The sequence below is a fragment of the Labrys sp. Lb11 genome (assembly GCF_057554225.1).
In genome coordinates this window covers 1-114,295 of sequence record NZ_BAAJOT010000002.1, presented here as the reverse complement: position 1 = coordinate 114,295, position 114,295 = coordinate 1, and the positions used below count along the sequence as shown (strand labels likewise).

The following is a 114,295-nucleotide window of genomic DNA, read 5'->3' as shown; positions in this document are numbered from 1 at the left end:
ACATGATTGAAATGGGAGCGCAGCGCATGGGCCACGTTGGAATCGGCGGCGGCCATGGTCGCGATCGCCTCGATCAACTCGGCGATCGTCGCCCCGGCCCCGCCCGAGGCCTGCGGCAGCCGCAGGGCGCCGAGCCGGGCATCGCGGATCAGTTCGAATGCTTCGTAGGGCAGCCGGCGCTCGAGCTCGCGCTCACGGGCGCCGGGCGCGATCCGTTCGGCGATCTTCAATACCGCCGACAGGTGGAGCGGCTTGGCTGGTGCCGGCGCGTGCGCAGCCATCGTCATTGGTTCGCCATCCATGTCTAGGCTCCGGAGGAGAAGAAGAGCCGCCGCCAGGCCGGCCGGGCGTGCCGGGCCGGCGGCGGCGCTGCGCCGCCCAGCCGGCGCAGCAGGCCGACGGGGCCGCGCTCGTACCAGTGCGGCTGGTCGGGCGACCGGCTGCCGATGCCCTGGGTGGTGCGGTCGAGCAGGATGGCGAGCAGGACGATGCCGACGCCGCCCTGCGTGGCGAGGCCGATGTCGAGGCTGCCGATGCCGCGCAGCACCAGCATGCCCAGTCCCTGCACGGCGATCATCGAGGAGACGACACACATGGCCAGAGCCATCATGATCGTCTGGTTGACTCCGGCCATGATCTCCTTGAGCGCCAGGGGCAGCTCGATCAGCAGCAGGATCTGGCGCCTGGTCAGCCCGAGCACCTGGGCCGCCTCGATGGAGCCCACCGGCACGTTGCGCATGCCGAGCGTGGTCAGCCGCACCATGGGCGGCAGCGCGAACACGATCGTCGCCATCACGCCGGGAACATTGCCGATGCCGACCAGCATGGCGATGGGGACGAGATAGACGAAGGCCGGCACGCTCTGCATCACGTCCAGCGCCGGCCGCAGCAGCGTCTCGAATTTCCGGTGCCGGGCGGCAAGGATGCCGAGCGGCAGGCCGATGGCGACGCAGAACAGCACGGCGCTGAGGACGATGGCGAGCGTTGTCACGGTCTCGGTCCACACCCCGGCAAAGCCGAGAAACAGCAATGTTCCGACCCCGAACGCGGCGATGCGGGGACCGGCCACCTGCCAGATCAGCAGCCCGGCGACGAGGATGACCAGCAGCGGCGGCGCCGACACCAGCGCGCCCTCGACGCCGTCCAGGGCCTGCGCCAGCGGCCAGCGCACGACCTGGAAAGCAGCACGCAGGTGCGTGGCCGACCAGTCCACCCCGGCCTTCGCCCAGTCGTCGAGCGGAATGCGCAGGAGTTCGAAGGGCTGATCGATCAGGTCGGCGAGGCGCCCGATCAGACCGAGGAGGCTGCTCATGGTCAGTTGGCGCGGGTCTCGTGGATCGCCTGGTCGATCCAGCCGTCGAAGGCGGCCTGGTTCTTGCCGATCCAGTCGTCGGCATGACGCTTGATGTCGGCGGGCGACTTCTCGCCGTTGTGGAAGAGCAGGTTCTCCGCCTCGACATCGTCGATCGGGATCCTGACCAGCTCGAAGAAACGTCTGGCTGCCGGATTGTTGGCCAGGAACGCATTGTTGGCGTTGATGCGGATCGACGACACCTCCCAGCCGTGCTGGGTGACGGTGTTCTCGTCCTTGTGGGCATCGGGGATCTTCACCTCGCCGACGTCCAGCCAGACGACGTCGCGGCCGGGAACGAGGATCTGGTTGATCCAATGCGGACGGCTGCCATAGTAGAGTACGGACTTGCCGTTACGGTAGCGGGCCAGCACGTCGCTCTTCAGCACGGCATAGTCGCCCTTGTTGTGCTGCACGGTACCGGCAAGGCCGTAGGCCTTGATCTGATAGTCGATGATACGCTCGCTCGGCCAGCCGGGCGTCGTGCCGTTCAACTGGGCCTTGCCGGTGCCGTCCTCGCTGAACAGCGCCGCGATCTTCGGATCCTTCAACTGCTCGACCCTGGTGATGCCGTGGGCGTCGGCGGTCTTCTTGTCGATCAGGTAGCCCTGCGTGGCCTCGGCGATGAAGGGGCCGATCACCGCGGACTTGGCGGCGCCGCCGGCGTTCTCATGGAGAGGCTTGGCCTCCAGCCACCAGGTGTCGACGCCGTAGTCGCGTTCCCCCGAGGCTATGGCGGCGTAGTAGATGGCCAACTGGACCTCGTCGGCCTTCTTCACGGTGTAGCCGAGGCGTTCGAGCCCACGATTGACCACTTCGAGCTGGAACAGGCCCTCGGGGTTGTTGTCGTGGATGGGCCGCACGGTCACGCCCTTGCCCGGCAGGTCCGGTTCGGCAAGGGCAGGCGTGGCGAGGAGGCTGGCCGTGACGGCGGCTGCCGTGGCCAGGGACAGGATAAAGCGCATGTCGATCTCTCGGGTGTCGGTGTGGGCGGGATCAGCCGGCCTTGGCGAGGGGGCGGGGCGAGGGCTGGAAGCGCAGGTCGACGACCTCGTCGAGCCCGAGCCGGCGGCTGGTGGCGCCGACGCGGTGCTGCAGGTCGAGCGCGCGCTCCAGGCCCTGGATGTCGAGCTGGCCGTCGAAATGCAGCAGCGGCCATTCCCGGGCGATGGCACGGCGCGCCACCGCCTCGTCCAGCCCGTGCAACTCGCGGTAGAAGTGCAGCCACTCCTCCGGCTCGGCCGCGACGTGGCGGCCGGTCTCGGCGACGATCTCCAGCACGTCGCGCACCAGCGCCGGCTCGCGGGCAAGCGTCTCCTCGCCGGCGATCTGGATGCTCCACTGGATGGACGGCACGTCGGCGACGTCCTGCGGGCCGCCCCAGAAGCGTGCGACGCCCTCGGCCTCGCCGCGCGAGACGGCGGGCTCGCTGGCCAGCAGCCCGGAAATCTCGCCGGACTTCAGCAGCTCGAGCTTGCGGCCGAACTCGGCTCCGAGATGGCGGAATGTCACTTCGGTGTCGGGATCGACGCCGTGCTGGGCGAGAATGTCGCGCAGGTACCAGTAGCCGCAACTGCCCTTGGACAGGGCCGCGACGGTGGTGCCGCGAAAATCGTCCCAGCGCGTTACGTCCGGCCGGGTGATCAGGAAGAAGGCGAGTCCGCGGTCGAGGCCGCTGCCGATGATGCGGATGCGAGCGCCGCCGGCGATGGCGGTGATGCCCGGCGGCGTGCCGACCTCGCCGACATGGACGAGGCCGGCTTCGACCGCCGCCGACATCTCCGGTCCGCCATAGACCGGCTTCACCTCCAGCTCGATGCCTTCGCGGGCGAACGCCCCCCGCGACAGGCCGTAGCGGGCGAGAATGGCGGCATGGTCGGTGACCGCGCCGTAGACGAAGCGGCGGCTCATGACGGAGCTCCTTCCGGGTTGGGTTGTGGGGTGGGCGCGGCAGCCTCGAAGCGCCGGCCATAGGCGGGCGGCAGGCGGCCGGTGAGATCGAAGTGGCCGACATTGACCTGGCGCCAGCGCACGGGGTCATGTAGCGAATGGGTCCGGGCATTGCGCCAATGCCGGTCGATCTCGGCAGCCTTGTCTGCACGGTCCCCGGCGAAGCCCGGCAGAGCCGCGGCGATGGCGGGGCCGAGCGGATAGGCCAGGCTCTTGGCGGAGTCGACCGCGACGATGGCCGCGGCCGTCGCCTCGTGCCGGCCATGGCCCGTCGCGGTGAGCGCTGCGTCGACCAGCGCCGCCGCCCGGTCGACCAGGGCCCGGGCCGCAGCGACTTTCACCCGCCAGGCGCCGAGCCCGGCGGCGACGTCCTCCCCCTGCCGGTCGCCGGCAAGCGCAGCGGCCCGGCCGATCGCCCCTTCGGCGCCGCCGACCTCGATCGCCGCGTGGATGAGCTGGTTGCCGCCGAACTGCGCCAGCAGCAGGTCGGGATCACCGAGCGAGCGGTCGACGACACGGGACGCCGGCACCCACGCATTGTCGATCACGGTGGTGCCGCTGAAGGTGGCGCGCTGACCGAAGGCGTCCCAGTCCGGCCTGACGTCGAGGCCGGGCGTGCGGCGGTCGAGATAGGCGGTGCGGATCCGTCCGTCGGCGTGCAGCGCCAATACCGGCACCCAGGCAGCGGTGAGCGCGCCCGTGCAGAAGGCCTTGACGCCGCTGATGCGGTAGCCCTCGCCGTCCTCGACGATGGTCGTGGCGAGATCACGCCGGGAGCGGCGACCCCGCTCGGCGATGGCGTTGCCGAAGCGCGCGCCGGACAGGACCTCGGCGTAGAAGAAGGCCTGGGTCTGCGGCGCGGCGACGACCAGCGTGTCGACGAAATCGAAATGGTTCTGGGCGATCTGGGCGAGGGCGGTGTCGGTTGCCGCCAGGATGCGGAAAACCCGCATCAGCACGGTGTTGGGCAGGCCCGGGCCACCATGGGTGACCGGCACGGTGATCGCGAGCAGGCCGGACGCATCGAGCGCGGCGACCTCGGCGAGAGGCACGCGGCGAGTCGCGTCGATCTCGGCGGCTGTGCGCGCCCAGAGCACGGCGAGGCGGCGGGCCGCCTCGACAGCCTCGTCGGCCGTGCGAAGAACTGCGGCGGCAGGCCGAGGCTCGGCGGCTGGAAGGGGGGAGAGATGCGCTGTCACGGTCGTGCGTCTCACGCGACCTGGTCAACGGCGAAGCGGCTCTCCGGCCGTGCCAGGCCGTAGTGGTCGCGCAGCGTCGGCCCGTCATAGTCGTGGCGGAACAGCCCGCGGCGGCGCAGCTCGGGCACGACATGGTCGACGAAGGCCTCGAGCCCCTCGGGGAACACGTCGCACATGATGTTGAAGCCGTCGGCGGCCCCGGCCTCGACCCATTCCTGCATGGAATCGGCGATCTGCCCGGGTCCTCCGACCAGCAGGCGGTGGGCGCCGCCGCCGCGATAGATGATCTCCCGCACCGTCAGGCTCCGGTCGCGAGCGAGAGCGAAGGTCGCGTCGGCGAAGCCTTGCGAACCGCGCAGCGTCGGGATGCGCTCCAGCACATGCGCCGGCACGGGCGCATCGAGCGAGAGCTCGTCGGGCGCGGCGCCGATGCGGGCGGCAAAGCGGGTGAGGGTGATCTCGCCGTCGACCAGCGCGTCGATGTCGCGCTTGCGGGACTTGGCTTCCGCCTCTGTGGAGCCGACCACCAGCGACAGGCCGGGGAGGATGGCGAGGGATCCGGGGTCGCGGCCGAAACGGGTGGCGCGCGCCTTCATGTCGGCATAGTAGGCGCGGGCTTCCGGCAGCGTCTGCTGCACCGCGAACACGGCGTCGGCGTAGCGGGCGCCGAGGTCGCGGCCGGCCGGGGAGCTGCCGGCCTGAACCAGCAGCGGACGCCCCTGCGGCGAGCGCGGCAGCTGCAGCGGGCCGGCGACATCGAAATGGCGGCCCCTGTGGCCGATGGCATGGATGCGGGATGCATCGGCGAAGATGCCGCGCCCCTTGTCGGCGACGAGGGCGGCGTCCTCCCAGCTATCCCACAGCTCCAGCACCACGTCGACGAACTCGGCGGCGCGGGCGTAGCGTTCGGCCGGGGGCGGCAACTGCGCGCGCGCGAAATTCGGCGCGGCGCGGTCGTCATAGGTGGTGACGACGTTCCAGCCGACACGCCCGGCGGAGGCGTGATCGAGCGAGGCGAAGGCGCGGGCAACGTGATAGGGCTCGGCGAAGGTGGTCGAACTGCTGGCGATGAAGCCGACACGTTCGGTCACGGCGGCCATGCCGGCCACCGTGACGACCGGATCGAGCGCCCAGGCAAGGCCCGCCGACGGATCCGCCGGGATGGCCAGCGCATCGGCGAGGAAGACGGCGTCGAGCCGGCCGCGCTCGGCGATGCGGGCTATCTCCTGATAATGCCGGATGTCGACGACGCCGAGCGGCCGCCCGCCCGGAGCCATCCAGGATGCCTGGTGCGAGCCAGAACCGAGGACGTTGACGTTGATGTGGATCTGCTTGGCCATGGACGCCTCGTCATGCATAGGGGGCGACGGCGCGTCCGAGATCGGCGAGCGTCGCGATGGGGGGGTGGTCGAGGCGCAGGCGCGCGCTGGCGCGGTGGAAGCTGTCGAGCGCGAAGCGCCCGCTGGTCGCGCCGGCGCCGAGCACCTCGAGAGCCTCGGTGTGCAGCGTCTCGCCCAGCCGGATGGCAAAGTGCCGGGCATCCAGCAGCACGCGTGGCGGAGCGCCCCATGTCCGGTCCGCCGCCTCCGCCGCCTCCGCCGCCTCCGCGAACAGCGCGTCCAGCGCGGCGAGCTCGGCAGCCAGCCGGCCCCATTGGCGCACGGTGTGGGGATCGTCGGCTGCGCGCTCGAAGCCGGTGTCATCCCAGGGCCGCGAATGGTTCAGCAGGAAGTGCCGGTAGGCGGCAAAGCCGCCCCGGAGCACGCCGACCTCCTGCGCCAGCACCAGCAGCTCGGCAGCCACGGCGCCGCGCGCTTCGCCGGCCAGAAAGCCGCTGGCGGCGTCGCCGGCTGCCGCGATGTCGGTCTCGGCGAGACGGGCGACGGCGCGGGCCGCAGCCGAAAGATCGTCGGAATGTCGCTCGCTCATGCCGCCCTCCCGAGCCGCGCACCGGGAACGGCCTGCAGCAGAAGGCGTGTGTAGGGGTGGCGCGGCGCCTCGAAGATCTGCGCGGCCGTGCCGACCTCGACGAGCACGCCGTCCTTCATCACTCCGACGCGGTCCGAGACCTGGCGCACGACGGCAAGATCGTGGGAGATGAAGAGATAGCTGAGCCCGAACCGGCGCTGGATCGCATCCAGAAGCTCGAGGATCTGAGCCTGGATCGACACGTCGAGCGCCGAGACGGGCTCGTCGCAGACGATGAGATCGGGCTCGGGTGCAAGTGCGCGGGCAATGGCGACACGCTGGCGTTGGCCGCCGGAGAGTTCTGCCGGCCGGCGTGCCGCCTGCGCCGCGCTGAGCCCGACCTGCCCGATGAGCTCCAGGGCCCGAGCCCGACGCCAGGCCCGGTCGCCGAGGCGGAAGCCGGCCAGCGGCTCGGCGACGATGTCGAGCACGCTCATGCGCGGGTCGAGCGAGGCGAAGGGGTTCTGATAGACGATCTGGGCGCGGCGGCGGAAGGCGCGGCGCGACAGATGGTCGTGATGGGCGATGTCGGCGCCCTCGAAGCGCACAGTGCCGGCGGTCGGCGCCGTCAGGCCGAGCAGTAGGCGGGCGAGCGTCGACTTGCCCGAGCCGGATTCGCCGACGATGCCGAGCGTTTCTCCACGGCGGATCGAGAGGCTGACGCCGTCCACGGCGCGGAAGCCTCCCGTCCCGCCGGATCGCGGTTGTGGAAAGACTTTGGAGACCTGTTCGACGGCCGCGAGCTCGCCGGCCTCCGGCCTTGCGGGACGGACCGGCGGGACGGCGATGCTCGGGGTGCTGGCGAGGAGCAGGCGCGTATAGTCCTGCGTCGGCGCATGGAACAGCCGCGCGCCAGCGCCCTGCTCGATGATGCGGCCGTGGCGCATCACCACGACGCGGTGCGCCCGCTCGGCTGCCAGCGCCAGGTCGTGGGTGATGAGCAGCACCGCGGCGCCGCTCGCCCGCACGAGTCCGGCGAGGTCATCCAGAATGACCTTCTGCACCGTGACGTCGAGCGCCGTGGTGGGCTCGTCGGCGATGACGAGGCCCGGAGCCGCGGCCAGCGCGCCGGCGATCAGCACGCGCTGGCGCATCCCGCCCGACAATTCGTGCGGGAATTGCAGGACGCGGTCGGCCGGCCGGCCGAGACCGACGCGTGCAAGAAGGTCGACCGCCCGGCCGGGCAGGCTCGCCGCGGGCGCCAGGCGATGCACCGCCAGCGGTTCGACCACATGGCGGCCGACCCGGTGCAGCGGGTTGAGGGACACCATCGGGTCCTGGGGAATCCAGCCGATGCGCCGGCCGCGCAGCCGCGCCAGCTCGGGCTCGGCGAGCCCCGCCAGCTCGCGGCCTTCGAAGCGGATCGAGCCGGCGTTCACCATGCCGGCGGGCGGCAGCATGCCGAGCACGGCCAGGGCGAGGCTGCTCTTGCCGGAGCCGGACTCGCCGACGATCGCCACGACCTCGCCGGGGTGGATGTCGAGGTCGACGCCGTCCAGCGCCGTGAAGGTGCCGGCGCGCGAATTGTAGGCGACCTGCAGGCCTCGGATCGAGAGGATTGGTCCGGGATGGGGATCTTGGTTCATCGTGCCCTAGCGTCCGCTGTCGATGGCGCGCGCGACCTGGTTCGCCGCGAACACGGCGAGGGCGATCACGAGGCCGGGGAAGACGGTGAGCCACCAGGCGGTGGCCATGAAATCGCGCCCGCCGGCGACCAGCAGGCCCCATTCGGGGGTCGGCGGCGGCGGGCCGAAGCCCAGGAAGCTCAGAGCCGAGACGCCGAGGATGGCCCATCCCAGCTCGAGGGTCGCCAGCACCATGACCGGCCCGGCCGCGTTCGGCAGCACGTGGCGCACCAGGATACGGGCGTGGCCGAGACCGGCGAAGGAGGCCGCTTCGACATAGGCGGCATCCCGCACCTTCAGCACCTCCGAGCGCATCACCCTGGCGAAACCGGCGATGCTGCCGACGCCCACGGCTATGGCGATATGGATCATGCCGAAGCCGAGGGCGTTGATGATGGCGAGAGAGATGAGCAGCGTCGGCACCGCCAGCAGCACGTCGATCAGCCGCATCAGCACGTCGTCGGTCCAGCCGCCGACATAGCCGGCGACGAGACCGGTCAGCGAGCCTAAGGCGAGGCCGAAGGCTACCGCCACCACCACGGCCTTGACCGACTGGCCGGTGCCGTGGATGACGCGGGCATAGAGATCGCGCCCGAGCTGGTCGGTGCCGAAGAGATGCTCGAAGCTCGGCGGCAGCAGGCGTTGGGCGCCAACGCCGCGGATGGGATTGAAGCTGGTGAACAGCCCCGGTGCGAGCGCTGCCGCCAGCATGAGCAACAGGAAAAGGATCGAAAGCGTGAGCATGGGGCGAGCCCGGGCGGCCTGCGCCAGCCGGCCTGCCATCGTGCCGCTGCGGCGCAGCAGCGCCGACAGGGTGCGCAGCGGCCGGCGTCCTGCGCCGGAGCCCTGGAGCGTGACGCTCATGCCGAAAGCCCTCCGGCGAGCTGGCGCCTCGCGCCGAGGTCGATGCGCGGGTCGATCAGCGGATAGGCAAGGTCGACCAGGAGGTTGACCGTGACGAACACGGCGGCGGCGAACACGACCGCCACCAGCACCAGCGGCGTGTCCTGGAACAGCACCGCCTGCACCGTCATCAGCCCGATGCCCGAGCGGGAGAACACCGTCTCCACCACCACGGATCCGGCGATGAGATGGCCGGTGGTCATGCCGAGGGCAGTGACGACGGGAATGACGGAGTTGCGCAGGGCATGTCCGAGGACGAGGCGGCCACGCCCGGCGCCGCGCGCCCGAGCGGTGGCGATGAAGGGAGCGTCCATCACCTCTTCGAGGCTGCGCGACAGGATCTGTGCGGTCAGCGCTGCTGTCGGCAGCGCGAGCACCAGCGCCGGCAGCACGAGCGTGGCGAGGCCATCATTGCCCATGGCCGGAAAAATCTGCCAGCGGAACGAGAACAGCTGCAGCAGCACAAGCCCGACCCAGAACGAGGGCAGGGCGACGCCGAGTGCCGGCAGCGACAGCAGGGCGCGGCGCAGCGCGGCCGAGCGAGCATGGGCGGCGGCGAGCGCCAGCCCCGTGCCGAACGTGAGCCCGAGAACGAGGGCGACGCCGGCCAGCTTCAGAGTTTCGGGAATGCCCTCGGCGAACATGGCAAGGGCGTCGCCGCCGGTCTGCACCGACAGGCCGAAATCGCCGTGCAGGGCGTTCCACAGGATGCGGCCGTATCGGATCGGCAGGGGATCGTCGAGCCCGAGCGAGGCCCGCACCTGCCGCACTGCCTCGGGGCTGAGGGCTGCGCCGCCCGAGCTGACATTGAGCTTGCTGAGGGCCTCGTCGCCGGGGAGCACGTAGAGCAGCAGGAACGCCGCCGTGAACGTGGACCAGAGCACCAGCACGGCATGGGCGAGACGCGTTGCGATGTAGCGGTGCATGCGCGGGCTTTCTTCGGGCGTGGAGAGGGGGCCGGCCAGCTTCGGGCGCGGCCCCGGTTGCGGTCCGCGCTCAGCGCGCGAGCCAGGCGTCGTAGACGATCTGGTTTGGACCGCCGGTGCCGCCGGCGCCGTAGGCGATGTCCTTCACCGTGCCGTTGGAGGCCCAGAGATTGACGTTGTCGAAGATCGGCAGAGCATAGGCGTCCTCGACGATGGTCTTCTGGACGCCGGCCGTCAGCCTGGCACGCTCGTCGGCCTTGGTGGTGGCGCGCTGCGCATCGAGCGGTCCGTCGATGAGGTTCTCGGCCGGCAGACGGAAGCGGTTCAGCGTCTTGGTCGAATAGACCGAGCGCAGGACGTCGGCATCAGCCAGCGACCATTGCCAGCGATGCAGGTCGTAGTCGCCGCTCAGCAGCGCCTCGTCGAAGGCGCCGCCGGTGAGCGGACGCAGGCGGAAATCGACGCCGATGTCGCGCAGCTGCTGCTGCACCACTTCCAGGAAGGACTGGTTCAGCGGGTCGGCGTAGAAGGAGATGGTAATGAGCAGCGGCTTGCCGTCCTTGACGCGGATACCGTCCGGACCAGGCTGCCAGCCGGCCTTGTCCAGGAGGGCGGCGGCGCCCTCCGGATCGAAGGCGAGCGCCGCAGACTGGTCGAGATAATACGGCGTCTTGCGGGCGAGCACGCCTGTCGCCGGGACGCGGAAGCCGTTGAAGGCGAGGTCGTTCACCTCGGTGCGGTTGATGCCCTTCTGCAGGGCCTGGCGGACCGTCCGGTCGGCGAGAATGCCGCGCGAGGTGTTGATCAGGAGGTTCACGGCGGTGCCGAGATACTCGACCTTCACCACTTGGATGCCGGCCTTCTCCAGCACGGGCGCGTCGGTGACGGAGACGCCGGCGATGATGTCGACTTGCCCGGAACGCAAGGCCCCGGTGCGCACATTCGCCTCGGGCACGATGCGGTAGACGATGCGGTCGAGATAGGCTGGACCCTGATGCCCGCGCAGGCTGGAGGCCCAGCCGTAGTCCGTGCGCCGGGCGAGGACGGTCTTCTCGTTGTAGGCGACGGACTCGGTGGTGAACGGCCCGGTCCCGACCACGCCCTGCTTGCACCGGGCCTCGGGGGAGAGCGACAGCGTCGCCGGTGAGACGATGCCGAGCTCGGCGGTGGAGGTTGCCGGCAGGAAGGGGACGTTCGGCGCGTCGAAATCGATGCGGATCGTGTAGGGCTCGACCACCTCGAGGCGGGTGATGCCCTTGAGATAGGCGCCGCCGGCGGCGCCGGGGATCTTGGCGAGCTTCTCGAAATTCTCCTTCACCACCTCGGCGTTGAAGGGCTTGCCGTCGCTGAAGGTGACGTCCTTGCGCAGGTGGAAGACATAGGACGAGGCGTCGGCGTTGATTTCCCAGGACTGGGCCAGCCAGGGGACGATCTTCGTCGGCTCGTCAAAACTCTGGTCTGTCAGGGAGTCGACGATCTGCCGCCCCTCATAGGAGCCGTAGCCGTAATTGTCCTGCTGCGGATCGATGCATTGCGCCTGTCGCGCCAGGCCGACGGTGAGGGTGCCGCCCGACTTGGCATCGTCGGCCACGGCAGCTCCGGCAAGGGTCAGGCTCGAGGCGAGGGCCAGCCCGCCGGCGAAATGGGAGAGAATGCGCATATCGGAACCACCGCTGCAATTTGAAGTCTATTCAATATATAAAACAGATAGACATTATAGACACAACTCCAAAATGCACCGATCCCGTTCATTCCGAATGGAACGAATTGTCGCGTCAGTGGCGGCATCGGCAAGGACGTGGCTACCGGAACCGAAGGCAGGCATGGGAGGTGGGGAGTGGGCGCCGGCTGCTAAAGCGTTTTGCGATTTGACGGAATCGCGTCAAGTCGCAAAGACGCGTCGAAACAAGGCGTTAGAGCAAAGCGCGTTTCCATCGAAACGCGCTTTGCTCTATGACGCCTTTTGCCGGGAAACGGCATGCAGCCGGGACTGGCGGGAGATGCCCAGCAGGATGCCTTCGGGCATTTGCAGCCCGGCCACCGTCTGACCGCAGGGGCGGCACGCTCTCCGTGCAGCGGCGAATTGCCTTTCGGCAGTCGATGCGACGCTGCCCGCGTCGGCGACCTCGGATGCAAGGCAAGCCCGAGGGATTGGCCGGCCGCCCGCCGGGCTTCGTTCAGACACGCTCCATCGCGACGGCGATGCCCTGGCCGACGCCGACGCACATGGTGGCCAGGGCGAGCCTGCCGCCGCGCCGTTGAAGTTCGAGCGCGGCGGTGCCGGCGAGGCGCGCACCCGACATGCCGAGCGGGTGGCCGAGCGCGATGGCCCCGCCATTGGGGTTCACGTGCGGCGCATCCTCGGCGAGGCCGAGCTCGCGCAGCACCGCGATGCTCTGCGAGGCGAAGGCTTCGTTGAGCTCGATGACGTCGAAGTCGGACGGGCCGATGCCGAGGCGCGCGCACAGCGCCCTGGTGGCCGGTACGGGCCCCATGCCCATGATCCGCGGGGCGATGCCGGCGACGGCTCCGCCCAGCACACGCGCGATGGGCGTCAGGCCGTGCTTCCTCGCGGCCGCCGCCGAAGCCAGGACGAGAGCGGCCGCGCCGTCATTGACACCGGAGGCATTGCCCGCCGTCACCGTGCCGCCTTCCGCCCGGAAGGGGGCAGGGAGCCTGGCGAGCGCCTCGATGGTGGTGCCGGCGCGCGGGTGCTCGTCCTTGTCGACGACCACCGGCTCGGCCTTCTTGCGCCGGACCGTGACGGGCACGATTTCCTGCGCCAGCCGCCCGTTCTCCTGCGCCGCCACGGCCCGGGCCTGGCTCCGCGCGGCGAAGGCGTCCTGATCGGCGCGGCCGATGCCGAAGGCCTGCGCCACGTTCTCGCCGGTCTCCGGCATGGAATCGATGCCGTACCGGGCCTTCATCGCCGGGTTGACGAAGCGCCAGCCGATGGTGGTGTCGTGGATCTCGGCGTTGCGCGAAAAGGCGGCGTCGGCCTTCGGCATCACGAAGGGCGCGCGGCTCATCGATTCCACCCCGCCGGCGATCATCAGCTCGGCCTCGCCGGCCTTGATGGCCCGCGCGGCGGCGATCACCGCGTCCATGCCCGAGCCGCACAGGCGGTTGACGGTCATTCCCGGCACCTCCGGCGGCAGGCCGGCCAGCAGCAACGCCATGCGGGCGACGTTCCGGTTGTCCTCGCCGGCCTGGTTGGCGCAGCCATAGACGACGTCGTCCACCGCGGCCCAGTCCAGCCGCGGACTGCGCTGCATCAGCGCTTTGATCGGCATGGCGGCGAGGTCGTCCGTGCGCACGCAGGAGAGGGACCCGCCGAAGCGCCCGATCGGCGTGCGGACATAGTCGCAGACATAGGCTTCGGTCATGGGGCCTCCTCAGGCCTTGCCGGCCAGGAACATCGGGCCGCCCTTGTGGGCGGGAAAGCCGTAGCCGTTGATCATCACGAGGTCGATGTCGCCGGGACGGGCTGCGACGCCCTCCGCCAGCAGCGCCGCGCCCTCGTCGGCCATCGCCCGGAGCAGGCGGGCCATGATCTCGTCGGCCGAAAAGCCGCGCGGCGCTATGCCCTTGGCGGCGCGCTCGGCCGCGACCAGCGCCGTCACCGCGGGATCGACCGCGCGCTCGCCGGAGGAATAGTCGTACCAGCCGCGCCCGGCCTTGCGGCCGAGGCGTCCGGCCTCGCAGAGGCGGTCGGCGATGGCGACATAGCGCTCCCTCGGGTCGCGCGTCGCCGCCTGCCGCTTGCGACGCGCCCAGGCGATCTCCAGGCCGGCCATGTCGCTGACGGCGAAGACGCCCATCGGGAAGCCCCAGGCTTCGAGCGCCGCGTCGACCTCCTGCGGTGCGGCGCCGTCCTCCACCATGAACTCGGCTTCGCGACGATAGGCGGAATAGACGCGGTTGCCGACGAAGCCCTCGCTCGCCCGGCAGACGACGGGCAGCTTGCCGAGCGCCCGGGCGAAGGCCAGCGCGCCGGCCAGCACCTCGGCGGCGGTCGCCCGGCAGTCGACGACCTCGACCAGCCGCATGATGTTCGCGGGCGAAAAGAAATGCAGGCCGACGACCTGCTCGGGCCGGGCGGTGGCGGCCGCGATCGCGTCGGGATCGAGATAGCTGGTGTTGGTGGCGAGGATGGCATCCGGACGCACCGCGCCGCCCAGCCGGCGGAACAGCTCGGTCTTTACGGCGAGGTCGTCGAACACGGCTTCGATCACCAGGTCGGCGCCGGCGAGGCCGGCGATGTCGGCCGCCGTCGAGAGCCGGGAGCGGCAGGCGTCCCGCGCGTCCGCCGCGAGGCGGCCGGACCGCGCCGCCTTGTCGAGCAGGCCGGCGATGCGCTCGCGCCCCTTCTCCGCGGCGTCGGCCGTCTGCTCGACGCCGATCACGCGGTAGCCGGCCGTCAGCGCCGCCGCCGCGATGCCCGAGCCCATCAGGCCGAGCCCGACGATGCCGACGGTGGCGATGGCCCGCGGCGTGATGCCGTCGAGCTTCTCCACCCTGCCGGCCGCACGCTCGGCGAAGAAGACATGGCGCAGCGCCGCCGCCTCGCGCGAGTCGCGCAGTCTCAGGAAGGCCGCGCGTTCCTCGGCGAGGCCTTCGCGGAGGCCGAGGCCGGCCGCCGCCATGACGAGGCGCACCGCCTCGGCGGGCGCGGCCTGGCCGCGGGCCCGGGCCAGCACCTTCCTCGCGGCGGCCTCGATGGTCGCGGGGGCGCCGGTCGCGACGGCGCGTTCGCCCGTGCGCCGGAGCGGGGCCGATGTCATGCGCCGCGCCAGCGCCGCAGCCTCGGCGACGGGATCGTCGGCGAGGGCGTCGACGAGGCCGAGCTCGAGCGCCTCGTCCGGCCTGGCGCTGCGGCCGCTGCCGATCAGGTCGATGGCGACGGCGACGCCGACCAGCCGCGGCAGGCGCTGCGTGCCTCCCGCGCCGGGCACGATGCCGAGCTTGACCTCGGGAAGCCCGAAGCTCGCCGTCCTGCCCGCGATCCGCCCGTGGCAGGCCAGTGCGATCTCCGCGCCGCCGCCGAGCGCCGCGCCGTTGACCGCCGCCACGATCGGCTTGGCGAACCGCTCGAGACGCTCGACGACGTCGGCAAGGGTCGGCTCGACCGGCGGCTTGCCGAATTCCCGGATGTCGGCGCCGCCGACGAAGATGCGTCCCGCGCCGGTGACCACGACAGCCTCGATCGCGCCCGGCGCGGCGGCATGGTCGAGCGCCGCCATCAGGCCGATACGCACATGGCTCGACATGGCGTTGACGGGCGGATTGTCGATGGTGACGACGAGCACCCCGTCGGCGGCGGAGCCGGTCACGCTCTGGGAAAATCGGGTCGCGCCCATGCTCTCAGTCCGGAACGACGGCGATGGCCTGGATCTCGATCTTGGCGCGGTCCTCGACCAGCGCCGCCACCTGCATCGCGGCCATGGCCGGGAAATGCCGCCCGATCACCTCGCGATAGGCCTGGCCGATGGCGCGCAGGTTCCGGGTGTATTCCGCCTTGTCCGTGAAGTACCAGGTCATCGAGGTGATGTGCTGCGGCTCGGCGCCGCCGGCCCGCAGCACGGCCACGACATTGGCGAGCGTCTGGCGCACCTGGCCGACGAAATCGTCGGTCTCGAACCGGCATTGGCCGTTCCAGCCGATCTGGCCGCCGACGAAGATGGTGCGGCCGCGCGCCGCCACGCCGTTGGCGTAGCCGACGGGCCTGGCCCAGCCCTCGGGTTGCAGGACGTCATGCATCAGCGGTCTCCCGATGTCTTGCGAACGCGGCGCGGAGGCCCGGCCGGTGGAGGTGCGGAATTCCCGCGGGCACGTCTGCGCGCATCTTTCTACCTCGCAGCCTTCATCAGGTCGCGGCCGATGATCAGCTTCTGCACCTCGGTGGCGCCTTCGTAGATGCGCAGCGCGCGGATCTCGCGGTAGAGACGCTCGGTGATCTCGCCGACGCGCACGCCGCGGCCGCCGAACAGCTGCAGCGCCTGGTCGATCACCCATTGCGCATTCTCGGTCGCCGTCATCTTGGCCATGGCGGCTTCGCGGGTGATGGGCAGGGCCTGCACGTCCCGGCGCCAGGCGACGCGAGCCGTCAGCAGCGCCGCCGCGTCGATGGCCGCCGCCATCTCGCCCAGCGTGCTCTGTGCGGTCGGCAGATCGGCCAGCGTGGCGCCGAACATCCTGCGCGCCTTGGCGTGGGCAACGGCCTCGTCCAGCGCGCGGCGGGCAAAGCCGAGCGCCGCCGCCGCCACGGACGGGCGGAAGATGTCCAGCGTGCGCATGGCGATCTTGAAGCCTTCGCCCGGCGCACCGAGGCGTTGCGAGGCGGGGATGCGGCAGCCGTCGAAGCGGATGCGGGCCAGCGGATGCGGCGCGATCGTCTCGATGCGCTCGGCGACGGTGAAACCGGGGGTGTCGGCGAAGACGACGAAGGCGGAGATGCCGCGCGTGCCCGGCGCTTCGCCGGTCCGGGCGAACAGGGTGTAGACATCGGCGATACCGCCGTTGGAGATGAAGGTCTTCTCGCCGTCCAGCACGTAGTCGTCGCCGTCGCGGCGGGCCGTGGACCCCATGGCCGCCACGTCCGAGCCGGCCTCCGGCTCGGTCAGCGCGAAGGCGGCGATCCACTCGCCCCGGGCGATCCGCGGCAGGATGCGGTCCTTGAGCGCCTCCGGGCCCGACAGGCTGACGGCGCCGGTGCCCAGTCCCTGCATGGCGAAGGCAAAATCGGCGAGGCCGTCGGCGTAGGCCAGCGTCTCGCGGATCAGGCAGAGCGCGCGGCTGTCGATCGCCGTCGACGCGCCGCCATAGGCCGCCGGAACGCAGTGGCGCAGGATGCCGGCCTGCCCCAGCGCCTTGACCAGGCGGCGGCAACTGCCGTCCACATCGGTGTGATCGATCGCGCCGAGGCCGCCGGCGGCGATGACGGTATCCAGGGTGCCGGCCAGGATGCGATGGCCGTCGGCGAAGAACGGCCAGTCGAGATGGTCGCGGCTCGGCGCGCCGGCGGACCTTGCGGGTGCAGACACGGCTCAGTTCCCCTCGAACGCGGGCTTGGCCTTGGCCGCGAAGGCCTCAAAGGCACGGCGGAAGTCGCCGGTCGCCATGCAGAGGGCCTGCGCCTGCGCTTCCGCCTCGATCAACTGGTCGATGCCCATGGCCCATTCCTGGTCGAGCATCGTCTTGGTGACGGTGTGGGCGAACCAGGGGCCGTCGGCGATATCGCGCGCGAAATCGCGGGCGGCGCCGATGAGGGCCGGGCGCTCGTGCAGCGCGTTGTAGAAGCCCCAGGCATGGCCCTCGGCCGCCGACATGACCCGGCCGGTGAACAGGAGCTCGGCGGCGCGGCCCTGGCCGATGATGCGCGGAAGGATGCCGCAGGCGCCCATGTCGGCGCCGGCCAGCCCGACGCGGTTGAACAGGAAGGCGGTCCTGGCCTCGGGCGTGGCCAGGCGATAGTCCGACGCCATGGCGAGGATGGCGCCCGCGCCGACGCAGATGCCGTCGACGGCGGCGATGACCGGCTGCGGGCAGGCCCGGATCTGGCGCACGAGGTCGCCGGTGAGGCGCGTGAAGTCGAGCAGGTCGCGGGTCGGCATCCGCGTGAGCGGCTCGATGATCTCGAACACGTCGCCGCCGGAGCAGAAATTGCCGCCCGCGCCGGTCAGCACGACGGCGCGCACGTCCCCGGCGCGATGGAGCGCGCGGAACAGGTCTCCCAGTTCCTCGTAGCTTTCGAAGGTCAGCGGGTTCTTCTTGTCCGGCCGGTCGAGGGTGATGACGGCCACGCGTCCGTCGGCATCGGTTTCGAAGCGGAAATGCCGGGCCTGGTGGCCCTTGAACGCCCGCCGCCTGTCCTGCATCGGATTGGTCACGTCATCCTCCAAGAACTTCGCCGCCGGCGACCGGGATCGCCTGGCCGGTGATCGCGCTCGCCCCTTCCGACACCAGCCAGATCACGCAATCGGCCACTTCCTGCGGCGTCACGAGGCGTCCCTGCGGGTTGGCGCGGGCCAGGGCCGCCCGCGCCTCCTGCGGCGTGCGGCCGGTCTTGCCGACGATGGTCTCCACCGCGCCGTCGAGCAGCGGCGTGTCGGTGAACCCCGGGCACACGGCGTTGACGGTCACGCCGGTGCGGGCGAGCTCCAGCGCCAGCGCACGGGTGAGGCCGACCACGCCGTGCTTGGCGGCGCAGTAGGCCGACACATAGGCGTAACCGGTGAGGCCGGCGGTGCTGGCCACGTTGACGATGCGGCCCTTGCCGGCGCGCCTGACCGAGGCGAGGGCGGCCTGCGTCACCAGGTAGGTGCCGGTGAGGTTGAGGCCGATCACCCGGCTCCACAAGGCGAGGTCGGTCTTGTCGAAGGGCGCGGACGGCGCCGCGCCCGCGCAGTTGACCAGGATGGCGACGTCGCCGCCCCGGTCCAGCGCCGCGGCGATGCCGGCTTCGACGGCGGCGGCATTCGCGACGTCGAAGCCGTCCAGGACGAAGGCCGTGCCGCCGGCGGCCGCGATCTCGGCGCGCGCGGCCTCCAGGGGCCCGGCGCGCCGGCCGCAGAGGCTGACGCGGTGGCCCTGCGCGGCGAGCGCGAGGGCGATCGCCCTGCCGATGCCGCTGCCCGCGCCGGTGACCAGGGCGTGGCGGCCGCTCATGCCTTGCCTCCGGGCATGGCCGCGGCGCGGGCGAGGTTGGTCACATATTGCTGGCGGCCCGAGCGGTACTGCTTCGGCCATTCCTGGGCGTCGTAGCCGATCCTGGCCGCCTCATGCAGCACGAAGGCCGGATCGGCGAGGTGCGGACGGGCGATGGCGCACAGGTCGGCCCGGCCGGCGGCGATGATCGAGTTGACGTGGTCTGCTTCCGAGATGGCGCCGACGGCGATGGTCGGCACCCCGGCCTCGTTGCGGATCCTGTCGGAGAAGGGGGTCTGGAACAGGCGTCCGTAGACCGGCCTCTCGTCCTTCACCACCTGGCCCGAGGAGCAGTCGATGAGGTCGGCGCCGGCCTCCTTGAACATGCGGGCGAAGATCGCCGCGGTCTCCGGGGTGTTGCCGCCGTCGTGCCAGTCATGGGCGGACAGGCGGATGGAGATCGGCCGGTCCTCCGGCCAGACCGCGCGGATGGCGCGGAAGACCTCGAGCGGGAAGCGGGCCCGGTTCTCGTGGCTGCCGCCATAGTCGTCGTCGCGCCGGTTGGTCAGCGGCGACAGGAAGGAGGAGAGCAGGTAGCCGTGCGCGGCGTGCAGCTCCAGGATGTCGAAGCCGGCGTCGCGGGCGCGCGCCGCGGCGCCGGCGAAATCGGCCATGACGCGCTCCATGTCGGCGCGCGTCATGGCGCGCGGCACGGCGGAGTGATCGAGATAGGGCAGCGCCGAGGCCGAGATCAGCGGCCAGCCGCCCTCCTCGACGGGCTCGTCGATGCCCTCCCAGGCCAGCTTCGTCGCGCCCTTGCGGCCGGCATGGCCGAGTTGGATGCCGATCTTGGCCGAGGTGCGCTCGTGCACGAAATCCACGATGCGCCGGAAGGCCGCCGCCTGTTCGCCGTTCCACAGGCCGAGGCAGCCGGGCGTGATGCGGGCATCCGGCGACACGCAGGTCATTTCCGGGAAGACCAGCGCCGCCCCGCCCATGGCGCGGGCGCCGAGATGGACCAGGTGGAAGTCGTCCGGCAGGCCGTCCCTGGCCGAGTACATGGCCATGGGCGAGACGACGACGCGGTTCTTCAGCGTCAGGCCGCGCACCGTGAACGGCGTGAACATCGGCGGCACCGGCCTGCCGTCCGGTTGAGCGGGGGCGCCGGCGCGCTCGGCGAACCAGCGCTCGAAGCCTTCCAGCCAGTCCCGGTCGCGCAGGCGCAGGTTCTCGTGGCTGATGCGCTGGGAGCGGGTCAGCATCGAATACATGAACTGTTCCGGCTCCAGCGTGTCGGCGTAGCGGGTGCCGACCACCTCGAACCATTCCATCGCGTTACGGGCCGCGTTCTGGATGCGGGCGACGTCGACGCGGCGCACCTGCTCATAGGCGGCGAGCACGGAGGGAATGCTCGCCCGGTCGTGGCCGATCCGGTCGAACTGCCGGGTGAGCTCGATGGCGTCGTCGATGGCCAGCTTGGTGCCGGAGCCGATGGCGAAATGGGCGGTGTGGGCGCTGTCGCCCATCAGCACGACATGGCTCCTGCCGTTGAAATGGCTCCACGTCTCGCAGATCAGCCGTCCGAAGTTCAGCCAGGCCGAGCCGCGCAGGTGGCGGGCATTGGTCATCAGCCTGTGGCCGTCCAGCGTATCGGCGAACAGGGTCTCGCAGAAGGCGACGGACTGGTCCTGGTCCATGGCGTCGATGCCGTGCGCCCTGAACACCTCGTCGGTGGTCTCGACGATGAAGGTCGAGGTGTTCTCGTCGAACCGGTAGATGTGGGCCTGGAACCAGCCGTGCTCGGTCCGCCGGAAGTCGAAGGTGAAGGCGTCGAAGCGCTTGTCGGTGCCCAGCCAGATGTAGCGGTTCGGGCGCATGACCATGTCGGGCTTGAACGCATCGGCATATCTGGCGCGGATGCGCGAGTTGACGCCGTCGGAGGCGATGACGAGATCGGCGTCGGGAAACTCCTCGTCGTCCCTGACGTCGTGCTCGAACACCAGCTCGACGCCCAGCTCCAGGCAGCGCTCCTGCAGGATGTTCAGCATCTTCTTCCGGCCGATGCCGACGAAGCCGTGGCCGGTGGTGCGGATCATGCGTCCCTTGAACACCAGCTCGATGTCGTCCCAGTGGTTGAAGGCAACCTCGATGGCCTGCGCCGTCGGCGGATCCCATTGGCGCATGGACTGCATGGTGGCGTCGGAGAACACCACGCCCCAGCCGAAGGTGTCGAAGGGGCGGTTGCGCTCCACCACGGTGACGCTGTGGCCCGGATGCTGCTTCTTCATCAGCAGCGCGAAATAGAGACCGGCCGGGCCGCCACCGATACACACGATCCGCATGCCGCGCCTCCCGAGGCTTCGGCCGGGCTGCCGATCGCAGCTTTCCGATGCCGGCCAGGAGGGCAGGATGAACCCCTTTGCCAAAAGCTTCAAGCTTAAAATAATTGGACGCGCCAAATCCCGGTCCGGACGATCGACCGGCGGACGGTGGTGCTCCGACCGTCGCCGGGGAGAGCGTGCGCGCGGCGGCGTTCAGGCTCGTTCGCGAACAGGTGCTCCGTTACTCCCGGGGCGCGCCCTCTCAACAGTCAGGGCGCCGACCCATAGGCGTTGAGATAGGCGGCGCAATCTCGCTCCTGGGGAGGGCGACGCCCTTTTCAGCAGCGGCATGGTCCGGCGCTATCTTGGCGCCTATGGGATCACGTCCGGTCGTGCTCCTCAGGCGCGGTCGAGGCCGGCCACGATGGAGCGCTTGAGCCTGCCGAGCCGGTCGAGCAGCACCTCGCCGTCGCCGGCGTCCAGGCCGGCGAACAGGCCGGCGATCCACTCGGCATGGACCGCCGCCATCTTCCTGAATTCGGCGCGGCCGAACCGGGTGAGCGTGATGATCTGCACCCGGCGATCGGTGGGGGAGGTGATGCGGCTGATATGGCCGCTCTCCACCAGGCGTTCGACCAGCGCCGTGATATTGCCGGGCGACACCATCATGCGCTTGGAAATTTCGCCCAGCACCATGCCGTCCGGTGCCCGCTCGAGCTGCGCCATCAGGTCGAAGCGGGGCAGGGTGCAGTCGAACTCCTCGCGCAGCCGGCGCCGGATCTCCGTCTCCACCAGCGTCGAGCAGGTCAGGAGCCGCAGCCACAGGCGCAGATCCGCGCCGTGGTCGCCGGGGGTCTCCAGCACCTTGGTCTCGCCGTCGATCCAATCCGGCGCGATTTCGCTCGTCTTGCTCTGCTGGCTCACCGCGGGCAGCCCATGTCTGGAATCCATAGCCGGACGGCGCCGATTCCGGCGTGCTTGCTTGTAGGACCGTCCGGCCCGCGCCGACAAGATCGGCCGACGGCCGCCGAAGCCGGCACGGACTGAAGCTCAGTCCGGCGTGCGCAGCCGGAAGCGCTGGATCTTGCCCGTCGCGGTCTTGGGCAGGGCCTCGACGAACCTGACCGAGCGCGGATATTTGTAGGGCGCGATGACGGCCTTGACGTGGTCCTGCAGCCGCTTGACCGTCAGCGCGTCGCCCGCCACGCCGGCCGCCAGCACGACATGGGCCTCGACGATATGACCGCGCTCGGGATCGGGGGCGCCGATCACGGCGCATTCGGCCACGTCCGGGTGCGCGATCAGCGCCGCCTCGACCTCCGGGCCGGCGATGTTGTAGCCGGCGCTGATGATCATGTCGTCGGATCGCGCCGCAAAATGAAAGAAGCCGGCCTCGTCCTGCACGAAGGTGTCGCCGGTCAGGTTCCAGCCGGCGCGGACATAGTCGCGCTGGCGCTCGTCGGCCATGTAGCGGCAGCCGGTCGGGCCGCGCACGGCCAGCCTGCCGATGGTGCCGCGCGGCACCTCGTTCATGGCCTCGTCGACGATGCGGGCCTCGTAGCCGCCGACCGGCCTGCCGGTGCAGGCGGGGCGGCTGTCCTCGAAGCGGTTGGAGATGAAGATGTGCAGCATCTCCGTCGCGCCGATGCCGTCGAGGATCGGCTTGCCTGTCCGGCGCGTCCATTCCTCGAACACCGGGCCGGGCAAGGTCTCGCCGGCCGATACGGCGACGCGCAGCGACGAGAGGTCTGCCCCCTGTTCCGCCGCCTTCAGCATCGCCCGATAGGCGGTCGGCGCCGTGAACGACACCGTGGCCCTGTAGGTCTGGATGATGTCGACCATGTTCGGCGGCGTCGCCTGCTCCAGGAGCGTGGCGGCCGCCCCGAACCGCAGCGGGAAGATCGCCAGGCCGCCCAGGCCGAAGGTGAAGGCCAGCGGCGGGGAGCCGACGAAGATGTCGTCCTGCCGCACCTGCAGGATGTCCTTGGCATAGGTGTCGGCGATGATCAGCAGGTCGCGATGAAAGTGCATCGTCGCCTTGGGCATGCCGGTGGTGCCCGAGGTGAAGCCGAGCAGCGCTACATCGTCCCGGCCGGTCCTGACCGCCTCGAAGATGACGGGCTTGTCGAGGGCGACGCGGTCCAGCTCGGCGTCGTGGTTGGCCGTGCCGTCGAAGCCGATCACCTGCCTGAGGAAGCGGCTCTCCTTGGCGCAGGCGATCATCTCTTCCATCAGGCGCGTGTCGCAGAGCGCCAGGGAGATTTCAGCCTTGTCGACGATCTTGGCCAGCTCCCCGGCCCGCAGCATCGGCATGGTGTTGACCACCACCGCGCCCGCCTTGGTGGCGGCGAGCCAGCAGGCGACCATGGCCGGATTGTTGGCCGAGCGGATCAGCACGCGGTTGCCCGGCTTGACCCCGTAATTCTCCACCAGGGCATGCGCGATGCGGCTGGTCCAGTCCGACAATTCCTTGTAGGTGCGGCGGCGGCCATTGCCGATCAGCGCCGTATGGTCGCCGAAGCCCCGCTCGACCAGGCGGTCCGTGAGCTCGACGGCGGCGTTGAGGTGGTCGGGATAGTCGAAGCCGTCGAGCAGGAAATCCGGCCACTGGTCCGGAGGCGGAAGATTGTCGCGGGTGAAGGTGTCGATATGCGCCGATGGTCCGAGCATGGCCTCCCCCTGGATGAGCGCCATGGCAGCGCGGCCCGCGTGCCGGCATGCCTCATGAATCTGGTCTTGCCGGAAGCCCTCGCGCAGTCGTCGAACCCGCTGCGCAGACGCGGCGGCCTCCCGTCGCCGATTGAGAAGAGGGTACGCACGACTTCGAATTTATTTCAAGCATAAAGTTTTTCTGCTATGGCTGGCGCCGCGGGCTCGTGCATTGCCGGGGTGTTTTCGCGAGGCAGGCTTGCGTAAAGTTGCGGCCGGAAGCGGCAGGCGCCGCCGTGTCCGGACCAGTCCTGCGTTCCGGCCTGCGGCCGCGGCGCGGGGATCAACAGGCCGGGTGGGAAACATGTACGAACGCCGGGTGCTCGATTGGGACGACGCTTACGCAAACGGCGCCAACATCGCGGGCGGCGACCGGTGGCCCGGCGCCTGGATCGAGGCGGCGAAGGCGTTCAGCGACAGGCTTGCGGCGGCGGGACGGGCGAAGCGAGGCATCGTCTACGGCGCCGGGCCGCGCAATCGGCTGGACCTGTTCCTGCCGCAGGGCGCGCCGAAGGGGCTCGTGGTCTTCATCCACGGCGGCTACTGGATGGAGTCCGATGAGAGCGCCTGGTCGCATCTCGCCGCCGGATCGGTCGACAGGGGCTATGCCGTCGCGATGCCGGCCTATACGCTCTGCCCGGAGGCGAGGATTGCGGACATCGTGCGCGAGACAGGGGTCGCGATCACCAGGGCGGCGGAGATGGTCGACGGCCCGGTCATGCTGAGCGGCCACTCCGCCGGCGGCCACCTGGCCAGCCGCATGGTCTCGGCGACGACGCCGCTGCCGGCGAGCGTGCAGGCCCGCATCCGCAACGTCGTCTCCATCTCCGGCCTGCACGACCTGCGTCCGCTGATGGCGACGGGCATGAACGCGACGTTGCGCATCGACGAGGCCGAGGCGCTGGCCGAAAGCCCGGCCCTGCTGCGGCCGATGGCCGACGTCCGCGTCACCTGCTGGGTCGGCGGCGGCGAGCGCCACGAGTTCCTGCGCCAGAGCGCGCTGCTGGCCAATGTCTGGACGGGCCTCGGCGCGACGACGGCCGCGGTCGTCGAGCCCGATCGCCACCATTTCAGCATCGTCGAGGGGCTTGCGGACGCCGGCCATGCCCTGACGCGAACCTTGCTCGGCCATGGCGCATGACGAGGCCGCGGGGCCAAAAGGCCGATATCAAAAAAATAGAGGCCTTCTCCAACAGGCCGCGCTGTGACATCGCTGCCGCCACCGCACATACTGCCGCGGTCGCGGACTCCAGAAAAGGGCACCACGCCGGCCGCAAGGTCCGGCCAGGGCCATAACCACCGAGGGGAAAACCATGAGGCAAACCATGAAGCGGCTCCTGATCGCATCGGTCTCGAGCCTGATCCTGGCCGGCGCGGCGCAGGCCGAGGAGGTCAAGATCGGCATCGAGATGGGCTTCAGCGGCCCGATCGAGACGCTGACGCCGCCGATGGCCCAGGCCGCCGAGCTCGCGATCAAGGAAGTCAACGAGGCCGGCAATTTTCTCGGCGGGACCAAGGTGACCTCGGTCCGCGGTGATGAAACCTGCATCGATTCCGGGGCGGCGACCGCCACGGCCGAGCGCCTGATCACCTCGGACAAGGTTGCCGGCATCATCGGCCCGACCTGTTCGGGCGCCACCAGCGCCGTGCTGACCAATGTCGCCATTCCCAACGGCATGGTCCTGATCTCGCCCTCGGCCACGTCGCCGGGCCTGTCGTCCGTCGACAGCAAGGGCCTGTTCTACCGCACCGCGCCCTCCGACTCCCGCGAGGGCGAGCTGCTGGCGCAGATCATGATGCAGCGCGGCGTCAAGTCGGCCGCCATCAGCTACACCAACAACGACTACGGCAAGGGCATTGCCGCCTCGATCCAGGCCGCCTTCGAGAAGCTCGGCGGCAAGATCACGCTCAGCGCCCCGCACGAGGACGGCAAGGGCGACTATTCGGCCGAGGTCGGCGCCCTGGCCGCCGCGGGCGGCGACGCCATCGTGGTGGCGGGATATGCCGACCAGGGCGGCGCCGGGATCGTCCAGACCGTCCTGGATACCGGCGCCTTCTCGAAATTCGTCTTCCCGAACGGCATGTGGGGCGCCAGCCTCCTGAAGAGGTTCGGCAAGCAGCTCGACGGCACCTTCGGCGACCTGCCGGGCTCCGACAGCGCCGGCGCCGCCAAGCTGCTGGAGATGACCAAGGCCGCGGGCATCAACGGCACGGCGACCTTCGTGCCGGAGAGCTACGACGCCACGGCGATCATGCTGCTGGCCATGCAGGCGGCCGGTTCCGCCAAGCCGGCGGACTATAAGGGCAAGATCATGGACGTGGTCAACGCCCCGGGCGAGAAGATCTATCCGGGCGACCTCGCCAAGGCGCTGAAGATCCTCAAGGAGGGCGGCGACATCGACTATGAGGGCGCCTCTGCGGTCGAGTTCATCGGCAAGGGCGAGAGCGCCGGCTCCTATCGCGAGGTCGAGGTCGAAAACGGCGCGATGAAGACAGTCAAGGTCCACTGAACCTCGCAGGCGATGACGCCGTGCCGAAGGGCGCCCGTCATCGCCTGCCTGCCGGCGACGAGCGGCGCGGCCGCCGCGGAGCCGTCGAGGGACGCATGATAGCCTGCCACGAGATCCACAAGCATTTCGGCGGATTCCACGCCGTGGACGGCGTGTCGCTCGAGGTTCCCAAGGGGACGATCACCGGGCTGATCGGCCCGAACGGCGCCGGCAAGTCGACGCTCTTCAACGTCATCGCCGGGGTCTACCAGCCGACCTCGGGCCGGGTGACGATGGCGGGCGAGGACATCACCGGCCTCGCCCCGCACGCGCTGTTCGCCAAGGGGGTGCTGCGGACGTTCCAGATCGCACGCGAATTCGCCTCCATGAGCGTGCTGGAAAACCTGATGATGGTGCCGGGCGACCAGAGCGGCGAGCGGCTCTGGAACACCTGGTTCGCCCGCCGCCGCATCGCCGAGGAGGAGGAGCGCCTGCGCGCCAGGGCCGAGGAGGTGCTGGCCTTCCTGGCGCTGACGCATGTGCGCGACGAGAAGGCCGGCAACCTCTCCGGCGGGCAGAAGAAGCTGATCGAGCTCGGCCGCACCATGATGGTCGATGCCCGCATCGTCTTCCTGGACGAGGTCGGCGCCGGCGTGAACCGGACCCTGCTCAAGACCATCGGCGAGGCGATCGTGCGGCTGAAGCAGGAGCGCGGCTACACGTTCTGCGTCATCGAGCACGACATGGATTTCATCGCGCGGCTGTGCGACAGCGTCATCGTCATGGCGCAGGGCCGGGTGCTGGCGCAGGGCGCGCCCGCCGAGATCGTGCGCGACGAGAGGGTGATCGAGGCCTATCTCGGCACCGGCCTGAAGAACAAGGTCGTCGCGGCCGGCGCCGGCGAGGCCATGATCGGCGGGGTCGCGCCATGACGGCCGCCTCCGTGCCGGGCGCGGCGCCCTTCCTGATCGGCCAGGCAATGACCGGCGGCTATGGCGGCGCCGACATCCTCAAGGACTGCACCATCGCGGTGGAGAAGGGCGAGGTCGCGGTCATCGTCGGGCCGAACGGCGCCGGCAAATCCACCGCCATGAAGGCCGTGTTCGGCATGCTGGGGCTCCGGCAAGGCCGGGTGCGGCTTGCCGGCGAGGACATCACGCGGCTCCAGCCGCAGCAGCGGGTGGCCAAGGGCATGGCCTTCGTGCCGCAGACCGAGAACGTCTTTCCGTCCATGACCGTGGAGGAAAACCTCGAAATGGGCGCCTTCCTGCGGCGCGACGACTTCCGCCCCACCATGGAGCAGGTCTATGCGCTGTTTCCCGTGCTGAAGGACAAGCGGCGCCAGGCGGCGGGCGAGCTCTCCGGCGGCCAGCGCCAGCAGGTCGCCGTGGGCCGGGCCCTGATGACCGAGCCCTCGGTGCTGCTGCTCGACGAGCCGACGGCCGGCGTCAGCCCCATCGTCATGGACGAATTGTTCGACCGCATCATCGACGTGGCCCGCACCGGCGTCACCGTGCTGATGGTGGAGCAGAACGCCCGGCAGGCGCTGGAGATCGCCGACCGCGGCTATGTGCTGGTGCAGGGCGAGAACCGCTTCACCGGCACCGGCGCGGATCTGCTCGCCAACCCCGAGGTGCGCAGCACCTTCCTGGGAGGCTGACGGCGGTGGACATCCTCAACGCACTCGTCGTCTTCGGCAATTTCGTGCTGCTCCCCGCCACGACCTACGGCGCCCAGCTGGCGCTGGGGGCGCTGGGCACGACGCTGGTCTACGGCATCCTGCGCTTCTCGAACTTCGCGCATGGCGACACGATGGCCTTCGGCACGGCGGTGACGATCCTGGCGACCTGGGGGCTGCAGGCCGCCGGCATCGGCATCGCGCCGCTGCCGACGGCTCTCCTCGCCCTGCCGGTCGGCATCGCCGCCACCGTCCTCGTCGTGCTGGCGACCGACCGTCTGGTCTATCGCCATTATCGTACCCGCAACGTCCCCTCGATCACGCTGGTCATGGCCTCGCTCGGCGTCATGTTCGTGATGGGCGGCCTGGTGCGCATCCTCATCGGCGTCGCCGACCGGCAGTTCGCCGACGGCGAGCGCTTCGTCTTCACCGCCGCGCAGTTCCGCGAATGGACCGGCCTGACGGAGACGCTCGCCCTGCGGACCACCCAGGCCATCACGCTGGTCGCGACGGTGGTGGTCGTCGCCTGGCTGCACTGGTTCCTGACGCGCACCCGCACGGGCAAGTCCATGCGCGCCTTCTCCGACAACGAGAAGCTGGCGCTGCTGTCGGGCATCAGCCCCGAGCGGGTGGTGACGATCGTCTGGGTGCTCTCGGCCGCGCTGGCGACGCTCGCCGGCGTCCTCTACGGCCTCGACAAGTCGTTCCGGCCGATCACCTATTTCCAGCTGCTGCTGCCGGTCTTCGCCGCCGCCGTGGTCGGCGGGCTCGGCAATCCGCTCGGCGCGGTGGCCGGGGGCTTCATCGTGGCCTTCTCGGAAGTCTTCGTCACCTACAGCTTCAAGAAGGTCTTCGCCTATCTGCTGCCGAGCGCCTGGCAGCCCGACGGGCTCTCGCAACTCCTGAGCACGGACTACAAGGTCGCGGTCAGCTTCACCGTCCTCGTGCTCGTCCTCCTGTTCAAGCCGACCGGCATCTTTCGAGGCAAGGCCGCATGAGCACGACGACACGGGATGTCCTGCTGTTCCTGGCGGTCGCCGCGCTGATCGCCTCCACCGGCCTCACCCAGAGCTGGAACGCGGCGCTGGCGATCGTCAACATGGGCCTGATCTCGGCCGTCATGGCGCTGGGCGTCAACATCCAGTGGGGTTATGCCGGCCTCTACAATGTCGGCACCATGGGCTTCGTGGCGCTCGGCGGCCTGGCGACGGTGCTGGTGGCCCTCGACCCGGTCCCCGGGGCGTGGCAGGCCGGCGGCATCCGGATCATGGCGGCCCTGGTGTTCGGCGCGGCGGTGATCGCGGCGGCGGCGCTGCTCCACAGGCGCCTGCCGAAGGGCGGCCGGCGCATGCTGGCGATCGTCGCGCTCCTGGTCGCGGGCCTTGCCGTCTACAGGCTGATCCTCGATCCCGCCGTCGCTGCGGTCGAGGCGATCAACCCGGCCCTGCAGGGCAATCTCGGCGGCCTCGGCCTGCCGGTGCTGCTGGCCTGGCCCGTGGGCGGGCTGCTCGCCGCCGGCGCGGGATGGCTGATCGGCAAGACGGCGCTCGGATTGCGCTCCGACTACCTGGCCATCGCCACGCTGGGCATCGCCGAGATCGTGATCGCGGTGCTGAAGAACGAGGACTGGCTGGATCGCGGCGTCAAGAACATCGTCGATATCCCCCGGCCGCTGCCCTACGAGGTCGACCTGCAGGCGAATGAGAGGTTCCTCTCCTTCGTCGCCGGCATCGGGGCGGATCCCGCCGCCGCGTCGGCGGTGACGGTGAAGCTGCTCTATGCCGGCCTGTTCCTGGTGGTGCTGCTGGTCCTGGTCTGGCTGTCGGAGGCGGCGCTGCATTCGCCCTGGGGTCGGATGATGCGGGCGATCCGCGACAACGAGGTCGCGGCCGAGGCCATGGGCAAGGACGTCACCCGACGGCATCTGCAGGTCTTCGTCCTGGGCTGCGCGGTGCTGGGCATCGCCGGCGCCATGCTGGCCACGCTGGAAGGCCAGCTCACGCCCGGCGCCTTCCAGCCCCTGCGCTTCACCTTCCTGATTTGGGTGATGGTGGTGGTGGGCGGCTCGGGCAGCAATCGCGGCGCCGTGCTGGGCGGCTTCCTGATCTGGTACCTGTGGGTGCAGGTCGAGCCCTGGGGCAACGGCCTGATGGCGCTCCTCACCGCGGGCCTGGCGGAGGGCTCTCCCCTCAAGCAGCACCTGATGGAGGGCGCCGCCCACATGCGCCTCCTGGTGATGGGGGTGGTCCTGATCCTGATGCTGCGGTTCAGGCCGAGGGGGCTCATCCCGGGAAAGTGAAGCCGGCGGTCCGCTCGCAGGCCGGATCGCGTCCCGGGCCGCCGGACGCCGGACGGCCCCGGAGCGTTTTGCGATTTGACGGACTCGCGTCAAGTCGCAAAGACGCGTTGAAACAAGGAGCTGGAGCAAAGCGCGTTTCACCAAAACGCGCTTTGCTCTGGTCGGCAAGGGGGACGGATCTGCCCGCCATCCATCCGGCCCGGCCTGCACCGGGCATCCTCGCCCCGTGAGATGAAATCCGCCTCAGGCGGCGAGGGAAGCGGTGAGCTCGATCTCCACCTTCGCTCCGGGGGACGGCAGCTGGCAGATCAGCAGCGTGTTGGTCGGGCGGATGTCGCGGAACGTCTCGCCGAGCACCGCGGCCACCTCCTTCAGATGGCTCGCATCGGTGATGTAGACGCGGCAGACCACGGCGTTCCCCAGGCCGGCGTCGGCCTTCTGCAGCGTCGCCGCGATCGAGGCCAGCGCGTTGCGGGCCTGGTCGGCGGCGCTCTCGGGCATGGCGCCGGTCACGGCGTCCCAGCCCATCGTGCCGGAGACATGGATGGTGGTGCCGTCGATCACCGCCTTGGCATAGCCGGCGAAATCCTCCGACGCCGCGCCCGAGAAAATCCGGTTCTTCATCGTCGACCTCCTGTGTGTCGGCGGCGAGTCTAACGGAGGCGGGTAAGCGCGGAACCGCGAAGAGTTGAGCGATCGGGCGGCGCTTTTACGCGGTCGGGCGGCGGGGCGGGACGCATTCCATGCGATGCGAGCGATGCCCTTTAGGGAGATGACGCAGCAGTGATTCGCTCTTCTACGTATTAATGCGCCCTCGTTCGTGTTCATGATTGTCATGGTGGCGCTTTTCAATTAGCGTTTCAGAACTAATGCTGATGATGTCGGGCGTGAGGGGCTCGGGGAAGTGCCATGACATACAGGCTTCACGCGGCTCGTGGGCGAGTCGTCGTATCCTTTTTGTTGCTTGCCTCTGCGGTTTCGGTCGTCGGCGGACGTGCTCCCAGTGTCGCAGCAGAGAGAGCCGTCCAGGCAGCCCCAGCATCTGTGGCCCCAGCGTCGAAGCTTCTCCCGGTCGCGCCTCTGGCTCCGTCGGCATCCTCCGGCGGTGCGCCCTCGGTGCCGGTTTCCGATCCGACAAGGGCGGCGACCGGGAGGGAAGCGGGTGCGGAGGCGTCCGCCATCAAGCCGACGTCCGCTCCTGCGGTCGGTGCGGCGCAAGCGGTGCTGTCTGGTTCGGTCACGGCCCAGGCGCAGCAGGATCGAGACCCGGCAGCTCCTGCGGTGGACGCTCCTGCCTCTCCCTCCTCCGCAAGCAAGGAACGCCCCGCGGGCGAAGCGCCTCAGGCGACTCCACCCTCGGCAGACGCAGCGGGTTCCGAGGGCGCCAAGGCACCGGCCGCGACCACCGTCACGGCCGAGCCCGACCCGGCCACGGATTTTTCCTCGACGCGCGAGCTTGCGAGCAAGGGGACGTCCGATCCCTTCACCGGCTCGTTCACGCAGAGCGTGCCGATTGCCGTGCCGGCGTTCCACGGGCTCGAGCCGAAGCTGGCGCTGGTCTACAATTCGAGCGCCGGGGCGCAGTCGAACGGCTACTGGGCCGGACTGACCGGCGTCGGCGTCGGGCTGGCGGGCCTGTCCGATATCGTCCGGACCTCGCGGGGCGGCGCGGCGCGCTTCGGCGACGACACGGACCTCGTCTACAAGCTGGACGGCGACGATTTGCTCGCCTGTAGCGCCGCCACGGCGGTCAGCGCCGCCTGCCCCACGGGCACGCCGCCGAGCGGCGTGTCCTACTATGTGACGCGCGTCGAGAGCTTCCTGCGCATCAAGCGCGACGCCAACGCCAACACCTGGACGGTGACGGGGCGCAACGGCACCGTCCTGACCTATGCCCCGGTCTCGACCTGGCCCACCAGCGATCCGGCCCCCTTGCCGGACCTGGCGACCAAGGCCCGCTGGCTGCTGCAGAGCACGACCGACACCCACGGCAACACGGTCAGCTACAGCTATACCTGCGGCGTCCTGCCGGTCTGCTGGCCCACCACGATCGCCTACAACGGCACGGTCATCACCTTCCATGCGCCGCCGGCGCCGGTCTCGGCGCAATTGGAGACGGCACCGGCCTGTCGATCGCTCCGCTGACCCGCCGCCTGACGGCGATCCAGGTCAAGACCGGCAGCAGCGTGGTCCGCGCCTACGACCTCGCCTACGACCAGAGCGCGGCGACGGATGTCTCGCGGCTGCTTTCGGTCACGCCCTACGGCAACGACGCGGTCATCACCAATTTCCACGTCAGCGCCGGCACGGCGCTGCCGCCGACGACCTTCACCTATCAGGGGCAGGCCTTCGACAAGACGACGACAATACTGCCGATCTACATCGCCAACTTGATGGTCGGCGACGCCAATGGCGACCAGTTGCCGGACACGTATGGCGTTACCAAGCTCCAGTCGACGGTGTCGGGCAAATGCAGCATTCGGATAGGATGGTGGGGCTCCTTCCTGCCGTCGGGCCAGACGTCAACCTACCCCGACGCGATCAGTTGTGTCGACGGCGCGACGTCCGCCAACCAGTCCTATATCGCCGCCGATCTCAACGGCGACGGCCGGCAGGACGTCGTGCGCTTCTTCCGTGACGCCATCACCAACGCCGTCACCATCAGCTATATCCTCAAGACCGACGCGGGCTTCGGCGCGGAGGCGACGCTGGCGACGAGCTACGGCGCCTTCGCCAGGCTCATCGGGCCGCTCGATGTGGACGGCGACGGCCGGCAGGAACTGCTGCTGGGCAACAGCCAGTTCACGGACCGGATCCTGTTCTTGCCGCCGCCGGGCGTCACCCCGCCCACGATTTCCGTCCCGGTGAGCGTGACCGACCGCCAGGCCATGCTCGATATCAACGGCGACGGCCGCACCGACCTCGTCCGGGTGGGCCGGGCGACGGTGAACGGCGTCAGCCAGATCCAGGTCAACTATGCCCTGTCGAACGGCTCGGGCTTCACCGCCCAGCAGATCGCCTATTTCCCCGGCGACCTGCTGCCCAAGGAGCAGATCTGCAACAACGTCTCGCTCGGCAACGCCAACGTCCGGGCAGCCGACATCAACGGCGACGGCCGCACCGACATCGTGCTGCTCGAGCCCGATCCGGCCAGCACGCCGACGGACCCGACGGTCAATATCGGCGTGCTGTTCTCCACCGGCTCCGGCTTCGAGCACAAGCTCTGGAAGTCCGGCATCAAGTCGGTGTGGGCCAACGATCCTGCCTCCAGCTGCAAGCCGACGCTGCTGACCGGCGACGTCGACGGCGACGGGCGCGGTGACGTCGTCGTCAACAAGGACAAATATGTCGCGCAGCTCCTGGTGTCGCGGCCATCCGGCTCGCATTGGGAGCTGATCGGCGCCCCCGTCTATTCGATCGTCGATCTCGACGGTGATGGCCGCGATGACATCATACCGATGGACGGCGAGGATGGCCAGCCGGCGAAATATATGGGCTTGACGGGCGTCTATCTTCGCAGCGCCGGCGCCTTCCCCGACCTGATGACCTCGGTCACCGGCCCGCTCGGCGGATCGACGGCGATCGTCTACAAGCCGTCCTCCGGCGTCGTGCACGGCCCGATGCCGGGCGTGGTGCAGCAGGTCAGGACGCTGACCACCGATGACGGTCGCGGCCAGCCGCAGTCCACGGCCACCGCGACCTATTCCTATGCCGGCGGTCTCTATGATGCGTCGGAGCGCCGTTTCTTCGGCTTCCGAACCGTGACGGCGGATCTGCCCTGCAACGCCGGCGAGTCGGTGTGCCCGCGCAAGCGCTACACCTTCCGCCAGGACGCCGCATCGGCCGGCAAGCTGGAGACGCTGGAAGAGACCAGCACGGCCATCGATGCGCCGGTGCTGACGAAGACCATCGAGACCTGGGCGGTCAGGACCACCGGCGGCCTGCAGCCGAACTGGCCGCCGGCCTCGGGGACGGTGCCGGCCCTGACGCTGCCCTATACGGCGTTCAACACCACGAGCGAGAAGCAGGCGCTGTTCGGCCCGACGGTGCGCCGCAGCACGGTCCGTCGCAGCTTCAACGACTACGGCAATGTCTGGTCCCTGACCGAGGACGGCGACGCCGACCAGACGGGCGACGAGCGGCTGACCGTGACGAGCTTCGCGCCGAACACCGCCAGCTACATCGTCTCCGCCCCCAATCATGTGAGCGTCTACGCGGGGACCGTCAGCACGGACCCGATGGTGTCGGACACGCTGATCCTCTACGACGGGGCGAGTTCCTTCACCACGCCACCGACCAGGGGCGACGTCACCGAGGTCCGGCGCAAGCTCGACATCGCGACGTCTCCGACCTGGATCACCACGGCGAAGGCCGAGTACGACGCCTACGGCAACCAGACGGCGGCGATCGATGCGCTCGGCAACCGCACCGAGACCGACTACGACAGCACCTATCACCTGCTGCCGGTCGAGACCCGCAACGCCAAATATCTCGCCGGCGATGCGCGCCAAAGGATCGTGCTCGCCTACAGCGACACCGGGCACAATTACGGCGCCCAGTGCCAGAAGCCGCTGACCGTCACCGACATGAACGGGCAGGTGACGACCTTCACCTATGACGAACTCTGCCGGCTGACGCGGAAGGACCTGCCGCTCAATGCCTTCGTCAAGCTCGCCTATTACAACCTCGGCAACCCGGCGACGCAGTATGTCGACGTCCGCACGCCCGGCTCGTCCGGCACGGCGGAGATCTATGCCAAGACGTATCTGGACGGCTTCGGGCGTACCTGGAAGACACTCGGTCAGGGCCCCGACGCGAGTCACGTCATCACCACGCTGACCGAATACAACGCCCGCGGTGCCGTCGCACGGGCCAGCCGGCCCTTCTACAGCGGCGACACCGCCTACTACACCAGCACGACCTATGACGTGCTGGACCGGCCGGTGGCGATCACCAATCCGGACCACACGACCGGAAGCCCGAGCGTCTCGACGCTCGCCTATGGCCCGTCCAACCTGGCCGGCACCTGGCTGCACGGCTTCCTGGCGGCGACCGTCACCGACGAGCTCGGCCGCAAGTCCGTCGCCCATGCCGACGCCTATGGCCGCACCGTGCGCCAGACCCGGTTCCTGGACGCGGCCGACGCGGCCACGCCGGTCAATCGCTCGATGGTCTACGACGTGCTGGGCCAGTTGACGCAACTGACCGATCCGGCCGGCGCCACCTGGACCAACACCTTCGACACGCTCGGGCGCCGCACCAAGATCAAGGACCCGGACCTCGGCACCTGGACCTTCGCCTATGACGTGGCCGGCAACCTGCTGCTGCAGACTGACGCCAAGGCCCAGCAGACGGCCTTCGCCTACGACAAGCTCAACCGCATTGCGACCAAGACCATCCGGGCCGAGCTTCCCGTCCCGGATCCGGCCCGCGAGGTCACGACCTACACCTATGACGAGGCCCGGACAGGGGCCTTCAACGTCGGGGCCCTGACCACGCTCGCCAACCCGGCCGCCTCCATCGTCAGCGATCGCGACGCGCTCGGACGGGAGTTGCGCCGGACGCTCGGCGTCGACGGCCAGACCTACACCGCCACCACCGACTATGACAAAGCCTCGCGCATCCGCTGGCGCGGCCTGCCGAACGGCTCGACCGTGGGTTCGGACGCCAACCCGTTGACCTATGACGCGGCCGGGCGGCTCGCCGCGGTGCCGCTGCTTGTCAACGGCATCACCTATGACGCCTCCGGCCAGGCCCTCGTGACGACCTATTCCGGCGGCGCCGGCGGCATCGCCACCACCGCGACCTACGATGCCGTGCGCGGCTGGCTCTCGGCGCTGCAGCACGACGCGGGCGGGCAGATCCGCTTGTCGCTGGGCTACACCCGCGCCAAGACCGGCCGCATCGACGCGATCACCAGCGCGACGTCGACCGAGGCCTGGAGCTACACCTATGACCGCATCGACCAACTGCTGCAGGCGACCAACGCCGGCAACGGCGCCTTCAACGAAACGTTCACCTATGACGTCGCCGGCAACCTGATCACCAAGACCGGCGTGGGCACCTACAGCTATGGCGGGGCCGGCGGCGCCGGCCCGCATGCGGTGTCCAAGATCGTTCTGGGCAGCCTGACCTTCGCCTTCAGCTACGACGCCAACGGCAACCTGGTGAGCGGCTACAACCGGAGCTATGCCTGGGACGCGGAAAACCGGCTGACCTCGATCACCTCGGGCGGCGTCACCTCCACCTTCGTCTACGGCCCGGAAGGGACGCGGCTGAAGAAGATCACCAAGGCCAGCCCGCGCGGCTGCACGACCGCGCCGAGCCCGCTGCCGACGGAGACGACGCTCTATGTGTTCGGCGACGAGCGCGTCACCTACTCGGCGTCGGCGGACCCCTGCGTGCCGACGACGCCGACCTGGATCACCTATCCGACCTCGAACACCAAGAAGGAGGCGGTGCCCGGCCAGGCGGTGCAGACCTACGTGCTGCTGAAGGATCATCTCGGCACGGTCCGGGCGGTGGTGGACCGCGCCACCGGCGCGCCGGTGCTCGAGAGCCGCTATGCGCCCTACGGCCAGCAGACGCCGACGACGACCTCGACCGCCACGCGCGAGGCCCGGGCCTATCTCGGCGAGCGCCAGGACGAGACCGGGCTGCTCTACCTCAACGCCCGCTACTACGACCCGAGGGTCGCCCGCTTCGTCTCGCCCGACTGGTGGGACCCGACCCAGGGCGGCGTCGGCACCAACCGCTACGCCTATGCCGCCAACAACCCGGTCAATGTCGGCGATCCCAGCGGGCACAAGATGGGCGACCAGGGCAATGTCGACACGCATGCCAGCGATGGAGGGGGCATCGGCGACTGGAGCGGTGGCGATCATGGTGGCTGGGGTCATGATAGCTCGGGCGGTAACAATGACAGCTACGGTGGTGGCGACGGCTTTGGTGGATGGTTATCCAACCTATTCTCCGGCTTGTTCTCTGGGCCAGGGGGCCCGTATAATGACACCGCTGCAGGAATTGCAGCAAATCCTGCAAACAGTCGGAATGGTGGCTTCTTTGGAGCACTTCTCAGTGGTGGCCCCCAATCCGTCGCACCTCGGAACTATGGGTTGTGGGACTACGAAACGGATAGTGTTCAAGGATTCCAGAGGGCTAATTACGACTATATGAGTTATCTGAGAGCGCAGGCGGTTGAGGTGCGCTTGGAAAGGTATAGTATCCCCCCTGAAATGAGAACGCCCTTGGACAATCTGGCATTTCGCGTTGTCCAAGATGCCCTCAAGAGCATGTTTAGGGCACCGAAGAGGCGAGAATGGGGAGGTATGTTCTACGTAACGAAAATGGGAATTCTGTCATATACGAACCCGACACAGGCCGCTGAGCGCCTTGGTGACAGTCTATATAACATGCAGGACGCTTATCGTTCCGCATCGAAAGAAGGCCGCCCAATAGGTGATTATCATACTCATCCTACCAGTCAGTGGCCAAGTTCCGACGATGTAGACGGAGCGAAAGTATGGGCAAAATCTTACCCTGGATACACATCGTACATTGGAACTACAACATCAGGAATATTGAAATACAACCCCACCGATCCAACAAGACTTGGTGTAATGCAATGACCGAGGGCTTAGCTAGGGTTATTTTCGTTGCCATCTATATACTGTACTTCTGTCCACCTGTGAAAGCAGCCACAGACAATGAGTCACTGCAAATAAATCAACTCCAGCTGCATTTACTGAGGACGGCAGAAAAATATGCGAGAGATATCAATTTGAATCCAGATTACTATGAAGTATTAATAAGCACAGACAATCTTACTAAATATTATCGAGTATTTTTTATGTTCCAGATTTCCGATACTCTGCCAAGGCGTTTTCGCAGCGGCGAAGATGATTATTTTAGAAGCAAATATAGTCGATTTTCAGTGTATATAGATCGGATGACGATGGAGGTCGTAGGGCATTCGACGGACGGTGAAATAATTTATAGAAAAAATCGCTTCCGCCACAAAAACTAGAATTCCCGCAATTCCAGTGACTTTGGGGTGATGGCAGGCGCGTGTTAGGCGCCTGCCATCACCCCAAAGTCACCGGAATTCGGACGTCGACCGAGGCCTGGAGCTACGCCTATGACCGCATCGACCAGTTGCTGCAGGCGACCAACGCCGGCAGCGGCGCCTTCAACGAAACGTTCACCTATGACGTCGCCGGCAACCTGATCACCAAGACCGGCGTCGGCACCTACAGCTATGGCGGGGCCGGCGGCGCCGGCCCGCATGCGGTGTCCCAGATCGTGCTGGGCAGCCTGACCTTCGCCTTCAGCTACGACGCCAACGGCAACCTGGTGAGCGGCTACAACCGGAGCTATGCCTGGGACGCGGAAAACCGGCTGACCTCGATCACCTCGGGCGGCGTCACCTCCACCTTCGTCTACGGCCCGGAAGGGACGCGGCTGAAGAAGATCACCAAGGCCAGCCCGCGCGGCTGCACGACCGCGCCGAGCCCGCTGCCGACGGAGACGACGCTCTATGTGTTCGGCGACGAGCGCGTCACCTACTCGGCGTCGGCGGACCCCTGCGTGCCGACGACGCCGACCTGGATCACCTATCCGACCTCGAACACCAAGAAGGAGGCGGTGCCCGGCCAGGCGGTGCAGACCTACGTGCTGCTGAAGGATCATCTCGGCACGGTCCGGGCGGTGGTGGACCGCGCCACCGGCGCGCCGGTGCTCGAGAGCCGCTATGCGCCCTACGGCCAGCAGACGCCGACGACGACCTCGACCGCCACGCGCGAGGCCCGGGCCTATCTCGGCGAGCGCTAGGACGAGACCGGGCTGCTCTACCTCAACGCCCGCTACTACGACCCGAGGGTCGCCCGCTTCGTCTCGCCCGACTGGTGGGACCCGACCGAGGGCGGCGTCGGCACCAACCGCTACGCCTATGCCGCCAACAACCCGGTCAATGTCGGCGACCCCAGCGGTCACAAGATGGGCGACCAAGGCAATGTCGACACCCATGCCAGCGATGGTGGTGGCATCGGCGACTGGAGCGGTGGCGGTGGTGGTGGTGACAGAGGTCCGGGCGGCAGCGGGGGCGGCGGCTGGGGCGGCGGCGGCGGTGGCTGGGGGGGCCTCGGGGACTTGCTTTCGGACTTGTTCTCTGGGGAGGGCGGGCCGTATAACGACACGGCTGCGGGAGTTGCTGCGGATCCAAGAAATACACGAAATGGCGGCTTCTTTGGTGCACTGCTGGGCGGTGGCAGCGATAGTACCTACGACGATGAAACTAGGGCGTCGACTCATAAACTTTGGCACCATATTTTTGCTGCGATGAGCTTTACGGCTGCGAGAAAGTTCTCGGGCCGCTTGTCATATCGGGTTGCGATGCCTCGGAACTGCTTGATCCTGTTAAAGAAGCGCTCCACGAGGTTGCGCTGCCGATAGACCCAGGGCGAGAAGACAAAGGAGGCCTTGCGGTTTGACTTCGGCGGGATGTTGGCCCAGGCCTTGCGCTCGGCGGCCTTGGCCCGAATGGCATTGTTATCATACCCCTTGTCGGCCAAGAGGATGGTTCCCTCGCCGAGTTGATCCGTCAACGCGTCGGCCTCGGTGCAGTCGGCGATCTGCCCGCCGGTCAGACGGAGGGTGACGGGACGGCCTTCGGCGTCCACGAGCGCGTGGATTTTGCTCGTAAGTCCGCCGCGGGAACGTCCCATGCCGCCATCCTCGCCATCCCCCTTTTTCCCGTGGCCGCATGCTGGTGAACGCGGACACAGCTGGAGTCGATCATGACGATGTCACCATCGTAAGCTTCCGAAACCGCTTCCAGAAGCCGGTCCCAGACCCCGGCTTTCCGCCAGCGGACGAAGCGGTTGTAGCAGGTGGTTGGTGGACCGTAGCGCTCCGGGATTTCTGACCAGGGCGAACCAGTCCGAAACCGCCAGAGAATGCCATTCAGCACACGCCGGTCATCCACACGGGGAACACCGCGCGGTTTGTTCGGCAGGAGCGGCGAAAGAATTGACCATTCATGGTCCGTGAGTTCGTGGCGACGGCGCGTCATCAAAGACTTCCCTGTTCGGAAACCTTGAGACGCTATGTCCATTTGGGCGGCCCGTTCCGCGGCATGCAACAACGAGGGTTGACCGGCTTTTCGGTCAGAGCCTCATGCATGGGGAACGGGCCATGGACCAAAATACAACGACTTTCGTGGCGATGGATACGCACAAGCGGACGATTTCGGTGGCGATCGCCGAAGGTGGGCGGCGAGGCGAAACACGGTTCCTGGGCGAGATCACGAGCCGTCCGGAGGCGGTCGCCAAGCTGGTGGAGCGGCTCTCGAAGAAGCACGCTCAATTGGCGTTCTGCTATGAGGCCGGGCCTTGCGGCTACGGGCTCTATCGGCAGATCGTCGCGCTCGGCCACGAATGCGTGGTGGTGGCGCCGTCGCTGGTGCCCACTCGGCCCGGCGACCGGGTGAAGACGGATCGCCGCGATGCGGTGACCCAGGCCTCGCTGTTCCGGTCGGGCGAATTGACACCGGTCTGGGTTCCCGACGAGGCGCACGAAGCCATGCGTGACCTATGCCGCGCCAGGCAGGCGGCGGTGGAGACCTTGCGGCGAGCACGCCAACAGGTGACCGGCTTTCTTCTGCGGCACGATCGGGTCTATTCAGACGGCAAACATTGGAGCGGCAAATATCGCAAATGGCTTGCTGGCCAGCGGTTTGATCATCCCGCGCGGCAGATCGCATTCGAGGAGCTTGTACAGGCAATGGAGGAGGCGCTGGCGCGACGCGACCGGCTGGCCAAGCAGATGCAGGAGCTTCTGCCCTCCTGGTCGCTTGCGAAGGTCGTCGCGGCCATTCAAGCCTTGCGCGGCATCGCCGCGATTTCGGCGATGACTTTGGTCGCCGAAATCGGCGACTTCCGCCGCTTCTCCAACCCGAGGCAACTCATGGCTTATCTCGGGCTGTGCCCAAGCGAGCGGTCGTCCGGCGCCAAGACGGCGCGTGGCGGCATAACGAAGGCGGGCAACACGCGCGGGCGGCGCATGCTCGTCGAAGGCGCCTGGACATATCGCTCACCGGCGCGCGTCGGACTCGCGATTTTGGAGCGCAACGAATTCCTGCCGCAGTCTGTCAAGGAAATCGCCTGGAAGGCGCAGGTGCGGCTGTGCGCGAGATATCGTCGACTTGCGAAGGCTGGAAAGCCGATCAATGTCGTCTGCGTCGCCATCGCGCGCGAACTCGCCGCATTTGTTTGGGCCATTGCGACAAATCCCGCCATCACCGCCGCCTGAAAGAAGACAGGCTGCCGAAAAGAGGGAGAACTGTCGAAATCCGTCGTTGAACATCTGCTCATCGCCGGAGGCGGAGGCACGGTAGGGCAATCCTCGCTGTGATTCTGTGGCCGATCGAAAGGTCGACGCCCGGCTTGAGACAGAGGCAGGCCCGAGACGAAAACGCGGTCTTGCGGTAGCCAACCCGCGCATCAGAGTCTGATCAACCGTCGTCTCGAAGCCTTCGCCTCCGGCTATGCGCAGGACAAACTGAATAGGCCGCTGCCGCGGAACAGATCTGCTTGCCAAAGCCTCTTGAAAATGGACATGAGAATCACGCCTCGCCATAAACACCAAACCATTTTATGAGTTTACGCCCTAGAAGCCGGCCTAAGACGATCTTTGAGAAGGCGGGGTACTATGGTGAAACAGAAACAGCCGCTGGCTTCGCGAGAGGGGCGTCACGTGTCACAGCTGCCGGGCTAGATCGGCGCTGCGATTGTGGTACTCGTAGTCCGAGTAAGTACGAGCGTGCAGGGTACTATGGCGAGACAGAAACTGCGATTGGTGCTATTATGGGGAAGCAGCCGTTGCAGCCCTCCAGGCAGCCCAATCGGGGCTGCCGGCTGGAGGATGGCAGAGTGTTCAGTCGTTGCCTGCTGGCGTACCCGTTGGTGGGACTGGCGATGTAAGATTTGCGGTTTTTAATGATGACCAGTCGGCTCTAATCGGATTAGCAAAGACCGCTCAGAAGACCGGATTGACTGCAGTGCAAGCTCAGATAGTGAAAACATGGGCAGTTGAATTGGGGATTTCTTACAGAGGGCCAGAAATTCATCCAAAACGAAATTTCAATATAATTCACATACATGTCGGCCCCGTTGATCATATATCGGTGAAATAATCATGCAATTATTAAGAATTAAGAGGGAAATTTCCCCAAAAAGCTACTGGAGAATTGTAGATATATGTAAGAGAAATTCGGATATATTTGGTTTTGTTGTGCACTTGGATATGAGTATGCTGCCAAAAGGTTTACTTTTTGTCGAGAGTATTTCTCAATTTTTGATTGATGAAAGATTGTCTTGTGAATGGCCCGGGACTATTACTTTTGAGGATAATGTTATGATGAGACGATATCAGCTTTGTGACGCGGTTGTTTCTAGAATTCGACAGGTGTCTTCTGGCATTTCGGATTGGATTCAGCCCAATTTGCCGGAAGACATATTTTTTATGCGTGGCAATGATGTTGTCATGGAAACTGTATCTCACGATGCCGTTGGCGCTATATATCCAATCATTTCTGCTAATGATAGATTGGCTTTGATTAGAGATGGTATTGCAGAGTATTCTGATTGCTATTAACTTGGAATTTTGGTGGCAGTGCATTTAATAAATTAGATGCACTGTTGTCTAATGGTTCGGTGGCTTGCCAAGGGATTTTTTGAGTAAATCCAGGATATTTGTCGTTTGTTGAAGCAACAGGATTTGTTCGTGTTCGCAGGTTTACCTGCGAACGACGGGCAAATCCTGTTGGATGCTGTTAGCCGCGCCGGTGGATCGGTGTCACCGAAGGCCGCAGCGCAGCGAAGGACCGCGCAGCGGTTGACGCCGATCCACCGGTGTGGCGGCAGGAGGGAATGGTGTTGTCGGCTCTGTCGCTTGTGGCAGGCTCGGCCCGAGGCTGCAGGGTTGTCTACGCGGTCAGCACCAGGCTGCCAGCAATGTGGGAGGCGATACCCGATCTTCCAAAGTCACCAGCGCGGTCCCCGCCGAGCGAAGCTGCAAAGTGCATAACGGAATGATCGGGCCTTCGCCCTCGGGCGAGGTCTGGGCCGGCGGCCTGCTCCGGATGGGGCGGTCGCCGGCGAAGCGGGATATCCTCCGTGTCGGATGGTTGGAGGGCGTCGTCTTGAGCGAAACATCCAACCCAGCATAAACTCGCATCGCTCCCTCAGCTTCCTCGGGGGGCATCGCCGAAAGCGCCTCAAACGCTCCGGCTCGGCAGGCGCCTGACACGCGCCTGTCATCACCCCAAAAGTCACCGCGATTGCGGATTGCGGGGCTCTGCGAGACTCTCTGCCATCGTACCGGAACCGAGCCATGGACGTCGACAACCTCTATCACAGCCCGGATCTGGTCCAATTCTATGACATCGACAATGGGCTCGTTCCCGGCGTTCAGAGCCGCAGGGCGGAGCCGCTGAGCAGGCCGACCAGCTCGGCCTGCCGGGTGACGCCGGTCTTCTGGAAGATGCGCTTCAGGGTGGAGCGCACGGTCTGCTCGGCGATGCCGAGCCTTGCCGCCGCCTCGCGCGGGGGATGGCCGGCGGCGATCAGCGCCGCGAGCCGGGCCTCCGACGGCGTCAGGTCGAACAGGCCCTGCACCACGCTGGCCGTCGGCACGGCGGCGGGCACGACGGGCGTCGCCACCAGCATGAAGCGGGCCTTGGCGAAGATGTCGCGCGCCGCGCCGCGGATCGGCACGAGATGGACGATCGCGGCCGGCTGCTCCTCGCGCGCCGGGATCGGGATCGAGCGCACGCCGCCGATCGAAGCGGCGTCCGGCGCCGCGAGCGCCTGGACGAGCAGCCGGTCGGCCGCCGGATCGGCGAGCGCCAGCCGGGACGGCAGGTCGCAGACCGTGCCGGGCATCATCGCGGCCAGGGGGATGTTGGCCGCTATCGCCCGCCCGCTCCGGTCGAGCACGGCCGCCGGCAGGCCGATGAGCTCCAGCGCCCTGGCTGCCGCCTGGACGCGCTCCATCTCCAGCCTTGCCGACAGCAGCGCGGCCCGCGCCAGATGCGGGCGCAGGCGGTCGAGGAACGACAGCGCGGCGGGGGCGAAGGAGCCCTCGGCGAAGGAGCGTTCGCAATGGACGATGATGTCGTCGCCGCTCGGGGCGTGGATGGCGGTCGCCGTGCCGGAGCCGTAGCCGCCGGGAATGAGGAAGTCCCGGTAGAGCGGCTCCGAGCCGATCTCCGCCTCGGACAGGAGGTCGCGATCGGTGACGAAGCCGGCCCGCCGGGCGCCGAGCAGGCGGCGGGTGCGGATGTTGTCCGGAAAGCGCTCGAAATGGCCGAGCATCATCGCCTCGCATTCCGGCGACGTCGTCGCCCATCCCAGCGGGCAGCCCCCGCGGGTGGCGAGCAGCAGCGCGTGCGGCGCGCCGGCCGCGGCGGCGACATCGCCGAGGACGCCGCGCCACAGCTCCGGCACCAGGGCGGCTTCGTAGATGCGGTCGACGATCGCGCCGTCAGGCATGGCCGGCGCCCCTGGCGCTGGCCGCCGCGGCGGTGGGGGGAGGTGGGAATCCCGGTGACAGTGCATTTAATAAATTATATGCACTGTTGTCTAATGGCTCGGTAGTTTGTCAAGGGATTTTTTGAGTAAATTCGGGAGATTTTCGTTTGTTGAAGCAACAGAATTTGTTCGTGTTCGCAGGTCTGCCGGTGAACGACGGGCAAATTCTGTTGGAATGCTGTTTGCCGCGCTCGTGAATCGGTGTCACCGAAGGCCGCAGCGCAGCGAAGGATCGCGCAGTCGGTTATAGTGCAGTGCATCTATCTTCCAAATTCACGTCCTGTTTCGGCTGGGGCCAGCCCCGCCCGAGTTGCGACTCAGATGGATAGGGTGGACTGCCCCCCTCTTGTGAGACTCAGGAATTAGGGTGACAGGGCCTATCGGAGGCAGAATGTCCGACAAGCCCAGGCAGATCACCCTCGACCTCGACGCCACCGACGATCCGCTGCACGGCCATCAGGAAGGGCGGTTCTTCCGCAGCTATTACGACTGCTACTGCTACCTGCCGCTCTACATCTTCTGCGGCCGCCATCTGCCGGCCGCCAAGCTGCGGCGTTCCAACATCGACGCCGCGGCCGGATCGGTCGAGGAGATTGCGCGCATCGTGGCCCAGATCCGCGCGCAATGGCCGCGGGTGAGGATTCTGCTGCGCGCCGATTCCGGCTTCGCGCGGGACGCCCTGATGACCTGGTGCGAGGCCAACCGGGTCGATTACCTGTTCGGCCTGGCCAGGAACGAGCGGCTGGCCGGCGAGATCGCGGCCGAATTGGCGCAGGCCGCCGAAGACAGCCGCAGGACCGGCCAGCCGGCACGGCGCTTCAAGGACTTCCTGTGGACGACGCTCGACAGCTGGCGCCGTCGGCGCCGGGTCGTCGGCAAGGCCGAACCTACGCGTGGCGAGGCCAATCCGCGCTTCGTCGTGACCTCGCTCAAGCGCGCCGAGGCCGGCGCTCGTCATCTCTACGAGACCCTCTATTGCGCCAGGGGCGAGATGGAAAACCGGATCAAGGAATGTCAGGGCGATCTGTTCGCCGACCGCACCTCGTCGGGCACCATGCGCGCCAATCAGCTGCGCCTGTGGTTCGCCGCGATGGCCTATGTGCTCATCTGCGCGCTGCGCCGCATCGGCCTCAAGCACACCCAGTTCGCCCAGGCCAGTTGCGGCACGATCCGGCTGAAGCTGCTCAAGATCGGCGCGCTGGTGCCCGTCTCGGTGCGTCGGATCAAGGTCGCCATGACCTCGGCCTGCCCCTACCGGCTCGAATATGCGCTCGCCCACGCCCGATTACGCCAGACCGCCGCCTGAGCGCGGCCCAGCCCACCCCGACCAGCCACCAGAAGATCCGACATCGCTGCCCTGACCGCACGGCCAACCCGGTCAATGTCGGCGATCCTAGCCCGTCTTCGCGGATTCGCGCGCGGAAACGTCGATTTCGAGGTTTTTTGAGCGCGTAAGTATTTGATCTGATTGAGGCGAGGTTCGCATGTTCTACCGGAATCGGCTGTAGTGAAGACCTAGGCTATTTCCAAGATACGGTTTGGCGTGCATAGATTCATGTCGCCATGTTTCTGCGACGAACCGAGCGAAGGAAGGACGGCAAGACGCACACCTACTGGAACATCGTCGAGAACAAGCGTCTCGACGATGGCCGGGTGGTGCAGCGGCAGGTTTTGTATTTGGGTGAAATCAACTCTTCTCAGGCCGCCGCCTGGCGCAAAGCCATCGAGGTGCTCGATACCGACACCGGCGATCGACAGACGCTGGCTCTGTTTCCGGAGGATCGCTGCCAAGCCGTCGCGGCCGATGCCTCAGTGGTGCAGCTTCGCTTGTCGGAGCTCCGGCTGTGCCGGCCGCGCCAATGGGGTGCCTGTTGGCTGGCCGGGCTCCTATGGCGCGACCTGCACCTCGATCGGTTCTGGGCCGACCGCCTGCCGCCGAGCCGCAAGGGGACACGCTGGGACCAGGTGCTTCAGGTTCTGGTGACCTATCGCCTGATCGCACCGGGCAGCGAATGGCGCCTGCATCGCGAATGGTTCGAGCGTAGCGCTATGGCCGATCTCTTGGGGGCGGACTTCGGGTTGGCCGAGGCGCACAAACTGTATGCCTGCCACGACCTGCTCCTGGCGCACAGGCAGACCCTGTTCGCTCATCTGGCGGAGCGCTGGCGCGATCTGTTCAACGCCCGCTTCGACGTGCTGCTCTACGATCTGACCAGCACCTATTTTGAGGTCAACGCCTCGGATCTGCCCGAGGGCGACAAGCGCCGTCACGGCTATAGCCGCGACAAGCGGCCGGACTGTCCGCAAGTGGTGATCGCCCTGGTCGTCACCCCGGAGGGCTTGCCTTTGGCCTACGAGGTGCTGGCCGGCAACACCGCCGACAGCAAGACGCTGGGGATGTTCCTCGGCAAGATCGAGCAGCAATACGGCAAGGCGCGGCGCGTCTGGGTGATGGATCGCGGCATTCCCACCGAGGCGGCCCTGGCACAGATGCGGGCCAGTGACCCGCCGGTCCAGTATCTGGTGGGAACGCCCAAGGGACGGCTGAACCGCCTGGAAAAGCACCTGCTGGACAAGCCCTGGCAGGAGGCGCGGCAGGGCGTTCAGGTGAAGCTGCTGGCCGAGGATGGCGAACTCTATGTCTTCGCCCAGAGCCTCGACCGCGTCTCCAAGGAACGGGCCATGCGGCGGCGGCAGTTGAAATGGCTGTGGAAGCGGCTCCGGCAGATCGCCGCCATGGCGGTCTCCCGCGAGGAGCTCCTGATGAAGCTGGGCGCCGCGCGCTCCAAGGCGCCGACCGCCTGGCGCCTGGTCGATGTCGACATCGACAAGAACGGCGGGCTGACCTTCCGCCTCGACCGCAAGAGGCTGCGAACCATCAGACGGCGTGAAGGGCGCTATCTGCTGCGAACCAATCTCACCGACAACGATCCCGCGCTGCTATGGCAATATTACATTCAGCTCGTCGCCGTCGAAGAGGTCTTCAAGACCCTGAAAGGCGACCTGGCGATCCGCCCGGTCTTCCACAAGGATGAGAGGCGGATAGAAGCCCACATCTTCATCGCCTTCCTGGCCTATTGCCTGCAGATCACCCTGACCCGCCGCCTCCACGCCCTGGCCCCGGGACTGACCGCTCGAAGTGCTCTGGAAAAGTTCGTTGCCATCCAGATGATCGACGTCCACTTGCCCACCACCGATGGTCGCGAGATCCAGCTGACCCGCTACACCCAGCCCGAGCCCGAGCTCAGCCTCCTCATCAGCCGCCTCAAGCTCCAATTGCCGCCACAGCCCCCGCCCAGAATCACCTCCTCCGTCCTCGCCCAAGCCGGTCGACGTAGTGAAGACCTTTTAGCCTAACCCATTGATCGCCAACCGCGGGGATGCCTCAATCTGCCCCCAATCCGCGAAGACGGGCTAGTGGGCACAAGATGGGCGACCAGGGCAATGTCGACACAAATGCCAGTGTCGGTGGTGGTATCGGCGACTGGAGCGGTGGCGATCATGGTGGCTGGGGTCATGATAGCTCGGGCGGTAACAATGACAGCTACGGTGGTGGCGACGGCTTTGGTGGATGGTTATCCAACCTATTCTCCGGCTTGTTCTCTGGGCCAGGGGGCCCGTATAATGACACCGCTGCAGGAATTGCAGCAAATCCTGCAAACAGTCGGAATGGTGGCTTCTTTGGAGCACTTCTCAGTGGTGGCCCCCAATCCGTCGCACCTCGGAACTATGGGTTGTGGGACTACGAAACGGATAGTGTTCAAGGATTCCAGAGGGCTAATTACGACTATATGAGTTATCTGAGAGCGCAGGCGGTTGAGGTGCGCTTGGAAAGGTATAGTATCCCCCCTGAAATGAGAACGCCCTTGGACAATCTGGCATTTCGCGTTGTCCAAGATGCCCTCAAGAGCATGTTTAGGGCACCGAAGAGGCGAGAATGGGGAGGTATGTTCTACGTAACGAAAATGGGAATTCTGTCATATACGAACCCGACACAGGCCGCTGAGCGCCTTGGTGACAGTCTATATAACATGCAGGACGCTTATCGTTCCGCATCGAAAGAAGGCCGCCCAATAGGTGATTATCATACTCATCCTACCAGTCAGTGGCCAAGTTCCGACGATGTAGACGGAACGAAAGTATGGGCAAAATCTTACCCTGGATACACATCGTACATTGGAACTACAACATCAGGAATATTGAAATACAACCCCACCGATCCAACAAGACTTGGTGTAATGCAATGACCGAGGGCTTAGCTAGGGTTATTTTCGTTGCCATCTATATACTGTACTTCTGTCCACCTGTGAAAGCAGCCACAGACAATGAGTCACTGCAAATAAATCAACTCCAGCTGCATTTACTGAGGACGGCAGAAAAATATGCGAGAGATATCAATTTGAATCCAGATTACTATGAAGTATTAATAAGCACAGACAATCTTACTAAATATTATCGAGTATTTTTTATGTTCCAGATTTCCGATACTCTGCCAAGGCGTTTTCGCAGCGGCGAAGATGATTATTTTAGAAGCAAATATAGTCGATTTTCAGTGTATATAGATCGGATGACGATGGAGGTCGTAGGGCATTCGACGGACGGTGAAATAATTTATAGAAAAAATCGCTTCCGCCACAAAAACTAGAATTCCCGCAATTCCAGTGACTTTGGGGTGATGGCAGGCGCGTGTTAGGCGCCTGCCATCACCCCAAAGTCACCGGAATTCGGACGTCGACCGAGGCCTGGAGCTACGCCTATGACCGCATCGACCAGTTGCTGCAGGCGACCAACGCCGGCAGCGGCGCCTTCAACGAAACGTTCACCTATGACGTCGCCGGCAACCTGATCACCAAGACCGGCGTCGGCACCTACAGCTATGGCGGGGCCGGCGGCGCCGGCCCGCATGCGGTGTCCCAGATCGTGCTGGGCAGCCTGACCTTCGCCTTCAGCTACGACGCCAACGGCAACCTGGTGAGCGGCTACAACCGGAGCTATGCCTGGGACGCGGAAAACCGGCTGACCTCGATCACCTCGGGCGGCGTCACCTCCACCTTCGTCTACGGCCCGGACGGGACGCGGCTGAAGAAGATCACCAAGGCCAGCCCGCGCGGCTGCACGACCGCGCCGAGCCCGCTGCCGACGGAGACGACGCTCTATGTGTTCGGCGACGAGCGCGTCACCTACTCGGCGTCGGCGGACCCCTGCGTGCCGACGACGCCGACCTGGATCACCTATCCGACCTCGAACACCAAGAAGGAGGCGGTGCCCGGCCAGGCGGTGCAGACCTATGTGCTGCTGAAGGATCATCTCGGCACGGTCCGGGCGATGGTGGACCGCGCCACCGGCGCGCCGGTGCTCGAGAGCCGCTATGCGCCCTACGGCCAGCAGACGCCGACGACGACCTCGACCGCCACGCGCGAGGCCCGGGCCTATCTCGCCGAGCGTCAGGACGAGACCGGGCTGCTCTACCTCAACGCCCGCTACTACGACCCGAGGGTCGCCCGCTTCGTCTCGCCGGACTGGTGGGACCCGACCGAGGGCGGCGTCGGCACCAACCGCTACGCCTATGCCGCCAACAACCCGGTCAATGTCAGCGACCCCAGCGGGCACAAGATGGGCGACCAGGGCAATGTCGACACGCATGCCGAGGCTGCTTGGGATGAATTTAAGAATGGCCGAGGTAAGATGCTGGGGATTGTTGGTGCCGGTGGTGACCCTCTGGACCCGCCTTCTGAAAAGCCTGTAACTTATTTCGAAGCAATGAAAGGATTCTTGGCTCTGAGAGAGGCGGCGATATCGGTGATATCGCGAATAAATCCAATTAGCGTTGCCGAGAATAGAGAGTATGCTGGTCTGATATTCTACGATGCGGAAACAGCTTCTTTTATTGCTTCGCCTCCCTTGCGACAGGGGGAAAAAAGTGGAAATGTTTTAAATGCGTTGAGGTTTCGTGGACCTGGACAATGGGTCGTGGCGAGCTATCATACGCACGGTTCATACGCCGTCGCGGCGATAGGTCCGGATGGCTTGCCGGTTACAAGTGGCAAGGGGGCTATATCTCTGACTGTTACGATTCAGAATTCATTTAGAGACAATTTTAATACGGAAAATTTTTCAGACTCAGATATAATAGGAGAACAGAATAGGAGACAGAACTTGGGAGGCTACTATTGGGGAGGTTTCTTGGTGACGCCTTCCGGAGCCATAAAGTTCTACAGTCCAGACGACCATAGTGTCGCAACACTGGTTCCATGATCGCGGATATTTTGTAAGCATTGGAAAGCTAATTATGCTCAAATTTGATGGAGGTTTGGATGTCCAGAATGCTATTGGCGATTAAAGTGCTTATTCTAATTCTTGTCTTTTCTGGGGCATGAAGGGAATTCATGCGGCCGAATTGCCGGATCCTGGGGAGAAACCGCCTTCTACGTATGGCGTCCCGGTGAATACGAAAGTCGAGGGGCTAATCGTTATTAATCATGATATTTTAAGATGTATTGGTGCGATTGAGAGTTTCATCAATACAAAGGGATATAAATTTTCTAATTATGATTTGGAAATAGTAGATCGGTCTCTTGATGAATTTTTAGTTATTCTGATAGATTCTGATAATAAAGGAGATGTTATGGGGCATAGAATGGGTTTTTATGAGATGACAATCCAGAAGAAAGATTGTTATGTTGGAAATAATCACTTTGTCCGCTAACTTGGTTTTCTCCAGTCCGAGGTTCTCGGCTGTGTAACAGCTGCGGCTTTTCGGTTCCGGTGACGGCAATGTCTGGGCCCTAACCGAGAACGGCGACGCCGACCGCACCGGCGACGAGCGCCTGACGAAGACCGAGTACGCCGTTAACCCGTCTTCGCGGATTCGGGATGGTCCGCCTCGTCGTTCCCGGTCTTGCGCACCGGAATTGCTAGCGCCACTTCGACGGAGGCCTGGACCTACGCCTATGACCGCATCGACCAACTGCTGCAGGCGACCAACGCCGGCAACGGCGCCTTCAACGAGGCGTTCACCTAGTCTTACTGCGTCACAAGCGTTGCGGGACAGTCGGTGGCTTGCGCGGAGCGTTGCAGCAGGGACAGCGCTGCAGGCTGCCGGCGAGAGCGACGGTGAGGCGTCGGCGCATGGAGGCGATCGAGTTGGGCATGTGCCGTTCGGGCCGGGTCGGCGGCGCCTCGGGGTCGATAATCGTCGGGAAGGGCAGGTTGCGGGAGGTTCGCGGCGGTGCCCGGTCCGGAGGGGGGAATCGTCTCCCTTTCGGAGACCAGGAAGCCGTAGGCGGCGATGCACAGGGTGGCGTGATGGTGGAAGCCTCGCCAGCCTCGCCCTTCGTAGTGGCCGAGCCCGACCTCCTGCTTGAGGTCCTGGTGGTCGCGTTCGATGCGCCAGCGCAGCTTGGTGACATCGACCAGGTCGGCGAAGGGGATGGCCTCGGGCAGGGTGGAGAACCAATACTTGACCGGCTCCGCCTCGCTTTCGGGCCATTCGATCAGCAGCCATTCTTCCGGGCGCGGCTGGGTGAGCTGCTCGTCGCGGTGGGCCGGGCGCACGCGCACCCTGGCGTAGCGCGAGCTCAGCCAGTCGGCCGCGCCCTCGCGCCAACGGATGGTTTCCCAGGCCGAAGCCGGCAGGCTGAGCGCCAGGGTCTTGACCGTGACCGGCCGATGCTCGGCATCCCGGCGCAGGCGCGTGCCCGGCCGGCCCCGGCCGCTCCGCTCCCGCGGCGGCAACGGCCCGGTGCCGGGCGGCCACACCGTCATGGTCGACGTCAGGCCCGCTGCGTAGCGAAGACCGAGGGCGGTGATCTCGGTGCGCAGGCGCGTGTCGACGCCATAGCCGGCATCCATCAGCACCGTCCCTCGTGGAAGACCTGCCGCACACGCCGCCCGCAGCTGGGCCAGCGCGATCTCCGGCTTGGTCGCAAACGCCACCTCCGGCGGCACGCCCGCCTTGGCCCGCCGCAGCGGATCTGCCGCCCAATCTTCCGGCAGGTACAGCCGGTAGGCCACCGGCAGGCTGGCGGCATGGTTGGCGATCGACAGGCTCACCGCCACCTGGCAGTTGTCCTGCTTGCCGAGCTGGCCGCAATCTTGCCGCGTCACCCCGACCGAATGACGCCCCTTCTTCGGAAAGCCCGTGTCATCGATGATCCAGGCTTCGATCGGCCCACTGCGCTCGATGGCCGGCAGAACCTGCTCGCGCACCTTGGCCAGCACCGGCTCATCCGGCCACGGCGCATTGCCGACAAAATGCAGCAGCGCCTGATGCTGCGCCGCCACCCGGGACGGCGCCGTCACCGCCGCCATCGGCTCCACGCTCTTGCGCTCACCCGGCAGCAGCAGCCCGAGACAATAAGCGCGCAGCGGCTCCGCCCGGTCCGCATGCCCGATCACCCCGACAAGACCCTCGACATAGCTCGAAAAGCGCGCTTCACTCTCCCGGCTCGCCAAACCGTCCATCCCACCCTCCGATGATGCCGGCCAAATCAGTCCAACACCATACGCCGGCGGCTCGCCCCAAAATACCGATCCAATCCGCGTCTTTCTGACTCAGTAAGATTAGGGCGTCGACTCATAAACTTTGGCACCATATTTTTGCTGCGATGAGCTTTACGGCTGCGAGAAAGTTCTCGGGCCGCTTGTCATATCGGGTTGCGATGCCTCGGAACTGCTTGATCCTGTTAAAGAAGCGCTCCACGAGGTTGCGCTGCCGATAGACCCAGGGCGAGAAGACAAAGGAGGCCTTGCGGTTTGACTTCGGCGGGATGTTGGCCCAGGCCTTGCGCTCGGCGGCCTTGGCCCGAATGGCATTGTTATCATACCCCTTGTCGGCCAAGAGGATGGTTCCCTCGCCGAGTTGGTCCGTCAACGCGTCGGCCTCGGTGCAGTCGGCGATCTGCCCGCCGGTCAGACGGAGGGTGACGGGACGGCCTTCGGCGTCCACGAGCGCGTGGATTTTGCTCGTAAGTCCGCCGCGGGAACGTCCCATGCCGCCATCCTCGCCATCCCCCTTTTTCCCGTGGCCGCATGCTGGTGAACGCGGACACAGCTGGAGTCGATCATGACGATGTCACCATCGTAAGCTTCCGAAACCGCTTCCAGAAGCCGGTCCCAGACCCCGGCTTTCCGCCAGCGGACGAAGCGGTTGTAGCAGGTGGTTGGTGGACCGTAGCGCTCCGGGATTTCTGACCAGGGCGAACCAGTCCGAAACCGCCAGAGAATGCCATTCAGCACACGCCGGTCATCCACACGGGGAACACCGCGCGGTTTGTTCGGCAGTCGCGGCGAAAGAATTGACCATTCATGGTCCGTGAGTTCGTGGCGACGGTGCGTCATCGAAGACTTCCCTGTTCGGAAACCTTGAATCACGCCTCGCCATAAACACCAAACCATTTTATGAGTTTACGCCCTAGTGAATTGACCATGACGGAAGAGACCGGTAGGGGGTCCTGTGCAGAGTTGGCCGTGCGTTCGTGCCGGACGTGCACAGGAATCTTGATCGAAGTCACAGTGAGAGCCGTCTATACCTGGAATGCGATCATTGCTGACCACAACACATCGGTGGAGTATGTCTGGTGCGCCCGGATCGTGCCAATTTGGAGATGAGTCCTAAGATGGGTATTGTGTGGAGGCTCTTGGCAACGCTCATCGTTCTTGGATGGAGCTCGTGCGGGAATGCGGCAAAATCGCTACCCAGATTTTATCTTCCGTATAATTATAAGAGATGCATCCCTAGCATAGATTCGTTTCTTGAGGAGCAGAAATATAATTTTCGAGACTTTAATATTGAATTCATCGATTGGTCTGAAGAAGTATTTTGGACGCTGCTAGTAAACCTAAAAGGAACGCCTAATATTTTAGGTCATATTTCCTCCTTCTTTGAAATGACAGCGCGGCGAAGCGATTGCGCGATATTGAAGTCCAACTTCAGCGGTTAACCTTGGATTCCGGCAGGATTCCGGTGACAGTCACCGTGACTCCGTCGCGCCGCGTCCGGCCTGGCCCAATGCGGCTCCCTTGATGATTAGCTTGATGGAGCAGATCATGCTTAGAATGCTAGTAGCGATTAGAGTGCTTCTTCTCCTTCTTGTCTTTGCTGAGAGTGCGAAGGGAATTCGTGCGGCCGAATTGCCGAAGCCTGGAGAGAAGCCCCCTTCTCCGTATTATGACGCCCCCGCAGCGGCAAAATCGCTACCCAGATTTTATCTTCCGTATAACTATAAGAGATGCATCCCTAGCATAGATTCATTTCTTGAGGGGCAGAAATATAATTTTCGAGACTTTGATATTGAATTCATCGATTGGTCTGAAGAGATATTTTGGGCATTGCTAGTAAATCCAAAAGGAACGCCTAATAGTTTAGGTCATATTTTTCCCTTCTTTGAAATGACAGTGCGGCGAAGCGATTGCGCGATATTGAGGTCCAACTTCAGCGGGTAGCTTTGGATTCCGGCAGGATTCCGGAATCCCGGTGGATGGACTGCGCCTACATCGCCCCCCGCTGACGCCCTTGCGGCCGACGCTCTCATAGCGGAAGCCGCGCCGCATTACGGTGACTTTGGGGTGATGGCAGGCGCGTGTTAGTCTTGCTGCGTCACAAGCGTTGTGGGACAGTCGGTGGCTTGCGCGGTGCGTTGCAGCAGGGACAGCGCTGCAGGCTGCCGGCGAGAGCGACGGTGAGGCGTCGGCGCATGGAGGCGATCGAGTTGGGCATGTGCCGTTCGGGCCGGATCGGCGGCGCCTCGGGGTCGATAATCGTCGGGAAGGGCAGGTTGCGGGAGGTTCGCGGCGGTGCCCGGTCCAGAGGGGGGAATCGTCTCCCTTTCGCAGACCAGGAAGCCGTAGGCGGCGATGCACAGGGTGGCGTGATGGTGGAAGCCTCGCCAGCCTCGCCCTTCGTAGTGGCCGAGCCCGACCTCCTGCTTGAGATCCTGGTGGTCGCGTTCGATGCGCCAGCGCAGCTTGGTGACATCGACCAGGTCGGCGAAGGGGATGGCCTCGGGCAGGGTGGAGAACCAATATTTGACCGGCTCCGCCTCGCTTTCGGGCCATTCGATCAGCAGCCATTCTTCCGGGCGCGGCTGGGTGAGCTGCTGGTCGCGGTGGGCCGGGCGCACGCGCACCCTGGCGTAGCGCGAGCTCAGCCAGTCGGCCGCGCCCTCGCGCCAACGGATGGTTTCCCAGGCCGAAGCCGGCAGGCTGAGCGCCAGGGTCTTGACCGTGACCGGCCGATGCTCGGCATCCCGGCGCAGGCGCGTGCCCGGCCGGCCCCGGCCGCTCCGCTCCCGCGGCGGCAACGGCCCGGTGCCGGGCGGCCACACCGTCATGGTCGACGTCAGGCCCGCTGCGTAGCGAAGACCGAGGGCGGTGATCTCGGTGCGCAGGCGCGTGTCGACGCCATAGCCGGCATCCATCAGCACCGTCCCTCGTGGAAGACCTGCCGCACACGCCGCCCGCAGCTGGGCCAGCGCGATCTCCGGCTTGGTCGCAAACGCCACCTCCGGCGGCACGCCCGCCTTGGCCCGCCGCAGCGGATCTGCCGCCCAATCTTCCGGCAGGTACAGCCGGTAGGCCACCGGCAGGCTGGCGGCATGGTTGGCGATCGACAGGCTCACCGCCACCTGGCAGTTGTCCTGCTTGCCGAGCTGGCCGCAATCTTGCCGCGTCACCCCGACCGAATGACGCCCCTTCTTCGGAAAGCCCGTGTCATCGATGATCCAGGCTTCGATCGGCCCACTGCGCTCGATCGCCGGCAGCACCTGCTCGCGCACCTTGGCCAGCACCGGCTCATCCGGCTACGGCGCATTGCCGACAAAATGCAGCAGCGCCTGATGCTGCGCCGCCACCCGGGACGGCGCCGTCACCGCCGCCATCGGCTCCACGCTCTTGCGCTCACCCGGCAGCAGCAGCCCGAGACAATAAGCGCGCAGCGGCTCCGCCCGGTCCGCATGCCCGATCACCCCGACAAGACCCTCGACATAGCTCGAAAAGCGCGCTTCACTCTCCCGGCTCGCCAAACCGTCCATCCCACCCTCCGATGATGCCGGCCAAATCAGTCCAACACCATACGCCGGCGGCTCGCCCCAAAATACCGATCCAATCCGCGTCTTTCTGACTCAGTAAGATTAGGCGTGCCGGCTACTATGGCGAGACAGAGACCGCAATGGGTGCTATCACGGCTGAGGCGGCCGTTGCGGCGTTCGAGGCTGCTAAAGCGGAGCGATCTAGTCTGCCTTCCGGGGGGTGGCAGAGTGTTCGCTCACTAAATATCTCGCCAGTCGGATACAATCCCGACTCCGATTATAAATTCATGGGAGGCCCTAATCTTATTGGCGAGCGAGTTGTGGCTTGGACGGTAAATTTGGAGACTATGGCAGTTTACGACTTCGGGTCCTTTAAAGTTGTTGTTAAAGTTGGGCAACGAATAGCGCCAAGAGCTTTGGCAATTGACAGTCCGCTTGTACATTCGGGGAATATTCTGAACGATAATTAGATCATCAGAGAGCGATGAGAGGCGGCAATGTTGAATTTTAGAATAAGCGCCGAAGCCAAGAAGCGTATGGCTGAGTTGACGGAAGAGATTTCTGTCAAATTCAGTATTGAAAATGTTGTTCCGGCTGTAGTTTTCGTCGATAGGAAATTTAATGAAGAAATTAATAAGTCATTTCCAGCCATAGGTTTCTATGATAAAATCGATGTTATGCCTTGTGATTTGTGTTACTGTGAAGAATTTGAATATGTTCTGGCAATTTCGGAATTGGATAGAGACAAATTTGAGGGAAAAATATTAATGTTTTCCGAAGAAGGATTCTCGTTAATTGATCAGTATGCGTCCGGGCAAGGCCGCCTTGCGGACTAAGACGTTGGCGGCTGCCTGTCCTTAGAGGCTGTTTTGAAAATCGCCTATTGGAATCCCTGTGGAATCCCGATGACAGCGCATTTAATAAATTAGATGCACCGTTGTCTAATGTCTCGATAGTTTGTCAATGGACTTTTTGAGTAAATTCGGGAGATTTTTCGTTTATTGAAGCAGCAGAATTTGTTCGTGTTCGCAGGTTTTCCGGTGAACGACGGGCAAATTCTGTTGGAATGCTGTTTGCCGCGCCGGTGAATCGCGTGTCACTGAAGGCTGCAGCGCAGCGAAGGACCGCGCAGTCGGTTATAGTGCAGTGCATCTATCTTCCGAATTCACGTCCTGTTTCGGCTTGGGGCCTGCCCCGCCGGAGTTGCGACCCAGGATGGATAGGGAGAAGGTGGTAGATAAACGCAACGTCACTGGAATTCTGATTCAATCACCGCCGCTTGCTCGATCCCATCGGCAACATCCCGCCCGCCGAGGACGAAACCCACTTATCCGGCAGCTTCAACTGTCCAAACATACCGAGCCGGCTCTCGATGTCTACGCATCCGCCCAGTGGCGCATGCAGTCGCGCGCCGCGCGCTCGCCGCTCGCCGCCGCCCCTGTGACGAGGGCCTGGGCGAGGTAGTCGCCGCAGAAATAGACCCGGCGCCGGGTCGCCGACTGCCGCTCGCGAAAGGCGGCCATGGCGCCGGCATAGCCGGGATAGAACATCGGCAGCTTGCGGGCGATCCACTGGCCGTGCAGGTCGGCGCAGTCCCGGTCGAGGTCCGGATAGAGCTCGCGTACGCGCCCGGCCACCAGCGCGTCCAGCCCTCCGGTCATGCCGCGCTCCAGGGCCTCGGCGACGGCCTCCGGCGACAATTGCGCATAGAGCTGCGGCGCCTGCCCGGCCGCCGCGTCGCCCGGGATCTGCTGCCAGGTGGCGAGGGGGCCGGCGGCCGCGCGCGTGAAGAAGCGCATCGCCGGTTCGACCTGCCGGTTCAGCCTGTAGTGGACGACGCCGAGCGCATTGTAGCGCACGCCGGCGAAGAAGCAGCGCTCCTCCTGCGGCAGGTCGGGAAAGAGGTCGGCAGCGAGCGAGCCTTCCGTGGCGCAGAGCACGAGATCGGCCTCGTGGACGACCGTCTCGCCGCCGTGCTCGGCCCGGACGCGGCAGGGGCCTTGGTCCGGCGTCTCGACGCGGCTCACGCGCGTGCCGCAATCGATGGCGAGGCCCTCGGCCAGGGCGCGCGGCAGCCGGTCCATTCCGCCCTGGAAGCCGTACACCGTGGCGCGCCCGACCAGATGCGGCATGGTCGAGGCGAAGAAGGCGGCCGATACCTCCTCGGCGTTCCAGCAGCGCGTGCCGCGGAAGATCGGCTCGACCATCCGCTCCAGCACGTTGGGACCGAGGTTGCGGCGGACATGGTCGGCCAGCGTCACGCCGTCCGCGGCGGGCGCTGAGGCCGCGTCGTCGGGATCGGTGCGGGCGGCGAGCGTCCTCAGCCCGAAGGCCGGGAAGCGCAGCCGCTCGGCTAGGGCGAGGCCCGGCGTGAGCAGGCTTGCCGGGCCGGGCATCAGGTCGACGGGCCAGCACCCGTCGGCGCCGACGCATTCGGCCGAGAGACGGCGGATGGGCACCAGCGCCGGCGTCAGGCCGATCTCGTCGAGCAGGGCATTGAACGGCTTGCTGAAGGCGTAGACGAGCCTGGCCCCCGCATTGAAGCGGATGCCGCGCACCTCCCGTTGGCCGACCCGTCCGCCGGGCACCGCGCCGGCTTCCAGCACGCGCACGGCATGGCCGGCCCGGGCGAGCCGCCGGGCGGCGACCAGGCCGGCAATGCCGGCCCCGATCACGACGATCCGCTTGCCGGTCATCACTGCCCCGACGCGCCGCGGCTCACGCCAGCCACTCGCGCAGGTCGATCGCCGCCTCGCCGGGGACGGTCTTGCGCGCGAACTCCGCCTCGCGGCCGAAGGGCATGGTGGCGTCGATGCACAGCCGCCCCCAGTGATCCTTGTGCGGGTCGCGGTAGAAGCCGGGGATGTCGTTGAGGATCATGGCGCGGGTGTCGGCGCGCCCGCGCGTCATGTAGGCCCACATGACGTCGTCGAGATCGTAGATGTCCACGTCCTCGTCCACCACGATCACGACCTTGTTGTAGTCGAGCTGGGAGCCGAGGGCGGCGAGGATCACGTGCTTGCCCTGACCCTCATAGGTCTTGCGGATCTTGATGATGGAGATCATCACGTTGGGCCGGCAGCACACGTCGATCACGCCCGGCACCTGCGCTGCGACATGGCGGTAGACGCGGGCCGCGGTCACGGCCTCCAGCGGCCGCAGATCCTCCGGCGAACCGCAGACCAGCCCGTGCAGCACGGCGCCGGGGCGATAGGCGACATGGCTGACCTCGAAGACATGGTTGTCGCCGACCTCGACATAATTGCCCATGAACTCGCCGAACGGACCCTCCGGGCGCTTGACATGGGGCAGGAAGCGCCCCTCCACCACGATGTCGACCGATGCGGGCACGTCGAGCCCGATGGTCTTGCAAGGCCGCATCGGCAGCCTGGCGCCGGCGATCCGGGCGGCCATCACCAGCTCGGACGCCTCGTAGGGCAGGGAGGCGCAGGCCGCCAGGAAGATCTCCGGCGGCCCGGAGAGCAGCAGCGCCGCCTCCAGCGCCTCGCCGCGCGCCTCGGCCTTGGCCTGGTAGCGGGCGAGGTCGTGCGTGGAGCCGAGCCGCACCCGCAGCTCGGCGTCCGAGACCTGCATGGCGCGGTGGAAGGACAGGTTCGGCACGCCGCTGTCGGGCTCGCGGGCGAGGAAGATGGCCGAGGTGAAGTAGGGGCCGGCGTCGCGGGCGTGGTAGGTGATGGCCGGCAGGTCGGACAGCGTCCCGTCCCGGAATTCGGCAGCAACCGCCGCGGGGGCCGGTTCGAGCACGTCGGCGTCGCGGCCGGCGATGCAGGCGTCGGTCAGCTCGATCCATCTCTGGCAGAAGGTCTTGTCCCCGGCGCCGATCAGCCGGCACAGGCGCTCATGGCTGCCGAACAGGTTGGACACGACGGGAAAGCCGCTGCCCAGGACGGTCTCGAACAGCACGGCCTGCTCGCCGGCCTTCTGGACGGCCTTGGTGACGGCCGCGAGCTGGTGGCACGGGTCGACCGGGCGGGACACGACCGCCAGCTCGCCGCGTCCGGCAAGATCGTCGATGAATCGCCGCATGGCCGCCTCCTCCGCATCCGGCCAGTTAAGCCGGTTGCGCCGGCCGATGACAGCCCGCGCTTTTGTCGTGCCGGCCCTATTCTTTTCGAATTCGGCAATCGGACGCGGCGCGCCCTTTGCCGGGCGCGCGGTCTCGGCCATGCTCGGGCCAACCGCGACTAAGGATGGACCATGACCCGCACGCTTCGCATCCGCAATCCGCGCACCGGCGTCGACGACTATGCGATTACCCCCTTCGATCGGGAACGCCTGGAGGCGCGCTGCGGCGAGCTGCGGGCCGCCCAGCCGGCCTGGGCCGCGCTCGGCGTCGAGGGACGGGCCAAGGCCATGCTCGCCCTGTGCGATGCGGTCGACCGGCATTTCGACGCGATCCTCGAGGCCCTGTGCGTCGACACCGGCCGCTACGACATGTCCGTCGCCGAGCTCGAGGGGCTGAAGGGCATCACGCGCATGCGCTGCGCCACGGCCGCGGAGGCGCTGGCCGAGGCGAGCGGCACCTCGTCCGATCCCGGGCTGCGCTTCCAGCAGCAGCACGTGCCCTACGAGCTGGTGGGCATCGTCTCGCCGTGGAACTATCCGCTGATCCTGTGCATGATCGACGCCATCACCGCCCTGCTGGCGGGCTCGGCCGTGGCGGTCAAGCCTTCGGAAGTGACGCCGCGCTTCATCCGGCCCTTCCGCGCGGCGATCGCCGAGGTGGAGCATCTGCGCGACGTGCTCGACATCTTCGAGGGCGACGGCGAGACCGGCGGCGCCATCGTCGACCTCACCGACACGCTGGTGTTCACCGGCTCGGTGCGCACCGGCCGCAAGGTCCAGGAGCGGGCGGCCGCGCAGTTCAAGACCGTGTTCCTGGAACTCGGGGGCAGCGATCCGGCGGTGGTGCTGGACAGCGCCGAGCCGGACTTCGCCGCCGAGATCATCGTGCGCGGGGCGGTGGAGAATTCCGGCCAGCTGTGCTGCGCCATCGAGCGGGTCTATGTGCAGCGCGGCATCTACCACGCGGTCTGCGAGCGCGTGGTGGCGCGCATGGCGGCGCTGGAGATGAACACCGACGACATCCGGCAGGGCGAGCTCGGGCCGATCATCTTCGCCCGGCAGGCGGAGATCCTGCGCGAGCAGATCGCCGACGCCCTCGCCAAGGGCGCCAGGGTGCTGACCGGCGGCAGGATCGTCGAGCATGGCGGCGGCCTGTGGTGCGAGCCGACGGTGCTGGTCGGCGTCACGCAGGACATGGCGGTCATGCGCGACGAGACCTTCGGCCCGATCGTGCCGATCATGGCCTTCGACGGCGAGGACGAGGCGGTGCGGCTTGCCAACGACACCGCGTTCGGCCTGTCCGCCGCCGTCATCGGCGAGGAGGACAGGGCGGTCGCCATCGGCCGCCGCATCAATGCCGGCGGCCTGTGGATCAATGATTTCGACACGATGGGCGGCGTCGGCGCGCGGGCGGAGAAGACCGCCTTCGGCTGCTCCGGGCTCGGCGGCAGCCGCTACGGCTACGGAGGTTTCCGTCGCTTCCTGCGCAAAAAGGCGATAGTCATCCGTTCGATCGCAGCCTGACCGGTGCTCCGCCTCCGACGGCTCGTACCGATCCGTCGGACATGGACTCCGGGTGATGCCGGTCTGTGCCGTGTTCCCGGCACGGCGATCGGAATCGAGCGTTGGAAACACGACACCAGGGCGTCCGTACCATGACCGACTTCGCCGAGACCCGCAGGGCCTTCCATCTGCCGGAGGGCGTCGTCTATCTCGACGGCAATTCGCTGGGACCGCTGCCGGTCGCCGCGGGCGAGCGCGTGGCGCGGATGCTGGCCGAGGAATGGGGCGACCAGCTCATCCGCGGCTGGAACACCGCCGGATGGTACGTGCAGCCCCGCAAGGTCGGCGACCGCGTCGCCCGGCTGATCGGCGCCGCGCCCGGCACGGTAGTGATGGGAGACACGCTCTCCATCAAGGTCTACCAGGCGCTCTCCTCGGCGCTCGAACTCAATCCCGGGCGCCGCGTGGTGCTGTCCGACAGCGGCAATTTCCCCTCGGACCTCTACATGGCGCAAGGCCTCCTGGCCTCGCTCGGGCGCGGCTATGAGCTGAAGGTGGTGGAGCCCGAGGCGGTGGAGGGCGCCATCGACGAGACGGTGGCGGTGACGCTGATCACCGAGGTGGACTACCGCACCGGCCGCCTGCACGACATGAAGCGTCTCACCGCCCGGGCTCATGCGGCCGGCGCGCTCGCCGTCTGGGACCTCGCCCATTCCGCCGGCGCGGTGGAGGTCGACCTGACCGGCGCGGACGCGGATTTCGCCGTCGGCTGCACCTACAAATACCTGAACGGCGGGCCGGGCGCGCCCGCCTTCATCTATGTGGCGCCGCGCCATGCCGAGCGGGCGCGTCCCAGCCTGTCCGGCTGGATGGGCCACGCGGCCCCCTTCGCCTTCGACCTCGACTATCGTCCCGCACCCGGCATCGAGCGCATGCGCGTCGGCACGCCGCCGGTCGTCGCGCTGACCGCGCTGGAGGCGGCGCTGGACGTCTGGGACGCGGTGGACATGGGCGACGTGCGCCGGCGCTCGATCGAGCTCAGCGAGCGCTTCATCGCCGGGGTCGAGGCCCGCTGCCCCGAGCTGGCGCTCGCCAGCCCGCGCGATCCGAACGGCCGCGGCAGCCAGGTGTCCTTCCGCCACCCGCATGCCTATGCCGTGATGCAAGCGCTGATCGCCAGGGGCGTGATCGGCGATTTCCGTGCGCCGGACGCCATGCGCTTCGGCTTCACGCCGCTCTATCTCGGCCCCGAGGAGGTCGACCGGGCCGTGGCGATCCTGGCCGAGGTGCTGGACGGGCGGCATTGGGACCGGGCCGAGTTCCATCGCAAGGCGGCGGTGACATGAGCCAGCCCTACGATCCCGCCGCCGAAGGGGCGGAAATGTCGTTCAGCCGCAAGATGTCCTATGGCGACTATCTGCGCCTGGACCGGATCCTCGACGCACAGGAGCCGCTGTCCGGCGCGCATGACGAGCTCCTGTTCATCATCCAGCACCAGACGTCCGAGCTGTGGATGAAGCTCGCCATCCACGAGATGGGCTCGGCGGCCCGGGCGCTGCGCCGGGACGAGCTGCAGCCCGCCTTCAAGATGCTGACGCGGGTGGCGCGGATCTTCGACCAGCTCAACTCCGCCTGGGACGTGCTGCGGACGATGACGCCGTCCGAATACAACCTGATGCGCCCGGCGCTCGGCCAGTCCTCGGGCTTCCAGTCCTGGCAGTACCGGGCGATCGAATACCTGGCCGGCAACCGCAACCTGGCCATGCTCCGCCCGCACGAGCACCGGCCCGAGATCGTCGCCAGGCTGGAGGCGATCCTCGCCGAGAAATCGATCTACGACGAGGCGATCGCGCTGCTGCAGCGCAACGGCTTCGACGTGGGCGGGGAGCCGCGCCCCGACCTGCGCCAGAGCCGGGAGGAGAACCCGAAAGTCCGGGAGGCCTGGCGGCAGGTCTACGCCGATCCGCAGCATCACTGGCCGCTCTACGAGCTGGCCGAGAAGCTGGTGGATTTCGAGGACTATTTCCGCCGCTGGCGCTTCAACCACGTCACCACGGTGGAGCGGATCATCGGCTTCAAGCGGGGTACGGGCGGGACGGGCGGCGTGAGCTATCTGCGCCGGATGCTGGAGGTCGAGCTCTTCCCGGAGCTGTGGCACGTCAGGACGGATTTGTGAGCGGGGCGAGACCCCGGTCCATCCCGGCACCATGACGCAGCTTGGCCGGTGCCGGGATCTGTTCGGGATCGACTGCGGCCTGGTCCGCCGCGATGAGGGTCCGGCCTGACGGCCGGGTCCGGACGGACCCGTTTGCTTTCCGCCTGCTCCGGCCTATGTCTCTCACCGCGGGAAGGCCGGAGAGCGGAGGGGATGAACGAGAGCGGGCTTGCTGCCGGCAGGAAGGGCCTGTTCCGCGCGCATCTCGGCGGCGCGGAGGGGACGGTCGCCGCCGTGTTCCGGCGCCTGGCGGCGGGCGGCGCGGCCGGGCAGGCCGACGAGCGGCTGCGGATATTCCACACCCGCGTCGACCTGCCGGCCGAGGAGGGGGAGGGGTTCTGGCGCTTCCTGGCGATCGCCGACGACATCTTCGCCGTCCTGACCGATTGCCGCTTCGCAGCCGTCAGGCACGAGCGGGTGCCGGCCGAGGGGCTGGTCGAGTTCCATTTCCTGCTCGAGGGACCGGTCGAATTGTCCCTGCCCCAGGAGCGCGACTCCACCGCGCCGGCGAGCATTTCGCTGCTGGCCTGCCGGCAGGCGCCGGGGATGGCCTATGATGTCGTCTGCCAGCCCGGCGCCTACAGGATGCTCAGCCTCTATGTCCGGCCCGTCCTGCTCGAGCACAGCTTCGGCCTGAACGGCGGGCGCGCCATGGTGCGGCAATTGCTGCGTCCCGCCGACGCCACCATGGCGATGACGGAGCAGAAGATCGACCTGGACTTCCTGCGTCGGCTGCGCGGCCTGTTCGAGATCGGATTCGAGGGACCGCGCGGCCTGCCGCTGGCGGCCGCCTGTATCCTCGAGCTGCTGGCGCTCTCGGCCGACGCCATCGACCGCAGCGGCGCGGCGCAGGACGAGTCGATCGTCTTCACCGCCCGCGAGCTGGACATGTTCAACCGCGCCGGGGAGGTGCTGGCGACCGATTTCTCGGGATCGCAGACCATCCCGATCCTGGCGCGCAAGCTCGGCACCAATGCCACCAAGCTGAAGAGCGGCTTCCGGCTGCTCTACGGCACGACGATCTTCGCCTACCGCAACCGCCGCCGCATGGACCGCGCCATGGAGCTGCTGGTCGTGGACCAGCTCCCCATCGCCGCCGTCGCCCATGCGGTCGGCTTCCGCCACCAGGCCAGCTTCACCTCCGCCTTCCGCGCGCATTTCGGGCTGACCCCGAAGCAGGCCCGCCAGCGTGTCACGGCGGCCGGCGGGCGCTGATCGGGCCGCCTCCGTGTTCTCCGGTTGCGCGGACGTGCCGCTTCTGGAATAACGGGAAGGAATATGGATAAATCGACATGACCGTGCACGCCTTGTTCGCCGGGGAACGCCAGGTCGTCATCCTCGACCGGCTGGCCCGCGACGGGAAGGTTATGGCCAACGAGCTGGCACGGGAATTCCGCGTGTCCGAGGATACGATCCGCCGGGACCTCCGCGACCTCGCCAAGGCGGGGGCCTGCCGGAAGGTCTATGGCGGAGCCCTCGCCGGGGCGCATGCGGCCGGGCGGATCGGCGAGCGCATGCACGAGGCGGTCGCCAGCAAGTCACGGCTGGCGGCTGCGGCGGCCGGGCTGGTTCGGGCCGGCCAGACGATCCTGATCGACGCGGGCTCGACCAATGTCGCCATTGCCGCAGCCTTGCCGCGGGACATGCCCCTGACCATCGTGACCAATGCGCCGGCGGTGGCGGCGGCGCTGGCGGAGCACAGCCTCGCGAGGATCGTGGTCCTGGGCGGCCTTTATGACCAGAATACCGGCGCCTGCCTGGGCGGCACCACCCTGCGCGAGCTGGAGCATGTCAACGCCGATCTGTTCTTCCTTGGCGCATGCGGCGTCGACGGCACGGTCGGCGTCACCGCGTTCAACCATGCCGAGGCCGAGGTCAAGCGCGCGATGCTCCGGCGCAGCACGCGGCTGGCGGTTGCCGTCACCAGCGACAAGATCCCGGCCGTTGCTCCCTTCCAGATCGGCAGGCCGGGCGCGATCAGCCATCTGGTCGTCGAGAGCGACGTGGATGCGGAGGTTCTCGAGGCCCTTCGCGGGCACGGCGTGCAAATCGAGTTCGCCGCCTGACGAGAGCTTTCGCGAGTGCTCCGGCACGCTTTGGCCGGTGCCGGCAGGCTCTTCATTGCTCGCGATTGTACCTGTTTGTACATATTTGTGCGCGTTTATGATATGTCGTCGGGAGGCCCGCCGAGGAGCGGGCGAGAGGCGGCGCAACATGGAGACCAGCCTTGTCGAACCTGCCCGATCCTGCCTTCCTGCACCGCCTGGCCGATGTCGCCGACGCCGAAACCCTGCCGCGCTACCGCAGGGATCTGGCGGTCGAGACCAAAGTCAAGCCGGGCTACAGCTTCGATCCGGTGACGGAGGCGGACCGGCAAGCCGAGATCGCGCTGCGGGCGGCGATCGCGGCCGAGTATCCCGATCACGCGATCCTGGGCGAGGAACTGGGCGAGACGGGGAGCGGCCCCTATCGCTGGGTGCTGGACCCGGTGGACGGAACCCGGCCTTTCATCTGCGGCATTCCGGTATGGGCAACGCTGATCGGCCTGACCGTGCACGGGCGGGCGGAAATGGGGATGATGAGCCAGCCCTTCGTCGCGGAGCGGTTCTGGGCGGATGCGGGCGGGGCGTGGTGCGAGCGCGCCGGGCAGCGCCAGCCCCTGCGCACGCGTGATGTCGGCGCGCTGTCGCAAGCCATCCTGCACACCAACTCGCCCGAGCACTATCATGGCGACCTCGAGGACGGGTTCCGGCGGCTGGCTGCCGCGGTCAGGATGACCCGCTATGGCGGCGAGTGCTATGCCTTCGCCATGCTGGCGGCCGGCCGGATCGATCTGGCGGTGGAGCCCTCCCTGCAGCCCCACGACATCGTGGCGCTCATCCCGATCATCGAAAGGGCGGGCGGCGTCGTGACCCGGCTCGACGGCACGAGGGCCGAGGAGGGTGGCTCGGTCCTCGCTTCGGCGACGCCGAGGCTGCATGAGATGGCCCTGCGCCTGCTGACCGGCGCATGACGGCGCCGGTCCATTCCCGGAGCCGCATCCAGGGCGGCGCCGAAGCGCAGGCCGGTCACGACCCATCGGCCCAGCCGGGGATCAGGACGGCCGGCCGACGAGGGCGAACACGTCGGCATCGTCGCGCACGAGCCTGACCAGTTCGCCCGTCACCGCCTGGACCCGGGCGATGCCGCGCAGATCCTCGTGGACCGACATCCAGTAGCTTCGCTTGATCGAAAACGCATCGACAAGCACCGGCACCAGCCCGGGCCTTCCGGCGGCCATGAAATAGGGCAGGACGGCCAGGGCCCTGCCGGCCTCCACGATCTCGCGCTGGCCGACGATGCTGGTCACGCGCAGCCGCGGCACGAGGCTGAGCTCGGGCGCGTCGAGGTAGTCGAGCTCGTCCGTGTGCAGGAGCTCGGGGATGTAGCCGCAGAGCGCGTGGCGGGTGAGCGCGTCGAGCGTGGCCGGCGGGCCATGGGCGTCCAGATAGGCGCGCGATGCGAAGAAGCCGAGCCGGTAGTCGGTGAGACGGCGGGTATAGACGCTGCCGGAATCCGGCCGGTCGAGCGTGATGGCGATGTCGACCTCGCGCGAGGCGAGCGAGTAGCTGCGCGGGAGCGCGACCAGCTCCAGTTCGAGTCCGGAATGATCCGCGGCGATGTCGGGCAGCCGCGATGCGAGATAGGCCACGCCGAAGCCCTCGGGCGCCCCGATGCGGACCCGGCCGGTCTCGCCGGCGATCGCGCCGGCGTTTTTCAGCACCAGCGATTCCATCGTCACGGCCGTCAGCAGAAGGTTCTCGCCCGTGGCGGTGATCTTCAGGCGCCGGCCGGCGCGGTCGAAGAGGTTCGAGCCGACGTCGCCTTCCAGCCGCATCAGCCGGCGGCTGACCGTCGAGTGGTCGAGGCCGAGGGCGCGCGCGGCATTGTTGATCTGGCCGGCGCGAGCGACGTGCAGGAAAATCCTGATATCGTCCCAATCCATGGTTCAGAGCCTGTTTTTGCACAAGCTACTTGAGCCCTTCGGCGTTGTCTCGCGCTGCGGCGTCGCGCAATGCGAAGGACACGACCTTTGGAGATGAGGATGCAGGAAGCTTTCGACTATATCGTCGTCGGGGCGGGAACCGCCGGATGCATTCTCGCCAACCGCCTGTCCGAAAATCCGTCGAACCGCGTCCTGCTTCTCGAGGCCGGCGGCCGGGACAACTGGATCTGGTTTCACATCCCGGTCGGATACCTGTTCGCCATCGGCAATCCGAGGTCGGACTGGATGTTCCGCACCGAGGTCGAGCCGGGCCTCAACGGCCGCAGCCTCGCCTATCCGCGCGGCAAGGTCATCGGCGGCTCCTCGGCGATCAACGCCATGATCGTGATGCGCGGCCAGGCGGCCGACTATGACGGCTGGCGCGACCTCGGCCTGCCCGGCTGGGGGTGGAGCGACGTCCTCCCGGTGTTCCGCAGGATCGAGGACCATTTCCTCGGGCAGGGGGACCATCACGGCGCCGGCGGCGGCTGGCGGGTGGAGGCCCCGCGGCTGTCCTGGCCCGTTCTCGACGCCGTGCGCGCCGCCGCCGTGGAGATGGGCATTCCGCGGTCGGACGACTTCAACAGGGGCGACAACGAAGGCGCGGGCTATTTTCACGTCAACCAGAAGCGTGGACGCCGGTGGTCGTCGGCGCGCGGCTTCCTCAAGCCGGCGCTCGGACGGCCGAACCTGACGCTCGCCACGAATGTCCTCGTCGACCGGCTGGAGATGAAGGGCAATCGCGCAACCGGCGTCCGATACCGGCGGGCCGACGGCTCCTGGCATATCGCGGAAGCGCGCGGCGAGGTCATCCTGAGCGCCGGCGCCATCGGCTCGGTGCAGATCCTCCACCGCTCCGGCATCGGGCCGGGCGAATGGCTGCAGGGCGCCGGCGTGGAGACCGCGATCGATCGCCCGGGCGTCGGGCGCAATCTGCAGGACCACCTGCAGCAGCGCGCCATCTACAAGGTGCACGGCGCGCGGACGCTGAACGACATCTATCATTCCCTCTTCCACAAGGCCTGCATGGGCGTGGACTATGCCGTCCGGCGGCGCGGGCCGCTGACGATGGCGCCCTCGCAGCTCGGCATCTTCACGCGCTCCGACCCGGCCCAGGAGCGGGCCAACATCGAGTTCCACGTCCAGCCGCTGTCGCTCGACAAGTTCGGCGATCCGCTGCACCGCTTCTCGGCGATCACGGTGGCGGCCTGCAACCTGCGTCCGACGTCGCGCGGCGTCGTGAGGATCACGGCGAGCGATCCCGCCAAGGCGCCGCTGATCCGCCCCAACTACCTGTCGACCGACGAGGATCGCCGGGTGGCGGCGGATGCGATCCGCGTGACGCGCCGCCTGATGCGGCAGCCGGCGCTGCGCGGCCTCCGGCCCGAGGAATTCCTGCCGGGCCCGTCGGTGGGCGACGATGCCGAATCCCTTGCCAGGTCGGCCGGCGACATCGGGACGACGATCTTCCATCCGGTCGGCACGGCCAGGATGGGCAGGACATCCGACGGGGATGCCGTGGTCGACGCCTCCCTTCGCTGCATCGGCGCCGAAGGGCTTCGCATCATCGATGCCTCGGTGATGCCGCTGATCGTCTCGGGCAATACCAACACCCCGACCGCGATGATCGCGATGAAGGGAGCGGACATGATCCTGGCGGCGGGGAAGGCGCGAGCCTGATCGCGCCGTTTCCGCCCCGGCGCGGCTTCGGCGGACAACGGACTCGCCGCATCCGGGCGTGTCGCCCGCAGGGCGGAACGCCTCCGCCGGCGCACGGGCTAGAGCAAAGCGCGTTTTGGTGGAAACGCACGTTGCTCTAACTCCTTGTTTCGACGCGTCTTTGCGACTTGACGCGATTCCGTCAAATCGCAAAACGCTTTAGCGCCGCAGGCCGGACGCCTCGGCGAGGTTGTCGTAGATGCGCCGCGCCATCGCGTTCATCCTCGGCATCAGCGGATAGGCCTCGGCCAGGAGCCGGCGGTAGGAGCCAGGGCCGCGGTGCTTCTCGAGCGAGGCGAGATAGTCGGGCAGGGAGGCCCAGGTCGCCATGGTCTGCGGCGAGAACTCCATGTGGAACTGCGTGCCGATGGCGTGCCGGTCGATGGCGACGGCCTGCACGGGCGTCCGGCCCGACGATGCGAGCACGCTCGCACCCGGCGGCGCCTGTGTCACCTCGGCCATGTGCCACTGCATGACCTTCTGCGGACCGTCGATGCCGCCGAAGAGGTCGTGGCTCCGGCCGGCCTCGGTGAGGTCGATGTCGAATACGCCGACCTCGCCGTCCCGTGCCGCGCCCACCGTGCCGCCCAGCGCGTCGCACAGCAATTGGTGGCCGAGGCAAACGCCGATATAGGGCCTGGCTCGATCGCGGACCCATTCGCGGATGGCCTGCTTCTCGGCGGCCAGCCAGGGATATGTCTCCTCCTGCCAAGTGTCCTGCGCCCCGCCCAGGACGAACATCAGGTCATAGGGCGCCAGGCTGGGGATCGCCTCTCCCTCCCACAGGCGCACGGGCTCGGGAACGATGCCATCCTCCGCGAAGAAATCGAGGAAGCGGCCGGGATGGTCGCAGTTCATGTGCTGGAGCACGAGGGCGCGCTTCATGATGGCCTGTCCAGGCAGGAGCCGGCCGAGGCGCAACTCGGCGCGGCCGCTCTGCGGATTGCGGAAAAACTCATCCGGGGTGTCCTGCCCGCCGATCTGGTCCCGGTCGCTGACGACGACACGATCCGCCTCCCGGCGCGCCTGCCCGAACCCGCCCGCACGCGCGAGTGCGGGCGGCGCCGATCTTGCGTCGGGAATGCCGAACCGATCGTGAAGATCGCCACGGGACGCTGCTCAGCGATAGCGGCCGAGGGCGAGGTCGGCGGTCTCGATATCCGGCTTGCGGCCGCTGACGAGGTCGGCGAGCGCGCGGCCCGAGCCGCAGGACATGGTCCAGCCCAGCGTGCCGTGGCCGCCGTTGAGGTAGAGGTTGGCGTAGCGGGTCGGGCCGATGATCGGCGTGCCGTCCGGCGTCATCGGCCTGAGGCCGGACCAGAAGGTGGCGCGGCGCTGGTCGCCGGCCCCGCCGAACAGGTCCTCGACCGAATGCTGGAGCGTCGCCCGCCGCTGCGGCGGCAGGTCGTTGCTGAAGCCGGCGATCTCGGCCATGCCGCCGACGCGGATGCGGTCGCCGAGGCGGGTGATCGCCACCTTGAAGGTCTCGTCCATCACGGTGGAGACCGGCGCCCGCGCCTCGTCCACGATCGGCACGGTGATCGAATAGCCCTTGACCGGGTAGATCGGCAGGCGCAGGCCGAGCGGTGCGAGCAGGGGCGGGGCGTGGCTGCCCAGCGCCGCGATGAACACATCGGCCGTCACCGCCCCCGAGGCGGTCTCCACGGCGGCGATGCGTCCGGCCTCGGCCCTCAGGCCCCGGATGTCGACGCCGAAGCGAAAGATGACGCCGAGCCCCTTGCACAGCTCGGCCAGGGCGTTGGTGAACTTGAAGCAGTCGCCGGTCTCGTCGTTCGGCAGGCGCAGGCCGCCGACGATCTTGTCGCGCACCGGGCCGAGGCCGGGCTCGGCTGCGGCGCAGCCGGCGGCATCGAGCACCTCGAACGGCACGCCGTCGGCCTTCAGCACCTCGATGTCCTTGCCGATGCCGTCGAGCTGCTTCTGGGTGCGGAATACCTGCAGCGTGCCCTGCATGCGCTCGTCATAGCGGATGCCGGTCTCGGCCCTGAGCGCGATCAGGCAGTCGCGGCTGTATTCGGCCAGGCGCACCATGCGGCCCTTGTTCAGCGCATAGCGCTCGGCCGTGCAGTTGCGCAGCATGGCGATCATCCAGCGCCAGGTCGCCGCATCGGCGATCGGGCGGATGATCAGCGGCGCATGCTTCATGAACAGCCACTTGACCGCCTTCACCGGGATGCCGGGCGCGGCCCAGGGCGAGGCGTAGCCGGGGGAGACCTCGCCGGCATTGGCGAAGCTGGTCTCGAGCGCCGGTGCGCTCTGGCGGTCGAGCACGGTGACCTCGTGCCCGGCCTTGGCGAGATAGTAGGCCGAGGTGACGCCGATCACGCCCGCGCCGAGAATGACGATCTTCATCTGGAAGGGTCCTGGTTCTTTCGCCGATCCCCAGGCAGCGCCTCGCGGCTCTCGCCGCGACCGTCTTTGCATCTTCCGACGCAAAATCAACGCTGCTCGGATTCTCGGGTGCAGGCAGGCTCGGCAGAGCCTGCCCGGCGGTCAGCAATAGAGGCGATGATAGCGCGAGCCGAGGCGGGTCAGGATCTCGTAGGCGATCGTGTCGGCCGCCTCGGCCACCTCTTCGAGCGTCTGGTGCGGGCCGATGATCTCGACCTGGCTGCCGAGTCTCAGCGTCCCGGCAGGCAGCGCCGTGACGTCGAGGGTGATGCTGTCCATCGAGACGCGGCCGGCGATCGGCAGGCGGGTGTCGCCGTGCCAGGCGGCGCCGACCCCGCTGAGCTGCCGCGGCAGCCCGTCGGCATAGCCGGCGGCGATGGTGGCGAGGCGCGTCTCGGCCTGGGTGACATGGACGCCGCCGTAGCCCACGCGCGTCCCGGCCGGGACCGTGCGGACCTGGATCACCGGCACCGTGAGCCGTACCACGGGCTCCATCGGATTGGGGCGGCCGGCCGTCGGCGCGCCGCCGTAGAGGGCGATGCCGGGGCGGACGAGCGCCTCATGGAAATCACGCCCGAGGAAGATGCCGCCGGAATTGGCGAAGCTCAGCCCGGCACCGGGGAAGGCGCCGGCGATGCGGCGCAGGGCCGCGAGCTGCTCGGCGTTCTGCCCGTTCGAGGGCTCGTCGGCGCTGGCCAGGTGGCTGATCACCTGGAGCACCTCGACCCCGTCCAGGCGCGCGGGCTCGGCGAGCAGCGTCTCGACCTCCTCCGGCGCCAGCCCGAGCCGCGACATGCCGGTGTCGACCTGGAGGAGGGCGGAGAGCACGCTGCCCTGCGCCTGTGCCAGGCGGGACCAGTTCGCCGCCTGCTCGAGCGAGTTCAGCACCGGGATGATCCCGGCGGCGGCGCAGGCGCCCTCGCTGCCCGGCTGCAGGCCGTTGAGCACATAGAGCCGCGCGTCCCCGGCGAGATCGGGCCGCAGCGCCAGCGCCTCGGCGGCGTGGGCGACGAAGAAATCCCGGCAGCCGGCCTGGTACAGCGCCGGCGCCACCCGCGCGGCGCCCAGGCCATAGGCATCGGCCTTCACCACGGCCGCCGTCCTGCCCGGCGCGACGCGCGCGGCGAGCGCACGATAGTTCCGCGCGACGGCGCCGAGATCGATCGTCAGCACGCCGGACGCCGCCTCGATGGTCCGCGGCCCGGAAATGTCACCAAACATGCGCTCCCCCAACGGGTCTCCGGCGCGGATCGTAGCGCAATGATCGCGCAATAGGCGCTTCATTCGCGCTTGATTCTGCGACAAGGACAGCATTTATGCATGAAACCACGAATAAATCGTGGAACATGCCATGGCCGGCCTCGACGCCATCGACCGCAACATCATCCGGCTGCTGCGCCTGGATGCCCGCATGAGCAACGCCAGGCTGGCCGAGGAGGTCGGCTTGTCGGCCTCGGCCTGCCTGCGCCGCATCCGCCTGATGGAGCGCGCCGGGGTGATCCGCGGCTACACGGCGCTGGTCGACCATTCCGCCGGCGAGGCCGGCATCGCCGTCATCATCAACATCACGCTGGAGCGCCAGACCGAGGACTACCTCAACCGCTTCGAGGCGGCGGTGCGCAAGCACCCCGAGATCCAGGAATGCTTCCTCATGACCGGCGGTTCGGACTATCTCCTGCGCGTCGAGGCGGACAATGCGGCCGAGTTCGAGCGCATCCACACCGACATCCTCTCCACCCTGCCGGGGGTGGCGCGCATCCATTCCAGCTTCTCGATCCGCAACGTGCTGGCGACGCGACCGAGGCCGGGGGCGAAGTAGGGGCGAGGCTGCGCCATGCCCGGCGGTCTGGTCGCGGACCGAGCCCCGCCTCGTGCCGGCGTTTCCGCGTCCGTCGTCACGGCGGTACCCTCCGGCCGAACTCGGGGAGCAGGGGCGGAGGGCCTCGTTTCACGTGATCCGGCGGATCAGGGCGCCTTGGCCGGCATCGGCGACATCAGGCCGATATTGAAGATCTGCACCCGCCGGTTGATCGGATCGTCCGGCTTCTGCGGGTTCTGGAGCGCTTCCTGTCCGAGCCCGACCGCTTCCAGCCGTGCGGGTTCGATGCGATAGAGATTGACCAGCGCTTCGACGATGGCGTCGGCGCGCTGCTGGCTGAGCTTGAGGTTGTGGCTGCGGGTGCCGGTCGCATCGGTGTTGCCGACCACCACGAAGCGGTAGTTCCACAGGATCGGGTCGTGCATCGCGTCAGCGACGGCGCCGATGGCCTCATAGGATTCCGGCCGGATGATCGCCGAATCCAGCGCAAACTGGATCTGCACCGTGATCTGGGCCAGCGAGTACAGCTTGCTTACGAGCTCGGGGCGGGTCGCGGTAAGGGCGCCGCCCGCGTTCGCGCTGCCCTGGGCCCAGCTGCGCAGGGCCTGGACGTCGACGATCGGCACATGGGCGGTCACAGCCTCGAGGCCCTGGATGAGCTGGGCGCTGGAATTGGCGGTCTGGGCCTGGGCCGGCGCTGCGAGCGAGGCGGCAAGGAGCAGCGTGCCCGCCGTCGCGGCGAAATGATGGATGAGCTTCGACATGGGATCGATCTTTTTCAGAAGGGGTTGCGCGGCGGCGGTCAGTACCAGCCGGCGTCGATGAGGGCCTGGCGGCAGGCGCCCCGGACGACCCGCTTCGATGCCACGAGACAATCCCGGATATAGCCGTTGCCCGGCTTCACGCCCTGGCAGTACTGGGCGATGTCGACCTGGCACAGCTTGTAGGCGTCGGTCTGCGCCGCCACGCGCGTGCCGATCGAGGCGACGACCGCTTCGAAGTCGGCGAAGCATTGCGACGGCACGGACGCCTTGTGCTCCGTGAGGCATCCCAGCACCTGGCCGGTGCCGATATTGTCCCTGCTGCAATGCTTCTGGATGGAGGGGCCGCAGCTCTTGGCGATGAGCGCTCCGGCCTGCGCATAGCTCATGGTCTCGGCCCGCGCGTCGGCGGAGAGCGCGGCGAGCGTGACTGCGCTCATCATAGCCCCGGCAAGCATCATTCGACGTATCATGGTCTCAGCCCTGGAATTTTCAGTGGTAAATCGAGGACCGCGCCCCCTTCCCGTCGGAGGAGGGCGCGTGCCGGTTCAGCCGGCCTTCGTCAGCGCCGGGATGACCCGGGATCCCTCGGGGATCGAGGGATCGTTCTCATCCGGCTGGTCGAAAGGCGGCATGATGCTGAAGCGCTCCGTCGGCGCGGGAAGCCGGTCGCCCGTCTTGCCCGCGCCCGGAGGCTTGTCCTGAACCTGGATGACCAGCGGTTCGCGCCGGCGCTCAGTAGCAGGGAGGATAGGGATAGTAGCCGCACGCCGGGACGGGCGGGCGGGCCGCGTCTGCCGCCGCCGCGCCGATCACGGCGCCGGTTGCCAGGCCGGCGGCGGCTGCGCCCGCTGCCGGATAGGGACGGGCGTACCATGCGCCATGATAGACCGGCGCGTGATAATAGCCGCCCCAATGGGCAACGCCGCCGCCGTAGCCGCCCCAACGGGCGACGCCGCCGCCGCCATAGCCGCCCCAGTGGGCGGCGCCCCCGCCATAGGGGCCGCGCACCGCCCAGGCATCGATGAAGACAGCCACCGGACCACCGGAGGCGAGCTTGCCCTCCAGCGTCGCCACATCGAATGTCAGCGTCGTGCCGTCGAGCTTGGGCGCCTTCAGCACCAGGACGGTGTCGGAGACCTCGCCGGGCTTGGCGCCGAGGACGGAGACGGTGGCATTCGGCGGATCAACCGAGAAACTGTCGTGTCCCTCGTCCCACTGGGTCAGGAACTGGCCGAGCATCTCATGGCCCGCCGCTCGCACCGGGCGATCCGCGAACACGATGACATTGGGCGTGACGCCGGTGAGCACCAGCTTTCCGCCGTCGAGCCGGGCGCCGGCGGCGTTGATCACCGCGAGCGAGGGGATCGGCCTGTCGGCATGGGGCACGCCGATGGTCTTCTTGAGCGGCACATGCGGCTCCGCCGGCATGGCTTCCTGCGCCGCCGCGCTGCCGGCAAGGACCAGCGCCATGCCCACGGCCGGAATGGCTCTGTCGCAGAGCTGTCGCATGAAGGAAAATAGTGTCATCGGATTCTCGCCGTAGAATGTTTCAGACCGCTTTTCGGCCCCTTCCTCAGGAGCCATGTCGATTTGACAGTGGCATGACACCGATGCGGGTCGCATCGACGCTCGCCGATTCAAATGATCCGGAGATCGAGATTCTTGCCGGACGCAGGAGCCATACCCTATGGAAGAGGGGGGTGCTTGATATTTGAGGACAGGGGTGCCGATCTTGACGAATGGTCCATCCCAACGCGTCGGCCCCGTCGCGGAACTGCCGGGCCTGCTCGGCGAACTCGGCGTGAGCCTCGAGGAGGCATTTGCCGGTTCGGGCATCGAGCCCGGCGAGCTCGTCCCGGACGCGCGCTTCTCATACCCGTCGCTCGTCGACCTGATCGAGCGTTCGGCGCGGCTGGCCCGCTGCCCGCATCTCGGCCTGCTGCTGGGCGCGCGAAGCGATCATCGGGCGCTCGGCATCATCGGCGAGATGATGGCCAGCGCACCGACGCTGGGCGACGCGTTCCGGGACTATATCGGGCTCCAGCTCGGCTATTCGCGCGGTGCCGTCGTCTATCTCCAACGCATCGACGAGGGATATTTCGTCGGCTACGGCCTCTATGACGCCGGCGCCGGCGTCGCCCCCGGCCGGCAGGTCCATGATCTGGTCGTCGCCATGGGATGCAACATGGTGCGGGCGCTGACCGGCGGGCGGGTGCAGCCGCTGCGGGCGCTCGAATGCGTCGGCCAGCCCGACAACCCGGCTCCCCATCGAAGGATATTGAAGACGGCGACGGCCTTCGACCAGGAGCGGACCGGCATCGTCGTCGCGGCGCATGACATGGCATTGCCGCTGCCCGGGGCGGATCCGTCTCGCCGGATCGAGCTGCGCGCGGCCATACGGAAGATGGCGCTCGGCGACCTGGAAGACGTCCCCGCCCAGGTGCGCCACGCCATACGCCCGCGCCTGCTCGTCGGCGAAGCCGACCGTGAAGCCGTCGCCCGCGAACTCGGGCTCGGATCGCGCACGCTTGCCCGCCGTCTCGCCCGCGCCGGCACCAGCTTCGAGGCGATCAAGGACGAGGTGCGCTTCGCCGTCGCCCGCGAACTGCTGGCCTCGACCCGCCTGCCCATCGGGCGGATCGCCGAGACGCTCTCCTATTCGGCGAACAGCGCGTTCGATCACGCCTTCCTGCGCTGGGCCGGCATGGCGCCGTCCCAGTGGCGCGCCCGGCAATGGAGCGGGGACTGACGCGCCGGCCGGAAAGGCCGGGACTGCCGCCATGGACGCTCGACGGGGTTCGTCGTAGACAGTCCGGGCGCTCGACTTGAGAGGAGGCGCAGCATGGACCGGTTCACAGGCGGTTGCCTGTGCGGCAACGTACGGATCGTGGCGTCGGGACGCCCCTACCGCGTCGGCCTTTGCCATTGCCTCGACTGCCGCAAGCATCACGGGGCCCTTTTCCAGGCGGCCGCGGTGTTTCCCGAGGATGCGGTGACGATCGAAGGCGAAACCCGCGACTATGCCGGGCGGTTCTTCTGCCCGCGCTGCGGCTCGTCGGTTTTCGGGCGCACCGCGGACGAAATCGAAGTGAACCTGGGCTCCCTGGATGCGCCCGACCAGCTGACGCCGACCTATGAAGGCTGGATCGTCCGGCGCGAGTCCTGGCTGCCGCCGTTTCCGCTCACCCGGCGATACGACCGCGATCGCGACCCGACGGGTCGCTTCGAGGAGTAGGCCGCACGACGGCCGGCCCGGGGACGCGCTGGTCCACCGTGCCGGCCCGCGTCTCCCGGTCCCGCTCGCGACAGCCCTTGCGCTCGGACGATCCGTCGGAACCCGGTCCGGCGGCTCGTCTATCCGTTGCAGGCAGGCCAGCCGGCCCGAGGATCGCCGCAGGAGAAGCCATGACGCAGTCCCTGGTCTCAGAACCGCAGCATCGTCTTGATCGCGCGACGCTCGTCCATCGCGCGATAGCCCTCGGCCACGTCCTCGAGCGGCAGCGCCAGATCGAAGACCTTGCCGGGGTCGATCCTCCGGCTCAGCACGAGGTCCATCAGGTGCGGCAGGAAGCGGCGCACCGGGGCCGGACCGCCGAGCAACCTCTTCTGCGCGAAGAACAGGAATTCGCCATTCAGCTCGACGCCGTGAGGAACGCCGACGAAGCCGACCGAGCCGCCGGGCCGGGCGCAGTTGATCGCCTGATGCATGGATTCGTCGGTGCCGACGCATTCGAGCACCGAATCCGCGCCGACATTGCCCGTCAACTCGCGGATGCGGGCGACGCCTGCGTCGCCGCGTTCGGAGACGATATCCGTCGCGCCGTAGTCCAAGGCCAGGTCCTGGCGGGATTTGTGGCGGCTCATGGCGATGATGCGCTCCGCGCCCATCTGCTTCGCCGCCAGCACGCCCATCAGGCCGACCGCTCCGTCGCCCACCACGGCGACCGTCGATCCGGGCTGCACCCGCGCCGCATCCGCCGCGTACCAGCCGGTGCCCAGCACGTCGGAGGTCGCCAGCAGGCCCGGGATCAGATCGTCGTCGGGCATGGCGTCGGTGGGAACCAGCGTGCCGTCGGCGAGCGGCACCCGCGCATAAGGCGCTTGAGCGCCGGACATGAATTCGCGCTGCGCGCAGGAGGACTGGAAGCCGAAGCGGCAATGCGGGCAGGTGTTGTCGGAGAGGACGAAGGAGCCGACCACGAACGCGCCGGGCCTGACGGTCTTCACGGCGCTGCCGACTTCGACCACCACGCCGCAATATTCATGGCCCATATGCATGGGCTGGTCGACCGGCTGGAGGCCGCGGAAAGGCCAGAGGTCCGAGCCGCAGATGCAGCTCGCGGAAAGCCTGATGACGGCATCGGTCGGCCTGAGGATCTTCGGTTCGGCGACCTCTTCGCAGCGGATATCGCCGGGGCCGTGCAGGACGGTTGCAAGCATGGGCGCGCTCCTTGTCGGTCCGTCGGGCTCAGGCGCCGTATTCGGCGTCGCTGACATGCTCCAGCCAGTCGACGACCTTGCCGTCCTTGACCTCCTGGAGCGCGATATGGGTCATGGCGGTCCGGGGCGATGCGCCATGCCAATGCCTTTCGCCCGGCTCGAACCAGACGACATCGCCGGAGCGGACCTCCTCGACCGGTCCGCCTTCGCGCTGCACCCGGCCGAGACCGGAGGTCACGATCAGCGTCTGGCCGAGCGGATGGGTATGCCAGGCGGTGCGTGCGCCCGGCTCGAAGGTCACATGGGCGCCCTGCACGCGGTCGGGAGCGGCGGGATTGAACAGGGCGTCGATGCGCACCCGACCGGTGAACCAGTCGGACGGGCCGGGGCGGGAGGGCGTCTGGCCGGCACGATAGATTTGCATGAGGATCTCCTTCGGATCAGGACAGAGTTTCAACGCGAAGCGGATGTTCGCCGCGCACCAGCAGCGGCCCGGCCCCCCGGTCCAGCCGGCCGAGCCGGATCAGGCCGCGCGACCAGCGATAGGGCCCGTGAAACATCGCCAGATTGCCCCAGGGCGCATAGTAGCAGAGGTCGCCGGCTGCTTCGCCGTCGAAGCGGCCGCTCCCGTCCTCCGTCAGCTTGCGCGGGAGATAGGCGATCTTCTCATTGGTCGCGTAGTCGGAGATCGTCAGGTCCAGCGGCAGCATCGAGACCAGATCGCGCGCGGAGGGATTGTCCTCCAGCGTCGCCGTGAAATCCTGGTCCGCGAAGGCGAATCTGAGGCGCATGGCGGCTCCTTGTCGGCGTGTGGCCGTGCCCGTCTGCGCGCTGCCGGGGGAGGGAACGGCAAGACCGGCCGCAGCGGCCGCCAGCAGAGAACGGCGAGAAAGGCGGGCGGGATGTTTGGTCATGTCAGGCGGCTCTCCCCATATCGGCTATGCGGGCTTCAGCAGGCGATGACCGCCGCCGATCAGCACGATGCCGATGGCCGCCAGGACCAGGCTTCCGAGGAAGGTCGCGAAGATCGACATGCTGTCGAGGAGCAGCCCGCCGACGACCGCGCCGAGCAGGACCGAGGTCTGGATGGCCGCGACCATCAGGCTGCCGGCGGCCTCCGGCGCGTCGTCGGCGTTCTGCGACAGCCAGGTCATCCAGATCACCGACATCGCGGTGTTCATCGCGCCCCAGATCGCGAGAAACAGGCCCGCCGCGACGACCGAGCGCCCCAGAAGCAGGAGGCCGAGCGTGCAGCCGCCCATCGACAGCGCCGGCAGCTTCAGCAGGGGCGCGACGCTGCCGCCGAGGAGCCGACCCGACGCCCATGTGCCGATGAAGCCGGCGCAGCCCAGCACGAGCAGCAGGACCGACAGCGTCGCGACATCCGCTCCCGTCACCTCTTCGAGGAAGGGCCGCAGATAGGTGAACATGGTGAAAGCCGAGCCCCAGGAAAGCATCGAGGCGATGAGCCCGCGCAGGAAGTAGGGACGCTTCAGGAGACCGACCATCGTCCGCAAATCCTGGCGCTGGCGCGCGGGCAGCGACGGCAGCGCGACCATGTGCCAGACGAGATTGATCGCGACGATGGGCGTCAGCGCCCAGAAGACGGCGCGCCAGCCGAACATGCCGCCGAGATAGCTGCCGACCGGCGCGGCGAATGCCGCCGCGATGGCTTGGCCGCCATACATCAGGGCAAGAGCGCGCGGCACCTCGCCTTCGGGGACCAGCCGCATGACGACGGCCGTCGCCAGGGCCCAGAAGCCGCCGATACAGAGGCCGAGAAGCCCGCGCCCGATCATCAGCACCCCGAAGTTTGGCGCGGCCGCGACCAGGACCAGCGACAGCAGCATGGCGGCCGTCGTCGCGACCAGGACCCATTTCCGGTTCAGCTCGCCGGCGACGGTCGTGATGACCATGCTCGCCGCCACCGCGAAGAGGCCGCTGATCGAGATCGCCTGCCCGGTCTGGCCCTCGGTGGCCCGCAGCCCTTCGGCCATCGGCGTCAGCAGGCTGACCGGCATGAATTCCGAGGCGATCAGCATCGCCACGCACAGCGCCATCGAAAGGACCGCGCCCCGGGCGGCGGTCGGCCTGCTGCCCGCATCCGACGCGGCAACCTCCATGTTCGCTTGCTCCTGCCTGAATTGCTGCGGTGCAAACTAGCGCATTCTCCATAAAACGATTACCCGTGGAAATTGGCATGAACTTATCGACCAGCCCGAATAATATGCGGCATGGACACGGGCGAGGGACCCTCATGGCCAAGACCGATCTCAACCAGCTGACGTGGTTCCGGGCCGTCGCGGAGGAGCGCAGCTTCACCAGGGCGGCGGCCAAGCTCGGCGTGGCGCAATCGACCCTCAGCCACACGATCAAGCAGCTCGAAGCGCATATGGGCATACGGCTGCTGACGCGTACCACGCGCAATGTTGCGACGACCGCTGCGGGAGAGCGGCTGCTCCAGACGATCGCCCCGCGCTTCTCCGAGATCGAGGACGAGATCGCGGCGCTGACGGCGCTCCGCGAAAAGCCTTCAGGTTCGATCAGGCTGACCCTCTCCGACCACGCGCTGGAAAGCGTCGTCTGGCCAAAGCTGAAACCGGTGCTCAAGGCCTATCCCGACATCAGCGTCGAGCTGCTCCTCGACGCCACGTTCCGCAACATCGTCGAGGAAGGCTTCGATGCCGGGGTCCGGCTGGGCGAGAGCGTCGAGAAGGACATGATCGCCGTGAGGATCGGCCCCGACTGGCGTTTGGTGGCGGTCGCTTCGCCCGCCTATCTCGATGCGCATGGCGTGCCCGGACACCCGCAGGATCTGGTCCGGCACATCTGCATCAACATGCGCCAGGAAACGGCCGGCGGCCTCTATGCCTGGGAGTTCGAAAGAGATGGCCAGGCGTTGCGCGTCCGCGTGAACGGCCAGCTCACCTTCAACAATACCTACGCCATGATCGACGCGGCGGTGAGCGGCTACGGCATCGCCTATATCCCGGAGAATATCGTGGAGCGGCACATCGCTTCGGGCTCGCTGCTGCAGGTTCTCGACGATTGGTCGCCGTTCTTCGACGGCTATTTCCTTTATTATCCGAGCCGCCGTCAGACTCTTCCGGCCTTCAAGGTCGTCATCGACGCCCTGCGGCAGGACGGCGGTCAGGGGCCGTTCGCGAACAAGTGAATCAACGTGGGCGTCAGGGCCGGACTTGATCCCATAGGCGCTAAGATAGAGACGGACCACGACGCTGCCGGAAAGGGCGATGCCCTTTGAGCCGTCATGGCCGGACTTGATCCACGGCTGTCCGGTTGGTTTTGGTAGACAGGTTGCATGGCATTGATTCTACTTGTTTCCAAGCACTTGCCGGTGTTTTGGACACGAGAAGGAGCCAACGCCATGCGTCACCACAATAGCGTATTGCACGGGCTTCTGAAGCATGTGCCGTGGTCGGTGTTCGATCGGCTTGTGGATGAACAGGGAACGGATGCCCGGGTTCGGCGGCTGAGCACCAAGAGTCAGTTTGTGGCGCTGCTTTACGCGCAGCTTTCCGGCGCCGCCTCGCTGCGCGAGATCGAAACGGCGATGTCCAGCCACGCGGGCAGGCTCTATCACCTGGGCGTGCGTCAGGTGTCGCGCTCGACCTTGGCCGACGCCAACGCCCTGAGAACGCACGAGGTCTTCTCGGGCCTGTTCGCCCATATGGCGGCCCAGACCAGCCGGGGCTTTCGTCGGTCGAGCGCCGAGGTGGTGCGCCTGATCGACTCGACGAGCCTGCGGCTGTCGGGGATTGCTGCGGCCTGGGCACGCTTCTCCCGCAGCGCCGTCGGCGCCAAGGCGCACATCATCTACGACCCGGACGCCGACCGGCCGCTCTACCTTGAAGTCACGCCCGCCAAGGTCAACGACATCACGGCCGCGCACGCCATGCCCATCGAGCCCGGCGCCACTTATGTCTTTGATCTCGGCTATTATCATTACGGTTGGTGGGAGCGCCTGAACACAGCCGGCTGCCGGATCGTCACCCGGCTCAAGAAGAATACGCCCCTGGCTCCGGTCGCCGAACAGCCTCTGCCGCCCGGATCGACCCTGCTCTATGATCGGATCGGCCACCTGCCCGAACGCCTGACGACGACGCGCATCAACCCCTTCCAGGATCCCGTGCGCGAGATCGGCGTCGTTCTCGATGACGGCAAGACACTGCGCATCCTCACCAACGACCTGGACGCCCCAGCCCAGGAGATCGCCGACCTCTACAAGCGCCGCTGGGCCATCGAACTCTTCTTCCGATGGGTCAAGCAGACCCTCCGCATCAAGCACTTCATCGGGCAATCGGAGAACGCCGTGCGCATCCAGATCGCCGTCGCCCTCATCGCCTACCTGCTGCTGCGCATCGCCAACGACGCCGTCAAAATCGTCGACAGCCCACTCGCCTTCGCCAGGCTCGTCCGCGCCAACATCATGCACCGTCGCAGCATCGACCAATTGCTCAAGCCGCCCACCATCCCAAAAAGCGACCCTCGCCAAGTCCATCTGGACTTACTCCCAACATGAACCGGACAGCCGTGGATCAAGTCCGGCCATGACGGCCGAGAGGGCGTCGCCTTTTTCAGCAGCGGTATGGTCCGGCGCTATCTTAGCGCCTGTGGGGTCAAGCCCGGCCACGACGGTTGAGAGGGAGTGCCCCACGAGTAACGAAGCACTTGTTCGCGAGCGGCCCCTTAGGCAAGACACGGAAGGACGATCGGAGGGGCGAGCGTTGCGCTTTCAGCTTTCCCATACCCATGCCTATCCCGGATGCCGGGTGAGGATCGTCGAGGAGGACAACAGCGATGAAAACATGGTCGAGTTCAGCGACGGCGTGACCGTTGCGTGCCGGCCCAGGTGCGAGGGCACGGCGATCATCCTGGCGATTGCGGGCTACAGGACGGCGCGCGGCACCGAAATCGGCGGCAAGAGCTGGATATTGCTTCCGGATGCAACAGAAGGGAGCTGGAGGATCAAGTCCAGGGCGCCGCAAGACATGCCTATGGGCACACGAAAATGAGTCCACGCGGATCGCGCACCGCCGATCGGAGAGACCCGCCACGATTGCCTGGACGGCTTCCGGCACGCCACGCGGCAGTCAGGACGGATCGCGCCTGGCGTTGGGAAAGAAAAGCTGCTGGCCGTCGATCTTGTATGCGGCGATGGCCTTCTGCCCCTCGTCGGAAACGAGATAGTCTATGAAGTCCTGGCCGAGTTCCGCTTTGACGGTCGGGAATTTCTGCGGGTTGACGAGCATGACGCCATATTGGTTGAACAGCCGCTTGTCGCCTTCGACCACGATTTCGAGATCGGCGCGGTGCTTGAAGGACAGCCATGTACCGCGATCGGAAAGGACATAGGCGTTCATCGCGCCGGCCGTGTTGAGGGCGGCGCCCATGCCCTGGCCGATATCGCGATACCACGGGCCCTTTGCGGCGCCGATGTCGATGTCGGCATCCTTCCAGAGCTTCAGTTCGGCGGCGTGCGTGCCCGACCTGTCGCCGCGCGAGACGAACGGAGCCTGCTTCGCGAGGATGGCCTTGAAGGCGGCGGTGATGTCGCTGCTGCCCTTGATGCCGGCCGGATCGTTCTTCGGCCCGATCAGCACGAAATCATTGTACATCACGTCATAGCGTTTCACGCCGAACCCTTCGTCGAGGAACTTCAGCTCCTGCGCCTTGGCATGCACGAACACGACGTCGGCATCGCCGCGCCGCGCCGTGTCGAGGGCCTGCCCGGTGCCTTGGGCGATCACCTTCACGTCGATGCCGGTCTTGGCCTTGAACAGCGGCAGGAGGTACTCGAACAGGCCGGAATCCTGCGTCGAGGTCGTCGAGGCGACCACGATCGACTTGTCCTGCGCGAGGGCTGCGAGGTCGCCGGCAACGAGAAACGCAAATGCCGCCATGGCGGAAAAGAGACGACGGTTCAGCACGTGAAGCCCCTCCGGCTAGATGACGAGATCGCCGCGAACGAAGGCGGCGGCCTCGGCGGTTGATGGACGATCGAAGAAGTCGCTTGTGCCGGCGCGCTCGCACAGACGGCCGCGAACGAGGAAGAGCACCTCTCCGGCCAGCCGGCGGACCTGTCCCAGATCGTGCGTCGCCATGACGATCTTGATGCCGGACCGTGCGGCCGTCGCGATGATCTCCTCCACGGCCCGGGTGGCGGCGGGGTCGAGGCTGGCCGTCGGCTCGTCGAGCAGCAGGAGCTCCGGCCGGCGGGCCAGGGCGCGGGCCAGCGCGACGCGCTGCTGCTCGCCGCCTGAAAGCCGTCTGGCCGGGCGAGCGGCGAGGTCCAGGAGGCCCACGTCCGCAAGCGCCTCCTTCATGCGGACGATACGCTGGCTGCGGGACAGCCCGGCCCGCGCCAAGCCATAGACGACATTGTCGGCGACCGAGCGCCGCAGCATGACGGGCCGCTGGAACAGCATGGCCAGGCGAGGCGGACACAGGGCGTCGCGCCCGCCCCAGGTGATCCTTCCCCGGGTGGGGACGGTGAGGCCCATGCACAGCCGCAGCAAGGTCGTCTTGCCGGAACCGTTGGGCCCGATGACCAGCGTCGGCGCACCGGGCGCGATCGCCATGCTCACGTCTTCGAGAATGGCGGTCTGGCCGATGCGGACCGTAACGCCCTCGAAGCTGACGGGCAGATCGCTCGACGCGTCGCGCATCAGCCCGCCCGTTGCTCGGACCAGACGCGCACGCCCCAGGCCGCCGCGTTGATCGCCAGGATGAGCGCCATGAGGATCATGCCGAGCCCCATGGCGAGCGGCAGGTTGCCCTTCGATGTCTCGAGCGCGATTGTCGTCGTCATGGTGCGCGTGAAGCCGTCGATATTGCCGCCGACGATCATGACCGTGCCGACCTCGGCCGCGGCACGGCCGAAACCCGCCAGCAGAGCCGTGATGAGGCTGAAGCGGCTGTCCCAGATCAGCGTCGCCATGCGTCCCGCCGGTCCGACGTTCATGGCCGTCAGCTCGTCCCGATATTCGTGCCACAGGTCCTCGATCGTCTGGCGCGACAGGGAGGCGATGATCGGGATGACGAGCAGGGCCTGGGCTATGACCATCGCGAGCGGCGTGAACAGGATGCCGAAGGCGCCGAGCGGCCCCGACCGCGACAGAAGAAGAAACACCGCGAGCCCGACGACCACCGGCGGCAGGCCCATGAAGCCGTTGAGGAGGACGATCAGGGCCGTGCGGCCGCGAAACCGCGTGAGCGCAAGCGCCGCCCCCAGCGGCAGCCCTATCGACGTCGCGATCGCCACCGCGGACAGGCTGACGCCGAGAGACAGCCACACGATCGCATAAAGCGCCGCATCGCCGCCGACGATCATCTCCCAGGCGCTCAGGCTGTCGGACATTCATGACTCCCAGGAGGTTGTCCGCAATCATTCCGTGTCTGTCAAACGAACCTCGCTGGCCACCGAGAGGGGCGACCACGCGCGGCATGATCGCTTCTTTCGTGCTCGACGGCCCGATCAATCGCCGCGCCTTCGAAACCCATGTCCAGAAGGTCCTCGTCCCCGAAGCGAGGCGCGGCGGCATCGTCGTCATGGACGATCGGCCGCCTCGTCGACTTCGTCGCCCCGGCCGAATGCACGAATGACCTCGCCGTTGCCGGATATGATGCAACCTGAGCGGATTCCACTCCAGCGCTCCGCCGGGAAGCGGGCATTCCCGGTCTTTGCGGCGAATGTCGGCTTCCGGCGATCCAACGCATGGGTTCGGACCCATGAAACTCGGGACTCCCCCCAGGCCGGAGGAGATCAGGGACCAAGGCCGTGCTAGACGAGCGCATGGCCGCACACCTCACCCTCGTCGAACTCGCCATACGCCAGCAGGAGATCAAGAAGAGCCGCTTCGCTGCGGTCGCCGGTCCCGTCGCGGACGAGGCGGCAGCGAAGGACTTCATCGCGGCACAGTCGGATCCGGCAGCCGATCACAATTGCTGGGCCTGGCGCCTGGGGCAGACCTACCGCTTCAATGACAACGGGGAACCCAGCGGAACCGCCGGCAAGCCGATCCTTGCCGCAATCGACGGACAAGGCCTCGATCGCGTCGCCGTTGTCGTGATACGCTGGTTCGGTGGCGTCCTCCTGGGGAGCGGCGGCCTGATCCGTGCCTATGGCGGCACGGCGGCCCTGTGCTTGCGCGAAGCCGAGAAGGCGGCGCTCATCGAGACCGTCTCCGGGACGGTCCCATGCGGGTTCAGTGACCTGACGCTGGTCCAGGCGCGGCTGGGCGCGCTCCCGGGCGTGCAGGTGGGAGTTCAGGCTTTCACGGACAGCGGCGCGATCCTGTCGGTGCTTGCGCCGAAATCGGAAGCCGGTGGCGCGGAGCGGCTGCTTGCGGATCTGACCAGCGGACGTTCGGTGATCCGATGGACCGAATAGCTATGGCAACACGTCGTTGCCAGAGGCGGTACGAATGATGAGACCGGCGAGGGCGATCGGCAAAACCTTGCAGATTGGCTCGACTCCATAGGCTTTGCGATGATCGTCGATGAACGCGATCATGTCTTGAACGGGCGGTCGAACTCCGACTGCGCAAAATATGCCGATGCCTTGCGCAGGATCTCGTTGGCTTGGCGCAACTCGCGGACCTCACGCTCCAAGGCCCGGGTGGGACACGACCGCTGCCTGCGAGACCGACGATCTCGTCGGTCACACTCCCTTTCGCCGGGGCGAGGACCGGCGACGCTGGTCGGAAGGGCAGAGGCGGGCGGGCGCTCAGGGATACAGCGCTTGCGTCAAGCCGATGTTTGGGGTGTCATGAGCCTCGAGTGACCTGAGGGGGCCCTGCAGGTGCAGGGAGGCGACGTTCTTGAGGTAAACGGCCGCTGCCTCGACATCCTGCCGATCCGGTCCAAGGCTTTTGCGACGCTCTGCTACCTCGCAAGGAATCGCGGCTGCGTGGTCAAGCGCCACAATGACTGCTGACGCTTCAAGAACGGCTCGGCCCAGACCTCTGCCACAAAGAAGGATAAAGCACCCACCTTGACCAAAGCCTGAGACCCAGACCATCCCTGAAGACGTCGGCAACGAAAATCCCGGATCAGTTCTCAGCGGAAATCAACAGCCGTTCCTCGGAGCACGGCAGCATCGTTCTGCGCATCCCAGCCATACGGCTAGACAATTCAGTAAAGCGGAGGGATCGACGATGTTATCGTGCACCGCCGATCAGGTCTACGTCCAAATTACCGATACTGGTCTGCCCACCTGCTTACCATACGCCTCGGCGGTGATTCCCGACCCAGCGGTACATACCTTCTATGTTTGGAACTCGCATGAAAGCATAACCAAACCATGACTTCTGCTCGTCGGTGAACGTGACGTTCCGCCACAGTTGATCCCAACTCTGACCTTTGCGTATCAAATCCAGAACTTGAGAGTGAAGTGAGATCATGTAGTCGCGGAGCGCTCGCTGGTCGTCTTTCGTTGCTGGCGTATAGTGCCCCACGTCAATGTAATCGACGTCCTGCTTCAACACCCAATCCAGGCTTTCTATCCATCCATCATAGTAAAAATCCAGGAAATCCATGTATGGCATTGTCTTCGACTCGCATATGTCAGTGCACTGGAGTGCTTTCTCCTTCGGGAAGAGCGCCAGTGTCATACTGTTAGAGTGACTTGGAGCGATGTGATGAAGCTCAACGGTCTCCCCACCCAGGGTGATCGTCATCTCCTTATCAAAGACCTTGTTGGGAACCGCTACAGGGAGTTTCTCGCCAACGATGGTGTCGACCGCGTTTCGCTGAGCAACTACGGTCGCCCCATCGTCCTGAAGCAGTTGCGAACCAACTATGTGGTCGAAGTGCGCATGGGTATATACCACATAGCGGACACCTACGTTGAAGCGCGTCTTGATTTCGTCTCGCAGCGCCACGGTGGCGCAGGTAGATGCGGGATCGATGACCAGCGCCCCCTCCTTCGTGATTAACACCAATCCGCTGTGCAATGCGGGCAAGGCAGTGTTCGTATGACGGTACAGATTGCCTTTCACATGCTCCAAGGTACGTGGAAGGTCCGGGCAGGATGCTGCGGTCGGATCTGGAAGTGTCTCGCGCTTGGAATACTGCTCCAGTGCAACGGCTTCTCCGGTATCGGATGCCGCCAGAGCTGCGCTTGAGGTGCTGGCTAGAAGTATTGCTACAACGATAATTTTGAGATTCATAGATGTTTCCTCACAAAGTTCAAAGCTTTTGAGCATTAGCAATGCTTGCACGATCAATCGCGCCAACCTTGCCGACTCCGGCAAGCAGCATCGCCGTCCTGAACTCGGCGCTCAGGAAGTCGAGAACGCTCTTCACGCCTTGGGCGCCACCTGCGCCAAGCCCATAGAGAATTGGACGGCCAACGGCGACTGCATCGGCTCCCAACGCAAGAGCGCGAAACACGTCGATGCCCCGGCGGACGCCGCCATCCAGGATGATCGGGACTCTTCCCTTCAACGCATCCGCAATCATCGGCAGGACACTTGTACTGGCCGGTACGCCATCAATCTGGCGGCCACCGTGGTTCGAGACTTGCACGGCGGCCGCGCCGGCATCCACGACGTTTACAGCGTCCTCAGGACGAAGGATTCCCTTCACAATTATAGGCAGACCGGAAACCTCACGGCAGAAATTGATGTCCTCCAGCGTGAGGCCCTGCTTCTGATCCCTGAAATTGCCGAAGCCGCCATATCGAGGGTCGTGATTTCCGAAAGTAAGTCCCTGAGGGAACGGCTTGCCCAACTTGCGAACCCGATCGCTACCTCCCGGGCCGAGCGCATCGACTGTGAGAACAATCGCGGAGTAACCAGACGCTGCCGCGCGGCTCAGCAGCGATCGGGTGACGCCGATATCCGAATTGAAATACAGCTGGAACCATTTTGGGCCCTGCGTGGCCTTCGCAATTTCTTCGAGTGGGCGGTTGGACGCACCGGATGATTGATAGAGGGCACCTGCCGCGCTGGCGCCGGAGGCAGTTGCCACCTCGGCGTCATGATGCACCAGCCCATGCAGGCCCATCGGTGCAACCATAATCGGGTAAGCCAGCTTTGCGCCGAGCAACTCCACCCGAAGGTCGATCGTCTTTGAGTCAATCCCCGTCAGCCTTCGGGTCATGATGGGAAAGTCTTCGAACGCCCTACGATTTTCGCGTGATGTCCATTCGTCACCTGCAGCGCCGCTGACAAAAGCGTAGGCGTAGTCGGTAATTTTTGCCTTCGCCTGCTCTTCCAGGATGTCAAGATTGATAATCTTCACATCTTCGTCGGCGACACTGGCTTGGTATTCCCCCGAAACGTCAGTTCCGTTGCTGATGGTCTCAGCTGCCGCCGCGGTGGCAAAGTGCGTAGTTCCCAGAGCCCCCGCTCCCAGGGCTCCTTGCAATAGATAACGTCTCGATAGATGCATCCTGCAGCTCCAAATGTCCTCTGCAGCGCTGAGATTAGCAATTGATAGAATCAAAAAAAGTGATATAAAAATGATCAAGTCCATCTAGATTGATGATAATGCTGGATAGCTTCAGCCTGGATCAACTTCGCGTATTCGTCACAATCGCGGATCTTGGCAGTTTCACCGCTGCCGCACGCCAGCTGCGCCGGGCGCAGTCAGCGATCAGCCACGCTGTCGCCAATCTGGAGAAATCATTAGGTCTCGTTCTATTCGATCGAAATGATTGGAGGCCACGCCTCACCGTGGATGGCCAAGCGCTCCTGGCCGATGCACGCAGCGTGCTCGCACGTGCGGAGCAGATGAAGCTGCGCGCGAAGGGTCTAAATCAAGGCTTGGAAGCTGAACTTTCGATTGTTTTCGACGTCTTTTTCCCGGTCGCCAGAATGGTCAAATTGGTCAGCGACTTTCAACAAGCGTTTCCAAACGTCGTGCTCCGTTTAAGGACAGAAGTGCTCGGCGGTGTCCCAGATCGGGTTCTTAACAAAGATTATTGTCTTGGCGTTCAGGGCTCGTTGCCGGATATTGATCCCACCCTGGTAAGCTATTCCATGCCCGAGATTGGTCTCGAACCGGTCGCTGCTCCCACACATTCGTTGTCGCTTCTTTCAAAAATTCCTCGAGACTTGTTGCGGGAACATCCACAGGTCATTTTGACTGATCCAAGCAAGCGAACTGAGGGACGGATGTTTTCCGTCTATGCAGAGCAACGCATTTTGACCAGTGATTTCGGGTCAAAGCACGGAATGCTTCGATCGGGCCTGGGCTGGGGATTTATGCCGCTGAGCATTGTCAAGGACGACATCGATTGCGGGCGTCTCATAGTGCTGGATTTAGCCGACCGACCGCCCCGCACCAGGAGAATGCCGCTATACCTCATTCATCGATCCGAGGAATCGCCCAGGATAGCCGCACAATGGGTCATTCGCGAACTCACTGACCCGGAACGGGCAAGCTATTGATTTCCGTTAAGGGCTGCTCCGGAACAGCCAGATATTTCCACCGAGAATCGAGGGGTGGACACCCTCCCGACGACGTCGCGATACGTCACTCCGTGGAAGGAGCGTTCATGAAGGACGTTGGCATGTCGGCAAGGACCCTCGCAAAGCGATCGTTCAAAGCCCCATACACCACGTCTGCGCAGGGTCAAAATCGACCAATCGACCAGAAGCTATTCGAACTTTTCACCGCCAAACGCCGCCGTTTCCACGCTTTCTCGCGCAAGAACCATCCCCCCGCTCTTTACGCGGGCGTAGTTTCGGTGGCTATCGGCGGTATTTGGCGCACCCGACACGATTCGAACGTGTGACCTTTGCCTTCGGAGCAATTTGTCCCGGCTATCCGAAATGCACGCTAGGACACGCCATGATACTACAACACTTTGAAACATATGGATAATCCGGTTCTCCCCGCCGAAATCCATATCCGACACTTCGCTCCGACTTTCATCCGGCTGCTTCCGTGGTGCTTCCGCGGAAACAGCCCGATCTCCAGGGGGAAATCGCGTAATGGCCAAGCTCACGAAACGTGTCGTGGATGCAGCCGCAGCCCGCGAGAAGGACTACTTCATCTGGGACGACGAACTGCCCGGCTTCGGCCTTCGCATCTTCGCGTCCGGCAAACGCAGCTACCTTATCCAATACCGCGCGGCGGGTCGAACCCGCCGGTTCACAATCGGTCTTCACGGTGTGTGGACGGCGGAGACAGCCCGGCAGGAAGCGAAGGTGCAGCTCGGCCGCGTTGCTCAGGGTGACAACCCTTCCGAGGAACGTCTGCTCGACCACCAGGCGATCATCGTCAAAGAACTATGCGCGATGTATCTCAAGGATCTGGAAGCGGGGCTCATTCTCGGAAAGGGCGGTCGTCCGAAAAAGGCGACGGCGATCGTCAGCGATACGGGCCGGATTCATCGACATATCATCCCGCTGATCGGCACCCGCCGGGTCAAGGACCTGGTCAAAGCCGACATGGTCAAGGTGTTGAAGAACATCATGGCGGGCAAGACGGCGGTGTCGGTGAAGACCAAGAAGCTGCGCGGCAAGTCCATCGTGAAAGGCGGCGCCGGCACGGCCACGCGGACGCTCGGTCTCGTTGGCGGCATTTTCACCTACGCCATGGAGGCCGGGATCATCACCGCCAATCCCGTCCGCGGCATCCGCGAGCCCAAGGACAATGTCCGCGACCGCCGTCTCACGGAGGCCGAATACCGCACGCTCGGCGAGATTCTGCGCGAAGCGGCCGAAACCCCGAAATATGAGATGACGGTCGAGATCATCCGACAGATCGCGCTCACCGGCTGCCGCCGGAGCGAGATGATCGGTCTCAGCGGACCGAGGCGGACACTGACGCGAGCTGCATGCGACTGGAGGACAGCAAGGAAGGTGCCTCCATCCGTCCCATCGGCCTCACCGTGGTCGAGTATCTGGAGGAACGCCGTAAGACCGCAACGGGCAGCTATGTCTTCCCCGGCCATGGCGATGACAACGCCTTTGGCGGATTCCCCAACCACTGGCGACAGATTTTCCGGGACTCGCCGCTGGCGGATGTAACGCCGCACGTCCTGCGTCACAGCTTCGCCAGCATCGCCAATGATCTCGGCTTCACCGAGGTCACCATCGCCGCACTGGTCGGCCACTCGAAGGGGACGGTCACGAGCAAATACATCCATTCGCTCGACACGGCCCTCATCATGGCCGCCGACACTATCTCCGGTTACGTTCAGGGGCTGCTCGATGGGGTCAAGTTCAAGCAGACCGCCTACGCGCTAGATCGAAACTCCCGTCGAGCTGCGCTCGATCTCTTCCTCACCAAAGCGGTGGGAGAGCCGGCAAACGAAGCCGAAGAGGGACGTCGCCTGGCTGCGTGAGACCGCGTCCCAAACCGCTCGATCAGGATGGGGCGGGCTCGGACTAGGCCAATGCCGGACCCGAACATCGGTTCGGGTCCTCCTCTCCAACCTGTTCAGCCGAGGATCGCTCGGACTTCCAGATGAGCCTCCAGCCCGTACTGGCCGTACTCACGGCCGATGCCGGATTGCTTGAATCCCCCGAAGGGGGCCAGCGGCGCGTGTGGCGCGCCATTGATCGTCACCCGACCGCAGTCCAGGCGCTCGGCCACCCGATGCGCGTGTGCGCGATCAGCGCTTTGGACATAGGCCTGCAGGCCGTAGGGGGTATCGTTGGCGATGGCGACGGCCTCGTCCTCATCCTCGTAGGGGATGACGCACAGCACCGGGCCGAAGATTTCTTCCCGGGCGATCCGCATGTTGTTGTTCACGCCGGTAAAGACCGTAGGCTGCACGAACCATCCCTGATCGAGGCCGGCCGGTCGGCCTTCGCCGCCAACCAGAATCTCAGCGCCTTCGTCGATACCCAGGCGAATATAACCCTGCACCCGGTCCCATTGCTTCTGGCTGACCATCGGCCCGATCGTGACCGTCGGGTCGGTGGACTCTCCGACCTTGAGGGCGGCGACGGCCGCCTTGAGGAGATCGAGGATCTCCGGCAGGCGCGACCTCGGGGCCAGGACGCGCGTCCCGGCGATGCAGGCCTGGCCGCTGTTGAGGAAGCCGACCGCGACGACGTTCGAGATCGCGCTCTCAAGGTCGGCGTCGGGCAGGATGATGTTCGGCCCCTTGCCGCCAAGTTCCAGGGTCACACGCTTCATCGTCTCCGCCGCTGATCGCATGATCGAACGACCCACCGCCGTTGAGCCGGTGAAGGTCACCTTGGCGACGTCCGGGTGCGACGTGAGTTCGGCGCCCACCACGTCGCCGCGGCCGTTGACGATGTTGAACACACCGGCGGGCAAGCCGGCCTCGTGCAGAGCCTCGGCGAGGACCTGCGTCTGAATGGCGCTCATTTCGCTGGGCTTGATGACGAAGGTGCAGCCCGCGGCCAAAGCGGTGGCAAGCTTGCTGCAGATGGAGCCGATATTGCTGTTCCACGGGCTGATGGCGGCGACGACGCCTACCGGTTGCAGGTTGACCTCCGCGCCGCCGACGGTTTGGGTGAACTCGAACGCCTCCAGCGTTTCGGCCATGTCGAGGAAGAGGTTAGCCGCGTGCGCGGTGGAAAAGCCCACGAAGGCCTGCGGCGCGCCGTATTCCTCGGTCATCGCGGCGGCGAGCGCATCGGTCCGCGCCGCGACTGCGTCGTGCAGCCGGCGCAGCATGGCGATACGCTCCTCCTTCGTGGTGCGCGACCAGGCCGGGAAAGCCCGCTTGGCAGCGGCGACGGCGGCCTTGGCATCGACCTCGTCGCCCAGACGCACCTGGCCGATCCTCTCTTCGGTGGCGGGATTGAACAGGTCGAACAGTTCCTCCCCGTGTGGGGTGACGAACTGCCCGTCGATGTAGACTTTGTCGATGGTTCGCATGGCGGGTCTCCACTGAGTTGATAACCGCCGATGTGACACGTCGACACTGTTCTGATAAGTCGATCAGAATGACACAGGCTGATGCAGGAAATCGCGCAATAAGGGCGAGCCAACTTGAACTCGAAGCGGTGGTGGCGGTTGCGCGCCATGGCGGCTTCCGGGTCGCGGCACGCGAACTGGACATGTCGTCGTCGGCGCTCAGTCACGCGGTCGCGGCGTTGGAGGCGCGGATCGGCGTTCGGCTCTTCAACCGCACCACGCGCAGCGTCGCCCTGTCCGCTGAGGGCGAGCAGTTCGTCACCGAGATCGCTCCCGCCTTGGCCGCGATCCGCACCGCCATGGAGCGGATCGACGAACATCGCGCCGAGCCCGCCGGCGTGCTGCGCCTGAACCTGACGCTCGGCGCCGCGCGAATGATCCTGGCGCCGCTGGTGTTCGAATATCTGCGCCTCTACCCGCAAATGGCGGTCGACATGGTCACCGAAGCCGCCATGGTGGACATTGTGGGGAAGGGTTTCGACGCCGGCGTGCGGCTGCAAGAGTTTATCCCGCCCGACATGATCGCGGTGCCGATCACCGGTCCGATCCGCTCGATCGTGGTCGGCTCACCCGCCTATTTCGAGGGACGAAAGCAGCCGAAGACTCCGGCGGAGTTGGCTAATCACCGTTGCATCCGGCGGCGCTTGGGGAGCGGGACCATCTATCGCTGGGAGTTTGAAAGGCGCGGCGAGGCGCTCGCTGTTGACGTCCCCGGCCCGATGACTTTGGACGAGGAGGACCTCATGCTTCAGGCCGCGCTGGCCGGTGAGGGTCTGGCCTATCTCTCCGACATCGCAACCACGGAGGCGATCGAAACCGGCCGATTGCTGCCGGTGCTGGAGGACTGGTCGCCAGAATATCCGGGGCTCTGCCTCTATTATCCGAGCCGTCGCAACATCCCCGCTCGGTTGCGCGCGTTCGTCGATCTGATCCGCCGACAGATTAAGTGACACGATGCAATCGAAAGAGCCTTTCGAAGAAATCGACGATCTTTGGCCCGGCGCCATTGCCGACTAAGCGGAGCTTCTTTCTTTCGCGGAGCGCAAGCATTTGATCTTGCGAGCTAAAACCGGCTTGACGGACGTCTCTGCTGGGTACGGGCGACGGCGAGGAGGTCGAAGGCCTTGGCCTGGATCGGCGTCGGGCGGGCGGTGATGGCGAAGGGCATGCCCGGCGCGGTGGCGATCTCGACGGTGTTGCGGGTGAGGGTGGCGAGGTCGGCGATCAGGGTGTGGAAGCTGTGGACGGGCAGGCCGTCCGGGGTGCGGCCGGTCGCCTGCCTGGTGACGGCGGCGGGGGAGCGCTCGGCCCTGGCGACGACGCTGGCGCGCAGGGCCTGGGCGACGTCCTTGTCGGTGTCATCATAGAGCATGGGCGCCAGGCGCCGGCGCATGTGCCATTCGAGGTAGTAGCCGAGCATGCACAGGAAGACGTGGGCGCACACCCGCTCGGGCAGCCAGTGATAGACCGGGCGGACGTGGAGATCGACGGTCTTGATCGAGCGGAAGGCGCGCTCGACGTGGCTGAGGGATTTGCAGGCTTTGACCGTGGCGGCATCGTCGAGCGTCGCGGCCGGCAGGCTGGTGCGCACGGCATAGAGCCCGTCGAGGGTGGCCTCGGCGGCGATCTCGGCGGTCTTGCGGGCGAAGGTGAAGCTGGTGTCGGTGATCTGAAGCGCGAAGTGCCTGGCCATCTTGTGCCGATCGATCACGGCGCCGACGGCCAGGTCGATCTCGGCCTTGCCGCGCAGCGGCTCGCGCTTGCGCCGCACCGCGGCGGCGATGGGGGCGAGGTTGCGCTCGGTGGCCTTGAGCAGGTCCTCGCGCTTGCGGGCGCGCTCGGCGGCCAGGGCATGATTGCGGCAGACGATCAGCCGCTCGCCCGGGAACTGCGGTAAGGTGGATGGCGGCCATGTCGCGGTCATCGAACAGCGACATCTGGAAGGCGCCGCCCTCGAGCAGGCCGCGGATCGCCGGTGCGCGCAGCGCCGTGATCCAGTCGAGCCCGGCCGGCTTGATGTCCTCGGCGATGCGAGCCTGGGTGATCATGCCCCTGTCGCCCACAAGCACGACATGATCGAGACCGAAGCGCTGCTTCAGCTTGGCGACCTGGTTGCCCAGCGTCGAGGGATCGCCGGTCGCCCCCTCGAACACCTCGACGGCGACCGGGCAGCCGTCGGGGGCGCAGAGCAGGCCGTAGACGATCTGCAGCTTGCCCGTCTTGCCGTCACGGTTGTCGCCGAACTGGGCGAGCGGGCAGCACCGGCCTTCCATGTCGCTTGAGGTCCCGTCGTAGAGCGCCAGCGTGCCGCCGGCGAGATGGCGGCGGGCCAGCGCCGTCTCGATGGCGCCCTGGCGGACCGCCAGCCAGTCGAGGGCACCGTAGAGGTCCGCCTCGTCGACCGGCCCCAGGCCGAGCTCGGCGCCGAGGCTGGGGGCGGCGGTGTCGGGCGACAGTGCCCGCGCCGCCGCGAGCTTGGAGCCGGGATCGAGCACCCGGCTGACGATCAGCGCCAGGACGAGATCGCGGCAGCGGTTGCCGGCCGGCCCGAGCAGCCGGTCGAGCCCGATCTTGCGGGCGGTGCCCAGCGCCGCGGCGACATGGCCGTGCGGCAGCGAGCGCACAATGCTGATCGCCTCCCGGTCGGGCGGAAGCACCGTGACGCCCTTCAGCAGCATCTTGAAGCCGGCGATGCGCTCGGGCGGCCAGTCGGACAGGTTGAGCAGCGTGCGCTTCTTGATCTTGCCGCCCTCGCGATAGCTCTCGCGCAGCAGGATTGCCGGCGGGGAGTCACGATTGGAGACGGATTCGATGTACATGGCTGATTGTACACCAAATATCCTTTGCATTGTAACCGGAAATGGCGCCATTACATGGCTACATTATAGGTCACCAGAGACGCATTCTGCCGAAATATCAAGCACTTGTCGGACACGGAAGAAAGAAGCTCCGATTAAGGCGGATGATCTCGATGCGCGAAGACCATCACCCGATCTTGACGAGGTTCTGGTTGGGGAGTGGGCCGCCGGGAAACTGGGCGAGCTTGCCGGTCGCCAGCGAGCCGAGATCGATGCCGGCGAAACCGAGCCGCTCGATCAGGGCGGCGACCTCCGCCTTGGCCACAGTGTCGTTGCCGGAATAGAACAGCACGCGCCGCCCGCCATCGGAGCGGGGATCCGTGGCCAGCAGTTCCGCGCGCAGGTGGTTGAACGCCTTCACGACGCGCGCTCCGGGAACGAGATCGGCGAACACCTCGCTTGACGCACGGCCGCCGAGCTCCACCGGCTTGAACAGCGGCGCCTCGATCGCATTGTTGGCGTCGATGACGATGCGCCCTTTCCAGGCCGGAAGCCCCGCCATCGCGGCCGGAAGCTTCGTCCAGTTCACGGCCACGAACACGATGTCGGCCTGCGCCGCCTCCTCGCGGGTGGCCGCCTTGATCGTGGGGCCGAGGTCACGCACCAGGTCCTGCAGGGAGTCCGGGCCGCGGCTGTTGGAGATCACGGCCGCGATCCCTGTGCGCGCCAAGGTGCGCGCGAAGGCCGTGCCGATCGCGCCCGATCCGATGATTCCGATGGTCATGTGATGTCCTTTCATGAAGGGCCGGTCCGCGGCGCTCGACCGCGGCCGGCATGGACTTTGCGGTCACAGTTTTGGCGTCAGCGCGCCGAGCTGCTGCATGAGCGAGAAGAGGTTGGCGACGCCCCAGTGATCGGTGATCTTGCCGTCGCGCACCCGCATGACATCGACGGTCTCGAATCGAATGTCGCGGCCTGTCGGGGCAATCCCGAAAAACTCCCCGCGATGTGTCCCGTGATAGGTCTTGTAGGTCGTCACCCGGTCGCCATCGGCAAGCTGCCAATGGATCTCCGCGTGAAAGTCGGGAAACGCCGCGCGCAGGACTTTGTACAGCTCCCGCGCGCCGTTCTTGTCCGGTGTGCGTCCCGGCTGCGGCGTGTGGTCGAGGAAGTCGTCGGCGAACAGCTCCTCGAACACCTGAAAATTGCCGCCGCCCTGGACTTCCTCGGTATTGCGGCGGACGACGGCTTTCGCCGCTTCGCTGATATTGTCGATAGTCATGACGTGCTCCGGAAAAAGGGCTGAGATCTTTGCGGCGGTATCCGGGCTCAGGCCCCGGCGCCTGCCTTCTGGCCGAGAAGCTGAAGCTCCCAGGCGAAGGATGTGCCCGTTGCGCCCGTGTGCGGCAGGACCGAACCGCCAAGCGCCGCCGCCGATTCCTGCCGCGCCCAGTCGCGCTGCCATTCGCTCGCGACCGCCAGCCAGTTCATCGGCACCACGCCCGCCATCATCATGCGGCGCACGCCCATCTCGTGTGCCTCGACGCTGACGCCGCCCGACGCATCGGTAACCGCGTAGACGTCGTAGCCTTCGCCGGCAGCCTGTATCGCAGGCATCGCCAGACAGATTTCCGTCCAGAGCGCGGCCATGACGATCTTCCTGCGTCCGGTCTTCTTCACGGCCTCGACGACCCGCGCGTCTTCCCAGGTGTTGATGAAGGTGCGGTCGATCGGCTTCCGGTTGGGGAACACGTCCTGCAATCCCTGGATGAGCTTGCCGCCGCGATCCTCCACCACGGTGGTCAGTATGGTCGGGACGCCGAAAACCTTGGCTGCCTTGGCGAGGCCGATGACATTGTTCACGATCATCATCGGCTCGTGGCTGTGCAGGTTGGCGAACTGGAAGGGCTGGTGGTCGATCAGCACCAGCACCGACGCCTCCGGGGTCAGCAGCGCGTCGAGGCCGTTCTTGAGGGCTGGGGACTGGGTCATGGCGTTCGCTCCGGTTTTGGTTGGCGGTGTTTCCGAAGCCGATATCGCCACATTCATTGCTGCGCGATTAGACGGTAATGGCTATCATTTCCTCCAAGCAACGCTTGAAAGTGGATGATGGAGACGCTCGCCAACCTCGAATCCTTCGTCCGCAGCGCCGAAACGGGCGGGTTTTCCGCGGCCGCACGGCGACTGTCGCTCACACCTGCCGCGGTGAGCCGCAACGTCGCGATGCTGGAGCGCAACCTCGGTGTCCGGCTGTTTCATCGCAGCACGCGCAAGCTGACGCTGACGGATGCGGGCGAGCGTTTCCTGCTGGAGATCAGGGACAACCTCGAAGGGCTCCAGAACGCCATTTCGAGCGTGGCGACGAACGGCGGAGAACCGGCGGGCGTGCTCAAGGTCAGCATGGGCCTCAATTTCGGGGCCGACTACATCCTGCCGCTGCTGCCCGCCTTCCTTGCCCGCTATCCCGGCATCCGTCCCGATTGGCAATTCGCCACGCGACAGACCGACCTGATCGCCGAGGGCTTCGATGCCGCGATCGGCGGCGGCATCGAATGGGGGCCGGGCGTCGTCTCGCGCACGCTCGCGCCGCTCCACCTCATCGCGGTTGCTTCGCCCGAATACATGAAGAAGCGCAGACACCCGACCGACCCCACGCAGTTGTCCGCGTTCGACGGGATCGCATGGCGCTCCTCGCGGACGGGCCGGGTGCGCGAACGCATCATGCGCAACGTCGAAGGCGCCGCAGTTCCAGTGAAGCTCAGGGAAACCATCGTCCTGGATGATCCGGAAGCGACCTGCCGCACAGCGCTGCTGGGTCTCGGCGTGACCTTGAACGCCGTGTGCCACGTCCTGCCGCATCTGGAGAGCGGCGCACTCGTGCGTCTGCTGCCGCAGTGGTACATCGACGAAGGGCCGATCTCGATCTACTACGCGAGCCGCACGCTGCTCCCGTCAAAGACCCGCGTCTTTGTCGATTTCGTCGCGGAGGCGTTCCGGCGCCAGCGGCTCGCCGAGCGATTTGCCGGCAGTCTTGGCTAAGCGGCCGCGCGGCGTGCTTGGATGCATCCGCTCCCACAGGAAAGCCCCCGGACACGGCTGCATCCAGGGGCTTCGTTCATCAGCCGGCGGTGATTTTAGCCGTTGGCGGCCTCTTCGATGAGCTTCGCCACGGCTTCGGGCTTCGAGACATAGACCGCGTGGCTGCCGGCGACCTCTGCGACGGTCGCACCGGCGCGCTCGGCCATCATGCGCTGGGCCGGCGGCGGGATCATGCGGTCGTCGGAGGCAATGAGATAGTAGCTGGGCTTGTGCTTCCAGGCCGGGACAGTGACAGCGCCGGCAAGTGCCTCGACGCCCCACGGCACCTGGGAATCCGCCATGAAGGCCGCGGCTTCGGCATCGACATCAGCGGCGAAGGAGGCGGCGAACTGGGTCTTGTCGAGGAACAGGAAGCCATCGACCGGCGGCAGGATCGGCGGCACGGGCGCGCCGGCCGGCGGGTTGGCGATGAGCGTGGAAACAGATTCGCCCTCATCCGGCGCGAAGGCGGCGATATAGACGACGGCCTTCACCTTCGCGTCGGTGCCGGCCTCGGAGACGACCACGCCGCCATAGGAGTGGCCGACGAGCACGACCGGCCCGTCCTGCCGGGCGATCGCGCGCTTGGTGACCGCCACGTCGTCGGCCAGCGACAGGGTGGGGTTCTGGACGATGGTGACGTTGAAGCCCTTGGCCTTCAGGACATTGTAGACGCCCTGCCAGCCTGAGCCATCGACGAAGCCGCCGTGGACCAGCACGACGTTCCTGGCGGAGGCGGAAGCGAGAGCAGCGGAGAGGGTCTCGGTGGCGGTGGTCATGGCAGGTTTCCTTTGGTTGGTTCAGCGACAATTCTTTATCGCGATAATCATCGTGTACGCCAGTCCAATTCCCTTGTAAAGATATTTTTTATCGCGATATTGATTTTTGCGGCACGCAACCTGCCACGCCTATGGAGACCCTCATGGCCGACGCCCCGACGCTCCCGCTGGACAGCCAGCTCTGCTTCTCGATCTATTCAACCTCGATCGCCATCAACCGGCTCTATAAGCCCATGCTCGATGCGCTGGGCGTGACCTACACGCAGTATCTCGTCCTCAGCACGCTCTGGGAGAAGGACGGGCTGACGATCTCCGCGATCGCCGATCGCCTGTCTCTCGAACCCAGCACGATCACGCCGGCGGTCAAGCGGCTGGAGGCGGCAGGGTTCCTCGGCCGGCACCGGAGCACCACGGACGAGCGGCTGGTCGAGGTCCGCCTGACCGCGAAGGGCCGCGACCTTCACGCCGAAACCGGATGCCTGACGGATGCCCTGCTCCAGCATTCCGGATTCACGGTGCCCGAGATGATCGACCTGAACCGGAAGGTCCAGAAATTGCGCGACGGGATGCGCGACGCGACCAGGTAGCGCCTTGCGTCGCTCTCCATTCCTCCCATCGTTTGAGTGGCCGGAGTAATTATGGACCGATCGCCCCTACCGCTCGCGATAGAGCACCAGTTCCTCGTGATAGAGCACGCCGTCGATCACGTCACCGGTCGCGGTGAAGCCGGTGTCGTCGACATAGTCGATATGGTTGCCGCTGACGGTGTAGCTGCCCTGATAGGCGCTCTTTTTGGTTCCGCGCGCTTCGTCGTAGCGCCCGTTGGGCAGAAGCTCCTGACGGATATGCCCGTCCTTGGTCACCCACATGCCGACAAAATCATGGTCTGCCATCGTTGATCCTTGCGGTTAAAAGGTGAAGAGTTCCCGCCCGATGCCCGCGCTCAATGCGCGCTGGCGGTCGGACGGATGATGACGATCTCGCTGGTGTCGACATCCTCGGGCTGCTCGATCGCGAACCGCACCGCGCGCGCGATCGCGGATGGGCTGATCGAGATGGCGCGGTACGCCTTCATTCCTTCGCGGGCGGCGGCGTCGGAGATGGTCTCGGCCAGTTCGGATTCGACGACGCCGGGAGAGATCACCGTCACCCGAAGCTTGTCGTTCTCCTGGCGCAGCCCGTCCGAGATCGCGCGGACCGCGAACTTGGTCGCGCAATAGACCGCTGCGGTCGGTGACACATGATGGCCGCCGATCGAGGCCATGTTGATGATCTGCCCAGCGCCACGCGCGGTCATCGACGGCAGCACTGCAGCGATGCCGTGGAGGACGCCGCGAATGTTCACGTCGATCATCGCGTCCCATTCGTCGACCTTGAGCGAGGCCATCGGCGACAAGGGCATGATGCCGGCGTTGTTGACGATGACATCGACCCGGCCGAATTCGGCGATCGCCGCATCGATGAAGGATTGCATGTCCTCGCGCGAGGTCACGTCGAGCCGGCGGCAGCGCGCGGTGTGACCTGCCTTCCCGAGCTCGGCGACAAGCGCCTCAAGCCGGTCGGTGCGCCGCGCGCCGAGGACGACGGTGTGGCCGGCCTCCGCCAGCAGGCGGGCGGTGGCTTCGCCGATGCCGCTGCTGGCGCCGGTGATGAGTACGATCCCGGTCATGGCAATAATCCTTTGAGCCCCGGCCGCTCAGGCCGGATCGGAGATGCGGGTGAAGGCGCGCCGGTCGAGGTCGCCGGAAACGAGCGCCGGGATCTTCGCGACGAAATCCTGCATGTGCGGCAGCGCGAAATGCGCTTCGAGATCGGCGGCCGACGCCCAGGTCTCATAGACCATCCAGAGATCCGCATCGTCGTTCGAGCGATGCACCTCGTATGTGCCGCAGCCTGGTTCAGCGCGTGACGGCGCGACGAGTTCGAGCAACGCTTGGCCGAGCGCGTCGGATTTGCCTGACTGAGCACGGATAAAAGCGAGATTGGTGTAGCTGGTCACGAGACGTCTCCTTGTTAGGTCGGCTCAGGCTCTTGCGGGTTGGGCAGAAAAATCGGTGGCGAGGCTGACATCCTCCCAGCGGCGGACGTCATCGTCGAAGCGGTCGAGCCGGGCGCGGGCGCGCTGCAGTGCGTCGCTGCCCAGCAGCAGGTCGAGCGGCGGCTCGTCGGCATCGACGGCCTGAAGGATCGCCTGTGCGGCCGCGGCAGGATTGCCGATCTGGCGGCCGTCCTTGGCGAGCAGCCCCGCGACGGTGCCGCCCGCCGCATAGTCGGCAATCTCGGCCGCACTGCGCTTCGCCGAACGGTCGGACAGGAAATCGGTGCGGAACGATCCCGGCGACACGCTCGTCACCCAGATGCCGAATGGCGCGACTTCCTGCGCCAGGCTCTGCGACAATGCGCCGAGCGCGGCCTTGCTCGCCGAATAGACCCCTGAGGCGGCGCCTGGCGCGATGCCGGCGACCGAGGAGATGTTGACGATATGCCCCGACCGCTGCGCGCGCAGCGTAGGCAGGACCGCGCGGATCACCGCGAGCGGCGCGAACAGATTGACGCGGAACAGCTCAGCCGTCTCGTCGTCCTGCGCCGCCTCGACCGGCCCGACCAGGCCGTAGCCGGCATTGTTGACGACGACGTCGAGCCGGCCATGGATCGCCGCTGCCCGCGCCGCAACATCGGCGACCGTATCGAGCATGCGCATGTCGAGCGCGAACATCGTGAGGTCGCCCGTCAGGTCGGCGGGCGCATTGCCGTCACGGGTGGTGCCGATGACGGCATCACCCCGCGCCAGCGCGGCCCGGGCGGTCGCGTGGCCGAGGCCGCGCCCGATGCCGGTGATGAACCAGATTTTCCGGGTCATGGTGCTCTCCTGCAAATGCGCCGTCCGGAGGGAGCAGCGCCGATAGAGAAGAGTTAGACCCGTGACCGAAGCGATATAATCCGGCTTGTTTTACGAAGGTCTGTTAGCTGGACCACATAATGGGTCGAGATCAGATCGGCGCCGCGCGCACGAAGTCGATGAAGGCGCGCAGCGCCGGGGCCATCTGCCGCTGTTGCGGATAGCAGAGAAAGTAGCCGGGATAGGACGCGCACCAGGGCTCGAGGAACGGCACCAGCCGGCCCTGCGTGACAAGTTCCGCGATCTCGAGATTGGTGGCGAACGCGATCCCGGCGCCGTCGAGGCACGCGCTGATCATCAACCTGCGCTCGGACACGATCAGCTTGCCGTCGACCACCAGCTCGAACCACTCGCCGTCGCGGCAGAATTCCCAATTGTAGGGGAGCGCCCGCCCGGCCCAGCGCCAGCGGATGCAATTGTGCCCAAGCAGTTCCTCCGGCGTCGCAGGCGGGCCGTGGCGCGCCAGATAGTCGGGTGACGCAACCGGGACCTGCCGCATCTCGCCGCCGATCTGCACGCCGATCATGTCGCGCTCGACCACCTCGCCGGGGCGGATCGCGACGTCCCAGCCGCCGGCGACGACATCGACCACGGCGTCGTCGACGGTCACGTCGAGCAGCACGTCGGGATAGGCGCGATGAAAGGCGCCGAGCACCGGCGCGATATAGGCAAGCGCCGCCCCGCGCGCGGCGATGACGCGCACCGTCCCGGCGGTGCCGTCGCGAAAGCGCGCGGCATGGGTCAGCGCGCTGGCGATCTCGTCCATCGCCGGCCGCAGGCGGAGCAACAGCGCTTCGCCCGCCGGCGTCGCGGCGACGCTGCGCGTCGTGCGGTTGAACAGGCGGATGCCCATCCGGTCTTCGAGGTTGCGGATCATCTGGCTCAGCGACGACGGCGTGACGCCGAGCTGCTCGGCGGCGCGGCTGAAGCTCATCTGCTCGGCCACCGCGACGAACGCGCGAAGCTGGGCATATTCGGCGCCCTGTACCGATGGCGTCATGACCGGTCTCCCCTCGGGTCGGCGCACCATTATGTGCCCGCGCTAACAAACCCAATCGAAATTGACCGGATTATTCGTCGAAATGGAAGACCGTAAAACGGCGTCAGAGGCAGTCAGCCTCCCCGAGAGGAAGGACCTTTGAGATGACCCACCATGCCAACCTTGCCCGTATCCGCCAGCTTTACGACGCTGTGAACGCCAAAGACCACGAGACAATCGCCGGATTCGGCGCGCCCGACAGCGAGTGGCTCGACGTGCCGTTCGACTTTACGTCCATCGGTGTCACCGCGATCATCGATCCCTGGAAGAGCTGGTTCGATATCTTCCCCGACGCCACCTGCGAGGTTCAAAGCCTCGTGGCGATGGGCGATCACGTCATCGCTCAGGGCATCGGCCGCGGCACGCAGCGCGGCGTGTTCCATTCCCCGGCGGGCACGATCGAACCGAGCGGCCGGACGATGGAAGTCCGCTTCTGCGACGTCTACCGCCTCAAGGACGGCAAGATCGCCCGCGCCGACTCCTATTTCGATTTCTACGGCCTGTTGCGCCACCTCGCGCCCGCGATGCTGCCGGCAACGAACTGACCTCCTGCCAGCCGACGCTGCGCGCGCGGCATTGGCATAACCGCATCACGTCACGACTACGCGGCCACATCGTCAAAGGGATCAACGACTTGGCCCTTCATCAACGACCCCAATCTGGAGATAGACAATGACCAGCATCGCATCGACCGTGAATGAAGTGGAGGGCAAGGTCGCCCTCGTGACCGGCGCCGCCAGCGGAATCGGCCGCGCCATCGCCGAATTGCTGCATGCGCGCGGCGCCAGGGTCGTGGCCGAGGATATCGATCCGGCGGTCAGGGAGCTCGAACGCGACGGTCTGGTGGCATTCGTCGCCGACGTCACAGCGGACGGCGCCGCCGAAAAGGCGGTCGCGCTGGCGGTCGACACTTTCGGCAGGCTCGACATCCTCGTGAACAATGCCGGCCGCATCATCTACAAGAACCTCACCGAGATGACCCGCGAGGACTGGAACTGGCAAATGGAGACGAATGTCACCGGCGCCTTCCTGCATTCGCGCGAAGCGCAAAAAGCGATGACGCCGAACAAATCGGGCGCGATCATCAACATCGCGTCCTATGCCTCCTATTTCGCCTTTCCGGGCATCGCCGCCTACTCCGCGTCGAAGGGCGCGCTCGCGCAGCTCACCCGCACCCAAGCGCTGGAAGCGATCGGGGATGGCATTCGCGTCAACGCGATCGGCGTCGGCGACGTCGTCACCAACCTGCTCAATCACTTTCGGGCGGACGGGCGCGAATTCCTCGCCGAGCATGGCCGCAATGCGCCGATCGGGCGTGCTGCCGATCCGCTCGAGATCGCCGAGATCGTCGCTTTCCTCGCGTCGGATCGCGCGAGCTTCATCGTCGGCTCGGTGGTGATGGCCGACGGCGGCATGAGCGTGCCGATCGGTTGATCGCAAGGGAAGGCGGCCCCGGCACGACCGGCGCCGCCTATCCGCTTTCTCTCGGACCTACTCAGGTGGGGCACTCAGCGCCGTAGCAAACTTCTCAATTAGCCAGTGCCCGGCCGGACCGGGCAACGTGTCAGTGCGATGGAAAGCGAAGATGGAATAGCCGCTCGGTGGATAATCTTACTGAGTCAGAAAGCCGCGGATTGGACCGGTATTTTGGGGCGAGCGGCCGGCGTATGGTGTTGGACTGATTTGGCCGGCCTCATCGGAGGGTGGGATGGACGGTTTGGCGAGCCGGGAGAGTGAAGCGCGCTTTTCGAGCTATGTCGAGGGTCTTGTCGGGGTGATCGGGCATGCGGACCGGGCGGAGCCGCTGCGCGCTTATTGTCTCGGGCTGCTGCTGCCGGGCGAGCGCAAGAGCGTGGAGCCGATGGCGGCGGTGACGGCGCCGTCCCGGGTGGCGGCGCAGCATCAGGCGCTGCTGCATTTTGTCGGCAATGCGCCGTGGTCGGATGAGCCGGTGCTGGCCAAGGTGCGCGAGCAGGTTCTGCCGGCGATCGAGCGCAGTGGGCCGATCGAAGCCTGGATCATCGATGACACGGGCTTTCCGAAGAAGGGGCGTCATTCGGTCGGGGTGACGCGGCAAGATTGCGGCCAGCTCGGCAAGCAGGACAACTGCCAGGTGGCGGTGAGCCTGTCGATCGCCAGCCATGCCGCCAGCCTGCCGGAAGATTGGGCGGCAGATCCGCTGCGGCGGGCCAAGGCGGGCGTGCCGCCGGAGGTGGCGTTTGCGACCAGGCCGGAGATCGCGCTGGCCCAGCTGCGGGCGGCGTGTGCGGCAGGTCTTCCACGAGGGACGGTGCTGATGGATCCGGCTATGGCGTCGACACGCGCCTGCGCACCGAGATCACCGCCCTCGGCCTTCGCTACGCAGCGGGCCTGACGTCGACCATGACGGTGTGGCCGCCCGGCACCGGGCCGTTGCCGCCGAGGGAGCGGAGCGGCCGGGGCCGGCCGGGCACGCGCCTGCGCCGGGATGCCGAGCATCGGCCGGTCACGGTCAAGGCCCTGGCGCTCAGCCTGCCGGCCTCGGCCTGGGAAACCATCCGTTGGCGCGAGGGCGCGGCCGACTGGCTGAGCTCGCGCTACGCCAGGGTGCGCGTGCGCCCGGCCCACCGCGACGAGCAGCTCACCCAGCCGCGCCCGGAAGAATGGCTGCTGATCGAATGGCCCGAAAGCGAGGCGGAGCCGGTCAAGTATTGGTTCTCCACCCTGCCCGAGGCCATCCCCTTCGCCGACCTGGTCGATGTCACCAAGCTGCGCTGGCGCATCGAACGCGACTACCAGGACCTCAAGCAGGAGGTCGGGCTCGGCCACTACGAAGGGCGAGGCTGGCGAGGCTTCCACCATCACGCCACCCTGTGCATCGCCGCCTACGGCTTCCTGGTCTCCGAAAGGGAGACGATTCCCCCCTCCGGACCGGGCACCGCCGCGAACCTCCCGCAACCTGCCCTTCCCGACGATTATCGACCCCGAGGCGCCGCCGACCCGGCCCGAACGGCACATGCCCAACTCGATCGCCTCCATGCGCCGACGCCTCACCGTCGCTCTCGCCGGCAGCCTGCAGCGCTGTCCCTGCTGCAACGCACCGCGCAAGCCACCGACTGTCCCACAACGCTTGTGACGCAGTAAGAATAGAAGGCGTAGCCATCCGGAAAATCGGGAATCGTGCTTTCGCAGCCAATTTGCGCAAAACGGCGCCACAAAGTAAGGTTCTGATTTCATTAGAAGAACTGGCGCACCCGACACGATTCGAACGTGTGACCTTTGCCTTCGGAGGGCAACGCTCTATCCAGCTGAGCTACGGGTGCTGCGGGCGGCGAACCGCCTGGATGGGGCCTACATAGCCGAGCTTGGCGGGCTCGGCAATGGGCAAACCGCGATCAGGCGAAGGTCTTGCGCGGATCGAGGGCGTCGCGCACGGCCTCGCCGATGAAGATCATCAGCGACATCATGCCGGCGATGACGACGAAGCCGGTGATGCCGATCCAGGGCGCCTGCTGGGCGTTGTCGGCGGCCTGGCGCATCAACTCGCCGAGGGAGGGCGAGCCGGGCGGCAGGCCGAAGCCGAGATAGTCGAGCGAGGTCAGGGTCGAGATGCCGGCGTTGAGCACGAAGGGCATCATGGTCAGCGTCGCCACCGTGGCGTTGGGCAGGAGGTGCTTCCAGATGATGCCGAAATTGGAGAGGCCGAGGGCGCGGGCGGCGCGGACATATTCGAAGTTGCGGGCGCGCAGGAACTCGGCCCGCACCAGCCCGACCAGCGTCGTCCAGGAGAACAGCAGGAGGATGCCGAGCAGCAGCCAGAAGCTCGGCGCCAGCACGGCCGCCAGGATGATCAGGAGGTAGAGGGCGGGGATGCTGACCCAGATCTCGATGGCGCGCTGGAAGATCAGGTCGGTCCAGCCGCCGAAATAGCCCTGCACCGCGCCGGCGGCGACGCCGATGATCGAGGACAGCACGGTCAGGATCAGGCCGAACACCACCGAGAGGCGGAAGCCGTAGATGACGCGGGCGATGAGGTCGCGGCCGTTGGCGTCGGTGCCGAGCCAGTTCCATTCCAGGTCGCGGCAGGTGCTGCCGCCGACGCGGGCGGCCGCCTCCCGGCACTGGTCGTCGCTGAGCATCCAGGTCGGCGGGGCGGGGAAGGGGGTGGGCGAGTTCTTGTTGATCGTGTCGTAGGAATAGCGGATCGGCGGCCAGAGGATGAAGCCGCCCTTGTCGCGGATCAGGCCGGTGAGGTAGGGGTCGCGATAGTCGGCCTCGGTCTCGAAATCGCCGCCGAAGGTGGTCTCGGTGTAGGAGAACAGGATCGGCACGTAGTAGTGCCCGTCATACTTGACCAGGAACGGCTTGTCGTTGGCGACGACCTCGGCGAACAGCGACACCACGAAGATCAGGCCGAAGATCCAGAGCGAGGCGTAGCCGCGCCGGCTGGCCTTGAAGTTGCGCCAGCGCCGCCGGTTGATCGGCGACAGGGCGAAGCGGCGGCGGGGCGGGGCGGGGAGGGCGGCGTCCATGGCTCAGGCCTCCCGGGCGTCGAAGTCGATGCGCGGATCGATCACCATGTAGGTGAGGTCGGAGATCAGGTTCACCGCCAGGCCGATCAGCGAGAAGATGTAGAGCGTGGCGAACACCACGGGATAGTCGCGGTCGACGATCGAGTTGAGGCCGAGCAGGCCGAGCCCGTCGAGCGAGAACACCTTCTCGATCAGCACCGCGCCGGTGAGGAAGGCGCCGATGAAGGCGGCGGGGAAGCCGGCGATGACGATCAGCATGGCGTTGCGGAAGACGTGGCCGTACAGCACCTGGCGCTCGCTGAGGCCCTTCATCCGGGCGGTCTGGACATATTGCTTGCGGATCTCGTCGAGGAACGAGTTCTTGGTCAGAAGCGTCAGGGTGGCGAAGGCCGAGAGGCTGAGGGCGAACAGCGGCAGGGCGAGGTGCCAGGCATAGTCGGCGAGGGCGCCGGGCGAGGCGAGCCACTGGTACCAGGGCATGTCGTCGTAGCGGCTCGACCACAGGCCCTTCAGCGGGAAGATCTGCCAGAACGAGCCGCCGGCGAAGAACACGATCAGCAGGATGGCGAACAGGAAGCCGGGGATGGCGTAGCCGATGATGATGACGGCGCTGGTCCAGCCGTCGAAGGCCGTGCCCTCGTGCACCGCCTTGCGGATGCCGAGCGGGATGGAGATGAGGTAGCTGAGCAGCGTCACCCACAGGCCGAGCGAGATCGACACCGGCAGCTTCTGCTTGACCAGCTCGATCACCGACGTCGCCCGGAAATAGCTCTCGCCGAAGTTGAAGGTGAGATAGTTCTTCATCATCAGGACGAAGCGCTCGGGCGCCGGCTTGTCGAAGCCGTACTGCTTCTCCAGGCTCTTGATGAAGGCGGGATCGAGGCCCTGGGCGCCGCGATATTGCGAGTTCACCTCGGCGCCGACATTCATGCCCTGGCCGGAGAAGTCGCCGCCGCCCCCGCCGAGCCGGTCGCCGCCGCCGTTGCCGGTGAGCTGGGCGATCATCCGCTCGACCGGACCGCCGGGGGCGAACTGGATGATGGTGAAGGAGACCAGCATGATGCCGAGCATGGTCGGCACGATGAGGAGCAGTCGGCGGAGGATATAGGCTAGCATCGGCGGCCCTGATTTGCCGCAACCCTAATGACTGGCGCGATTCAGGGGAAGGGTCTGCGGCGGATGGTCCCGGCAAAGGGACGGTCCTTGGGGGCAGGAAAGGCCGCCAAAAGCCTTCTCCGCGAAGCGGGGAAGGTGCCCCGACGCAGTCGGGGCGGATGGGGTGTGGCCCGCAAGGCTCGACCTCGGCCCCGCTTGCACTTGCCGTCGTGCCATGCCGGCGAAGCCGGAGCCTTGCCCGCCGCACCCCACCCGTCGCCGCCTTCGGCGGAGAGGGCTGTGCGCGCCCTTTTCTGTTCCGATCCCGCGCCGGTCCGGCCTATTGCGTGGCGGCGACGCGCACCTGGCTGCCGAAGTCGAGGCCGTAGACGTCGTCGCGGAAATGGGCGGCGCCGTCGGGCGTGACATAGGCGGTCATGTAGACCCAGTGCACCGGCACGCGGTCGGGCAGGGAGAGGTCCTTGCGCTGGCCGGTAGCGATCTCCTGGCCGATGCGCCTGGAATCCCAGCCCGGGCCGAGCAGCCAGGCGGCGAGGTCGTTGACGCCCTGCACGCGCACGCAGCCATGGGAGAAGAAGCGGTCGGTGGCGCCGAACAGCCGCTTGGACGGCGTGTCGTGCATGTAGACCGCCTCGGGGTTCGGCATCTGGATGCGCAACTGGCCGAGCGCGTTGCCGAGGCCGGACTTCTGGCGCAGCGTGTAGTTCAGCGCCTTGTCGCTGGACCAGTTGATGCTGGCCGGGTTGACCTCCTTGCCCGCGCCGTCCAGCACCGACATGCCCTGCCGGCTGATATAGCTGGGGTCGCGCAGCATGTGCGGCGCGATTTCCTTCTTGATGATCGACTGCGGCACCGTCCAGGTCGGGTTGACGTTGACGGCGCTGATGGTGGCGTCGACCTCGGGCGAGGCGTTCTGCGGGCGCCCGACCACGGCGATGTAGCGTCGCGAGATGCGGTTGCCCTCGATCGCCTCGACCTGGGCGCTCGGCAGGTTCACCACGACGTAGCGCGGCGCGAAGTCGATGAAGCGGGCGCCAAGGCGCTCCATGTTGTGGCCGATCTGGATCAGGCGCTTGTCCACCGGCACCGCCATGGCGGCGCGGGTGCGGTCGTTCATCGCGCCGGTGGCGGCGATGCCGTTGCGCATCTGGTAGCGGCGCAGCGCCGCGGTCAGGGCGCCGTCCCAGTGGTCGCCTTCGGCGCCGGCGGCGAGATCCCCTTCCATGATCAGGCGCTGGCGCAACTGCGCCACGGCCGGGCCCCTGGCCTTGGGGCCGAGCGTCGCCGGGGGAGCCGGCGGGAAGCCGCCGGAACGGGCGATCCTGGCGTAGAACTGCGACAGGCCGTTGAGGCGGTCGAGCGAGCCGGCGTCGAAGGTCGGCACGTCCGACCAGGGCGTCTGCGGCAGGGCCTGCGGCGTCGAGGCCGCGGCGACGGGCCTGAGCTTCTTCTTCACCGGGGCGACCGCGGCCGGGGCTGCGGCGGTCGGCGCCGGCGCGGCTTCGGCCGGCGCCTCAGCGACCGGGGGCGGGGCGGCTTCGAGCGGCGCCGGGGCGGCGGGGGCGGCCTCGACGGGCGCGGGCGCTGCGGCCGGAGCCTCCGACACCGGGGGTGCCGGATCGGGGGCTGCGGTCTGGGCTTGGGCGCTGGACGTCAGAACAAAGGCAGAGACCGCCGCAACGGCGGTGCGCATCAGAATCGTCATGCAAGAACCAACAAGGAGCAAGCCCGAAACAGGGTGAACGTAGGCGGACCCTATCATGAATATGGGCCGGACGGGGAGGGCGGTCTCGTCGCAGCGCGCGATTGTGACAAGGCGTTACCCGTTGACAACAACCGGGCGCCCGGCCCGCTACATCCGGAACTCCTCGCCGAGGTAGAGGCGCCGCGCGTCCGGGTCCTCGATGATCGCCTGAGGCGTGCCCTCCGTCAGCACGTGGCCGGAGTGGATGATGTAGGCGCGGTCGATCAGCGACAGGGTCTCGCGGACATTGTGGTCGGTGATCAGGACGCCGATGCCGCGGGTGGTGAGATGGCGCACCAACGCCTGGATGTCGCCGACGGCGATCGGGTCGATGCCGGCGAACGGCTCGTCCAGCAGCATGAAGGAGGGGTGGCTGGCGAGGGCCCGGGCGATCTCGACGCGCCGGCGCTCGCCGCCGGACAGGGCGATCGAGGGCGAGGCGCGCAGGCGGGTCAGGCCGAACTCCTCCAGCAGTTCCTCCAACTGGCGCTCGCGCGCCTGCCGGTCGGGCTCGGCGATCTCCAGCACGGCGCGGATGTTCTGCTCGACCGAGAGGCCGCGGAAGATCGAGGCCTCCTGCGGCAGGTAGCCGACGCCCAGCCGCGCCCGCCGGTACATCGGCAGGCGGGTGACGTCGTGGCCGTCGAGCTCGATGCGACCGTGATCGGGCGGGATCAGGCCGATGATCATGTAGAAGACGGTGGTCTTGCCCGCGCCGTTCGGCCCGAGCAGGCCGACCGCCTCGCCGCGCTTGAGATCGAGGCTGACGTCGGCGACCACCTGGCGCTTGCGGTAGCT

At 66.4% G+C, this 114,295-nt stretch carries 94 protein-coding genes, 2 tRNA genes, 8 pseudogenes and 1 other annotated feature (1 of these 105 cut by a window edge); of the genes and pseudogenes, 42 read left to right on the top strand and 62 right to left on the bottom strand.

Annotated features, from left to right (window positions below):
• The 20 genes from AC27L4_RS05730 to AC27L4_RS05635 form a co-directional block, all read right to left on the bottom strand.
• Window positions 1-302 carry the beginning of an acyl-CoA dehydrogenase family protein gene (locus tag AC27L4_RS05730; RefSeq protein ID WP_487141088.1) on the bottom strand. It extends 934 nt beyond the left edge of the window, so the window shows 302 of its 1,236 coding nt (coding positions 1-302); the start codon lies at window positions 300-302; its stop codon lies off the left edge, out of view.
• A gap of 2 nt (window positions 303-304) precedes the next feature.
• The gene (locus AC27L4_RS05725; protein WP_487141087.1) at window positions 305-1,312 is read right to left on the bottom strand and encodes an ABC transporter permease; all 1,008 of its coding nucleotides are present in this window, start codon (window positions 1,310-1,312) and stop codon (window positions 305-307) included.
• 2 nt (window positions 1,313-1,314) lie between these two features.
• Window positions 1,315-2,316 (bottom strand): glycine betaine/L-proline ABC transporter substrate-binding protein ProX, encoded by a 1,002-nt coding sequence (proX, locus tag AC27L4_RS05720; protein WP_487141086.1) that lies wholly within the window; start codon window positions 2,314-2,316, stop codon window positions 1,315-1,317.
• Between the two features lie 31 nt (window positions 2,317-2,347).
• Window positions 2,348-3,262 (bottom strand): ABC transporter substrate-binding protein, encoded by a 915-nt coding sequence (locus AC27L4_RS05715; protein ID WP_487141085.1) that lies wholly within the window; start codon window positions 3,260-3,262, stop codon window positions 2,348-2,350.
• Window positions 3,259-4,500 carry an acyl-CoA dehydrogenase family protein gene (locus AC27L4_RS05710; RefSeq protein WP_487141084.1) on the bottom strand — a complete coding sequence of 414 codons (1,242 nt, stop codon included), beginning with the start codon at window positions 4,498-4,500 and terminating at the stop codon, window positions 3,259-3,261. The genes AC27L4_RS05715 and AC27L4_RS05710 overlap by 4 nt, the downstream gene beginning before the upstream one ends.
• Before the next feature lie 11 nt (window positions 4,501-4,511).
• The gene (locus tag AC27L4_RS05705; protein WP_487141083.1) at window positions 4,512-5,840 is read right to left on the bottom strand and encodes an LLM class flavin-dependent oxidoreductase; all 1,329 of its coding nucleotides are present in this window, start codon (window positions 5,838-5,840) and stop codon (window positions 4,512-4,514) included.
• Between the two features lie 10 nt (window positions 5,841-5,850).
• Window positions 5,851-6,429, bottom strand: a complete 579-nt coding sequence (locus AC27L4_RS05700; protein WP_487141082.1) for an acyl-CoA dehydrogenase family protein — start codon at window positions 6,427-6,429, stop codon at window positions 5,851-5,853.
• Entirely contained in the window at window positions 6,426-8,054 is a 1,629-nt protein-coding gene (locus AC27L4_RS05695; protein ID WP_487141081.1) for a dipeptide ABC transporter ATP-binding protein, read from the bottom strand. The genes AC27L4_RS05700 and AC27L4_RS05695 overlap by 4 nt, the downstream gene beginning before the upstream one ends.
• Before the next feature lie 6 nt (window positions 8,055-8,060).
• Window positions 8,061-8,957, bottom strand: coding sequence for an ABC transporter permease (locus AC27L4_RS05690; protein WP_487141080.1), 897 nt, complete (start codon window positions 8,955-8,957; stop codon window positions 8,061-8,063).
• Window positions 8,954-9,922, bottom strand: a complete 969-nt coding sequence (locus AC27L4_RS05685) for an ABC transporter permease (RefSeq protein ID WP_487141079.1) — start codon at window positions 9,920-9,922, stop codon at window positions 8,954-8,956. Before AC27L4_RS05685 ends, AC27L4_RS05690 begins: the two co-directional genes overlap by 4 nt.
• Window positions 9,923-9,992: 70 nt before the next feature.
• A complete protein-coding gene (locus AC27L4_RS05680) occupies window positions 9,993-11,582 on the bottom strand; it encodes an ABC transporter substrate-binding protein (protein ID WP_487141078.1) in 1,590 nt (529 codons plus the stop codon).
• A 517-nt stretch (window positions 11,583-12,099) separates the two neighbouring features.
• The gene (pcaF, locus tag AC27L4_RS05675; RefSeq protein WP_487141077.1) at window positions 12,100-13,308 is read right to left on the bottom strand and encodes a 3-oxoadipyl-CoA thiolase; all 1,209 of its coding nucleotides are present in this window, start codon (window positions 13,306-13,308) and stop codon (window positions 12,100-12,102) included.
• 9 nt (window positions 13,309-13,317) lie between these two features.
• Window positions 13,318-15,282: a 3-hydroxyacyl-CoA dehydrogenase NAD-binding domain-containing protein gene (locus AC27L4_RS05670; protein WP_487141076.1), complete on the bottom strand. Its 1,965-nt coding sequence runs from the start codon at window positions 15,280-15,282 to the stop codon at window positions 13,318-13,320.
• A 4-nt stretch (window positions 15,283-15,286) separates the two neighbouring features.
• Window positions 15,287-15,682, bottom strand: a complete 396-nt coding sequence (locus tag AC27L4_RS05665) for a RidA family protein (protein ID WP_487141075.1) — start codon at window positions 15,680-15,682, stop codon at window positions 15,287-15,289.
• Between the two features lie 89 nt (window positions 15,683-15,771).
• Entirely contained in the window at window positions 15,772-16,965 is a 1,194-nt protein-coding gene (locus AC27L4_RS05660) for an acyl-CoA dehydrogenase family protein (RefSeq protein WP_487141074.1), read from the bottom strand.
• A gap of 3 nt (window positions 16,966-16,968) precedes the next feature.
• Complete coding sequence (locus tag AC27L4_RS05655; protein WP_487141911.1) at window positions 16,969-17,799, bottom strand: enoyl-CoA hydratase family protein; 831 nt, start codon at window positions 17,797-17,799, stop codon at window positions 16,969-16,971.
• A 13-nt stretch (window positions 17,800-17,812) separates the two neighbouring features.
• Window positions 17,813-18,589: an SDR family NAD(P)-dependent oxidoreductase gene (locus AC27L4_RS05650; RefSeq protein WP_487141073.1), complete on the bottom strand. Its 777-nt coding sequence runs from the start codon at window positions 18,587-18,589 to the stop codon at window positions 17,813-17,815.
• Entirely contained in the window at window positions 18,586-20,910 is a 2,325-nt protein-coding gene (locus tag AC27L4_RS05645; RefSeq protein WP_487141072.1) for a bifunctional salicylyl-CoA 5-hydroxylase/oxidoreductase, read from the bottom strand. The genes AC27L4_RS05650 and AC27L4_RS05645 overlap by 4 nt, the downstream gene beginning before the upstream one ends.
• 378 nt (window positions 20,911-21,288) lie before the next feature.
• Complete coding sequence (locus AC27L4_RS05640) at window positions 21,289-21,822, bottom strand: MarR family winged helix-turn-helix transcriptional regulator (protein ID WP_487141910.1); 534 nt, start codon at window positions 21,820-21,822, stop codon at window positions 21,289-21,291.
• 117 nt (window positions 21,823-21,939) lie between these two features.
• Entirely contained in the window at window positions 21,940-23,559 is a 1,620-nt protein-coding gene (locus AC27L4_RS05635; RefSeq protein WP_487141071.1) for a benzoate-CoA ligase family protein, read from the bottom strand.
• A 343-nt stretch (window positions 23,560-23,902) separates the two neighbouring features.
• On the opposite strand from AC27L4_RS05635, the gene AC27L4_RS05630 reads away from it, so the two are divergent.
• From AC27L4_RS05630 to AC27L4_RS05605, 6 genes are all read left to right on the top strand, one after another.
• Window positions 23,903-24,739, top strand: a complete 837-nt coding sequence (locus tag AC27L4_RS05630) for an alpha/beta hydrolase (RefSeq protein WP_487141070.1) — start codon at window positions 23,903-23,905, stop codon at window positions 24,737-24,739.
• A gap of 184 nt (window positions 24,740-24,923) precedes the next feature.
• Entirely contained in the window at window positions 24,924-26,108 is a 1,185-nt protein-coding gene (locus AC27L4_RS05625) for an ABC transporter substrate-binding protein (RefSeq protein ID WP_487141069.1), read from the top strand.
• 95 nt (window positions 26,109-26,203) lie between these two features.
• A complete protein-coding gene (locus AC27L4_RS05620) occupies window positions 26,204-27,019 on the top strand; it encodes an ABC transporter ATP-binding protein (protein ID WP_487141068.1) in 816 nt (271 codons plus the stop codon).
• Entirely contained in the window at window positions 27,016-27,747 is a 732-nt protein-coding gene (locus tag AC27L4_RS05615; RefSeq protein ID WP_487141067.1) for an ABC transporter ATP-binding protein, read from the top strand. The genes AC27L4_RS05620 and AC27L4_RS05615 overlap by 4 nt, the downstream gene beginning before the upstream one ends.
• Before the next feature lie 5 nt (window positions 27,748-27,752).
• Window positions 27,753-28,763, top strand: coding sequence for a branched-chain amino acid ABC transporter permease (locus AC27L4_RS05610; protein ID WP_487141066.1), 1,011 nt, complete (start codon window positions 27,753-27,755; stop codon window positions 28,761-28,763).
• Window positions 28,760-30,064 carry a branched-chain amino acid ABC transporter permease gene (locus tag AC27L4_RS05605; protein WP_487141065.1) on the top strand — a complete coding sequence of 435 codons (1,305 nt, stop codon included), beginning with the start codon at window positions 28,760-28,762 and terminating at the stop codon, window positions 30,062-30,064. The genes AC27L4_RS05610 and AC27L4_RS05605 overlap by 4 nt, the downstream gene beginning before the upstream one ends.
• A gap of 243 nt (window positions 30,065-30,307) precedes the next feature.
• Here AC27L4_RS05605 and AC27L4_RS05600 read toward each other — a convergent pair whose 3' ends face one another.
• Entirely contained in the window at window positions 30,308-30,688 is a 381-nt protein-coding gene (locus tag AC27L4_RS05600; protein ID WP_487141064.1) for a Rid family hydrolase, read from the bottom strand.
• A gap of 597 nt (window positions 30,689-31,285) precedes the next feature.
• Between AC27L4_RS05600 and AC27L4_RS05595 the strand changes: the two genes are divergently transcribed.
• The 4 genes and pseudogenes from AC27L4_RS05595 to AC27L4_RS05580 all read left to right on the top strand — a co-directional run.
• The gene (locus AC27L4_RS05595; protein ID WP_487141063.1) at window positions 31,286-32,209 is read left to right on the top strand and encodes a SpvB/TcaC N-terminal domain-containing protein; all 924 of its coding nucleotides are present in this window, start codon (window positions 31,286-31,288) and stop codon (window positions 32,207-32,209) included.
• Between the two features lie 41 nt (window positions 32,210-32,250).
• Window positions 32,251-37,692, top strand: coding sequence for an RHS repeat-associated core domain-containing protein (locus AC27L4_RS05590; RefSeq protein ID WP_487141062.1), 5,442 nt, complete (start codon window positions 32,251-32,253; stop codon window positions 37,690-37,692).
• 439 nt (window positions 37,693-38,131) lie between these two features.
• Window positions 38,132-38,893, top strand: coding sequence for an RHS repeat domain-containing protein (locus AC27L4_RS05585; RefSeq protein ID WP_487141061.1), 762 nt, complete (start codon window positions 38,132-38,134; stop codon window positions 38,891-38,893).
• Between the two features lie 12 nt (window positions 38,894-38,905).
• Window positions 38,906-39,043 (top strand): annotated as a pseudogene (locus tag AC27L4_RS05580) (RHS repeat-associated core domain-containing protein); the annotation flags it as partial.
• 326 nt (window positions 39,044-39,369) lie between these two features.
• On the opposite strand, the gene AC27L4_RS05575 reads toward AC27L4_RS05580, so the two are convergent.
• Window positions 39,370-40,133 (bottom strand): IS5 family transposase gene (locus AC27L4_RS05575; protein ID WP_487141060.1). Its coding sequence is split into 2 segments (ribosomal slippage): window positions 39,370-39,818 and window positions 39,818-40,133, totalling 765 coding nucleotides; the frame shifts between segments, so codons are not numbered across the junction.
• Between the two features lie 122 nt (window positions 40,134-40,255).
• Here AC27L4_RS05575 and AC27L4_RS05570 point away from each other — a divergent pair.
• Complete coding sequence (locus AC27L4_RS05570; protein WP_487141059.1) at window positions 40,256-41,371, top strand: IS110 family RNA-guided transposase; 1,116 nt, start codon at window positions 40,256-40,258, stop codon at window positions 41,369-41,371.
• 885 nt (window positions 41,372-42,256) lie between these two features.
• Complete coding sequence (locus AC27L4_RS05565) at window positions 42,257-42,715, top strand: hypothetical protein (protein WP_487141058.1); 459 nt, start codon at window positions 42,257-42,259, stop codon at window positions 42,713-42,715.
• A gap of 815 nt (window positions 42,716-43,530) precedes the next feature.
• Here the strand turns inward: AC27L4_RS05565 and AC27L4_RS05560 are convergent.
• Complete coding sequence (locus tag AC27L4_RS05560) at window positions 43,531-44,613, bottom strand: helix-turn-helix transcriptional regulator (RefSeq protein WP_487141057.1); 1,083 nt, start codon at window positions 44,611-44,613, stop codon at window positions 43,531-43,533.
• A 442-nt stretch (window positions 44,614-45,055) separates the two neighbouring features.
• Between AC27L4_RS05560 and AC27L4_RS05555 the strand changes: the two are divergent.
• The 5 genes and pseudogenes from AC27L4_RS05555 to AC27L4_RS05535 all read left to right on the top strand — a co-directional run.
• Window positions 45,056-45,958 (top strand): annotated as a pseudogene (locus AC27L4_RS05555) (IS1380 family transposase); the annotation flags it as partial.
• A 257-nt stretch (window positions 45,959-46,215) separates the two neighbouring features.
• Window positions 46,216-48,009 carry an IS1634 family transposase gene (locus AC27L4_RS05550; RefSeq protein WP_487141056.1) on the top strand — a complete coding sequence of 598 codons (1,794 nt, stop codon included), beginning with the start codon at window positions 46,216-46,218 and terminating at the stop codon, window positions 48,007-48,009.
• 71 nt (window positions 48,010-48,080) lie between these two features.
• Window positions 48,081-48,899, top strand: a complete 819-nt coding sequence (locus tag AC27L4_RS05545; RefSeq protein WP_487141055.1) for an MPN domain-containing protein — start codon at window positions 48,081-48,083, stop codon at window positions 48,897-48,899.
• A 439-nt stretch (window positions 48,900-49,338) separates the two neighbouring features.
• The gene (locus AC27L4_RS05540) at window positions 49,339-50,907 is read left to right on the top strand and encodes an RHS repeat-associated core domain-containing protein (protein WP_487141054.1); all 1,569 of its coding nucleotides are present in this window, start codon (window positions 49,339-49,341) and stop codon (window positions 50,905-50,907) included.
• Between the two features lie 643 nt (window positions 50,908-51,550).
• Window positions 51,551-51,673, top strand: coding sequence for a hypothetical protein (locus tag AC27L4_RS05535; RefSeq protein WP_487141053.1), 123 nt, complete (start codon window positions 51,551-51,553; stop codon window positions 51,671-51,673).
• 2 nt (window positions 51,674-51,675) lie between these two features.
• On the opposite strand, the gene AC27L4_RS05530 is transcribed toward AC27L4_RS05535, so the two are convergent.
• Window positions 51,676-53,115, bottom strand: coding sequence for an IS701 family transposase (locus tag AC27L4_RS05530; RefSeq protein ID WP_487141052.1), 1,440 nt, complete (start codon window positions 53,113-53,115; stop codon window positions 51,676-51,678).
• Window positions 53,116-53,227: 112 nt separating this feature from the next.
• A protein-coding gene (locus tag AC27L4_RS05525; RefSeq protein WP_487141051.1) for an IS5 family transposase occupies window positions 53,228-53,991 on the bottom strand; the annotation gives its coding sequence in 2 pieces (ribosomal slippage) (window positions 53,228-53,676 and window positions 53,676-53,991; 765 coding nt in all).
• 696 nt (window positions 53,992-54,687) lie between these two features.
• Between AC27L4_RS05525 and AC27L4_RS05520 the strand changes: the two genes are divergently transcribed.
• A complete protein-coding gene (locus tag AC27L4_RS05520; protein WP_487141050.1) occupies window positions 54,688-55,095 on the top strand; it encodes a hypothetical protein in 408 nt (135 codons plus the stop codon).
• A gap of 140 nt (window positions 55,096-55,235) precedes the next feature.
• Here AC27L4_RS05520 and AC27L4_RS05515 read toward each other — a convergent pair.
• Window positions 55,236-56,681: pseudogene (locus tag AC27L4_RS05515) on the bottom strand (IS701 family transposase).
• Between the two features lie 533 nt (window positions 56,682-57,214).
• On the opposite strand from AC27L4_RS05515, the gene AC27L4_RS05510 reads away from it, so the two are divergent.
• Complete coding sequence (locus AC27L4_RS05510) at window positions 57,215-57,514, top strand: hypothetical protein (protein ID WP_487141049.1); 300 nt, start codon at window positions 57,215-57,217, stop codon at window positions 57,512-57,514.
• Window positions 57,515-58,054: 540 nt separating this feature from the next.
• On the opposite strand, the gene AC27L4_RS05505 is transcribed toward AC27L4_RS05510, so the two are convergent.
• Both AC27L4_RS05505 and AC27L4_RS05500 read right to left on the bottom strand, forming a co-directional pair.
• On the bottom strand, window positions 58,055-59,374 hold the full coding sequence (locus AC27L4_RS05505) for a protoporphyrinogen/coproporphyrinogen oxidase (protein ID WP_487141048.1): 1,320 nt from the start codon (window positions 59,372-59,374) through the stop codon (window positions 58,055-58,057).
• Between the two features lie 22 nt (window positions 59,375-59,396).
• Window positions 59,397-60,725, bottom strand: a complete 1,329-nt coding sequence (locus AC27L4_RS05500) for a UbiD family decarboxylase (protein WP_487141047.1) — start codon at window positions 60,723-60,725, stop codon at window positions 59,397-59,399.
• 171 nt (window positions 60,726-60,896) lie between these two features.
• On the opposite strand from AC27L4_RS05500, the gene AC27L4_RS05495 reads away from it, so the two are divergent.
• From AC27L4_RS05495 to hisN, 6 genes are all read left to right on the top strand, one after another.
• Window positions 60,897-62,288 carry an aldehyde dehydrogenase family protein gene (locus AC27L4_RS05495; protein ID WP_487141046.1) on the top strand — a complete coding sequence of 464 codons (1,392 nt, stop codon included), beginning with the start codon at window positions 60,897-60,899 and terminating at the stop codon, window positions 62,286-62,288.
• Window positions 62,289-62,419: 131 nt separating this feature from the next.
• A complete protein-coding gene (kynU, locus tag AC27L4_RS05490) occupies window positions 62,420-63,613 on the top strand; it encodes a kynureninase (RefSeq protein WP_487141045.1) in 1,194 nt (397 codons plus the stop codon).
• Window positions 63,610-64,443, top strand: a complete 834-nt coding sequence (kynA, locus tag AC27L4_RS05485; protein ID WP_487141044.1) for a tryptophan 2,3-dioxygenase — start codon at window positions 63,610-63,612, stop codon at window positions 64,441-64,443. Before kynU ends, kynA begins: the two co-directional genes overlap by 4 nt.
• A 192-nt stretch (window positions 64,444-64,635) precedes the next feature.
• Window positions 64,636-65,697 carry a helix-turn-helix transcriptional regulator gene (locus tag AC27L4_RS05480; RefSeq protein ID WP_487141043.1) on the top strand — a complete coding sequence of 354 codons (1,062 nt, stop codon included), beginning with the start codon at window positions 64,636-64,638 and terminating at the stop codon, window positions 65,695-65,697.
• A 77-nt stretch (window positions 65,698-65,774) separates the two neighbouring features.
• Window positions 65,775-66,548 (top strand): DeoR/GlpR family DNA-binding transcription regulator, encoded by a 774-nt coding sequence (locus AC27L4_RS05475; RefSeq protein WP_487141042.1) that lies wholly within the window; start codon window positions 65,775-65,777, stop codon window positions 66,546-66,548.
• A gap of 161 nt (window positions 66,549-66,709) precedes the next feature.
• Window positions 66,710-67,495 carry a histidinol-phosphatase gene (gene hisN / locus AC27L4_RS05470; RefSeq protein ID WP_487141041.1) on the top strand — a complete coding sequence of 262 codons (786 nt, stop codon included), beginning with the start codon at window positions 66,710-66,712 and terminating at the stop codon, window positions 67,493-67,495.
• A gap of 81 nt (window positions 67,496-67,576) precedes the next feature.
• Here hisN and AC27L4_RS05465 read toward each other — a convergent pair whose 3' ends face one another.
• Entirely contained in the window at window positions 67,577-68,467 is an 891-nt protein-coding gene (locus AC27L4_RS05465) for a LysR family transcriptional regulator (protein ID WP_487141040.1), read from the bottom strand.
• 93 nt (window positions 68,468-68,560) lie between these two features.
• Between AC27L4_RS05465 and AC27L4_RS05460 the strand changes: the two genes are divergently transcribed.
• Window positions 68,561-70,186 (top strand): GMC family oxidoreductase, encoded by a 1,626-nt coding sequence (locus tag AC27L4_RS05460; protein ID WP_487141039.1) that lies wholly within the window; start codon window positions 68,561-68,563, stop codon window positions 70,184-70,186.
• Between the two features lie 198 nt (window positions 70,187-70,384).
• Here AC27L4_RS05460 and AC27L4_RS05455 read toward each other — a convergent pair whose 3' ends face one another.
• From AC27L4_RS05455 to alr, 3 genes are all read right to left on the bottom strand, one after another.
• Window positions 70,385-71,110 carry a type 1 glutamine amidotransferase gene (locus AC27L4_RS05455; RefSeq protein ID WP_487141038.1) on the bottom strand — a complete coding sequence of 242 codons (726 nt, stop codon included), beginning with the start codon at window positions 71,108-71,110 and terminating at the stop codon, window positions 70,385-70,387.
• A gap of 234 nt (window positions 71,111-71,344) precedes the next feature.
• Window positions 71,345-72,598: a D-amino acid dehydrogenase gene (locus AC27L4_RS05450; RefSeq protein WP_487141037.1), complete on the bottom strand. Its 1,254-nt coding sequence runs from the start codon at window positions 72,596-72,598 to the stop codon at window positions 71,345-71,347.
• 141 nt (window positions 72,599-72,739) lie between these two features.
• Window positions 72,740-73,858 carry an alanine racemase gene (gene alr / locus AC27L4_RS05445; protein WP_487141036.1) on the bottom strand — a complete coding sequence of 373 codons (1,119 nt, stop codon included), beginning with the start codon at window positions 73,856-73,858 and terminating at the stop codon, window positions 72,740-72,742.
• A 130-nt stretch (window positions 73,859-73,988) separates the two neighbouring features.
• Between alr and AC27L4_RS05440 the strand changes: the two genes are divergently transcribed.
• Window positions 73,989-74,456, top strand: a complete 468-nt coding sequence (locus AC27L4_RS05440) for an Lrp/AsnC family transcriptional regulator (RefSeq protein WP_487141034.1) — start codon at window positions 73,989-73,991, stop codon at window positions 74,454-74,456.
• A 146-nt stretch (window positions 74,457-74,602) separates the two neighbouring features.
• Here the strand turns inward: AC27L4_RS05440 and AC27L4_RS05435 are convergent, their stop codons facing one another.
• The 3 genes from AC27L4_RS05435 to AC27L4_RS05425 form a co-directional block, all read right to left on the bottom strand.
• Window positions 74,603-75,220, bottom strand: a complete 618-nt coding sequence (locus AC27L4_RS05435; RefSeq protein ID WP_487141033.1) for an OmpA family protein — start codon at window positions 75,218-75,220, stop codon at window positions 74,603-74,605.
• Window positions 75,221-75,258: 38 nt separating this feature from the next.
• Window positions 75,259-75,657 (bottom strand): cysteine rich repeat-containing protein, encoded by a 399-nt coding sequence (locus AC27L4_RS05430; RefSeq protein ID WP_487141032.1) that lies wholly within the window; start codon window positions 75,655-75,657, stop codon window positions 75,259-75,261.
• Window positions 75,658-75,952: 295 nt separating this feature from the next.
• Window positions 75,953-76,729, bottom strand: coding sequence for a hypothetical protein (locus tag AC27L4_RS05425; protein WP_487141909.1), 777 nt, complete (start codon window positions 76,727-76,729; stop codon window positions 75,953-75,955).
• Between the two features lie 214 nt (window positions 76,730-76,943).
• On the opposite strand from AC27L4_RS05425, the gene AC27L4_RS05420 reads away from it, so the two are divergent.
• Together AC27L4_RS05420 and AC27L4_RS05415 are read left to right on the top strand one after the other, a co-directional pair.
• Window positions 76,944-77,969, top strand: coding sequence for an AraC family transcriptional regulator (locus AC27L4_RS05420; protein ID WP_487141031.1), 1,026 nt, complete (start codon window positions 76,944-76,946; stop codon window positions 77,967-77,969).
• 93 nt (window positions 77,970-78,062) lie between these two features.
• Window positions 78,063-78,455, top strand: coding sequence for a GFA family protein (locus tag AC27L4_RS05415; RefSeq protein WP_487141029.1), 393 nt, complete (start codon window positions 78,063-78,065; stop codon window positions 78,453-78,455).
• 188 nt (window positions 78,456-78,643) lie between these two features.
• Here AC27L4_RS05415 and AC27L4_RS05410 read toward each other — a convergent pair whose 3' ends face one another.
• The 4 genes from AC27L4_RS05410 to AC27L4_RS05395 are packed head-to-tail and all read right to left on the bottom strand — an operon-like array spanning window position 78,644 to window position 81,783.
• Complete coding sequence (locus tag AC27L4_RS05410) at window positions 78,644-79,660, bottom strand: zinc-dependent alcohol dehydrogenase family protein (protein ID WP_487141027.1); 1,017 nt, start codon at window positions 79,658-79,660, stop codon at window positions 78,644-78,646.
• Between the two features lie 28 nt (window positions 79,661-79,688).
• Window positions 79,689-80,084 (bottom strand): (R)-mandelonitrile lyase, encoded by a 396-nt coding sequence (locus AC27L4_RS05405; RefSeq protein WP_487141025.1) that lies wholly within the window; start codon window positions 80,082-80,084, stop codon window positions 79,689-79,691.
• Window positions 80,085-80,100: 16 nt separating this feature from the next.
• Window positions 80,101-80,574 carry a cyclophilin-like fold protein gene (locus AC27L4_RS05400; RefSeq protein WP_487141024.1) on the bottom strand — a complete coding sequence of 158 codons (474 nt, stop codon included), beginning with the start codon at window positions 80,572-80,574 and terminating at the stop codon, window positions 80,101-80,103.
• Window positions 80,575-80,598: 24 nt separating this feature from the next.
• Entirely contained in the window at window positions 80,599-81,783 is a 1,185-nt protein-coding gene (locus tag AC27L4_RS05395; protein ID WP_487141022.1) for an MFS transporter, read from the bottom strand.
• Window positions 81,784-81,917: 134 nt separating this feature from the next.
• On the opposite strand from AC27L4_RS05395, the gene AC27L4_RS05390 reads away from it, so the two are divergent.
• The 3 genes from AC27L4_RS05390 (at window position 81,918) to AC27L4_RS05380 (ending at window position 84,696) form a co-directional block, all read left to right on the top strand.
• Window positions 81,918-82,835, top strand: a complete 918-nt coding sequence (locus AC27L4_RS05390; RefSeq protein WP_487141908.1) for a LysR family transcriptional regulator — start codon at window positions 81,918-81,920, stop codon at window positions 82,833-82,835.
• Between the two features lie 213 nt (window positions 82,836-83,048).
• Window positions 83,049-84,203 (top strand): IS4 family transposase, encoded by a 1,155-nt coding sequence (locus tag AC27L4_RS05385; RefSeq protein ID WP_487141019.1) that lies wholly within the window; start codon window positions 83,049-83,051, stop codon window positions 84,201-84,203.
• A gap of 205 nt (window positions 84,204-84,408) precedes the next feature.
• The gene (locus tag AC27L4_RS05380) at window positions 84,409-84,696 is read left to right on the top strand and encodes a hypothetical protein (protein WP_487141018.1); all 288 of its coding nucleotides are present in this window, start codon (window positions 84,409-84,411) and stop codon (window positions 84,694-84,696) included.
• Window positions 84,697-84,774: 78 nt separating this feature from the next.
• On the opposite strand, the gene AC27L4_RS05375 is transcribed toward AC27L4_RS05380, so the two are convergent.
• The 3 genes from AC27L4_RS05375 to AC27L4_RS05365 are packed head-to-tail and all read right to left on the bottom strand — an operon-like array spanning window position 84,775 to window position 87,041.
• On the bottom strand, window positions 84,775-85,584 hold the full coding sequence (locus AC27L4_RS05375; RefSeq protein ID WP_487141907.1) for an ABC transporter substrate-binding protein: 810 nt from the start codon (window positions 85,582-85,584) through the stop codon (window positions 84,775-84,777).
• Between the two features lie 42 nt (window positions 85,585-85,626).
• The gene (locus AC27L4_RS05370) at window positions 85,627-86,349 is read right to left on the bottom strand and encodes an ABC transporter ATP-binding protein (protein ID WP_487141017.1); all 723 of its coding nucleotides are present in this window, start codon (window positions 86,347-86,349) and stop codon (window positions 85,627-85,629) included.
• Window positions 86,349-87,041 (bottom strand): ABC transporter permease, encoded by a 693-nt coding sequence (locus tag AC27L4_RS05365; protein WP_487141016.1) that lies wholly within the window; start codon window positions 87,039-87,041, stop codon window positions 86,349-86,351. The genes AC27L4_RS05370 and AC27L4_RS05365 overlap by 1 nt, the downstream gene beginning before the upstream one ends.
• An 89-nt stretch (window positions 87,042-87,130) precedes the next feature.
• Between AC27L4_RS05365 and AC27L4_RS05360 the strand changes: the two are divergent.
• A pseudogene (locus AC27L4_RS05360) lies at window positions 87,131-87,241 on the top strand (IS630 family transposase); the annotation flags it as partial.
• A 235-nt stretch (window positions 87,242-87,476) separates the two neighbouring features.
• Window positions 87,477-88,073 (top strand): IMPACT family protein, encoded by a 597-nt coding sequence (locus tag AC27L4_RS05355; protein WP_487141015.1) that lies wholly within the window; start codon window positions 87,477-87,479, stop codon window positions 88,071-88,073.
• 49 nt (window positions 88,074-88,122) lie between these two features.
• Window positions 88,123-88,238, bottom strand: a sequence feature (AL1L pseudoknot).
• Here the strand turns inward: AC27L4_RS05355 and AC27L4_RS05350 are convergent.
• The 3 genes and pseudogenes from AC27L4_RS05350 to AC27L4_RS05340 form a co-directional block, all read right to left on the bottom strand.
• A pseudogene (locus AC27L4_RS05350) lies at window positions 88,125-88,300 on the bottom strand (IS3 family transposase); the annotation flags it as partial. It overlaps the preceding feature by 114 nt.
• 602 nt (window positions 88,301-88,902) lie before the next feature.
• Entirely contained in the window at window positions 88,903-89,853 is a 951-nt protein-coding gene (locus AC27L4_RS05345) for an MBL fold metallo-hydrolase (protein ID WP_487141014.1), read from the bottom strand.
• Between the two features lie 19 nt (window positions 89,854-89,872).
• On the bottom strand, window positions 89,873-91,162 hold the full coding sequence (locus AC27L4_RS05340) for an alpha-hydroxy-acid oxidizing protein (protein WP_487141013.1): 1,290 nt from the start codon (window positions 91,160-91,162) through the stop codon (window positions 89,873-89,875).
• Between the two features lie 14 nt (window positions 91,163-91,176).
• On the opposite strand from AC27L4_RS05340, the gene AC27L4_RS05335 reads away from it, so the two are divergent.
• Window positions 91,177-92,079, top strand: a complete 903-nt coding sequence (locus AC27L4_RS05335) for a LysR family transcriptional regulator (RefSeq protein ID WP_487141012.1) — start codon at window positions 91,177-91,179, stop codon at window positions 92,077-92,079.
• A gap of 317 nt (window positions 92,080-92,396) precedes the next feature.
• Here AC27L4_RS05335 and AC27L4_RS05330 read toward each other — a convergent pair.
• A tRNA-OTHER gene (locus AC27L4_RS05330) sits at window positions 92,397-92,467 on the bottom strand.
• A 158-nt stretch (window positions 92,468-92,625) separates the two neighbouring features.
• On the opposite strand from AC27L4_RS05330, the pseudogene AC27L4_RS05325 reads away from it, so the two are divergent.
• Window positions 92,626-93,983, top strand: a pseudogene (locus AC27L4_RS05325) (tyrosine-type recombinase/integrase).
• A gap of 95 nt (window positions 93,984-94,078) precedes the next feature.
• Here the strand turns inward: AC27L4_RS05325 and AC27L4_RS05320 are convergent.
• Window positions 94,079-95,494, bottom strand: a complete 1,416-nt coding sequence (locus AC27L4_RS05320) for an aldehyde dehydrogenase family protein (protein WP_487141011.1) — start codon at window positions 95,492-95,494, stop codon at window positions 94,079-94,081.
• 68 nt (window positions 95,495-95,562) lie between these two features.
• On the opposite strand from AC27L4_RS05320, the gene AC27L4_RS05315 reads away from it, so the two are divergent.
• Window positions 95,563-96,483, top strand: a complete 921-nt coding sequence (locus AC27L4_RS05315; RefSeq protein ID WP_487141010.1) for a LysR family transcriptional regulator — start codon at window positions 95,563-95,565, stop codon at window positions 96,481-96,483.
• 113 nt (window positions 96,484-96,596) lie between these two features.
• Here the strand turns inward: AC27L4_RS05315 and AC27L4_RS05310 are convergent.
• The 4 genes and pseudogenes from AC27L4_RS05310 to AC27L4_RS05295 all read right to left on the bottom strand — a co-directional run bounded on the left by AC27L4_RS05310 (window position 96,597) and on the right by AC27L4_RS05295 (window position 100,323).
• A pseudogene (locus AC27L4_RS05310) lies at window positions 96,597-98,352 on the bottom strand (IS1634 family transposase).
• A 166-nt stretch (window positions 98,353-98,518) separates the two neighbouring features.
• Complete coding sequence (locus tag AC27L4_RS05305) at window positions 98,519-99,115, bottom strand: NADPH-dependent F420 reductase (protein ID WP_487141009.1); 597 nt, start codon at window positions 99,113-99,115, stop codon at window positions 98,519-98,521.
• A gap of 63 nt (window positions 99,116-99,178) precedes the next feature.
• Window positions 99,179-99,613: an ester cyclase gene (locus AC27L4_RS05300; RefSeq protein ID WP_487141007.1), complete on the bottom strand. Its 435-nt coding sequence runs from the start codon at window positions 99,611-99,613 to the stop codon at window positions 99,179-99,181.
• A 47-nt stretch (window positions 99,614-99,660) separates the two neighbouring features.
• Complete coding sequence (locus AC27L4_RS05295) at window positions 99,661-100,323, bottom strand: hydrolase (RefSeq protein ID WP_487141006.1); 663 nt, start codon at window positions 100,321-100,323, stop codon at window positions 99,661-99,663.
• Between the two features lie 117 nt (window positions 100,324-100,440).
• On the opposite strand from AC27L4_RS05295, the gene AC27L4_RS05290 reads away from it, so the two are divergent.
• Window positions 100,441-101,370 carry a LysR family transcriptional regulator gene (locus tag AC27L4_RS05290; protein ID WP_487141906.1) on the top strand — a complete coding sequence of 310 codons (930 nt, stop codon included), beginning with the start codon at window positions 100,441-100,443 and terminating at the stop codon, window positions 101,368-101,370.
• 95 nt (window positions 101,371-101,465) lie between these two features.
• On the opposite strand, the gene AC27L4_RS05285 is transcribed toward AC27L4_RS05290, so the two are convergent.
• Window positions 101,466-102,188 carry an alpha/beta hydrolase gene (locus AC27L4_RS05285; protein ID WP_487141005.1) on the bottom strand — a complete coding sequence of 241 codons (723 nt, stop codon included), beginning with the start codon at window positions 102,186-102,188 and terminating at the stop codon, window positions 101,466-101,468.
• 143 nt (window positions 102,189-102,331) lie between these two features.
• Between AC27L4_RS05285 and AC27L4_RS05280 the strand changes: the two genes are divergently transcribed.
• Window positions 102,332-102,775 carry a MarR family winged helix-turn-helix transcriptional regulator gene (locus tag AC27L4_RS05280; protein ID WP_487141004.1) on the top strand — a complete coding sequence of 148 codons (444 nt, stop codon included), beginning with the start codon at window positions 102,332-102,334 and terminating at the stop codon, window positions 102,773-102,775.
• Window positions 102,776-102,841: 66 nt separating this feature from the next.
• Here AC27L4_RS05280 and AC27L4_RS05275 read toward each other — a convergent pair whose 3' ends face one another.
• From AC27L4_RS05275 to AC27L4_RS05255, 5 genes are all read right to left on the bottom strand, one after another.
• On the bottom strand, window positions 102,842-103,081 hold the full coding sequence (locus tag AC27L4_RS05275) for an Atu4866 domain-containing protein (protein ID WP_487141003.1): 240 nt from the start codon (window positions 103,079-103,081) through the stop codon (window positions 102,842-102,844).
• Window positions 103,082-103,131: 50 nt separating this feature from the next.
• Window positions 103,132-103,857 carry an SDR family oxidoreductase gene (locus AC27L4_RS05270; protein ID WP_487141002.1) on the bottom strand — a complete coding sequence of 242 codons (726 nt, stop codon included), beginning with the start codon at window positions 103,855-103,857 and terminating at the stop codon, window positions 103,132-103,134.
• A gap of 27 nt (window positions 103,858-103,884) precedes the next feature.
• On the bottom strand, window positions 103,885-104,187 hold the full coding sequence (locus tag AC27L4_RS05265) for a putative quinol monooxygenase (RefSeq protein ID WP_487141001.1): 303 nt from the start codon (window positions 104,185-104,187) through the stop codon (window positions 103,885-103,887).
• A 24-nt stretch (window positions 104,188-104,211) separates the two neighbouring features.
• Entirely contained in the window at window positions 104,212-105,063 is an 852-nt protein-coding gene (locus AC27L4_RS05260) for an SDR family NAD(P)-dependent oxidoreductase (protein ID WP_487141000.1), read from the bottom strand.
• 115 nt (window positions 105,064-105,178) lie between these two features.
• The gene (locus tag AC27L4_RS05255; protein ID WP_487140999.1) at window positions 105,179-106,087 is read right to left on the bottom strand and encodes a LysR family transcriptional regulator; all 909 of its coding nucleotides are present in this window, start codon (window positions 106,085-106,087) and stop codon (window positions 105,179-105,181) included.
• 143 nt (window positions 106,088-106,230) lie between these two features.
• Between AC27L4_RS05255 and AC27L4_RS05250 the strand changes: the two genes are divergently transcribed.
• The 3 genes and pseudogenes from AC27L4_RS05250 (at window position 106,231) to AC27L4_RS05240 (ending at window position 109,249) form a co-directional block, all read left to right on the top strand.
• Window positions 106,231-106,671, top strand: coding sequence for a nuclear transport factor 2 family protein (locus AC27L4_RS05250; RefSeq protein WP_487140997.1), 441 nt, complete (start codon window positions 106,231-106,233; stop codon window positions 106,669-106,671).
• Window positions 106,672-106,798: 127 nt separating this feature from the next.
• On the top strand, window positions 106,799-107,560 hold the full coding sequence (locus tag AC27L4_RS05245; protein ID WP_487140996.1) for an SDR family NAD(P)-dependent oxidoreductase: 762 nt from the start codon (window positions 106,799-106,801) through the stop codon (window positions 107,558-107,560).
• A 274-nt stretch (window positions 107,561-107,834) separates the two neighbouring features.
• Window positions 107,835-109,249: pseudogene (locus AC27L4_RS05240) on the top strand (IS701 family transposase).
• A gap of 102 nt (window positions 109,250-109,351) precedes the next feature.
• Here the strand turns inward: AC27L4_RS05240 and AC27L4_RS05235 are convergent.
• The 5 genes from AC27L4_RS05235 to lptB all read right to left on the bottom strand — a co-directional run.
• Window positions 109,352-109,428 (bottom strand) — tRNA-Arg (locus tag AC27L4_RS05235).
• A 72-nt stretch (window positions 109,429-109,500) separates the two neighbouring features.
• On the bottom strand, window positions 109,501-110,637 hold the full coding sequence (locus AC27L4_RS05230; RefSeq protein ID WP_487140995.1) for an ABC transporter permease: 1,137 nt from the start codon (window positions 110,635-110,637) through the stop codon (window positions 109,501-109,503).
• A gap of 3 nt (window positions 110,638-110,640) precedes the next feature.
• Window positions 110,641-111,753: a microcin C ABC transporter permease YejB gene (locus AC27L4_RS05225; RefSeq protein WP_487140994.1), complete on the bottom strand. Its 1,113-nt coding sequence runs from the start codon at window positions 111,751-111,753 to the stop codon at window positions 110,641-110,643.
• Window positions 111,754-112,072: 319 nt separating this feature from the next.
• Window positions 112,073-113,446: a L,D-transpeptidase family protein gene (locus AC27L4_RS05220; RefSeq protein WP_487140993.1), complete on the bottom strand. Its 1,374-nt coding sequence runs from the start codon at window positions 113,444-113,446 to the stop codon at window positions 112,073-112,075.
• Between the two features lie 159 nt (window positions 113,447-113,605).
• The coding region (gene lptB, locus AC27L4_RS05215; RefSeq protein WP_487140991.1) for an LPS export ABC transporter ATP-binding protein at window positions 113,606-114,295 on the bottom strand (690 nt) is incomplete at its 5' end.

Excerpts from the sequence above, each read along its gene's own strand:
- AC27L4_RS05680 (WP_487141078.1), bottom strand. The coding sequence starts at position 11,582 with ATGCGCATTCTCTCCCATTTCGCCGGCGGGCTGGCCCTCGCCTCGAGC.
- AC27L4_RS05290 (WP_487141906.1), top strand. The coding sequence starts at position 100,441 with ATGGAGACGCTCGCCAACCTCGAATCCTTCGTCCGCAGCGCCGAAACG.
- AC27L4_RS05335 (WP_487141012.1), top strand. The coding sequence starts at position 91,177 with ATGCTGGATAGCTTCAGCCTGGATCAACTTCGCGTATTCGTCACAATC.
- AC27L4_RS05305 (WP_487141009.1), bottom strand. The coding sequence starts at position 99,115 with ATGACCATCGGAATCATCGGATCGGGCGCGATCGGCACGGCCTTCGCG.
- AC27L4_RS05225 (WP_487140994.1), bottom strand. The coding sequence starts at position 111,753 with ATGCTAGCCTATATCCTCCGCCGACTGCTCCTCATCGTGCCGACCATG.
- AC27L4_RS05250 (WP_487140997.1), top strand. The coding sequence starts at position 106,231 with ATGACCCACCATGCCAACCTTGCCCGTATCCGCCAGCTTTACGACGCT.
- proX (WP_487141086.1), bottom strand. The coding sequence starts at position 2,316 with ATGCGCTTTATCCTGTCCCTGGCCACGGCAGCCGCCGTCACGGCCAGC.
- AC27L4_RS05300 (WP_487141007.1), bottom strand. The coding sequence starts at position 99,613 with ATGACTATCGACAATATCAGCGAAGCGGCGAAAGCCGTCGTCCGCCGC.
- AC27L4_RS05480 (WP_487141043.1), top strand. The coding sequence starts at position 64,636 with ATGAACGAGAGCGGGCTTGCTGCCGGCAGGAAGGGCCTGTTCCGCGCG.
- AC27L4_RS05405 (WP_487141025.1), bottom strand. The coding sequence starts at position 80,084 with ATGCAAATCTATCGTGCCGGCCAGACGCCCTCCCGCCCCGGCCCGTCC.
- AC27L4_RS05725 (WP_487141087.1), bottom strand. The coding sequence starts at position 1,312 with ATGAGCAGCCTCCTCGGTCTGATCGGGCGCCTCGCCGACCTGATCGAT.
- AC27L4_RS05690 (WP_487141080.1), bottom strand. The coding sequence starts at position 8,957 with ATGAGCGTCACGCTCCAGGGCTCCGGCGCAGGACGCCGGCCGCTGCGC.
- AC27L4_RS05560 (WP_487141057.1), bottom strand. The coding sequence starts at position 44,613 with ATGCCTGACGGCGCGATCGTCGACCGCATCTACGAAGCCGCCCTGGTG.
- AC27L4_RS05465 (WP_487141040.1), bottom strand. The coding sequence starts at position 68,467 with ATGGATTGGGACGATATCAGGATTTTCCTGCACGTCGCTCGCGCCGGC.
- AC27L4_RS05275 (WP_487141003.1), bottom strand. The coding sequence starts at position 103,081 with ATGGCAGACCATGATTTTGTCGGCATGTGGGTGACCAAGGACGGGCAT.
- AC27L4_RS05415 (WP_487141029.1), top strand. The coding sequence starts at position 78,063 with ATGGACCGGTTCACAGGCGGTTGCCTGTGCGGCAACGTACGGATCGTG.
- AC27L4_RS05270 (WP_487141002.1), bottom strand. The coding sequence starts at position 103,857 with ATGACCGGGATCGTACTCATCACCGGCGCCAGCAGCGGCATCGGCGAA.
- AC27L4_RS05645 (WP_487141072.1), bottom strand. The coding sequence starts at position 20,910 with ATGCGGATCGTGTGTATCGGTGGCGGCCCGGCCGGTCTCTATTTCGCG.
- AC27L4_RS05450 (WP_487141037.1), bottom strand. The coding sequence starts at position 72,598 with ATGAAGATCGTCATTCTCGGCGCGGGCGTGATCGGCGTCACCTCGGCC.
- alr (WP_487141036.1), bottom strand. The coding sequence starts at position 73,858 with ATGTTTGGTGACATTTCCGGGCCGCGGACCATCGAGGCGGCGTCCGGC.
- AC27L4_RS05365 (WP_487141016.1), bottom strand. The coding sequence starts at position 87,041 with ATGTCCGACAGCCTGAGCGCCTGGGAGATGATCGTCGGCGGCGATGCG.
- AC27L4_RS05685 (WP_487141079.1), bottom strand. The coding sequence starts at position 9,922 with ATGCACCGCTACATCGCAACGCGTCTCGCCCATGCCGTGCTGGTGCTC.
- AC27L4_RS05665 (WP_487141075.1), bottom strand. The coding sequence starts at position 15,682 with ATGCATGACGTCCTGCAACCCGAGGGCTGGGCCAGGCCCGTCGGCTAC.
- AC27L4_RS05655 (WP_487141911.1), bottom strand. The coding sequence starts at position 17,799 with ATGCAGGACAGGCGGCGGGCGTTCAAGGGCCACCAGGCCCGGCATTTC.
- AC27L4_RS05440 (WP_487141034.1), top strand. The coding sequence starts at position 73,989 with ATGGCCGGCCTCGACGCCATCGACCGCAACATCATCCGGCTGCTGCGC.
- AC27L4_RS05455 (WP_487141038.1), bottom strand. The coding sequence starts at position 71,110 with ATGAAGCGCGCCCTCGTGCTCCAGCACATGAACTGCGACCATCCCGGC.
- AC27L4_RS05285 (WP_487141005.1), bottom strand. The coding sequence starts at position 102,188 with ATGACCACCGCCACCGAGACCCTCTCCGCTGCTCTCGCTTCCGCCTCC.
- AC27L4_RS05230 (WP_487140995.1), bottom strand. The coding sequence starts at position 110,637 with ATGGACGCCGCCCTCCCCGCCCCGCCCCGCCGCCGCTTCGCCCTGTCG.
- AC27L4_RS05565 (WP_487141058.1), top strand. The coding sequence starts at position 42,257 with ATGCAATTATTAAGAATTAAGAGGGAAATTTCCCCAAAAAGCTACTGG.
- AC27L4_RS05630 (WP_487141070.1), top strand. The coding sequence starts at position 23,903 with ATGTACGAACGCCGGGTGCTCGATTGGGACGACGCTTACGCAAACGGC.
- AC27L4_RS05495 (WP_487141046.1), top strand. The coding sequence starts at position 60,897 with ATGACCCGCACGCTTCGCATCCGCAATCCGCGCACCGGCGTCGACGAC.
- kynU (WP_487141045.1), top strand. The coding sequence starts at position 62,420 with ATGACCGACTTCGCCGAGACCCGCAGGGCCTTCCATCTGCCGGAGGGC.
- AC27L4_RS05550 (WP_487141056.1), top strand. The coding sequence starts at position 46,216 with ATGTTTCTGCGACGAACCGAGCGAAGGAAGGACGGCAAGACGCACACC.
- AC27L4_RS05425 (WP_487141909.1), bottom strand. The coding sequence starts at position 76,729 with ATGCGACAGCTCTGCGACAGAGCCATTCCGGCCGTGGGCATGGCGCTG.
- AC27L4_RS05620 (WP_487141068.1), top strand. The coding sequence starts at position 26,204 with ATGATAGCCTGCCACGAGATCCACAAGCATTTCGGCGGATTCCACGCC.
- AC27L4_RS05385 (WP_487141019.1), top strand. The coding sequence starts at position 83,049 with ATGCGTCACCACAATAGCGTATTGCACGGGCTTCTGAAGCATGTGCCG.
- AC27L4_RS05355 (WP_487141015.1), top strand. The coding sequence starts at position 87,477 with ATGGCCGCACACCTCACCCTCGTCGAACTCGCCATACGCCAGCAGGAG.
- AC27L4_RS05635 (WP_487141071.1), bottom strand. The coding sequence starts at position 23,559 with ATGCTCGGACCATCGGCGCATATCGACACCTTCACCCGCGACAATCTT.
- AC27L4_RS05510 (WP_487141049.1), top strand. The coding sequence starts at position 57,215 with ATGGCTGAGTTGACGGAAGAGATTTCTGTCAAATTCAGTATTGAAAAT.
- AC27L4_RS05410 (WP_487141027.1), bottom strand. The coding sequence starts at position 79,660 with ATGCTTGCAACCGTCCTGCACGGCCCCGGCGATATCCGCTGCGAAGAG.
- AC27L4_RS05605 (WP_487141065.1), top strand. The coding sequence starts at position 28,760 with ATGAGCACGACGACACGGGATGTCCTGCTGTTCCTGGCGGTCGCCGCG.
- AC27L4_RS05315 (WP_487141010.1), top strand. The coding sequence starts at position 95,563 with ATGACACAGGCTGATGCAGGAAATCGCGCAATAAGGGCGAGCCAACTT.
- AC27L4_RS05280 (WP_487141004.1), top strand. The coding sequence starts at position 102,332 with ATGGCCGACGCCCCGACGCTCCCGCTGGACAGCCAGCTCTGCTTCTCG.
- pcaF (WP_487141077.1), bottom strand. The coding sequence starts at position 13,308 with ATGACCGAAGCCTATGTCTGCGACTATGTCCGCACGCCGATCGGGCGC.
- AC27L4_RS05395 (WP_487141022.1), bottom strand. The coding sequence starts at position 81,783 with ATGGAGGTTGCCGCGTCGGATGCGGGCAGCAGGCCGACCGCCGCCCGG.
- AC27L4_RS05320 (WP_487141011.1), bottom strand. The coding sequence starts at position 95,494 with ATGCGAACCATCGACAAAGTCTACATCGACGGGCAGTTCGTCACCCCA.
- AC27L4_RS05625 (WP_487141069.1), top strand. The coding sequence starts at position 24,924 with ATGAAGCGGCTCCTGATCGCATCGGTCTCGAGCCTGATCCTGGCCGGC.
- AC27L4_RS05695 (WP_487141081.1), bottom strand. The coding sequence starts at position 8,054 with ATGAACCAAGATCCCCATCCCGGACCAATCCTCTCGATCCGAGGCCTG.
- kynA (WP_487141044.1), top strand. The coding sequence starts at position 63,610 with ATGAGCCAGCCCTACGATCCCGCCGCCGAAGGGGCGGAAATGTCGTTC.
- AC27L4_RS05670 (WP_487141076.1), bottom strand. The coding sequence starts at position 15,282 with ATGGGCGCGACCCGATTTTCCCAGAGCGTGACCGGCTCCGCCGCCGAC.
- AC27L4_RS05570 (WP_487141059.1), top strand. The coding sequence starts at position 40,256 with ATGGACCAAAATACAACGACTTTCGTGGCGATGGATACGCACAAGCGG.
- AC27L4_RS05255 (WP_487140999.1), bottom strand. The coding sequence starts at position 106,087 with ATGACGCCATCGGTACAGGGCGCCGAATATGCCCAGCTTCGCGCGTTC.
- AC27L4_RS05650 (WP_487141073.1), bottom strand. The coding sequence starts at position 18,589 with ATGAGCGGCCGCCACGCCCTGGTCACCGGCGCGGGCAGCGGCATCGGC.
- AC27L4_RS05390 (WP_487141908.1), top strand. The coding sequence starts at position 81,918 with ATGGCCAAGACCGATCTCAACCAGCTGACGTGGTTCCGGGCCGTCGCG.
- AC27L4_RS05475 (WP_487141042.1), top strand. The coding sequence starts at position 65,775 with ATGACCGTGCACGCCTTGTTCGCCGGGGAACGCCAGGTCGTCATCCTC.
- AC27L4_RS05520 (WP_487141050.1), top strand. The coding sequence starts at position 54,688 with ATGGAGCAGATCATGCTTAGAATGCTAGTAGCGATTAGAGTGCTTCTT.
- AC27L4_RS05340 (WP_487141013.1), bottom strand. The coding sequence starts at position 91,162 with ATGGACTTGATCATTTTTATATCACTTTTTTTGATTCTATCAATTGCT.
- AC27L4_RS05715 (WP_487141085.1), bottom strand. The coding sequence starts at position 3,262 with ATGAGCCGCCGCTTCGTCTACGGCGCGGTCACCGACCATGCCGCCATT.
- AC27L4_RS05530 (WP_487141052.1), bottom strand. The coding sequence starts at position 53,115 with ATGGACGGTTTGGCGAGCCGGGAGAGTGAAGCGCGCTTTTCGAGCTAT.
- AC27L4_RS05505 (WP_487141048.1), bottom strand. The coding sequence starts at position 59,374 with ATGACCGGCAAGCGGATCGTCGTGATCGGGGCCGGCATTGCCGGCCTG.
- AC27L4_RS05460 (WP_487141039.1), top strand. The coding sequence starts at position 68,561 with ATGAGGATGCAGGAAGCTTTCGACTATATCGTCGTCGGGGCGGGAACC.
- AC27L4_RS05430 (WP_487141032.1), bottom strand. The coding sequence starts at position 75,657 with ATGAGCGCAGTCACGCTCGCCGCGCTCTCCGCCGACGCGCGGGCCGAG.
- AC27L4_RS05295 (WP_487141006.1), bottom strand. The coding sequence starts at position 100,323 with ATGACCCAGTCCCCAGCCCTCAAGAACGGCCTCGACGCGCTGCTGACC.
- AC27L4_RS05700 (WP_487141082.1), bottom strand. The coding sequence starts at position 6,429 with ATGAGCGAGCGACATTCCGACGATCTTTCGGCTGCGGCCCGCGCCGTC.
- AC27L4_RS05245 (WP_487140996.1), top strand. The coding sequence starts at position 106,799 with ATGACCAGCATCGCATCGACCGTGAATGAAGTGGAGGGCAAGGTCGCC.
- AC27L4_RS05375 (WP_487141907.1), bottom strand. The coding sequence starts at position 85,584 with ATGGCGGCATTTGCGTTTCTCGTTGCCGGCGACCTCGCAGCCCTCGCG.
- AC27L4_RS05615 (WP_487141067.1), top strand. The coding sequence starts at position 27,016 with ATGACGGCCGCCTCCGTGCCGGGCGCGGCGCCCTTCCTGATCGGCCAG.
- AC27L4_RS05400 (WP_487141024.1), bottom strand. The coding sequence starts at position 80,574 with ATGACCAAACATCCCGCCCGCCTTTCTCGCCGTTCTCTGCTGGCGGCC.
- AC27L4_RS05220 (WP_487140993.1), bottom strand. The coding sequence starts at position 113,446 with ATGCGCACCGCCGTTGCGGCGGTCTCTGCCTTTGTTCTGACGTCCAGC.
- AC27L4_RS05370 (WP_487141017.1), bottom strand. The coding sequence starts at position 86,349 with ATGCGCGACGCGTCGAGCGATCTGCCCGTCAGCTTCGAGGGCGTTACG.
- AC27L4_RS05345 (WP_487141014.1), bottom strand. The coding sequence starts at position 89,853 with ATGAATCTCAAAATTATCGTTGTAGCAATACTTCTAGCCAGCACCTCA.
- AC27L4_RS05435 (WP_487141033.1), bottom strand. The coding sequence starts at position 75,220 with ATGTCGAAGCTCATCCATCATTTCGCCGCGACGGCGGGCACGCTGCTC.
- AC27L4_RS05545 (WP_487141055.1), top strand. The coding sequence starts at position 48,081 with ATGGGCGACCAGGGCAATGTCGACACAAATGCCAGTGTCGGTGGTGGT.
- AC27L4_RS05500 (WP_487141047.1), bottom strand. The coding sequence starts at position 60,725 with ATGCGGCGATTCATCGACGATCTTGCCGGACGCGGCGAGCTGGCGGTC.
- AC27L4_RS05705 (WP_487141083.1), bottom strand. The coding sequence starts at position 5,840 with ATGGCCAAGCAGATCCACATCAACGTCAACGTCCTCGGTTCTGGCTCG.
- AC27L4_RS05600 (WP_487141064.1), bottom strand. The coding sequence starts at position 30,688 with ATGAAGAACCGGATTTTCTCGGGCGCGGCGTCGGAGGATTTCGCCGGC.